Below are 113,728 nucleotides of genomic sequence, written 5' to 3'. Positions count from 1 at the left end.
CCGCGCGATCATTCATGAGGGCGCCGAGGCGATGCGCCTGCTCGACCCGAACGGCGTGGTGCTGCTCGACGTCCCCGACGGCACCACGGCGGCGCGTCCCGAGGTGCTCCGCGGCGACCTGCGCCGGATTCTGCTCGACTCCCTGCCCGACGGGACGGTCCAGTGGGGGCGCAAGGTCACCGGGGTCCGGCCCCTCGGCGACGGCCGGCACGAGGTGGCCTTCGCCGACGGCTCGGCCGTGACCAGCGCTCTCCTCGTCGGCGCCGACGGCGCCTGGTCGAAGGTCAGGCCGCTGCTCTCGGACGCCCGGCCCGAATACATCGGCACGACGTTCATCGAGACGTACCTGTACGACGTCGACGAGCGGCACCGCGCGACAGCCGAGGCGGTCGGCAAGGGCGCCATGGCCGCGCTCACTCCGGGCAAGGGGATCGTCGCGCACCGAGAGGCGGGTGGCGTCCTCCACACCTATGTCGAGCTGAACCGTTCCGCCGAGTGGATCGCCGCCATCGACTTCGCCGACGCCGCCGCGGCGAGCGCCCGGATCGCGGCCGAGTTCGACGGGTGGGCGCCGCACCTCGTCGCGCTGATCACCGATGGCGAGGTCGCTCCTGTCGCGCGCATGATCCACACCCTTCCGGACGGACACCGGTGGGCCCGTATACCCGGGGTGACGCTCCTCGGTGACGCCGCGCACCTGATGCCGCCGTCCGGCGACGGGGCGAACCTGGCGATGTTCGACGGCGCGGAGCTGGGCAAGGCGATTGCCGCGCAGCCTGACGACGTCGAGGCGGCACTCGCCGCGTACGAGGAGGCGCTGTTCTCGCGCACCGAGGGCTTTTACGCGGACGCGCGCGAAATGCTGGACCTCTGCCTGGGGGCGCGGGCGCCGTTCGGGTTCGTCGATTTCTTGACGGGGGGTTCGCAGGGGTAGCGGGGGGCGGGCGTGGGCCGCGGCGGCGTCGGCCGGGGTCGGGCTTCGCGGCCTAGGTGGTCAGCGCGTGTCCTGCTCGGCGTCCTGGCCGGCGCGGGAGCGTTCGTGTCTGCCGAGGACGAACTTGAGGGGGACCAGCGCCAGCCAGGTCCAGAGCGCGGCGGTGGGGGAGAAGAAGGCGATCGGCACGGTGACGCCGAAGACGAGGATCGTCGAGCCCAGGTCCATGACGAAATTCCGGTTGAAGTGCGGCGGGACCGGGCGGGCCATCTCCGGGTGGCGCCGGATCGAGAAGAACACCGCCAGTTGGAGTACGTCGATGACGATGACCGTGCACGCGTAGACGACGACGGCCAGGGGCTGCGAGGCGTACTCGGACAGCATCGTGGTGGGGAAGGGCAACAGCGCGATGACGCCCAGCCCGGCGAGGGTGAGCCATACGGTCACCGTGTCCATCCACTGCGCCAGCCGGAGGATACGGCGGTGGTCGCGCCAGAATCCGGCGAGGATCGTGAAACTGAGCGCATAGGACGCGATCTTGGGCAGCAGGTCGTGCAGCATCTGCCGGAAGCCGGCCGGGTCCAGGTCGGGGGTCACACGGATGTCCAGCACGAGCAGGGTCATCGCGATGGCGAAGATGCCGTCGGACAGGGCGCTCAGCCGGTGCAGGTTCTTCTCGTCCACGCTGCGGTCGATCACGCGCCCCAGCCTGCGGCCCGCCCACCCGACCCCCCGCCATTACGCCTCCCGGCGGCACGCCGCCCCACCCCGGCGTAACTACCGTGTCGGCTCAGGCGGGGGGTTGGGCTGAGGAGTGGCGGGTGACGGGGTATCCGACCTCGAACTCGTCGGCGGACATACGTGTGTCGTTGACCTCGACCACGGTCTCGTCCTGGCGGGCCCTCACCCCACCGGCCCCCAGGGCGATCTCCCGGCTGCAACGTGCGGCCTGACGCCCGGTAGTCCTCGGAGCTGCTGTCCGGGGGCTACGGCTCACACCGGAACACCGTTCTCCATGTAGACCGTCTCTCCTCGCTCCTGAGTCAACTGCGTTACACACCAAGCAACCCGAGTTGGCTCGACACCGTGAACAGCACCGTGTCGGCCGCATGATCCTCAACCTCCTCACTACGGTGTCGGGATGCATTCCGACACCACCGGCCACGAGCCGGGCACCGCCCGCGGGGCCGTCGCGATCATCACCGACCGCCGCGGCGAAGTCCTGATGCACCTGCGCGACGACCGCCCGGACATCGCCTGGCCCGCCCACTGGAGTCTCCTCGGAGGCGGGGCGGACGGCGAGGAGACCCCGACCGAGGCGATCGTCCGCGAGCTCGACGAGGAAGCGGGACTTTCGGCGGATGAGCTGGAGGAGCTCTTCGTCGTACGCGATGTCCACGGCTCCGGGCAACTGATCACCTTCTTCGCTGCCGCCTGGGACGGCGACGAGACGACGCTGCCTCTCGCGGAGGGCGTCAAGCTCCAGTTCTTCACCCTCGAACACCTGTCCCTCCTCACGATTCCGCCGTTCATCCGGGACGGCATCCACCGTCATCTGGCCGCCCGGCCCTCCTGAAACGTCCCGCCTTCCGGACGAGGCGGGTGGGACCCGGCGGCTCCACCGAAAGGAACACCCGCCCGTGAGGCTCACCGTCATCGGCTGCGGCTACCTCGGTACCACCCACGCCGCCTGCATGTTCGGCGGCGGCTGCCTGTCCAAGGACATTCGCGGCTTCATGGCCCGAGCCGATGAGCTCGGAGCCGACCGGCGGCACCCTCCACTCCGGCACCTGGCGCGAAGCCGGTTGGACCTTTCGAGCGCTGGGCCGGCCGGCGGAGTACGACGCCTGACGGCGAACCGAGAAGGGCGTGGCGTTTCATGACCGTGGCCGCAGCCTTCGGGGGAGCGCGCTACACAGCTGCCGGGGCTTCGCGAAGTTTTGACTCGTGCACGTCAGCGCCCCTACTGTTTGTCGGCCTGGCCGGTGATCAGCACGAGTTGATCATCGAATCGATCCGGTTCTGGGGGGACACACAGTGCAGTGGTACATCGACGTGCTCAAGAAGTATGCCGTCTTCAGTGGGAGAGCGCGGCGCAAGGAGTACTGGATGTTCTTCTTGTTCAACATCATCGCTGTTGTGGTGCTGGCCATTGTCGGGGCTGTCGCTGACACCATGATCCCGTACTTCATCTACGTGGTCGCGGTCATTGTGCCGTCCTTGGCCGTGACTATGCGGCGTCTGCACGACACGGGCAAGTCCGGATGGTTCATTCTGCTCGGCTTCATTCCGCTGGTCGGCGGCATCATCGTCCTGGTCTTCGTGTGCACCGAGGGTGACAGGGGTCAGAACAAGTACGGGCCGGACCCCAAGCTGGGAGACGTCCCCCCGTACGCGCCGCTGCCCCAGTACTGATCCGTCCGCCGGTATGGACACCGGCCGACGGCAGTGGGCGGTCACCCCGGCGGGGTGGCCGCCCATTTCGCGTCAGATGAGGCCCTGCGCCGGCACTTTGACTCGTGCACGTCAGCGCCCCTACTGTTTGGCGGCCCGGTCGGTGATCGGCGCGGGCTGATCATCTGATCGATCCGGTCCTGGGGGGACACAGCATGCGGTGGTACATCGAGGCGTTCAAGAAGTACGCCGTCTTCAACGGGCGAGCTTGCCGCAAGGAGTACTGGATGTTCTCCTTGTTCGACCTGATCGCTATTGTGGCGCTGGTCATTGTCGGACTTGTGATTCACACCTTGATTCCGTGCTACGTCTACACCATCGCAACCACCGTGCCGACCTTCGCCGTGACCGTGCGGCGTCTGCACGACACGAGTAGGTCCGCATGGTTCGCGCTGCTCGGCTTCATTCCGATGATCGGCGGCATCATCATCCTGATCCTCGCGTGTATCAAGGGCGACAGGGGTCAGAACAAGTACGGGCCGGACCCCAAGCAGGGAGACAACTCCCTGTACGCGCCGCTGCCCCAGTACTGATCCGCTCGCCGGTACGGACTCCGCCCACTTCGCGTCAAGGGACACAGCATGCGGTGGTACATCGAGGCGTTCAAGAAGTACGCCGTCTTCAACGGGCGAGCCCGGCGCAAGGAGTTCTGGATGTTCGCCTTGGTCGAGATCGTCGCCATCGCGGCGCTGCGCATTGTCGAAACCACGGCGGGCACCTCGATCCCGTACGTGGTCTACGGCGTCGCGACCTTCATGCCGGCCGTGGCCGTCGCCGTACGGCGCCTGCACGGCGTCGGTAAGTCCGGGTGGTCCTTGCTGCTCGGCTTCATTCCGGTGGTCGGCGGCATCATCGTGCTGGTCTTCCTGTGCACCGAGGGCGAGAGAGGTCAGAACCAGCACGGGCTTGACCCCAAGCTGACAGAAAGATTTCCGTACGCGCCGCTGCCCCAGGGCTGACGCACCCGCCGGCGCGGACCCCGGCCGACGACCGACGACCGACGGCAGACGACAGTGGGCGGCCACCCAGGGAGGGTGGCCGCCACTTCGCGTCAGATCAGGCCCTGCGCCAGCATCGCGTCGGCGACCAGCTCGAAGCCGGCGATGTTCGCGCCGACCACGTAGTTGCCGGGGCTGCCGTAGTGCTCCGCCGTCGTGAAGCACGAGTCGTGGATGTGCCGCATGATCTCCGCGAGCCGCTCCTCCGTGTGGGCGAAGGTCCAGGAGTCGCGGGACGCGTTCTGCTGCATCTCCAGGGCGCTGGTCGCCACACCGCCCGCGTTCGCGGCCTTGCCGGGCGCGAAGGCGACACCGGCCTCCTGGAAGACGCGGACGGCCTCCGGGGTGGTGGGCATGTTCGCGCCCTCGGCGACCGCCTTGACGCCGTTGCGCACCAGGGCGAGCGCGTCGGGCTCCTCCAGCTCGTTCTGCGTGGCGCAGGGGAGAGCGACGTCACACGGCACGTTCCACACACCGGTGCCGGAGACGAAGCGGACGTGCGAGCCGCGCCGCTCCGCGTAGTCCGAGACGCGGCCGCGCCCGGCCTCCTTGACCTCCTTGAGGAGGGCGACGTCGATGCCCTTGTCGTCGACGACGTAGCCGTCGGAGTCCGAGCAGGTCACCACGGTCGCGCCGAGCTGCTGGGCCTTCTCGATCGCGTAGATGGCGACGTTGCCGGAGCCGGAGACGACGACCCGCTGGCCCTCAAGGCTCTCGCCGCGGCTGCGCAGCATCTCGGCGGTGAAGAGCACACAGCCGTAGCCGGTCGCCTCGGTACGCGCCTGGGCGCCGCCCCAGCCGAGGCCCTTGCCGGTCAGGACGCCGGACTCGAAGCGGTTGGTGATCCGCTTGTACTGGCCGAAGAGGTAGCCGATCTCCCGGCCACCGACGCCGATGTCGCCGGCCGGTACGTCGGTGTACTCGCCCAGGTGGCGGTGGAGTTCCGTCATGAAGGACTGACAGAAGCGCATGATCTCCGCGTCGGAGCGGCCCTTGGGGTCGAAGTCGCTGCCGCCCTTGCCGCCGCCGATGGGCATACCGGTGAGCGCGTTCTTGAAGATCTGCTCGAAGCCGAGGAACTTCACGATGCCGAGGTTGACCGACGGGTGGAAGCGCAGACCGCCCTTGTACGGGCCCAGCGAGCTGCTGAACTCGACCCGGAAACCGCGGTTGACGTGGATGTCGCCGGAGTCGTCCGACCACGGGACCCGGAAGATCAGCTGACGCTCGGGCTCGCAGACGCGCTCGATGATCCGGGCGTCCACGAACTCGGGGCGCCGGGTCAGCACCGGGCCGAGGGTTTCGAGGACTTCCCGTACCGCCTGGTGGAACTCCTTCTCGCCCTGGTTGCGGCGGAGGACCTCCGCGTACAGCGGCTCGATGACGCGGTGCCCGGCTTCAGTGAGAGCCGTGGTCTGGGGGGTGGCCGGCATCTGATCAAGACCTTCCGTGGTGGGATCCGCTCAAAGGCGCTCCCTCCCGGGTAACGCCCAATGGTCCCCCTCGCCATTGAGGGCGTCCTGACTACTGTGCGGGATCGCGGGAGTGACGTACAAGACCGTCTCGACGTGGTAAGTGTCGCAGCGCGGGCTCAAGAAGCTCAACAACGTCCCACATGGCGGCCCTGGTCATCGGCCGAAGGGGGTTCGGAACCGCAGCGGGGGCATGGGCGGGCGGCTCGTATACGACCTGGGTCCGCGGTTTGTATACGGACCGGGCGCGGGGCGGGTTACGGGCCGGTAAGCGGCGGTGACGGGCGCGCGCGGCGGGTCCACGGGCCGTTCCGGCGCCCCCGAGGCCCGTCCGGGACCCCTGCGAAGCCCCTGCGAGGCCCTCAAAGGCCGTCCCGGGTGGGAAAAATCGGACGCCGTGGTGACAGAGGGGGGTTGCCTCTCGCGTGGGAGTAACGCATGTGGCACCCTTGCTCATATGTCTAGACCAATCTTCGAGGTGATCGCCCTCGGCGCGGATGACGCCGTTGCGGCCCAGGACGGTGGCGCCGACCGCCTCGAACTGGTCACCAATATGGACGCGGACGGGCTCACTCCGACGCGGGCCACCTTCGGGGCGATCCGGGACGCCGTCGAGATCCCGCTGCGGGTCATGCTGCGGCTGTCCGACGGCTTCAGCGCGGGTGACGCCCGCGAGCTCGACGCGCTGTGCGAGGCCGCGCAAGGACTGCGGGCGGAAGGCGCCGAGGAGTTCGTGCTCGGCTTCCTCGATCCGCGGGGGCGGGCCGACCTGGACGCGGTGTACGCGCTGGTGGACGTGCTCGACGGCTGCCGGTGGACCTTCCACCGCGCGATGGACCGTGCCGCCGACCGGGACGCGCTGCGGCTCCAGCTCGACGGGCTGCCCGGCCTCGACACGTATCTCACCGCGGGCTCGGCGCAAGGCGTCGAGGCGGGGCTCTCCGTGCTGTGCGCCGAGGCCGCGCGCGAGGGCGAACCGGGTTACGGGCCGCGGCTGCTGGTCGGCGGCGGGCTGCTGCTCGACCACGTACCGGTGCTGCGCGCGGCCGGGCTCGACGCCTTCCACGTCGGCGGCGCGGTACGGGCCGGGGGCTGGGCCGGACCGGTCGACGTCCACGCGGTCCGCACGTGGCGCGAGGTCCTGGACGCGCCGGTGGCCGTAGCGAACTGAGCGGCCGCCGGTTCCGTACGGTGACGCGGGTCGGCCGATTCGCGTCCATGGAGGCGAACTCCTGCGGAATCGGGCGCGCTTCGCGTCCAAGGACGCGAGCTTGCGCCGGAACTCCGCGTCCATGGCGGCGAGTCCGTACGGGGGTCGGGCCCGCCGCTTTCGCGTCCATGGCGGCGAGCCCGCGCTTCGTCTCCATGGACGCGAAGTCCCGTGCGGTCTCCGGCCCTACCCCGCCAGCGCCTCCGGCAACGGCTCCGCGTGCAGCACCGCCAGGCCGGACACCGCGCGGGTCAGGGCGACGTACAGGCGGCGAAGGCCCGTACGCGGGTCCGGTTCGCCCGCGACGATCGCCGCCGGGTCGTCCAGCACCACGTAGTCGTATTCGAGGCCCTTCGCGAGCGAGGCCGGGACGAGGGTGAGCCGGGCCGTCGCCGAGGTCTCCTCGCCCGGGCGCAGGTACGGCAGTCCGGCCGCCGTGAGGGCCGCGTCCAGCGCCGGGATACGGTCGTCGGCCGCGATCAGCCCGATCGACCCCTCGTACGCCAGCGCGTCCCGGCAGCCCGCGACCACCGCCGCGTCAAGCTCCTCGCGGGCCACCTCCGTGACGGACAGCGCGCCCGCGGACTCGCGTACGGACGTGGCCGGGGCGAGCCCGGGGGCGATCGTCGGCAAGAGGCGCGAGGCGTAGGCGATGACCTCCAGGGGGACGCGAAAACCCCTGGTCAGCTCCTCGATCCGGGAGTCCGGCTTGCCCAGGTGGGTCAGCGCCTCGGCCCAGGAGGACGTCGCCCAAGGCGTCGTACCCTGCGCGAGATCGCCCAGGATCGTCGCCGAACCCGTCGAACAGCGGCGCCCCGCCGCCCGGTACTGCATCGGCGACAGGTCCTGCGCCTCGTCCAGGACGACATGCCCGAGCGAGGCCGTGCGCTGCACCAGGTCGTACGCCTCGTCGATCAGCACCGCGTCCGCCGCCGACCACCGCACCGAGCGCAGCGAGCGGGCCGGCGCGGTCCACAGGATCGTCCGCTGCTCCTCCGCCGACAGCAGCCCGTCCGCCGACTCGGCCAGGAACTCCGGGTCGGACAGCAGCCGCAGCACGAGCTTCGCCGGGTCGACCGGCGGCCAGCACTCCTTGACGGCCGCCTTCACCGCGGGGTTACGGGCCACCGCGTCCTGGACACGGTCGTCGGGCGCCTCTCCGGAGCGTTCCATCTGGACGAGCACGGCGTGCGCGATCCGCTGCGGAAGGGCGTCGCGCGCGGCGCCGTAACGGATGTCGCGCGCGGCCATCTCCCGTACCAGCTCCTCCAGTTCGTACGCGGGGACCCGCCAGCGCCGGGAGCCGCGCACCACCATGACCGGCTCGGTGGGCATCCGGATGCCGGACCGTACGGCCCTGCGCAGCACCTCGGCCATCCGCGCGTCGCCTTTGATACGAGCCGTGTCCGCGTGGTCGGCGCCGCGGACCTCGACATGGGCGACCAGGTCGTCCACGGTGGCCTGCTTGACCTGCAACTCGCCGAGCGCGGGCAGCACTTGCTCGATGTAGCGCAGGAAGGACGCGTTCGGGCCGATCACCAGGGTGCCGGTGCGGGCCAGCCGCTCGCGGTGCGCGTACAGCAGATACGCGACCCGGTGCAGGCCGACGGCGGTCTTCCCGGTGCCGGGCGCGCCCTGGACGCAGACCGTGCCGCCGACGCCCGCGCGGACGATCTCGTCCTGCTCGGGCTGGATGGTGGCGACGATGTCGCGCATCGGGCCGACGCGGGGGCGTTCGATCTCGGCCTGGAGCAGCCGGCTCGAACCCGCGGACTCGGCCGGGTCGGACAGGTGCTCGTCCTCGTACGCGGTCAACTCGCCGCCGGTGTAACCGAATCGGCGGCGCAGCCCGACGTCCATCGGCTCGGTGCGCGAGGCTCGGTAGAAAGGCTGCGAGACGGGGGCGCGCCAGTCGATGACCATGGGGTCGCCGTCGGCGTCGTGGACGTGCCTGCGGCCGATGTAGAAGCTCTCGCTGTCGCGGTGCTTGCCGTCGCCCGGGCCGCTTTGCGCCGCGTCCGGTGAGGGGTCCTCGACGAGTTCGCTGCCAGGGGTGTGCAGGTAGTCGAGGCGGCCGAAGAAGAGCGGGGTGTCGGCGAGGTCGGCGAGGGCCTTGATCCGGACGTCGATCTCGGCGGCGAGGATCTTGGCGTTGACCCAGTTGCCGGTGACGTCGGAGATGTCGAGCGATTCGACGTCGTGGCGCATGGCGCGCAGGGCGGCGCGGGAGGAGGCGAGGTGGGCGCGTTCGCGCTGGAGCGGGTCGTGCGGGTTCTGCGCGGCTTGCGGGTCGTGCGGGCGTGGCGGGTGCTGCGGGTCCTCTTCGTGGGGGGCCTGCTGGTGCGGGACGTGCGAGGGCACGGCTTTGCCTCCGGCTGATACGTGGGCGCGTACGCGAGGTCGCGAGGTGGTGTCACGAAGGCCGGCCGGTTTCCGTCCGGGCGGCGGCACTCCCGTCCGGGAGGCGGCAAGACCGGCGATCATACGCGGCGGGATGCGGAGGCGCGAACGGTTTTCCGGTGGCGGGGGTCCGGGCGGGGCCGGTGGGGCCCCTGGGCGGGGCTCGGGCGGCGGCGGGGCCTCGCGGCGCCGGCCCGCCGCCGGGCGCCGGGGCTGTGGGCTTCCGGGCACCGGGCGCGAGGCCCGGGTCGGGGCGCCTCGGGGTGACCCCGAGGCCGGGGTCGGGGTCGGGGATCAGCCTCGGGGCGGACTCGGGGAGCGGGAATTACATCCCTGGTCCGATGTCAACGGAATGTCCGCTTCGTACGTTGGAGACATGACCGCCACGACCATTCCCCCAGCCCCCGCCGCCCATGGCGGCACGGCGCTCGGCGCCAACCCCGACCACCCCCGCCACCGGCTCGGCAACGCCCTGCGCGCCGTCCGTGTCTTCGCCGCCACCGCCGTCGAGGTCGTCATACTCGGCAGCGGCGGCACCCGGCGCTACTGAGTACCCGGCTCGCGCCCTCTGAGTACGCCGTTCGCTTTCTGAGTACGTGAACGCATTCTCCGGGCGGGACCGGCGGCGTCCAATGGGCGTATGAGAAAGCAGCAGCCCGAGTACCGCGCGTACGAAGTGCCGCCTGCGCGGCCGCACGAGTGGCAGCACGGCGGAATGCCGCAGGGCTTCGGGGCGCCGTCCGCGTACGGGTTCGGGCCGCCGCCACCGCCGTACGGTGTGCGGCCGGTCGACCCCGAGCGGGACCGGCACGCCTTTGTCGCGCCGCTGATCGCCACGGTGCTGGCCGCGCCGGTGATCGTGGTGGGCGGGATGTTCACGATGATCTCCCCGATGGCCACGGACTCGTGCACGGCGCACGGGTGCCAGGCGCTGTACCGGATGCTGCTGCTCGCCCCCTGCCTCCTGGTGCTGGCCGCGGGCGCGCTCGGGGCGTCGTGGGCCATCCCGTGGCGGCGCAGGCACCGCGCGAAGCGGATCGCGCTCGCGGCTCTGGCCCCGCTGCTCGCGCTGACGGCCGCGATGATCTACCTCCACCTCCCGGCCGCGACGTAACGCCTCCGGCCTGGAGGGATTCGACGGCCTCGGATTCGACGGCGCGCGCCGCTCACGGCGAGGATTCCGCACTCCCCTGGCCGGGCGTGTCCGGGGCCGGGCGGGCCGCTGCTATCGCGGCGAGGACGACGGTGGTGAGGCGGTCGAGATAGCCGGGGTCGGTCGGAGTGCGGACCATGGCCAGCCGCCAGTAGAGGGGGGCGATGAGCAGGTCCACGGCCATCTCGCGGTCGGTGTCCGAGCTCAGCTCGCCGCGCGCGATCGCGCGGTCCATTATCGCGGTGGCCCGTGCCCGGCGGGTGTCCCGCAACTCGTAGAGGGTTTGGGCCAGTTCGGTGCTGCGATGGGCCTCCACCAGCAGGTCGGGGACGATACGTGACACCAGCGGGTGCCGGAGGCCGGCATCGACCGCGGTCAGGAAGGCGCTGACGTCACCGCGGAGCGAGTCGGTGCGGTCGTCGGTGAGGTTGTCCTTGACGCCGGCGATGAGTGCCTCGGTCAGCGCGTGCTTGGAGGGCCAGCGCCGGTAGAGGGCGGGCCTGCTCACCTTGGCCCGACGGGCGACCGCGTCCAGGGTCAGCCCGCCGTAACCGTGTTCGGCCAGTTCCAGGGCGGCGGCCCGCAGGATCGCCTCCGTCACGTCCGCGCGCATCACCGCCGCGCCGGCCGGTTTGCGCTTTTTCCCGGCCGATGCCGGTGCCGGGTCCGCCGTGCCGCTTGCGTCGACGTTCGTGCCGTGCCCCGCGGCGGGGTGTTCGGGTTCGTTCGTCACGGCGCCCAGCGTAGCCGTACGTCGATACGTATCCGCATCGACCTCACCCCGGCGGGCGGCCCGGCGCGCACCAAGGACCCTCGTGAGTGGCGTGGATCACTCTCTCCCGTACGTCGATACGTTTGCGCATCGACGTCGGCCGTGTCTTACTGGAGGCACGACGCCGATACGTACTCGTAACGACGTAACGGCGTAACGTCGTCCGGTGGGTGGCGCCACGCCACCGCCGTGACACCGCGAGCCGAACCGAACCCGAGAGGTCCACCCCATGAAGTTCCTGTTCGACGAAGAGTCCTTCTCCTACGAGACCCTGCGCACCGCCGGTTTCGCCGGCGCCGGCGGGGCGGACCTCGGCGAGGTGCTGGTCACCGCCGCCGCCATCCCCGAGCGCGACGAGACCGCCTGGCACCGGGCCTGGAAGGCCGCGGCCGACCGCGCCAGGGGCCTGGCCGACGACGCGCTGGCCGAGGGGGACCGGGTCGGCGCGCGCGGTGCCCTCCTGCGCGCCTCGAACTACTACCGCACCGCCGACTTCTACCTGCGCGACGACGCCGACCACGACCCCGAGGTCCGCTTGCTCTCCCGGCTGTCGCGCGAGACCTTCTCCCGCGCGGTGGAGCTGATGGACCGCCCGGTCCGCCCGGTCGCCATCCCCTACGAGGGCACCACCCTGCCCGGCTACCTCTTCCTGGCCGACGACAGCGGCAGCGCCCGTCCCACGATCATCTACAACAGCGGATTCGACTCGACGCTGGAGGAGTCGTACTTCGTACTGGCCGCGGCCGCCAACGAGCGCGGCTACAACGTGCTGGCCTTCGACGGCCCCGGCCAGGGCGCGGTGGTGCGCGAGCAGCGCCTGCGGTTCCGCCCCGACTGGGAGGCCGTGATCACCCCTGTCGTCGACTTCGCCCTGACCCAGCCGGAGACCGACGCCGACCGGCTGGCGCTGTTCGGCTACAGCCTCGGCGGTCTCCTGGTGGCCAGGGCAGCCGCCTTCGAGCCGCGGATCTCCGCGCTGATCCTCGACGACGGCCTGTACAGCTACCACGACGCCAACCTCCAGGCCGTGCCGCCGTTCCTGGCCGAGTGGATTCTCACCGGCAAGGACGCCGAGGCCAACGCGGTCGCCGGCATGGTCGCGAGCTTCTCCACCTCGGTGAGCTGGGGCCTGCGCAACGGCATGTGGACCTTCGGCGCCGCCTCCCCGGCCGAGTACATCCGGATGACCCAGCCGTACACCATGGAAGGCATCGCCGACCGGATCACCTGCCCCACCCTGGTCTGCGACGCCGAGAACGACTACTTCTTCAAGGGCCAGGCGGAGCGTATCCACGCCGCGCTGACCTGCGAGAAGGAACTGATCACCTTCACCGAGGCCGAAGGCGCCGGCGAGCACTGCCACATGGGTGCCATGTCCTACTTCCACCAGCGCCTCTTCGGCTGGCTCGCCCGCACCCTCCCCGCCGCGTGAGCGGTGCCGGAGGGAGACAGCCCCGGTGTCCGGTCCGCCGACCCGCGGACCGGACACGGGGGCTCCCGGACGCTATTCCGCGGCCGTCTTCCTCCAGCCCGCGGGACAGTCCGAAAGAAACGCCCTAGATGTCGTCGTCCGCGTTGGTGAGGAGGGCGTCCGCGTCGACGATGCGGTAGGCGTAGCCCTGCTCGGCCAGGAAGCGCTGGCGGTGCGCCGCGAAGTCCTGGTCGATCGTGTCCCGCGCGACCACCGAGTAGAAGCGGGCCTCGTGCCCGTCCGCCTTCGGCCGCAGCACCCGGCCGAGCCGCTGCGCCTCCTCCTGGCGGGAGCCGAACGTCCCCGACACCTGGATCGCGACCGTCGCCTCGGGCAGGTCGATCGAGAAGTTCGCGACCTTGGAGACGACCAGCACGGACAGCTCACCGTTGCGGAAGGCGTCGAAGAGCTTTTCGCGCTGCGCGTTGGACGTCTCGCCCTTGATGACCGGCGCGCCCAGGTGCTCGCCCAGCTCGTCCAGCTGGTCGATGTACTGCCCGATGACCAGCGTCTGCTGCCCCTGGTGCTTCTTGACCAGCGCCTCCGTGACCTTCCGCTTCGTCGCGGTGGTCGCGCAGTAGCGGTACTTGTCCTCGGCCTCGGCGGTCGCGTAGGCCAGCCGCTCGGTGTCCGTCAGATTGACCCGGACCTCCACGCAGTCGGCGGGCGCGATGTAGCCCTGCGCCTCGATCTCCTTCCACGGCGCGTCGAACCGCTTCGGCCCGATCAGCGAGAAGACGTCCGACTCGCGGCCGTCCTCCCGTACGAGCGTCGCGGTCAGACCGAGCCGGCGCCGCGCCTGGAGGTCGGCGGTGAACTTGAAGACGGGCGCGGGCAGCAGATGCACCTCGTCGTAGAGGATCAGCCCCCAGTCCCGGGAGTCGAAGAGCTCCAGGTGCGGATAGACGCCTTTGCGGCGAGTCGTGAGGACCTGGTAGGTGGCGATGGTGACCGGGCGGATCTCCTTGCGCGTACCGCTGTACTCGCCGATCTCGTCCTCGGTGAGCGAGGTGCGCCTGACCAGCTCGTGCTTCCACTGGCGGGCCGAGACCGTGTTGGTGACCAGGATCAGCGTGGTCGCCTTCGCCTCGGCCATCGCGCCCGCGCCCACCAGCGTCTTGCCCGCGCCGCACGGCAGGACGACCACACCGGAGCCGCCGTGCCAGAAGTTCTCCACGGCCTGCTTCTGGTACGGGCGCAGCGCCCAGCCCTCCTCGCGCAGCTCGATGGCGTGCGCCTCGCCGTCCACGTATCCGGCGAAGTCCTCCGCGGGCCAGCCGAGCTTGAGCAGCACCTGCTTGATCTGGCCGCGCTCGGAGGGGTGGACGGCCACGGTGTCCTCGTCGATCCGGGCGCCGACCAGCGGCTGCACCCGCTTGGACCGCAGGATCTCCTCAAGGACCGGCCGGTCGGTGCTGGTCAGGACCAGGCCGTGGGTGGGGTGCTTGCTCAGCCGCAGCCGGCCGTAGCGGTCCATCGTCTCGGCCACGTCGACGAGCAGGGCGTGCGGGACCGGGTAGCGGGAGTACTCCACGAGCGCGTCGACGACCTGCTCGGCGTCGTGGCCCGCGGCGCGCGCGTTCCACAGGCCGAGCGGGGTCAGCCGGTAGGTGTGGATGTGCTCGGGGGCGCGTTCCAGCTCGGCGAAGGGGGCGATGGCACGGCGGCAGGCGTCGGCCTGTTCGTGGTCGACCTCCAGGAGAAGCGTTTTGTCGCTCTGGACGATGAGGCAGGACACGCGGGACCTCCGGTCGGGGACGGGGTCGGGGGAGCGGTGGGGTACGTCGGGACGCGGGCGTCGGCGGGTCGGATCGGTCGGCGTGGTCCGCGCGGGGTCCTGGGGGACGGTCGCGCGGTGGGGACGGCCGGACGGGTGGGCGGGGGTGCTGTGTGCGGCCGACGTGGTCGGCCTACGGGGGCGAACAGAAAATTGTACGTCCGGCGGAGGGTGGCTCCGGGTGGTCGGCGTCACCGCGGCGGTGCGCGGGCCGGGGCGCCCGGGTGGTACGTGGCTCCGGGTGGCCTTCGTCACTCCGATGGCGGGCGGCCCTGCGTCGAACGGGTGGCCATCCGTGCGAATCCATGGCGTCGCCTATGTGTCATACATGGTGATCAGTCGTATTTGATGTTTTCTGCCCCCATGGATCACCAGCACTCGCTTCCTCCCGCCGAGCCGCGCAAGCGGGGGACGTTCCGCGCGGTCGCGGCGTCCACGGCCGTCGCCGGCGCGGCAGTCATGACCGCTGCCGGCCTGTTGCTCCTCCCCGGCTCCTCCGCCAGCGCCGCCTCAACGGCCGCCGGGTGGCAGAGCCAGGACGGGCAGTCGGACTTCAACTGGCACACGTCGTACGCCACGACCACGACCACGACCACGGCCGCGGCGTCGGACCCGTCCGCCGCCGCGGAGGCCCCGGGCGCCTCGGACGCGTCGGAGGCGTCGGACGCCTCCGGCACGTCGGACGCCTCCGGCACGTCGCACGCCTCGGACACTTCACACGCATCGGACACCTCGAAATTCCTGGACCAGATCCTGCACGCCCGTGTGCCGGGCGTGAAGGGCTCCGGGCTGAGCAAGGGCTCCTTGACCCCGAACCTGGGCTCGCTGCTGTCGAACCTGGGTTCCCACGACTCGTCGCACGGTCAGGACTCGGACGATTCGTCGTACGGGCGTGACTCGGACGACTCGTCCTACGGTCAGGACTCCGACGACTCGTCCTACGGGCAGGGGTCGGACGAGTCGTACGGCCAAGGTTCGGACGACTCGTCGTACGGCCAGGGTTCCGGTGACTCGTACGGCCAGGGTTCGGACGATTCGTCGTACGGCCAGGACTCCGGCGGTTCGTACGGGCAGGAGCCCGGCGGTTCGTACGGGCAGGGTTCCGGCGGCTCGACCTACGGGCACGACTCGGGTGGTTCCACGTACGGAAACGGCTCGGGCGGCACCTACGGGCACGCTCCGACGACACCTCCGACGACGCCGCCGACCACCCCGCCCACGACTCCTCCCACCACGCCCCCCACCACGAGTTGCCCGCCCACCACACCGCCTCCGACCTGGACCAGGCCGCCGACGACCCCGCCGACCACCTGGACGCGCCCCCCGACGACCCCGCCCACGACCTGGACGCGGCCGCCGACGACGCCTCCGACCACGACACCTCCCACCACCCCGCCGACCACGCCTCCCACGACGTGGACGACTCCGCCCACCACGCCTCCCCACCACCCGCACCGTCCCCACCTGCCGCACACCGGCGCCGAGGTGGGCTGGACCGCCGCGGCGGCCGCGGGCGTGCTCGGTGCGGGCGGACTGCTCATGGTGGTGTCGCGCAGGCGCGGACGTCACAACTAGGCACGCGCGTACCCGTACGCACGCCGCCTTCTCCCGTACGGCTCTCCGTACGGCCCCTGCGGTGATCCGGCCGCCGTACGCCGCTCGACCAGCGGCGTACGGCGGCCGGTCGCGGGTAGACGCCGCCGGGACGGTGGACACGCGAGGGGGCGGCTGATGGTGACGCGTATGACGCGGTTCGGTACGGCGTTGCGGAGGACGCGGCCGAAGGGGGAGGCGGTCCCGGGGCGGAAGCGCGGGCTGCGGGGAGCCGAGCGGGGGCCCAAGACGCCGAATTCGCGTCCTGGGCGCGAGGCGGATGCGAAGCCAGGGCGCGAGGCGGACGTCGTGCCGCGCGCTCCCGGGGCCCGGCGGCCGCCCCTACTCCAGCGGCACGCCCTCGGTCCGGCGCTCGCCCGCGCGGCCGTGCTCGCCGTCGCCCTCGTGTGCATGGTGGGCTTCGCGGTGGCGCTGGCCAGGGTGACCCTGGTGCCGTCGCCGTCCTCGGACGCCCTGATCCACACGAATCTGCGCCCGGGCGCCTCGATCCGGGCCTACCTCGACCAGCCACTCCTGCGGGACACCGTCAAGCAGATCGGCGGCAACATCCTGCTCGGCGTGCCCTTCGGCGTGCTGCTCCCGGTGCTCTTCCCGCGGGCCCGCGGACTGGTCCGGGTCGCGCTGCTCACCGCGCTGGTGATGGTCCTGGTCGAGACGGCCCAGGGGCTGATCGTCGAGGGCCGCGCCTTCGACGTCGACGACGTCATCCTCAACACGACGGGTGCCCTGCTCGGCTACCTCCTCCTCGGCCGCCGCCTGGGCCGCGCCCTCCACCCCCGCCGCCCCCACTGGTACCACCGCCGTCCCCCCACCCCGAAAGCCCCCCGCTGACGGCCCCACGGCCCATTGTCAGTGGTTCATGTCACGCTCTGTGAGTGAGGCATCGGAGCGGAGGAGGTACGGCAGTGGGCCCGAGTGGGCCGGGGGAGCGCTGGTTGTGGCGCGGGGGTGATCAGGTGGGGGTGTCGGTGAGTTCGGAGACGCCCGTGATGCGGTGGAGGGCGAAGGTGCGGACCTCGTCGGCGGTGTGGTCGTACGCGGTGACGTAGCCGCCCTCGACGCGGACCGGGGCGATCACGCGCTGGCTGGCGGCGCCGTCCGCGTTCACGTAGCCGATCCACAGGGACTCGCCGCTGAGCGTGGCCGCCTGCATCGTGGCCAGCGTGTCGGCAGCCGGGGTGCGGGGAAGGCCGTCGCCCGAGGCGGCCGCGGCGGGCGCGCGGTGCACGGCGGTGGCGGCCCGGTCACCCGCCCGGATCGCCTTGACCGCGGCGCCGAGCAGCGCGGTGTCGGGGGTCGGCGGACCGTCCGTGAGCGGGACGGGCGGCGTACGCGGCGGGGTGCGCTTGGCGTCCGGCCGGGTGATCAGCACGTCGCCCTCGGCGGACTCGGCGGCGGGCGCGAGCCCCATCGCCCGCAGCCGTTCCAGCAGCGTGGACGGGTCCGCCTGCGCGGCCAGCACGGTCGGCGCGAGGCGGCGCAGGCCAAGACCCGAGGCGCGGCGGTCGGCGAGGAGTTCGGCGAGCAGCGCGTCATCGTCGCAGCGCAGATAGGCGGCGGCCGCGCCGACCCGAAGGGTGCCGTGGCGGCGGGCCATGTCGTCGATGAGGTAGCTGAGCGGCTGCGGGACCGGCGTACGGGAGTGCGCGGTCAGGAACGCCTGGAGTTCGGCCGCCGTACGGCCCGCGTCCAGGGCGCGGCGCACCGACTCGGGCGTGAAGCGGTAGACGGTCGCGCCGCCCTTGGACTCGATGTCGGCGAGCACGCCGAGGGTGTCGGCGAGCGGGCCGACCAGCGGGCCGGGCGCGACGGCGGTCAGGTCGGCCTGGAGCAGCACGTGGTCGAGGGGTTCGGGCAGCAGCGGGGCGAGCAGCGCGGCGGCGGTCGCCCCCGGGTCGCCCCCGGTCCGGGCCTCGCCCTTGGTGCGGGCGTCACCCTTTGGCGCGAGCATCGCTCGGCCGTGGGCGGCGAGCGCGCCGCGCCCGGTGATGCCCAGGGTCTCGGCGTCGTGCAGCGTCCAGCTGAGCAGGTCCGCGCGGAAGGCGTCCGCGCCCGCCCGCAGCGGACGGTCCCAGCGCAGCCGGGCCAGCAGCGAGTCGCGGGTGGCGGCGGAACCGGGCGGCAGCTCGGCGAGCAGCCCGAGCGTACGGCGGCGTACCTGCGGGGTCAGCGCCCGGTCCAGATCGGGGCCGAGCGCGGCCAGCGCCCGGCCCTTGGCGTCGCGGCTGCCGACGAGACCGGGCGTACGGGTCGTGCCGAGCCAGGCGCCGGCCAGTACGGTCCACTGCTCGTGCGGCGGGAGCTGCCGCCAGTCGTCGGCGGCGGGCGTGGGCGCGTACGCCTCGTCGAGTTCGCCGTCGGTGGCGATCAGACCGGCGGCGTAGGCGAGTTCGAGCCAGAAGGCGGTCTGCGGCTCGGGCAGGTCGAGGGCGGTCGCGGCTCGCTTGAGGTCGCGGACGCTGATGCCGCCGGCCCGCAGCACCGCAGGGCCGCCGGTCTGCCACTCGGTGACGACCTCGGTGACGGTCCGGACCGCGGTGAGCGCCTGGCCCGCCGCCGTGAGGTCGACCGTGCGCTGCTGGCGGGGGACGGGCGCCAGGGGCGGGGGCAGCGGCTCGGGTACGCGGTGGGCGCGGCCGCCGCGCAGGGTCAGGGCGGCCTCGCGGGGCAGTACGACGTTGTGCCGGCCCGAGGGGAGCAGCAGGCCGCGGGCGAGCAGCCACTGCACGGGGGTGGTGGCGGTCGCGGCTCGTACGGGCACGGTGGCGTCCCGTACTTCGCCGTAGGGCGGGCCCCACACCAGGCGTTCCAGTACGGCCCCGGCGGCGGCCGGCGCGCCCGCCAGCAGCGCGGTGAGGCGTTGCGGGTCGCCGAAGAGGGCGGTGAGCGCGGCGATGGCGCTGATCGGGTCGTGGGTCGCGGGCAGGCCCGCGTCCGCGACGATCTCCTGCAACCGGGCCGGTGACATGCCGGCTGTCGCCTCGCCGACGGACGGGCCGAGGCCGGTGGCCGAGACGACGGTGGGGGAGGGGGCGAGGATGTCGCGGGCCGTCCGTACGAGCCGCAGCCGGTCCTCGCCGCCCCACACCAGCGCCCGCGCCCGCAGCACGTCCAGCGCCCGCGGCAACTGGGCCACGACGCCCTCGTAGGTCCCGACGTCCAGCCCACCTTCGCCTGCGGCGAGCCCGGCCTCGCCCCCCGTCCCGCCGGGGTGGTCGGGCGCGTCGGCGGGCGTGGCGGTTCTGGGCGGGGCCGGGGGTGCGGGTGGGCGGCCCGTCATCAGCGCGCGGAGTGATTCGTAGCCGCAGGGGTCCGGGGACACGGCCAGTGCCTCGGCCACCTGGTGGGTGAACGCGTCGAGCTGGTCCAGCGTGCGGAGCACGGACGCGCGGGTCGCGGCCCTGGTGGCGAGCTGGGTGAGGTCCGTGGGGACGGGCGTCAGGAGGTCCGGGCGGGTGCGCAGGAGAAGGGCCAGCGCCTCGTCGTCTCGGGCGCGCAGGTCCTCCGCGAGCGTGCGCGGCTCCGTGCCGCGGCCTCCGGTCGTCATCCGTCCCACATTAGCCGCACGGCTCGAATATCCGAGCCCGCGCGCGGGGTGAGGACAGCCCCCGGGCCGGGCGAGTACGGTCGTTCCTGGCCGAACGGGGGCCAACGCAGCATGGTGGAAGGGGGCTTGACGGTGGGTGTCGAGAGTGACCGGCTGGTGTTCGACTATCTGAGCCGGGTCGGCGATCTGGCGCAGACCGCCCTGCCCGCCGCGCAGCGGATGCAACTCGTCGCGCAACTGCGCAACGACATCGACCGCGAGCGCCGCGGCGCCGACAGCCCGGCCACCGTCGAGCGCATCCTGGGCCGGATCGGCAGCCCGGACGCGGTCGTGGAGGCCGCGGCGGGCACGGGCGGCCGTACCCGCGCGTCGTCCTCCGACGACGCGCCCGCCGCCGAGCCGCCGCCCGGCTCGTACGGGCCCTACGCCAAGCGCGCCCCCGGCCCCCAGGTCCCCCGGGCCCGCGCGGAGGACGCCGAGAACGCGTCCGACGCCAAGGGCGCGAAGACGGCCAGGGGCTCCGGCCGCGACTCCGACTGGCTGCGCGTCGACCCCCGCGGCGCCGGAGGCCATTTCCGCGCCGGGGACGAGCTGACCGGGCTGCCGGGGATGACCGGCGGCATCTTCATCCCGTTCGACGACGAGGACCTCGAAGAGGGCGAGGACGACGCCGGACCCGGCCCGGGCCTCGCCCCACCCGCGGCGGACGAGGAAGAGGTGTACGAGGAGGAGCCCAAGGGCGGCACGCCCCGCCGCCGGCTCCTGCGCCGCCGAGAGGGCGGAGGCGCCGGCAAGGGCCTCGGCAACCCCGTACTCCTGCTGGCCGCGGTCCTGTTGATCGCGGGCGCCGCCATCGGCTCGTGGATACCGCTCGGCCTCGGCTGGCTCGCCGGCTGGTTCTCGCCCCGGCTCTCGCGCCCGCAGGCGAAGTTCGCCGTCCTCGGCATCCCGGGCCTGGCCGTCCTGGGCATGGCGGTGTGGCTGTGGGGCCGCAATGCGGGCAAGTGGAGCACGCCCATCGCGCAGGGTCAGATGGGCCAGGCGATGCAGGACGCCTTCCCGGCCACCGTACGGCTCGCGGCCTTCGGCTCCGCGCTCTACCTGCTATGGCGCAGCCGGCGTACCGCGTAGCAGATCTGACACCACGTCAGGTCCAGCGCCGCCGGGTCACCCGGTGCGCGCCACCGGGACGATTCGGGCACCGGCCCACAAGAGCTCGACCGGCCGGTGACAATGGGTGGCGTGACCAACGATCTCTCCGCGCCGACGCCGGTCCCGACGCCGGTCCGGACGCCGACCCCGCAGCCGTCCGTTCCCCAGCCGGGAGCCCCGAGCCCCCGCTCCCCGCTGACCGTCGGCTTCGACCTGGACATGACCCTGGTCGACTCGCGGCCCGGCATCCGGGCGGTGTTCGAGCGGCTGGCCGCCGAGACCGGTGTCTTCATCGACGGGGATCTGGCCGTGACCCGGCTCGGGCCGCCGCTGGAGCAGGAGCTCGCCCACTGGTTCCCGGCCGAGCACGTCCAGGAGATGGGCGACCGCTACCGCGCCCTCTACGTGGACCACGCGATCGTGCCCTCACCCGCGATGCCGGGCGCGGCGGAATCCGTCGCGGCGGTGCGGGCGGCGGGCGGACGGCCGGTCGTCGTCACCGCCAAGTACGAGCCGAGCGCCCGGCTGCACCTCACCCACCTCGGCATCGACGCGGAACTGCGCGGCTGGCTGTGGGCGGAGGCGAAGGCGCGGGCGCTGATCGAGTACGGCGCGGCCGTCTACGTCGGGGACCACACCGGGGACGTACGCGGCGCCCGGGCCGCGGGGGCGCTGTCGGTGGCGGTGACCACCGGGCCGTTCGACGCGGAGACGCTGCGCGCGGCCGGGGCCGATGTCGTACTCGGCGACCTGACCGAGTTCCCCGCCTGGTTCGCGGACTACAGCTCGGCGGCGGCCTGAGCGGGCGCGCCGCCGTCCCGTACGCCTGAGCCGCCGTCCGCGCCCCCGACCGCCTCACGCAGCGCCTGCCGCTGGGACAGCGCCGAGCGCAGCACACCGCCGAGGGCCAGCGCGAGCCCGACGGCCATCAGCATCGACACGAAGTACGCCGGCGTCGGCAGCCGGTGGGTGCCCAGCAGCAGCGGGGCGACGGTGGCCATCGTGCCGACCGCCCCCACCAGGAACACGATCGCGCCGACCCGCACGAGCAGGTCACCGGCGCCCAGGGTTTGTTTGCTCACCGGACAAGGGTAGGTCCGTTCCGTGGACACCGGGGAACGTGACCTCGGCGTCTTGTCACACAGCGGCAGGCCATTAGCCTGGTGCCAGCGGGTCTCCGATGGACCCGCTGATGTCATATTCACAGCAGTTTCGAGCAATGAGGACGAGGTCGGACGTGCCTACCGGCAAGGTCAAGTGGTTCAACAGCGAGAAGGGCTTCGGCTTTCTCTCCCGCGATGACGGCGGCGACGTCTTCGTGCACTCCTCGGTGCTGCCCGACGGCGTGGCGGCCCTCAAGCCCGGACAGCGCGTGGAATTCGGAGTCGTCGCGGGACAGCGCGGCGACCAGGCACTTTCGGTGACTCTGCTCGACCCCGCCCCCTCCGTCGCGGCCGCTCAGCGCCGCAAGCCGGACGAGCTGCTGCCCATCGTGCAGGACCTCACGACCCTGCTGGAGGACGTCGCCCGCTCGCTCCAGCGCGGCAAGTACCCGGACAAGGCGCACGGCCACAAGATCGCCTCCGTGCTGCGGGTCGTGGCGGACCAGCTGGACGTATGACGGTGTCGGGCGGCGGCGTTTGACGTGACGGACGCCGGCGTTTGACAGGACGGGCGTTTTTCCGGAGGGGCCGCCTCCGGAAAAACGCCCGCAAGTATTTCAGGACACGATTCCGCGCGGTTTCCGGTCAAGGATTTCCGGGCGGGGGCGGAAAATCCGGGACGCCGCCGGACCTCAATGACCCCCGCCCGCAAGACCGTTCTAAAAAGCCAGCGCGTCCGCGCCCAGCGGCGGTACAAGCCCTTCGGCCGCCGCCCGGGTGAGCAGACCCCGTACGGCCGCGTAGCCGTCCTCGCCCAGATCGGCGGTGAACTCGTTGACGTACAGCCCGATGTGCTGGTCGGCGACCGCCGGGTCCATCTCCTGGGAGTGCGCGAGCACATACGCGCGGGAGGCGTCCGGGTCGTCCCACGCCCTGCGCACCGAGTCGCGCGCGGCCTCCGCCAGCGCGTGCAGCCGCTCCTTGCCCAGCGAGCGCTTGGCGATGATCGCGCCCAGCGGGATCGGCAGCCCGGTGGTGGACTCCCAGTGCTCGCCCATGTCCGCGAGGCTGTGCAGCCCGTAGTTCTGATAGGTGAAGCGGGCTTCGTGGATCACCAGACCCGCGTCCACCCGGCCGTCGCGGACCGCGGGCATGATCTCGTGGAAGGGCAGCACCACGATCTCGCCGACCCCGCCGGGCACCTCGGCCGCCGCCCACAGCCGGAAGAGCAGATACGCGGTCGACCGCTCGCTCGGCACCGCCACCGTCTTGCCCGCCAGGTCCACCCCGGGCTCACGGGTGAGCACCAGCGGCCCGCAGCCGCGGCCCAGCGCGCCGCCGCAGGGCAGCAGCGCGTACTCGTCCAGCACCCACGGCAGCACCGCGTACGAGACCTTGAGGACGTCGAACTCGCCGCGCTCGGCCATCCCGTTGGTGAGGTCGATGTCGGCGAAGGTCACATCGAGCGGCGGCGCGTCGGGGATCAGGCCGTGCGCCCAGGCGTGGAAGACGAAGGTGTCGTTGGGACAGGGGGAGTACGCGATCCGCAACGCGTCGCCGTCCGCCGTGCCCGGCCGGCCGGGCGCCGGCTCAGCCGTGTTCTGTGCGTTGTCAGCGTTGCTTGCGTTGTCCGCGTTGCTAGCCATGCTTTGCCTCAACCTCCAGCGCGGCCGGGAGCTTCCCGAACGCCGTCGTCAGCGCCGCCAGTGCCTCGCCGATCCGCCAGGCCGCCCGGTCCCGGGGGCCGACGGCGTTGGACACCGTACGGATCTCCAGTACGGGTACGCCGGCCGCGGCGGCGGCCGCCGCCACCCCGAACCCCTCCATCGCCTCGGCCACCGCGTCCGGGTGGCGGGCGGTCAGCTCGGCGGCGCGCTCGGCCGTACCGGTCACCGTGGACACCGTGAGAACGGGCCCGTACGCCGCGTGCAGCGCCTCGGCGACGGCCCGGCTCAGCGCGGCCGGCGGCAGGTGGCGCGAGGCGCCGAAGCCCAGCTCGTCGACCGGTACGAAGCCCTCGGCCGTCCGTACCCCGAGGTCCGCGGCCACGATCGCGGACGCGACGGCGACCGTGCCCACCGGCGCGGCCGGGGCGAAACCGCCGCCGATGCCGGCCGAGACCACCAGGCCGTACGGGCGTCCCGCCGCCTCGGCGCGGGCCAGCGCGGTCGCGGTGGAGGCGGCGGCCGCCGCGGGGCCGACCCCGCCCGCGACGACATCGGCGGCACCGTCCAGCCCCGCCAGCACGGCGTCGCGCTCCGGTGCCACCGCGGTGATCACGAGCAGCCGGGCGGGCACGGACGGGTGGGGCGGGCGCCCGGTCATGTGCCCCGGACGAGGGTGAACTGGATGACCCGGTAGGAGTTCTGGCCGCTGGTGTCGGTGGACTCCACGATGTTCAGCGTCACCGACTTCGCCTGCTGCGACTGGCCGGTCTGCGGGTCCTGCACGGTGAACAGCGTCGCGCTGTCGAGCGTCCAGTAGGTCTTGTCCTTGAGCAGTTCGGGCGTGGCCAGCGAGGTGTTCTGCACGATCAGCCAGCCCTTGTCGCCGATCGACGGGTCGACGCCGATCCGCACCTGGTCGCCCACCGGCACGGTGATGTGGTGCGTGGGCTTCGCCTGGAGGCAGGCCACGAAGATCTGCTCCGGCAGCTTGGCGCCCTTGGCGTAGCACTTGGAACTGGCCTCCGCCGTGACGGTGTTGCTGCCGACGGTCACCGTGGCCAGCGCGGTCGGCTTTTCACAGGCGGTGAGGGCGATCAGCCCCAGGGATACGGCACCGATAGCGGTGGCGGCGCGGCGAATGCTCATGGGGGGAGGCTACCGGGCGGTTGCCCCGGGCCCGCGTGGGGGTGCTGCGTGTCCCCGCGCGGGAGCCGCAGGCCGGGGCCGGTGCGCGAGGCCGACCGGGCGCGGTGCGCCGGGCCGGCCGGGCGCGTGCGTACGCCTTGCGGCACCACCCGTGCGGGGGGTGCCGCTCAGGCCACCCGGGCGCGCGCCGTACCGCCCCGGCGGGCGGCCCCCAACAGGCCGCGTACCGACACCGAGAAGGCCAGCAGCACCAGGCAGGCCGCCACCGCCATGCCCAGCGAACCGTTGAGCGGCAGGAGTATCCCGATGCCGCCGCCGACCACCCACGACAGCTGGAGGGCGGTCTCGGAGCGGGCGAAGGCCGAGGTCCGCACCCGCTCGGGCACATCGCGCTGGATCAGCGCGTCGAGCGACAGCTTCGCCAGCGCCTGCGAGATGCCCGCCACGGCCGCGACCGCGCCGACCGTCACCAGGCTGTACCAGCCCGCCGCGACGGTGGCCGCCGTCAGCGCGCAGACCAGCACACCGCCGATGATCACCTCGGGCCCGCGCGCCTTGAGCCACGCGCCGAGCGCCGTGCCGAGCGCGTTGCCCGCGCCCGCCGCCACACCCACGACGCCGAGCGACATCGCCGGGGTCAGCCCGCCGAGCGGATGCTCGCGCAGCATGAACGCCAGGAACATCGTCAGGAAGCCGGACAGCGCCCTCAGCCCCGAATTGCCCTGGAGCGCGTGCAGCACCGAGGAGCCGACGCCGAGCAGGCCCGGCTGCTTGCCCGGCACCCCGGAGGGCTCGGCCGGCGCCTCCTCGTCCGCGGTCAGCCGGGCCTTGCTCTCGCCGTGCGAGGAGTCCACCTTCGGCGGCAGCGACATCGACAGCAGCGCGCCGCAGACGAAGACGGCGAAGGCCCCGTAGAGCGGCCACTGCGGTCCGATGACGTGCAGCCCGGCCCCGACCGGCGCCGCTATGGCCGTCGCCAGCAGACCCGAGAGGGTGACCCGGGAGTTCGCCTTCACCAAAGTGGTACGGCCCGGGAGCAGCCGCGGCACCACCGCGCTGCGCACGACCCCGTACGCCTTCGAGGCCACCAGCACACCCAGCGCCATCGGATACAGGCCGAGGCCGGCGGTCGAGACCACCCCGGCCATCGTCCAGGCCAGCACCGCGCGGGCCACCATGGACATCGCCATCGCGGCCCTGCGGCCGTGCTGCAACCGGTCGAGCAGGGGTCCGACCACCGGGGCGAGGAGCGCGAACGGCGCCATGGTGACCAGCAGATACAGCGCGACCCGGCCGCGGGCCTCGCCGCTGGGCACCGAGAAGAACACCGTGCTGGCCAGCGCGATGGTGATCAGCATGTCGCCCGCGGAGTTGACCGCGTGCAGCTCGATGAGTTTGGCCAGACCCGACTCGCCCGCGCCCCCCGCGTGTGTCGTCCGGCGGACACGGCGGCGTACGCCACCCGCCAGCCGCCCCACGCCGCTCGCGAGGGCGCGCCCGGCGCTGCGTACGGGCCCTGGGCCCGCGGTCACGGTTCGTGCCACGACGCAATCCTGCCCCAATTGGAAGATCACGCACCCCCTCCTTTGCGCACGTGGTGCACACCGGTAGCGTGCGATCGCGCAGAATGGTGACAACAGGTGCGCTCGAAGAGGCTCGGGCAGGCCGGGGAAGCAGGGAACGAACGCGTTGAAGCGGTCCACAGGTCCGCTCCGCCGCCGCTCTCGGCACCGGGTCCGTCCGCCCGCGGGGGCACACGTGAGACGGCGTAGAGAGAGAAACGATTTCTGTGAGTCCTGCGATGCGAAGCCGTACCCCTGACCGCCTGTGCGCCGAGGCGGTCGATGTCGCGCTGGCCGTGACGCTGGAGGCGGCGGGCCCACAATCCGTCGGTGAGCACCTGGGGGTCGTCGCGGAGGGCGACCGGGTCGTCACCCATCTGTTCGCCTGCAACGAGCCGGCGTACCGGGGCTGGCAGTGGGCCACCACGCTCACCCGGGCCTCGCGCGCCAAGAACGTCACCATCGACGAGACGGTGCTGCTGCCCGGCCCCGACGCCGTGCTCGCGCCCGAGTGGGTGCCGTGGAGCGAGCGGCTGCGCCCCGGCGACATGGGCCCGGGCGATCTGCTGCCCACGGAGGCCGACGACCTGCGGCTCGAACCGGGGTGGGCGGGCGAGATCGTGCCCGTGGAGACCTCGGACGACGACGTGGTGCCCTCGGTGGCGAAGATCGGCTCGGTCGCGGGAGAGCTGGGCATGGGCCGGCCCCGGGTGCTGTCCCGGTTCGGGCTGCACACGGCCGCGGACCGCTGGGAGGAGCAGTTCGGGGCGAAGACCCCGATGGCCCAGGCGGCGCCCGCGCAGTGTGTGAGCTGCGCGTTCCTGGTGCCGATCGCCGGATCGCTGAGCCAGGCGTTCGGGGTGTGCGCGAACGAGTTCTCCCCGGCGGACGGACGGCTGGTCTCCCTGGCGTACGGGTGCGGTGGCCACTCCGAGGCCGCGGTCATGCCGGCGCCGCCCCGCCCGGCACCGATGGTCCTGGACGACCTCCACGACACGGACGAGCTGGACGAGTCGTAGCGACGGGGGCACCGCCGGCCGGATCGGCGGGGCCCGAAGGCCGACGTATCGCCGGTGACGCGTGGTGTCGCCGGTAGCGGGTGGTGCGGGCGGGCACCCGGCCGCGCCGCCGGACGCGGGCAGGACCGGTGAGCCCGGCAGCACCATTTGGCGGTACCGTCACCGCAAAGCCCTCAGGGGCGGACCACGGCAAGAACGGAAGGGCGGACGTGACCCGCGCAGGCGTGACCCGAACGGCCCCGGAAGGCCATCCCGACCCCTTCCGCACCAGCACCCTGCGCCACGCGGTGACCACCGCCTGGTCCACCTCCGCCGCCCGCTTCCGCGAGGACGCCAACGCCGAGGAGGACCTCGCCCTCGGCGGCTACCGCGACCGTCTGGTCGTCGAACTCGCCCAGAACGCCGCCGACGCGGCGATCCGCGCGGGCGTCCCCGGCCGCCTCCGCCTCACCCTTCACGCGGCCGACCCGGACGCCGAGGACGACGGCGAAGCCGTCCTCGCCGCCGCCAACACCGGCGCCCCCCTCGACGCCGCCGCCGTCGAATCGCTCTCCACCCTGCGCGCCTCCGCGAAGCGCGAGGAAGGACCGGCCGCCGTCGGCCGCTTCGGCGTCGGCTTCGCCGCCGTCCTCGCCGTCAGCGACGAACCCGCCGTGCTCAGCCGTACCGGCGGCGTCCGCTGGTCGCTCGCCGAGGCCCGAGCGCTGGCCGCCGACATCCCCGGCATGGCAGAGGAGTTGCGGCGCCGCGACGGCCATGTCCCGCTGCTGCGGCTGCCGTTCCCGGCGGAGGGCACCGCGCCGGAACCGTACGACACCGTCGTCGTCCTGCCGCTGCGCGACGGCGCCGCCACCGATCTGACGGTCCGGCTGCTCGACGCCGTGGACGACGCGTTGCTGCTCGCGCTGCCCGGACTCGCCGAAGTGGTGATCGAGACACCCTCGGGCGTACGCACCTTGACGCGACGTCAACTCGACGGCGGCGACGTGCTGATCGAGGACACCGCCCGGATCGAGCCCACCCGCTGGCGCGTCGGATCCGCCGCGGGCGACCTGAAACCCGAACTCCTCGCCGACCGACCGGTCGAGGAGCGGCTGCGTCCGGTCTGGTCGGTCACCTGGGCCGTCCCGGTGGACGCCGAGGGCGCCCCGGCCACCCCGCGCACCGCGGGCGTCGTGCACGCGCCCACCCCGACCGACGAACTCCTCGGTCTGCCCGCGCTGTTGCTCGCCTCCTTCCCGCTCGACCCGACCCGGCGGCACGCCGCCCCCGGCCCGCTCACCGACTTCCTGCTGGACCGCGCGGCCGAGGAGTACGTACGTCTGCTCGCCGGGTGGCAGCCCGTCGGCCCCGGCGTGGTCGACCTCGTGCCCGGCCCGCTCGGCAAGGGCGAACTGGACGCCGAGCTGCGCCGCCGGGTGCTGGCCGCCCTGCCCCGTACCGCCTTCCTGCCGCGCGCCGCCGAGATGCCGGTGGCCGAGAGCGGCGGCCCCGCCGCGGACCCGCACTCCTGGGACGGTGGCGGCCCGCTCGCGGGCGAGGGCCACGCGCTGCGCCCGGTCGAGGCCGAGGTGGTGGAGGGCGCCACCGCGCAGGCCGTACGCGTACTGGCCGAGGTGCTGCCGACGCTGCTGCCCGCCACGCTCGAACGGCGCCCCGCGCTGCGTCAGTTGGGCGTCGCCCGGCTCACCCTCGCCGACGCGGTCGACCGGCTGGCCGGCGCCGAACGCCCGGCCGACTGGTGGTGGCGGCTCTACGACGCCCTGGCCGGCACCGACGCGGACGTCCTCAGCGGCCTGCCCGTACCGCTCGCCGACGGCCGTACGGTGGTCGGCCCGCGCCAGGTGCTGCTGCCCGTGCGCGGCGAGAACGCCGCCGAGGTGGACCCCGCCGTGCTCGCCCGGCTCGGCCTGCGGCTCGCCCACGCCGACGCCGCCCACCCGCTGCTGGAGAAACTCGGCGCCGCGCCCGCCACCCCGAGGGCCATCCTGACGACCCCCCAGGTACGGGCCGCCGTCGCCGCCTCGCTCGACGACGACAACGCCACCTGGGACGACGAAACCGGCCTGGACGCCGAGGAGTTGGCCGACACCGTGCTCGGCCTCGCCAAGGCCGCGGGCCTCGCGCCCGGCGAGGAGCCCTGGCTGTCCGGGCTCGCCCTGCCCGACGAGGACGGTGAACTCGCCCCCGCCGGTGAACTCGTCCTCCCCGGCAGCCCGCTGGAGGCCGTCCTGCGCGAGGGCGAACTCGGCACCGTGGACGCCGAACTGGCCGACCGCTGGGGTGAACAGCCGCTGACCGCCATCGGGGTGCTCGCCACCTTCGCACTGGTCCGCGCCACCGATGTCGTCCTCGACCCCGACGACCTCGAACCGCGCGACACCGACTGGGCGCAGCCCGACGACGTCGGTCTGCTCGACGCCGTCGACGTCTGGTGCGAGGACATCCTCGACCAGCTCCCCGAGACCGATGTACCGCCCGTGGCCACCGAGATCATCGGCGTGCGCGACCTCGACCTCGTGGACGACGACGCCTGGCCGCAGGCGCTCGCCCTGCTCTCCCGGCCGCCGCTGCGGGACGCCGTGACCGCGCCGGTCCGGGTCCTGCTGCCCGACGGCACGACCGAGTCCGTACGCCCCTACGCCGCCTGGTGGCTGCGCGACCACCCGGTCCTCGACGGCCGCCGCCCGGTCGGCCTGCGCGCGGCCGGCGGCGACCGACTGCTCGCCGGGCTCTACGACGAGGCCGAGACCGACACGGCCGTGGACGAGCAGGTGCTGCGGGCGCTCGGCGTACGGACCTCCGCGGCCGCGCTGCTCGCCGAACCCGGGGGCGCGGCCGAGCTGTTGGGCCGTCTCGCCGACCCCGGACGGCAGGTCGGCGCCGCGCAGCTCCACCGGCTGTACGCGGCGCTCGCCGACCTCGATCCCGAACAGGTCACGCTGCCCGACGAGTTGCGAGCGGTCCTCGACGGCGCGACGGTCGTCGTGGACGCGGCCGACGCGGTGGTCGCCGACGCGCCCGATCTGCTGCCGCTCGCGGACGGGTTGCCGCTGCTGCCCGTGCCGCCGCGGCTGGCCGCCGAGTTGGCCGAGCTGTTCCAGGTACGGCGGCTGAGCGAGGCCGTCGAGGCGGCCGTCGTCTCCGAGGGGGAGGAGCACGAAGTGCTCCCGGCGGTCTTCGATCTGTTGCCGGCCGCGCCGGGGGCGTATGTCGAGCACGAGCAGCTGCTCGTCGGGGACGGAGACGGCGACGGGGTCGAGGTGGACTGGCGGTACGTGGGCGGGGTGCTGCACGCGTCCACGGTGGAGGGGGTCGCGGCTGGGCTCGCCTGGGCGGCGGGGCACTGGGAGCGGCGCTTTGAGGTGGCGGCGTTGTTGGAGGATCCGTCGCGGACAGGGGAGTTGGCGCGGGACCGCTGGTTCGACTGACGTAGGGGCGCTCAATCGCCGCGCGGGCTTGTCCTCAAACGCCGGACGGGCTTTTTCTGCCCTCAAACGCCGGGCGGGCTGATTCGCCCTCATGCGCCGGGCGGGCTTTCTGCGCTCAGACGCCGCGCGGGCTCCTGCGCTCAATCGCCGCGCGGGCTTGTCCTCAGACGCCGGACGGGCTTTTCCTGCCCTCAGACGCCGGGCGGGCTGGGATTTCCGCCGAGCGGGCTGGTTTTGCGGGCTGCCGCCGCCCAGCTGAGTTCCAGGAGGAGTGCGGCCGCCGCGGCGATGGCGACGGCGGTCCAGGGGATTTCGTGGCCGACCAGGCGGAGGGCGAAGAAGGTCTGGAGCCAGGGGGTGACCAGGACCACGACGAAGGCGAGGCCCATCGCGAGGACCAGGCCCACGCGCCACCAGGTGTACGGGCGGGCGACGATCGCCAGTACCCACACCTCCGTCAGGAACAGCGTCAGCGTCGCCGCGCTGGTCTCCGCGGCCAGTGCCCCGCTCCCGGTGTAGTGGTGGCGCGCCACCATGTACGTCGCGAAGGCGGCCGCCCCGCAGATCAGCCCCGCGGGCGTCGCGTACCGCATCACCCGGCGGACGAAGTGCGGCTGGGCCCGCTCCTTGTTGGGCGCGAGCGCGAGGAAGAAGGCCGGGACGCCGATCGTCAGTGACGACAGCAGCGTCAGATGCCGGGGCAGGAACGGGTACGGGAGCTGCCAGCACACCACCAGCAGCGCGAGCAGCACCGAGTACACCGTCTTGGTGAGGAAGAGCGTGGCGACCCGGGTGATGTTGCCGATCACCCGGCGGCCCTCGGCGACGACGGACGGCAGTGTGGCGAAGCTGTTGTCGAGCAGCACGATCTGGGCCACCGCCCGGGTCGCCTCCGACCCCGCGCCCATGGCGACGCCGATGTCCGCGTCCTTGAGCGCGAGCACGTCGTTGACGCCGTCGCCGGTCATCGCCACGTTGTGGCCGCGGGACTGGAGGGCGCCGACCATGTCCCGCTTCTGCTGCGGGGTGACCCGGCCGAAGACCGAGCCCTCGTCCAGCACGGCCGCCATCTCGTCCCGCCCGGTGGGCAACCGGCGTGCGTCGACCGGCCGTTCGGCGCCCGGCAGCCCGAGCTTCGCGGCGACCGCGCCGACCGAGACCGCGTTGTCGCCCGAGATGACCTTGGCGCGCACGTCCTGCTCGGCGAAGTACCGCAGGGTGTCGGCGGCGTCGGGCCGCAGCCGCTGTTCGAGGACGACCAGCGCCCGCGGGACGACCGCCGCCGCGGCCGCCGGGTCGTCGAGCGCCCGGTCGGTACGGGCCAGCAGCAGCACCCGCAGCCCCTCGTCGTTGAGCCGGTCGACCTCGGCCAGGGCGGTGTGCCCGTCCGGCAGCAGTACGTCGGGGGCGCCCAGCAGCCAGGTGCCCGTCGTGCCGCCGGGCTCGGTGAGGGCGGCGCCGCTGTACTTGCGGGCGGAGCTGAACGGCAGCGTCCCGGCGGTGTGCCAGCCCTCGGCGCCGCCCGCCGGGTAGGCGTCGACGATCGCCTGGAGGCTGGCGTTGGGGCGCGGGTCGGCGGCGCCGAGGGCGGCCAGCACCCGGGCCACGTACGGCTCGTCGGCGCCGTCGAGCACCCGCAGCTCGCTGACGTCCATGCCGCCCTCGGTGAGGGTGCCGGTCTTGTCGAGGCAGACCACGTCGACCCGGGCCAGCCCCTCGATCGCGGGCAGTTCCTGGACCAGGCACTGCTTGCGGCCGAGCCGGACCACGCCGATCGCGAACGCCACCGACGTCAGCAGCACCAGGCCCTCGGGCACCATCGGCACGATGCCGGCCACCGTACGGCGTACGGCCTCGTGCCCGTCGCTGCTCTCCACCGTCAGCTGGCTGATGATCAGACCGATCGCCGCCGGGATCATCATCCAGGTCACGTACTTGAGGATCTGGCTGATGCCGTTGCGCAGTTCGGAGTGGACCAGGGTGAAGCGGGACGCCTCGTCGGCGAGCTGGGCCGCGTAGGCCTCCCGGCCGACCTTGGTGGCCGCGAAGGCGCCGCCGCCCGCGACCACGAAGCTGCCCGACATCACCGGGTCGCCGGGGCGCTTGAGCACGGGGTCGGCCTCGCCGGTCAGCAGTGACTCGTCGATCTCCAGGCCGTCGGCCTCGACGACCTCGCCGTCGACCACGACCTTGTCCCCCGGGCCGAGTTCGACCAGGTCGCCGAGAACGATGCCGGAGGTGGGGATCTCGGCGGCCGTACCGTCCCTGCGGACCATGGGCCTGGCCTCGCCGATCACTGCCAGGCTGTCCAGGGTCCGCTTGGCGCGCAGCTCCTGGATGATGCCGATCCCGGTGTTGGCGACGATGACGAAGCCGAACAGGCCGTCCTGGATCGGCCCGACGACCAGGATGACCAGGAAGAGCAGGCCGATGATGGCGTTGAACCGGGTGAAGACATTGGCCCGGACGATGTCGGCGGTGGAGCGCGATGAGCGTACGGGGACGTCGTTGACCTCGCCGCGCGCGACGCGTTCGGCGACCTCGGCGCCGGTGAGCCCGGGGTGCCGGGCAGCGGCCGGTTCGGTGTCCGTGCGTTCCGTCATGCCCTCGACCGTACGTGGCGGCCGCGGCTTCTACTCGGCGGCCGGGCCCCGGGACGTCCCGTCGGAGTCCCGCGCGGCACGTGCCCGGGCGATGGCGTCGCGGCGGGCGCGTACGTACCACAGGCCGATCAGACCGAGGCCGGCCCCGGCCAGGCAGGTCCAGATCCACCAGGTGTGGCCGTGGTCGGAGTACCAGCCGTAGAACGGGAGCTGCACCACGAAGAGCGCGAACCAGATGATCGTGCCGACCGTGACGGTGGCGACGTCATTGGCCTCCAGCGCCTCGGGGGCCTCGCGCAGGGGACTCCGCTGCTTGCTCATGGCCCCCATGGTATGCGGCCCGCCCCCGGGGGCCGGGCGGGAGGTCGGGGCCGTGCGAGGGCTGGGGTCTACGCGCGGAGATGGTGTTTGGTTTCTTGGTTATTCATACTGAAACAGTCAAGTGTTGTCCTAAATCATTCGTATGATCGCCCAAATCCGGCGCGACAGTGCACGTGAGGACCCTCATGCCCAGCTCGGCCCCCGCTCCGGTCGACGCGCGCGAGCCCACCGGCCGCCCGCCCGTCTCCGGTCTGGACCGCTACTTCCGCATCTCCGCACGTGGCTCCTCGATCCCCCGGGAGATCCGCGGCGGCTTCGCCACCTTCTTCGCGATGGCGTACATCGTCGTGCTCAACCCGATCATCCTCGGGTCGGCGGCGGACAAATTCGGTCATCACCTCCAGGGCGGGCAGCTGGTCACGGCCACCGTGATCACCGCCGCCTTCACCACCCTGCTGATGGGCGTCGTCGGCAATGTGCCGATCGCGCTCGCCGCCGGGCTCGGCGTCAACTCGGTGGTCGCCCTCCAGCTCGCCCCCAGGATGAGCTGGCCGGACGCGATGGGCATGGTGGTGCTGGCCGGTCTCGCGATCATGCTCCTGGTCGCCACCGGGCTGCGGGAGCGGGTGATGAGCGCGGTGCCGCTCGGGCTGCGCAAGGGCATCGCGATCGGCATCGGTCTGTTCATCCTGCTGATCGGCCTGGTGGACTCCGGCTTCGTCAGCCGTATCCCGGACGCCGCGCACACCACCGTGCCGCTCCAGCTCGGCGGCGACGGTCACCTCAACGGCTGGCCGGTGCTGATCTTCATCCTCGGCACCCTGCTGACCCTGGCGCTGATCGTGCGCAAGGTGCCCGGCGCGATCCTGATCTCGATCGTCGCCATGACGGTGCTTGCGGTCATAGTCGACGCGATCGCCGACATCCCGGCCGCGAAGTGGGGCCTGACCGTGCCCGAGTGGCCCGGCAACCCGGTCTCGACGCCCGACTTCGGCCTGATCGGCAAGGTCAGCCTCTTCGGCGGCTTCCGCGAGGTCGGGGTGCTCACCGGCATCCTCTTCGTCTTCACGGTGCTGCTCTCGTGCTTCTTCGACGCCATGGGCACGATCCTCGGTGTGAGCGACGAGGCCGGACTGCTGGACGAGAAGGGCGACCTGCCCGGCATGAGCAAGGTGCTGATGATCGACGGCATCGCCACCGCGGCCGGCGGCGGCGCCTCCGCGTCCGCGAACACCTGCTTCGTGGAGTCCACGGCAGGTGTCGGCGAGGGGGCGCGGACCGGTCTGGCCAGTGTGGTCACCGGGCTGCTGTTCGTCCTGGCGCTCTTCCTCACCCCGCTGGCGACCATGGTCCCCGCACAGGCGGCCACGCCCGCGCTGGTCACCGTGGGCTTCCTGATCCTGGCCGGGTCGATCCGGGAGATCGACTGGAACGACTTCACCATCGCCATTCCGGCCTTCCTGACCATGCTGCTGATGCCGTTCACCTACTCCATCACCAACGGCATCGGCATCGGCTTCCTCAGCTTCTGTGTCCTGCGGGTCGCCGCGGGCCGGTGGCGCGAGGTGCCGGTGGCGCTGTACGCGGTCGCCGCGGTCTTCGCCTTCTACTACCTGATGCCGGCGCTCGGCCTGCTCTGAGGTGTCGGCGGGGCCCTGACGGGCCCGGCGGGTGGGCTTCCGGCCTGCTCGCCGGGCCCGTTCGCTTTGGGGTGCCGGGGGTCGGTCGGGGCCTTTACGGGGCTGTTCGCGGGGTCTTCCCGGGGCGGCGCGGCCCAAGTGTACTTAGCCTAGGTAATGAGCTAACCTAAAGAAGTGACCGAACTGTCCGAGGACGACCGCGCCGCGGTGAGCGAGCTGCGCGGAGCCGTGATGCGGCTCTCGCGCCGGCTCCGCAGCCAGCGTGTCGACGAATCGCTCAGCCCGACCGAGATGTCGGTGCTGGGCACCCTGGCCCGCTGCGGGCCGTCGACCCCGGGGGAGCTGGCCCGCAAGGAACACGTACAGCCCCCGTCGATGACCCGCATCGTGGCGATGCTGGAGGCCAAGGCGCTGGTCCGCAGGGACCCGCACCCCGACGACCGCCGCCAGGTCGTGGTGAGCCGCACCGAGCAGGCCGAGGCCATGCTCGCCGAGAGCCGCAACCGGCGGAACGCCTGGCTGGCCGAGCTGGCCGAGGGCCTCGACGAAGAGGAGCGGGCCATCCTGCGCCAGGCCGCTCCCGTCCTGGAGAAGCTCGCACACCTGTGACACCCGGGCCCGCGGGGCCGACCGCCCACCGGCGGCCGGCCCCCGGCCTGCCCGGCGCACCGATTGACCTGACGAACCCGACGAGGGGGAGGCGATTTCCGATTGAGTTCGGCAGCCGGACCAGACACCGCAACCGAACCTGACCGTCCCGCGGACAAGAGGACCAGCACGTTCAGTGCCCTCAAGGTCCGCAACTACCGGCTCTTCGCGACCGGCGCCGTGGTGTCCAACACCGGCACCTGGATGTCGCGGATCGCCCAGGACTGGCTGGTGCTCAGCATCACCGGTTCGTCCTTCGCGGTGGGCATCACCACCGCCCTGCAGTTCCTGCCGATGCTGCTCTTCGGGCTGTACGGCGGGGTGATCGCCGACCGCTACCCCAAGCGGCAGATCCTGCTCGGCACCCAGGCCGCCCTGGGCCTGCTCGGTCTGCTGCTGGCCGGCCTGACCCTCAGCGGTGTCGTCCAGGTGTGGCACGTCTACGCGATCGCCTTCCTGCTCGGCATGGTCACCGTCGTGGACAACCCGACCCGGCAGACCTTCGTGGTCGAGATGGTCGGCCCGACCGCCGTACGCAACGCGGTCTCGCTCAACGCCGCCAACTTCCAGGCCGCCCGGCTGGTCGGCCCCGCCGTCGCCGGTGTGCTGATCACCGCCGTGGGCAGCGGCTGGGCCTTCCTGATCAACGGAGTGTCCTTCCTGGCCCCGCTGACCGGCCTGCTGCTGATGCGCACCTCCGAGCTGCACATCATCGAACGCGTCCCGCGCGCCAAGGGCCAGCTCCGCGAGGGCCTGCGCTACGTCGCCGGCCGCCCCGAACTCATCTGGCCGATCGTGCTCGTCGGCTTCATCGGCACCTTCGGCTTCAACTTCCCGATCTGGCTCTCCGCCTACGCCAACAAGGTCTTCGACAGCGGGGCCGGCGCCTACGGCCTGCTGAACACCCTGATGGCCGCGGGCTCGCTGCTCGGCGCCCTCCTCGCGGCCCGCCGCAGCCGCACCCGGCTGCGCATGCTGGTCGCCGCGGCCGCCGTCTTCGGCCTGCTGGAGGCCGGCACCGCGATGGCCCCCGCCTTCTGGCTGTTCGCCGCGCTGCTGGTCCCGGTCGGTGTGTTCGGTATGACCTTCAACACCTCGGCCAACGCCACCGTGCAGCTCGCCACCACCGACCCGGCCATGCGCGGCCGCGTGATGAGCCTGTACATGATGGTCTTCGTCGGCGGCACCCCGATCGGCGGCCCGGTCATGGGCTGGGTCACCGACACCTACGGAGCCCGGATCGGCTTCCTGTCCGGCGGCCTGATCTCCGCCGCCGCCGCTGCCGCGGTGGGCCTGGTGCTCGCCCGGACCGGCGGGCTGCGGGTACGCGTCAACCTGCCGCGCGGCAAGGACCGCCGCCCGCTGATCGCCTTCGTGCCCCGCGACCCGGCCGCGGCGGCGGCCGCCGAGTCCGAGGCGGCGCCGGACGCCGACGCCGCACCGGACTCCTCCGGCGCCGTACCGGACCCCTCCGGTTCCGGGCCCGATGCCGGACCCGGACCGGCCGGCGCCCGGGTGTCCTCGGCGGCATGAGACTCTTCGTCGCGGTCCTGCCGCCCGCCGCCGCGACCGCGGAACTGGCCGCGGCGCTCGGTCCCGTACGCGCCCTGCCCGGCGGCCGGGAGCTGCGCTGGACCGCTCCCGAGAGCTGGCACCTCACCCTGGCGTTCCTCGGCGAGGTGCCCGACGACGTACGGCCGGAGCTGGACGAACGGCTCGGCCGGGCGGCCCGCCGACACGGCCCGTACCCGCTGCGGCTGTCCGGCGGCGGGCGGTTCGGGGACCGCGCGCTGTGGGCGGGCGCCGAGGGCGACCTGAGCGGTCTGGCCGGGCTCGCCGACTCCGTACGGGCGGCCGCGCGGCGGGCCGGGGCCGTGCCCGCCGAGGGGAACTTCCGGGCCCACCTCACGCTGGCCCGTACCGCGAGGCGCGCCCCGGTGCCGTTGCGGCCCCTCGCCGACGCGCTGGCGGACTTCCGCGGCTCGCCCTGGACCGCGGACACCCTCCACCTGGTCCGCAGCTCACCGCCGCGCTCCGGGGTGCCCGGCGAGCAGCCGCGCTACGACACGGTGGTGTCCTGGCCGCTGGCCGGTGGGGGGTCCTCGCGCGGTTCCGCCCCCAGGCTTCGCCGGGGGTACCCCCAGCGCCCCTGACGGGGTGCCCCTTCGGGTCGGGTCTCTGGCTTTCCGCTGGATGGGCCCGTCGGTGGGGGGTGGGCGGGGGCGGTTAACCTCGGTGCGTGGACCCCAAGACCCGTACTCGTGTGATGACCGCCGCCTTCGTCCTGATGCTCGTGGTGGTGGCGATCGCCGCCGCGGTCCGCTGAACCGCGGCGGCGCCCGGCCCGGCCTTTCAGCGGGTGCCGTTGCTCACCAGGCTCACCAGGCGAACGACTCCGGGGACGGGCCCGGGCCCGGGAAGATCTCGTCCAGCGCCGTCAGGAACTCCTCGGACAGTGTGAGGTCCACCGCCCGCAGCGCCGAGTCCAGCTGATCGCCGGTGCGCGGGCCGACGATCGGACCGGTCACCCCCGGGCGGGTCAGCAGCCAGGCCAGACCCACGTCACCCGGGTCCACCTCGTGCTTGTCGCACAGGTCCTCGTACGCCTGGATCTGCTCGCGCTGCTCGGAGGACTTGAGCGCGTCCGCCGAGCGGCCGGTGACCGACCGGGAGCCGCCGCCCTCGCGCTCCTTGCGCAGCGCCCCGCCGAGCAGCCCGCCGTTCAGCGGCGACCAGGGGATCACCCCGAGGCCGTAGAACCGCGCGGCCGGGACGACCTCCATCTCGGCGCTGCGCTCGGCGAGGTTGTAGAGGCACTGCTCGCTGACCAGGCCGAGCGAACCGCGCCTGGCGGCGGCCTCGTTGGCCTGCGCGATGTGCCATCCGGCGAAGTTGCTGGAGCCCGCGTAGAGGATCTTGCCCTGCTGGACCAGGACGTCGATCGCCTGCCAGATCTCGTCCCAGGGCGCGGACCGGTCGACGTGGTGGAACTGGTAGAGGTCGATGTAGTCCGTGCCCAGCCGCTTGAGGCTCGCCTCGACCCCGCGGCGGATGTTGAGCGCCGAGAGCCGGTCGTAGTTCGGCCACTCCTCGCCGGGCGCGGACATGTTGCCGTAGACCTTGGTGGCGAGCACCGTCTTGTCCCGGCGGCCGCCGCCCTGGCCGAACCAGCTGCCGACGATCTCCTCGGTGCGGCCCTTGCCCTCACTGCCGCCGTAGACATTGGCGGTGTCGAAGAAGTTGACGCCCGCGGCGAGCGCCGCGTCCATGATCGCGTGGCTGTCCTCCTCACCGGTCTGCGGGCCGAAGTTCATCGTGCCGAGAACCAGGCGGCTGACCTTGAGGCCGGTACGTCCGAGCTGTGTGTACTCCATGGCACTCAGCCAAGCTCTTCGAGTGCGCTCGAATCAAGGGCCGGGGGGCCGGGCGGGTGCCCTGACCCGCCCAGCTCGGGTCGGGCGGCGTGACGCGCGTCCGACGGCCGGTCAGCGGTAGAGGCGGATGCCGGCCGGACTCCACCAGTTGCCTGCCGTGCCGGTCTGGGTGACGCGCAGGTAGCGGGCACTGGTGGTGCGGTGCAGGTCGGCGGTGGTGAGCTGGCCGGTGCCGGTGCCGGTGCCGGTGCCGGTGCCCTGCGCGGCTGTCCGCCAGTGGGCGCCGTCGTCGCTGACGGACAGCCGCCAGCCGCGGGCGCAGTCGCCGAGATCGTCGCCGGAGTCGATCGCGACGCCGCGGAAGGCCGTTCGGCGGCCGAGGTCCAGTTGGACGTACTGGCCCGGCTCCTGGGCGGCGCCGCTGGTCCAGCGGGTGCTGCCGTCGTTGTCGAGCACGGCCGGGGCCGGGCCCTGGCCCGCGGGGAAGGGGGTGGCGGTGGCCGCGCCGGCCACTTCACCTGGACACAGGGCACGAGCGGTGGCGGCGACACGACGGCTCCCTCGGCTCCGTCGGGTCTGGCCGCGACCGTGTCGGGCACGTCGGTGTCCCTGGCGTGGAAGGCGTCGACGGACGATGTGGAGGTGACGGGGTATCAGGTCTGGCGTGGCGGCGGCCAGGTCGGTACCGCCTCGGGTACGTCGTTCACGGATTCGGGTCTGAGCGCGTCGACGTCGTACTCGTACACGGTCAAGGCGGTGGACGCGGCGGGGAACGTGTCGGCCGCGTCGAACACGGTGACGGTGACGACCTCCTCCTCGGGCGGGGGCGGCACCGGTCCGATCGACACCGCCATGTGGTACACGGTGAAGAACACCAACAGCGGCAAGTGCGTGGACGATGCCGACGGGTCGACCGGCAACGGCGGCCCCGCCCAGAGCTTCACCCTGACCGCACAGTAGCCCGGCGCCGGGAAGCGGTACCCGTGCCGGGGCCACTCTCCGGCACCGCGCCACGACAGGAGTTCCGGGTGGGCCGTCCGCCGCAGGGCGGCCCACCCGGACCGCACGCCGTGCCGGCGGAACGCCCCCCGGGCAGGCCGGGCGCCCGGAAGGCGCCCGCCGCGTCAGTCCTCGTCGTACGGCGCTCCGAGGTCCCACGCCTGGTGCATCGCGTTCGCGAAGGCCGCCGCGAGTTTGTGCTCGCCCGCCGCGTTGGGGTGCGTGCCGTCGTAGGTGTGAAGATTGACGTCGTAGCCCTCGGGCCGGGAGGCCATCAGCAGCGGCGAGGCGGCGGTGTCGTATTCGGCGACCGCCTTGGCCATCCGGTCGTTCAGCTCCGCGCACTGGTCGCCGAAGCCCGGGTCGAGGTCGGCCCTGATGTTCGCGATCACCGGCAGCAGCACCATCCGCACCCGGGGCCTGGCCGCGCGGGCGGCGTCGATGAAGTGCCGTACGTTGACGGCCGTCTGCTCGGCGTCGGTGTAGAAGCCGAGGTCGATCAGGCCGAGCGATATCAGCAGTACGTCCGGGCGGTGGTCGCGTACCGCGTCGCCGATCAGCGGGACCATGTGCTGCCAGCCCTCGCCCCAGCCCGCGAGATGGCGCCGGGCGCGCGGCGGGAAGGACGGGTCCGCGTAGTCCGCGGAGACCGCCGCGTCGGCCGATCTGTCGTACAGCGTGGTGCGCGGGCCCACCACCGAGAAGGGCTCGCCGAGGCCGCACAGGTGCTGCCACATGCGGTAGCGCCACGTGTAGTCGCCCGCGGTGCCGACGGTCATCGAGTCGCCGACGAAGAGGTAACGCATGCGGGGCATCATCCCGGACCTGCGGGGGACCATGGACACTGGGGTGCATGCGCGCGTATCTCCCGGCGGCCGCCGGCCTTGCCGTCTTCGTTCTGACCTGCGGTTCCGCCGCGCCCGCCGTCGCCGACAGCGGGCCCTCCGCGGCGTTCAGGATCACTGACCCGCGGATCACCGAGTCCAGCGGACTGGTCGCGAGCCGGCTGCACCCGGGGGTGTACTGGACGCACAACGACAGCGGCGACGGGCCGTATGTCTACGCCGTCGACTCGGCCACGGGGAAGACCGTCGCCAGGGTGACGATGCGGGGGGTGAACGCCCGCGACGTGGAGGCCGTCTCGATGGGCCCCGACGGCGATCTGTACGTCGGCGACATCGGCGACAACCTCGACGGCACCTGGCCCGAGGTGTGGATCTACCGCTTCGCCGAGCCCAAGGCCCTGCGCGACCAGACCGTGGACATCACCCGCTACACCGTCAAGTACGACGCAGGTCCGCGCAACGCCGAGGCGCTGATGGTGCAGCCGAAGACCGGCCGGGTCTACATAGCCAGCAAGAACGAGAAGGGCGGCCATCTCTACGAGGGGCCCGCCAAGCTCAGCGCCCAGGGTGTCAATTTCTTTCGCAGCATAGGCGACGTCCCCTGGGTCACCGACGGCGCTTTCTCGCCCGACGGCACCCGTCTGGTGCTGCGCGGCTACTTCTGGGCCGACGCCTACCGCTGGGTGGACGGCCGCCCGCAGCGGATCGGCTCCCTCACGCTGCCCATGCAGCGGCAGGGCGAGTCCGTCGCCTTCACCCGGGACGGCCGGGCGGTGATGTACGGCAGCGAGGGCAGCGACAGCGCGGTGTGGCGGGAGCCGCTGAGGGGGGCGGAGCTGCCCGACAGCGTCGCTCCGGCGGGCGCACGCGCGTCGGACACCACCGAGGCCACCGCGAAGGGCACTGCTACGGCCACCGCGACGGCCACCGCCTCGCCCGCCGCCACGAACGGGACGAAGGGCACGGACGCCGAGAACGAGCACCTGAACACCGGGAGCAAGGTGAAGGGCCTCGTCGTGCTGCTGGGCATCGGGGCCGCCGGGGTGGGCCTGCGGAAGCTGCTGCGGCGGGGCCGGCGGGACTGAGGGCCCGGTCGGCGGCCCGCTGTCGAGGGGTTGAGCTGTCGAGGGGGTGATCGCCCGGCCTGTGGAGAGCCGGGAGCGCCCGGGCCTTCGCGGCCCGGGCGCTCAGTGACTCGGCGCGGTCGGGATCAGAGCTGACCGATGACGTAGTCGATGCTGGCGGTCAGCGCCTCGACGTCGGCCGGGTCGACGGCCGGGAACATCGCGACCCGCAGCTGGTTGCGGCCCAGCTTGCGGTACGGCTCGGTGTCCACGATCCCGTTGGCCCGCAGCACCTTGGCGACCGCGGCGGCGTCGATGCCGTCCTCGAAGTCGATGGTGCCGATCACCTGGGAGCGCTGCGCCGGGTCCGCCACGAACGGCGTCGCGTACGCGGCCTTCTCCGCCCAGCCGTACAGCCGCGAGGAGGAGTCGCCCGTGCGCTTGACCGCCCAGTCCAGGCCGCCCTGCCCGTTGATCCACTCCAGCTGCTCCTTGAGCAGGAAGAGGGTGGCCAGCGCGGGGGTGTTGTACGTCTGGTTCTTCACCGAGTTGTCGATCGCCGTCGGCAGGTCGAAGAACGCCGGGATGTGCCGGCCGGACGCCGCGATCGTGGCGGCGCGCTCCAGGGCCGCCGGGGAGAACACGGCGATCCACAGCCCGCCGTCGGCCGCGAAGGACTTCTGCGGCGCGAAGTAGTAGACGTCCGTCTCGGTGATGTCGACCGGCAGGCCGCCCGCGCCCGAGGTGGCGTCCACCAGGACCAGCGCGCCGTCGTCCGCGCCCGCGACCCGGCGCAGGGGGGCCGCGACGCCCGTGGACGTCTCGTTGTGCGTGAAGGCGTACACGTCGACGCCCGCCTCGGCGGACGGCTCCGGGTGGGTGCCCGGCTCCGACTTCACGATCGTCGGGTCGGCCAGCCACGGCGCGAGCTGCGCCGCCTTGGCGAACTTCGAGGAGAACTCGCCGAAGGACAGGTGCTGGGACTTCTCGGTGATCAGTCCGTGGGTGGCGATGTCCCAGAACGCGGTGGAACCGCCGTTGCCGAGCACCACCTCGTATCCATCGGGCAGCGAGAAGAGCTGCCGGACACCGTCACGTACCTGACCCACCAGGTTCTTCACCGGCGCCTGGCGGTGAGAGGTGCCGAGCAGGGACGTACCGGTCGCGGCGAGGGCGTCGAGCGCCTCCGTCCGCACCTTGGAGGGGCCCGCCCCGAACCGTCCGTCGGAGGGCTTGATGTCAGCGGGAATCTGAATGTCGGCCACGTCGGCAGCGTAGCCCGTTACCGCCGTGTTGCCGTCGGCGTTCCATCCGATGAGACGGCGGTTCGCCCCTTGGGCGGAAGGCGCCGTTCACGGCCTGGTCACGGGCGCGGGACCGGCCCGTACGGGGGTGCCGGGCCGGGGCGGGCGCGAGGGCCCGCCCCGGCGGTGCGTACGGCGGCCGTCCGCGCTCAGTGGACGATGCCCTCGTACCCGTGCACGTCCCGCGGGCTCCGCGGCGCCGGGCCGACGTACCGCGCCGAGGGGCGGACAAGGCGGCCGGTGCGCTTCTGCTCCAGGATGTGGGCCGACCAGCCGGCCGTACGGGCGCAGGTGAACATCGACGTGAACATGGACGCGGGCACCTCGGCGAAGTCCAGCATGATCGCCGCCCAGAACTCCACATTGGTGGCGAGCACCCGGTCCGGGCGGCGGGCGTGCAGCTCGGCGAGCGCCGCCTTCTCCAGCGCCTCGGCCACCTCGTAGCGCGGCGCGCCCAGCTCACGGGCGGTGCGGCGCAGCACCCGGGCGCGGGGGTCCTCGGCCCGGTAGACCCGGTGGCCGAAGCCCATCAGCCGGTCGCCCCGGTCGAGGGCGGCCTTCACATAGCCCTCGGCGTCGCCGGTCCGCTCGATCTCCTCGATCATGCCGAGCACCCGGGAGGGCGCGCCGCCGTGCAGCGGGCCCGACATGGCGCCCACCGCGCCGGACAGCGCCGCGGCGACGTCCGCGCCGGTCGAGGCGATGACACGGGCGGTGAAGGTCGACGCGTTCATGCCGTGCTCGGCGGCCGAGGTCCAGTACGCGTCCAGGGCGGCGACATGCCGGGGGTCCGGCTCGCCGCGCCAGCGGATCATGAAGCGCTCGGTGATCGACCCGGCCTTGTCGATCTCCTGCTGCGGCACCATCGGCAGCCCCTGCCCGCGCGCGGACTGGGCGACGTAGGACAGCGCCATCACGGCCGCGCGGGCGAGGTCGTCCCTGGCCTGGTCGGCGTCGATGTCCAGCAGCGGGCGCAGGCCCCACACGGGCGCGAGCATGGCCAGCGCGGCCTGCACATCCACCCGGATGTCGCCGGAGTGCACCGGGATCGGGAAGGGCTCTGCGGGCGGCAGGCCCGGGTCGAACCGTCCGTCGACCAGCAGGCCCCACACGTTCCCGAAGCTCACATGGCCGACGAGTTCCTCGATGTCGACCCCTCGGTAGCGCAGCGAACCGCCCTCCCGGTCGGGCTCGGCGATCTCCGTCTCGAACGCGACGACTCCTTCGAGTCCCGGTACGAAGTCGGACATGAGGCGGCTCCTCTGAGTGAACGGGTGGCGGTGGGCGCGGCGGTCCCCGGTGCCGGTTTTCCGGCGGGCGCGGGGCCCGGTGAGCCTGGCCGTCCCGCGTCCGTGCGCGTGCGCCCTGTGACGAGCGCGTGGGTCCCGGCTGCCGGTACCGCGGCTGTCCTGCGGTCATGCCCCGTACGAGGGGTGTCCACCCCGCTCCCTTCGGATCGGGCCGGTGACATCGCGCACACTCCTGTTCCATGGCAACGCCTGCGCCGCCGTCCTGCAAGATGTGCGCGTGCGAGAACGACAAGAGGTACGTGAAGACGACCCGGCGGCCATGCGCAAGCAGTACCGGGCGACCGGGCTGACGGAGGCGGAACTGCCGGCCGACCCCTACGAGCAGTTCGCCCACTGGTTCGCCGAAGCCGTACGGGCCACCGGCGGCGGTCTGCTCGCCGAGCCCAACGCCATGGTGGTCTCCACCGCCGACGCCGACGGCGTCCCCAGCTCCCGTACCGTGCTGCTCAAGGGCTACGACCAGCACGGATTCGTGTTCTACAGCAACTACGGCTCGCGCAAGGGCCGCGAACTCGCCGCCAATCCCCGTGCCTCCCTGCTCTTCCCCTGGCACCCGATCGCCCGCCAGGTGATCGTCGGCGGCACGGTCGTACGGGTGTCCGCGCAGGAGACCGCGGCGTACTTCCACAGCCGCCCCCACGGCTCGCAGCTCGGCGCCTGGGCGAGCGAGCAGTCCCGCGTGGTGGCGTCGCGTACGGCGCTGGAGGAGCGGTACGCCGAGGTGGCCGGGCGCTGGCCGGAGGGGGCGCAGGTGCCGGTGCCGCCGACCTGGGGCGGCTTCCGGGTCGAGGCGTCGAGCGTCGAGTTCTGGCAGGGCCGGGAGAACCGGCTGCACGACCGGCTGCGGTACGTGCGCGGCGGTGACGGCGGGTGGACGGTCGAGCGGCTGGCGCCGTAGCGCTCGGCGGGGTGGGGGCGGGGCCGGGGGTTTCGCGTCCTGGGGCGCGGGTCGGCTTCGCGTCCTGGGGTGCGAAGCGCTTTTCGCGTCCTGGGCGCGAAAAGCGAACGACCCGCGGGCTGCTCCCCGGAGCCAAGGCTCCGAGCACCGGCCGGACAAGTCCGACGAGCCCGCGGGTCGGGTGAACTGCGTGGGATTGGCGCGCAACGCGCACGCCCAGTGCGCGGAGCTAGCCCGCAGCCACCTCACGTGTCCGACTGCAACTCATGCTTCAGACCACCTCCCTTCGTGTGTGCCACCAAAGTAGGAACGGATCCGGAAGCGCACAACCTATTTATGGAAATCTCGTGTGACGCAGCGCACACCGGGGTTGAATGTTGTGACGTGCAGCCTTTTGATGCGCAACCCAAAGGTGACGAGCAGCTGCTGTCCGCGCTGCTCAACGGCATGGAGGCGGGCCTGTGCGCCTTCGACCGCGACGGTGTCGTCACCCACTGGAACACCGAGGCCACCCGCATTCTCGGCTGGACCGCCGACGACGCGATCGGACGCCATGGCTTCGACGGCTGGGCGGCCCGCTCCGCCGACGCCGGGCAGGTGGAGAAACTACTCCTCGCGGCAATGGACGCGAACGGCCGCCAGGTGCACGAATTCGCCCTGGTGACCAAGGACGGCCGCCGTGTGCTGATCCGCGCCCAGTGCGCGGCCGTGCCGGGCCCCGACGACCGGCCCTCGGGCGTCTACTGCGCCTTCTCCGAGGTGCACACACAGATCGACCTGGAGCGGTCCATCGCGCTGAGCGAGTCGCTGTTCGCCGACGCCTCCTGGGGTGTGGTGGTGATCGACGCCGACCTGCGGCCCGCCCAGGCCAACGCGCAGGCCGCCCGCATGCTGTGCACGACCCGCGAGGTGCTGCTCGGCCGCCCGATCGGCGAATTGCTCGCCCAGGGCGCTGAGGAGCTGGAGAACGCCCTGCAACACGTGCTCGCCGAGGGCGCGCCGCCCGCCACCAACGAGCTGTGGGTCAGCCCGCGCGGCGACGAGACCGCCACCCGTTACTGCTGGCGCAGCGGCTTCGTCCGGCTCGGCTCCCCGCTCGGCGAGGAGCCCGTGCCCCTGGGCGTCGGCTGGCTCTTCGCCGACGTGACCGGCCAGAAGACGGCCGAGAAGGACGGCGCCCAGGTGCGCTTCCGCTACCAGCAGCTGCACCGGGCGGACCGGGCCGCCGCCGAGTGCGAGAGCGCCCTTGAGGCCGCCACCTTGCAGCTGGACTTCGCGCTCGCGGCCTTCGCCGACCACGCCCTGGTGGACCTCGTGGACGGCGCCGGGCGCCTCATACGGATCGCCGCCACCCCTGAGGGTGAACCCGGCCCCTGCCGGCCCCTCCCCACCAACGCCGTCCCGGTCGGCTACGACACCGCCCACCCCGCGCGGCAGGCGGTCGAGCGCCAGGGCACCGTACGCGCCAGCTCCGGCACCCCGGACCACGGGGAGCCGGAGTCCCGGGCGCGGACCGACGAGTGGGCGGCGGCCAGACGCTGGCCGCCGGGCACGGTCCACGGGCTCGCCACGGTGCTGCGCAGCCGCGGCCGTACGGTCGGCGCGCTGACCTTTCTGCGGGGGTCGGGACGCCGGCTCTTCGACCGCGCCGACGCGGCGTACGCGGAGGACGTCGCGGCGCGGGTCGCGATGGCCCTCGACCTGGCGGACCTGTCGGGCGACCGCTAGCAGGCCCGCCGCGGGGGCTGCCGTAGGGGCTGACCTGGGGCGGGCGGGCTCGCGGGCGGCCGGGGCGGCCGGGTGGCCGGGGCGCCGTGGCGGGTTCGCCGCGGGCCTGGGCTCAGCTGCGGAAGAAGATCCGGTCCCGGTGCTCTTCGAAGATCGCGCGGTTCCACTCGTGGCCGCCGTCGACATTGCCCGAGCGGATCATCGGCGGGGTGATGCCGCGGGCGGCCAGCCCGGTCGCGGCCGTGGCCATGACCGCCTGCATCAGCGCGCTGGTGACGACCGTGGACACGGGCGCGAACGGCGCCGGGATGCGGTCGTCGGTCAGCTCCGCGTCGCCGACCGGGATCTTGGAGTCGAGGACGATGTCGCAGTGGTCCTTGAGGAAGGTGCCCGAGGCGTGCCGGGACCGGGTCCCCTCGGCGTACACGAGCGAGGTGACGCCGATGACCGTGAGACCGCGGGACCGAGCGTTCTGCGCCATTTCCACCGGGAGCGTATTGCGGCCGGAGAGCGAGATGACGAAGAGCAGGTCGCCGTCGCGGGCCGGGCTGGTCTCCAGCACGGCGTCCGCCAGCCCCTCGACCCGCTCCAGCGCGCTGCCCAGGGTGGCGGGCACGACATCCACGCCGACCGCGCCCGGCACTGCGAGTAGATTGATCAGTGCGAGGCCGCCGGCCCGGTAGACCACGTCCTGCGCAGGCAGGGAGGAGTGTCCCGCGCCGAAAACGAACACCCGGCCACCTGAGGCGATGACATCCGTGACGGCGGCCGCGGCGGCCCGGATACCGGTTCCCTCCTCGTCGCGCACCCGGCCCAGCAGGGTGATGGCGCTGTCGAAATACCGGTCGGCCAGGTCTTCGGAGGGCTCAATCATGCGGATCACCGTGCTGCCCGCGCGCGGCGGATGTCAAGAAAACAAGCCGCTGTGCGGTGCTGCTCCCGCCGAGCAGGGCCGGTTGTCTCCGCTATGCGTCAGAATTGGCACAGGGCCACGCACGAATACACGAGGGGCGCGCATGTCCGGACTGATCGACACGACGGAGATGTATCTCCGCACCATCCTGGAGCTGGAGGAGGAGGGTGTGGTCCCCATGCGCGCCCGAATCGCCGAGCGGCTCGACCAGAGCGGGCCCACGGTCTCCCAGACGGTGGCACGAATGGAGCGTGACGGGCTGCTGCATGTCGCGGGGGACCGGCACCTGGAGCTGACCGAGGAGGGGCGCCGCTCCGCCACCCGCGTGATGCGCAAGCACCGTATCGCCGAGTGCCTGCTCGTCGACGTCATCGGCCTGGAGTGGGAACAGGTCCACGCCGAGGCGTGTCGTTGGGAGCACGTCATGAGCGAGGCGGTGGAGCGCCGGGTGCTCGAACTGCTGCGGCATCCCACCGAGTCCCCGTACGGCAACCCGATCCCGGGTCTGGAGGAGCTGGGCGAGAAGGGCGACGCCGACCCCTTCCTGGGGGAGGGCATGGTCAGTCTCACCGAGCTCCAGCCGGGGGCGGCCGGGGCGAGTGTCGTGGTGCGCCGGATCGGTGAGCCGATCCAGACCGACGCCCAGGTGATGTACACGCTGCGGCGGGCCGGTGTGCAGCCGGGCGCGGTGGTGAGTGTGACCGGCTCCCCGGGCGGGGTGCTGGTCGGCAGTGGTGGCGAGGCCGCGGAGCTCGACGCGGAGGTCGCGTCCCACGTGTTCGTCGCCAAGCGTTAGGCAGCATCTTTCCCCGTCTCCTTCTTCTTTTCCGTGGGGGCCCAGACCCCTTCGTGGGGCCTGAGTGGCCTTCTGTGGCCCCGGCGCCGTCTGACGGCGCCGGGGCTCTTTCCTCCCCTTGTCCCTCCCCGGTGATCCCCTGCGGAGGACCCGGGACCCCGAGCTTCCCGTGACCTCCTCGCGGCCCGCTTCCCCTTCGCGCCGCGTCCCGCAGAAGTCCTCCCCTCGGCCCGGGCGGCCAATCCTTGAGCGCTGTCACTCGAACGAGCGGTGTTACTCGCCTTGGGCATCTGTTCGAATAAAAGTTCGATAGCGTGGGGCGGGAAGAGCACCGAACACTCGGCAAGGAAGGAGGTGCGGCGGATGATCCAGCGGTACGAGGTGACAGGCGCCGGCGGGGTACGCCTCACGGCCTGGGACTACGCGGGGGCGTGCGGGGAGCGGGACGGCGCCGCTGACCGGCCCGGCGTGCTGATGCTGCACGGGCTGCTGGGCCGGGCCTCGCACTGGGCGCCCACCGCCCGCCGGCTCGCCCCGAGGTTCCGGGCCCTCGCCCTCGACCAGCGCGGGCACGGCCGCAGCGACAAGCCGGAGGGGCCGTACACGCCGGACGCGTACGCCGCCGACGCGATCGCCGCGGTCGAACAGCTCGGGCTCGCCCCCGTCACCCTCGTCGGCCACGCCATGGGCGCGCTCACCGCGTGGCAGTGCGCCGCCCGGCGGCCCGACCTGGTCGCCGCAGTGGTGCTCTGCGACATGCGGGCCTCCGCCCTGGGCGAGGCCGGGCAGCGCGAGTGGGCGGACTGGCTGGAGAGCTGGCCGCTGCCGTTCGCCACGCTCGCGGACGTACGGCGGTGGTTCGCGGAGGAGGATCCGTGGGCCGATCCGCCGAGTCCGGCCAGGGGCGACTTCTTCGCCGAGGTCATGACCGAGGACGAGGACGGCTGGCGGCCGCTGCACACCCCCGAACACGTGCTGCTCTCCCGTGAGCCCTGGATACGTGACGCCCACTGGGACGAGCTGGCCCGGGTCGGCTGCCCGGCGCTGGTCGTCCGCGGCCCCGACGGCGAGCTGGGCCGCGCCGAGGCCCAGGAGATGGTCCGGGTCCTGCCGCGCGGCCGCTACGCCGAGATCGCCGACGCGGGCCATCTCGTCCCGTGGGACCGGCCCGACGCCTGGCACGAGGTGGTCGAGGGCTTTCTGCGGGAGGCGTCGGCGCAGCACCAGGGCTCAGGCCGGGCGTGAGGCGTCCCGCGGTGGGCGCCGCCGCCGTCCCGCTGTGGCCGGCCCGGGCGAGGGACGCCGGGGCCGGTCGGGGTCGGGCCGAGGTCAGCCGGACTCCGGCGTGTCATCACGCTCGTCGAAGCTGATCGTGCGCAGGATCGCCGTCATCATCTCGCAGAACTCACCCCAGTAGTTCACCGCCGCGGTGTCCATGGTGAAGACGGCCGTATAGGGACCGGTGGGGAAGGGCACGTAGACCTGCACCTGCCCCATCCGCAGGACGGCCTCCTCGCCGTTGGCGGTGAGTTCCGGGCTGAGGGTGATCTGCCGCAGGGTGACGCAGGAGACGGCGGGTCCGCAGGGCAGATCGATCCAGCGGGCGTCGTTGTTCTCGTCGCGGACGAGGATCTCGCGGATGCCCTGCGCGGCGACCTCGACCGAGGGATGGTCGGAGTTGACCGCGGCGACGGTGAAGGAGCAGTGCGCGATGCCCTCGTCGATGGAGAACAGCCCCATCGCGGAGTACGCGAGGCCCTGTTCGCCCATGGCCTCGCCGATCGCCGCGTAGTACGCGGCCGCGGGCGTCCACAGGTCGTCGTTCCCGTTCGGGTACAGCTCCCGTACGAACTCCTCCGCCAGCACCGCGCGTTCCTCGGGGGAGACGGCGATGGGCAGGGCGTGGAAGGACTCGGGGACGTCGAAGGTCAGCGGCGGCAGATCGGGGAGGGTGATCGCCTCCGTCGTCGTGGCGTCGGCGCCGTCGCCTCCGCCGTCCGCCGGAGCACCGGCGTCGGTGAGGGTCAGGGCCCCGGCGAGTGCCTGGATTGTCCCGGCCTGGGGTGTTGATCTCGGTGGTGGGCCCCGGAAGCAGGTGAACACGGCACCTGTGGATCATGGAGTTCTCTACGCTGCAAGATCCACGAAGGTGCCGTGTTCGTTCCTCCATCATCCCCTGTCGCTGTCCCCGTGCCTCATGCGCCCTGCCTGGAGGCTCTCGGCGAGGGTGCCGCCAAGGAGCAAGTCCGCTGCCTGGTAGTCGAGTTCGAGTCGGTCACCGATCCGAGAGGGGCTTGCGGAGTGCGGTACCGGCTCTCCTCGCTGCTGGCCCTGGTGGTCTGCGCGATGACCTCGTCCGGCCACGACTCGATCACCGCGGCGGCGGAGTGGTGCCGACGTGCGACGCCGGAGGAACTGGCCGCCTTCGGCCTGCCCTACCACCCACTCCTTGGCCGCTACCGGGTGCCGAGCGAGAAGACCCTGCGCAGCGTCCTGGGGCGGCTCGATCCCGGTGAGATCAGCGCGGCCGGCTACGACTACCTCCGGCCTCTGCTGTCCGCACAGGCCCGCCGGCCGGATCCGGTGATGCCCGACGGTGGCACCGAGCGTGAACAGCGCCGGGCCCACCGGGCGGCCGCCCGCGCCGAGCCGGTACGGCTGCGACGGCGGGCGATCGCGGTGGACGGCAAGTGCCTGCGTGGCGCGAGGCGCCCGGACGGCAGCCGGGTCTTCGTCCTGTCCGCCGTCCGTCACGGCGACGGTGTCACGCTCGCCTCCCGGGAGATCGGCGCGAAGACCAACGAGATCCCCGAGTTCGCACCTCTCCTCGACCAGATCGATGACGCTGATCTCGCGGGAGTGGTCGTTACCGCCGATGCCCTCCACGCCCAACGCGACCACGCCACCTACCTGCGCGAACGCGGCGCTCACTACCTGCTGACCATCAAGAACAACCAGCGCGGCCAGGCCCGTCAGCTCCACGCCCTGCCCTGGAAAGTGATCCCCGTGATCCACCGCGACGACGCCCGGGGCCACGGCCGTCACGAGCAGCGGCTCGTGCAGGTCGTCACCGTCAACGGACTGCTCTTCCCGCACGCGGCCCAGGTCCTGCGCATCCAGCGCCGTCGCCGTCTCTACGGGGCGAAGAAATGGTCCAGCGAGACCGTCTACGCCATCACCGACCTGCCCACCGAGGAAGCGAACGCAGCCGAGATCGCGTCCTGGGCCCGCGGGCACTGGACCGTGGAAAATACCGTCCACTGGTGTCGAGATGTCACCTTCAACGAGGACAAGTCCCAGGTCAGGACCCACAACGCGCCCGCCGTACTCGCTGCCCTCCGCGACCTGATCCGCAGCGCGCTCAAGCTCGCCGGCTACGTCAACACCGCCGCCGGACGACGAGCCCACACCGAGCGCCCCCGCGTCCTCGCCCTCTACGGCATCACATGATCAAACCAGACGATCCAGGCACTCGCCGGGGCCCTGCGGTGAGGGTGGCGGTGCCGGCGGGGGCGGGAACGGCGGGGACGGTTTCCGGTATTTCCGGGGGAGTGGTCATTGATTTTCGCCTAAAGATCGCCGGGCTGCGGGTGACCCGGCTGTCCGGATTCGCTCATCAGGATGGAATGGGTTTCGAACAGGCCCTTGCCGGCCTTCGCCGGTACCTGGCATTCGACGAGGACGATTCCGCTCGCCAGTCGGAAGAAGCGCGGCGCCCGGGCGGTGCCGGGCAATTCCGCCACGAAGCGGGCGACGCGTTCGCGCTGGCCCGGGTCGAGTTCGGACTCGGGCAGGAGCCGGCGCCGGTCGGCGAGGATGCCGACGAGCTTGGCGGCGTCGCCGGTCGCCAGCCGTACCCAGGAGCCGTCGGTGAACGTGATCCGCAGATCGCGGCCGTTCTCGCTGAACTCCAGGCGCTCCGCGCCCGCGACCTCGGTCCTGGACGTCTCCCACAGCACCTCGGCCCTGGCCGTCATGTCCGATCCGATGCCGAGGAGGACAAGGCGCCGTTCGGTGACGACCGTGTCGACCCGGTAGCGGTCAGGGGCGCGGGACGGGTCGAGCTGCCACGGCAGGGCGCGGGCCGCGGTGCCGGGCGCCGCCCACATGACCGGGAAGTCCTCGACCTCGTTCGCCGGGTCCTGCGAGGTGCCGCGCGGCTTCGGCAGGCCGCCTGGCAGGCCGGGGGCGCCGCTCACCGCCTCGACGACCAGGCGGGCGACCGCCGGGATGCCGAAGAGGGCCGCCCGGCCCGCCCTGTTGACGTTCTGTTGGCTCTTCGACCGCACGGTGAACTCCGGTCCGGCCGGCCAGCCGGGCAGCTCCGCCTGGATGTCGCGGCGCTGCGCGTCCCGGAACCAGCGCGCGCCCGCCACCGGTTCCGCGTATCCCGTCGCGAACCGGATCGGCGTACGCAGCAGCACGGATTCATCCGGGTCCGGATACCAGTCCATAGGTCGTGCGGCCTTTCGTTCGGGGGTGATCGGTCGTCGACTCGGCGAATCGTCCGGGGCCGGTCTCGTTCAGTGCGCGGTGGCGGACTGGTCGAAGCGGTCACCGAGATGGATGGCCTCGCCGATGTGCTGCGGAATCGAATAGAGCTTGGGCGCGAGCTTGAGCCCGGCGTCGATGCCCCGGCCCAGATTGCTCATCGCGTCAATGCCGACCCGCCCCTTGGTCGCCAGGGCGAGGCCCTTCGTACCGAGCAGCTGGCCATTGTGGTAAAGGCCCTCGGAGACCAACTGGAGGCGGTTGGCGAACTTCCCGTCGGACACAATCTTCCCCGCCGCTTTCAATCCGCCCAATTCCACGGTCTTTCCGAAGAGCTTGACCTGTTTGGCACCGGCCACGAAGTCGCCGGAGAGGCCGACGAAGTTGCGTCCCAGGGTCTGCACCCCGCGGAAGCCCTCGCCGAGCCGGGCCGCGCGGGTCGCGGCGACGGCGCCGTCGGCGACCTTGACCCCCTTGGAGAAGGCGCCGATGCCCGGTATCGCGCCGAGCGCGTCGAAGCCGATGCTCATCCAACTGACATCGGCGCCCGCGAGCTTGGCGACCAGATGGGTGATCAGCGCCGCCGCGCTGGTGACGACCGCGGCGGCGGCGAAGATCGCGCCCAGCGGCTCGAAGGGAGCGGTCAGGATGGCGAGGACGGCGAGGATGCCGCTGAGGTCGCTGAGCAGGTCACCGATGAGCTTGATCAGATCGGCGTGGTCCTTGACCCACTGCACCGTGTCGTTCCAGGCGCCCTCGACGCCGTGGACGATCCGGTGGAAGAGGCCGGGCTTGTCCGGGGCGATGTCACCGGCCTTGTCGAGGTCGTGGCTGATGGCGTCGGCGGCGCTGGTGAAACGGTTGTGCAGCTCTTCCGCGCGGTGGCGGACGCCCTGGAGCGCGGAGTTGGCGTCGGTGACGGCCTGCTGCTTCTTCTTGGCGTCGGCCGCGGCGTCGGGGTCCGGGTCGGGAGAAGGACCGGGCCGCGGGTGCGGGGTGCCGGTGTCGGCGGGGACCCCGGCTGCCGTCCTGGCGTGGTCCAGCGCGCTCTGCTTGGTCGCCGCTTCCTTCTCCAGGGAGTCGGCCTCGCTCTGGAAGCCGTGCAACTGGTCGGCCCAGCGGCTCAACGCGTCCGAGCCCCGGCCGAAGGAATCGTGCGCCTTCTTGATCAGCGGCGTCACGTCGTGGTCGATGTGGGAGATGAACGCCTTGGCGGCCTCCCCCTTCCAGTAACCGCAGTCGAGGCGGTTCAACTCGTTGACCGTCGTGGTCAACTCACCGTGCAGGTCGCCGAGCTGCCGGGCCAGCGCGCGGGTGCGCTCGACGTCACCGGGAGTCGGATCGAAACCGAGATGCGGAAAGCTGCGCGTCACGCTGTCACTTCTTCCCGTCTGCCTTCAGCGAGTTGGCGAGCTGCAGATCGGCGTCGTCGAACGTCTTGCCTATCTGGTCGATCATCTTCACGGCGGTGTCGGCGTGCTGGCCTATCTGTTTGATGCCGTAATGCCAGTCGTCGGCGAAATCATGTACGTCGTCGATGAGCCGGGGCGCTCCGACCGACTCGCCGTTGGCATTGCCCATGGCCCGGCTGACGACGTCCATCCGGTCCGCGACGGTTGAGAACGTTTTTCTCAAATCGCCCATCACGGTTCCGTTGATCTGTAGGTCCCCCATGAGAAATCAACCCTTTCTCGGCATTCCATGGGATTCCGCGGGGTGCTCGCGGAAGCCGTTCCTCTACTCTATTGGGCGTACACCGACCGTCCACGGTTCAGCCGTCACGGTCCTGCGACAGGTGTCCCGCACAGCAATCAGCCGACGCGTCTCCCCAGGACCTGCTGGTAGCTTGCGATCCGCCGGGTCCACTTCGCGACATGGGGGAGTACAGGTGCGTTCCAGAAGTCGTACGTTCACCGGAGCGGGGATCGCCGCCGCGGCGGTCGCCGCCGTCCTGGCGCTGAGCGGGTGCGGCAGCGGTGCGGACGACACCAGGAAGCCGACGGCGGCCCCCACCACGACGGCCGGGAAGACCGGCGCCGCGGCCACCACCACGAGCGACGCCCCCGTCGCCACGGCCTCGACCCCGGACGCGACCGATGTTCCGACCGATGCCCCGACCGGTGACCCGACCCGGGGGGTGGAGGGCGTCTGGCTGTCCACCCGGGGCTCCGCCAAGGTCCAACTCGTCCTGGGCAAGGGTCAGGCCGGACTGACCAGCTCCCATCTGTGCGGCGGAACGTACACCGACAAGGACGGCCTCGGGCTCACCCTGACCTGCATGGACGGCAACAAGGACCGCACCTCAGGCCGTGGTGTGCTGGCCGCCGATGGCAAGACGCTCACCGTGCGGTGGAAGGACGGGCTGACCGACACCTTCTTCCGCACCAGCCTGCCGAGCAACTGACCCGCGGCGGTCGCGGCCTCGCGGTCGGCGCCGCCGACCCGGGCCGGTCCCGGCCGGTGCTTTCCGAGCCGCGGGCCCGTACTCCCGGCCGGCCGACGCCGGACCCGCGTCGGCTCAGACCGTCAGAGGGACGGTCACCGTCTTCGGCTCCCCGTCCCCCAGATGGAGCAGCGCGCGACCGGGTGTGATCTGGCCGCCGACAGTGCTGCGGCTGAGCCGGGTGCCGATCAGCTCACCGCTCATCGTCTGCTGCGGAGAGAGCAGCACACCGCGGCGGGCCTTCTTGGCGTCGACCTGCCAGCCGGAGAAGCCGGAGCAGATGTCCTCCTCACCGCCGGCCAGGACCACCGCCCGGCCCTGGTCGGAGCCGCGGGCGATGATGTCCTTGAGCACGTCCCGGGCCTCGCAGTCGCGCAGCAGCTCCGCGTCGTCGATGAGGACCACCACCGGTGAGCCCGCGGCCTCGTCCAGGGCCTTGGTCAGCTCCTCGGCGGGTATCTCGCTTTCGGCGAAGACCCTCAGCACCCCTTCGCCACCGGCCAGTTCACGCATCGGCGACGGGCGCGGTGCGGCAACCACCAGCTTGACGCCCTGCCGCTGACAGCTGCGGGCGAGGGTGAGCAGCAGGGTGGACCGGCCGGACTTGCCGGGGCCGCCGATGACGAAGGCGGCCGTGCCGTCGGACAGATCGGGGCCGACACCGGTCAGCTCGTCACCGCCGACGCCGACCAGCGCCCACAGCGGGCTGCGGGCCGCGTCGGTGTCGCGCATCTCCCACGCGTCGGCGAAGGACAGCCGCGAGGGGAGCACATCCACCCGGAACGGCCGCCGGGCGCGGGGCAGTCCCGCGTCCCGCTCGGCGGCCGCGGCGCCGATCGCGGCGAGCGCCGCTGCCTGGCCCTGGCCGGTCGGGTCCCCGTCGAGCAGCGCGACCTGGAGCTCGATACCGGACTCCGAGCGGTAGGCGCGGCCGGGCCGGATCTCGTCGGGCACCTTGCGCGGATTGACCGCGATCAGGGAGAAGTCGGAGCGGTCGGCGAGCCGGAAGGCGACCTTGTCCTCGGTGAGGGTGGAGATCCGGCCCGCCATCAGGGTGCGGTCACCGGTGATGACCAGGTGGATGCCGACCGACGCGCCCTCGCGCAGGAACATGAACAGGTCGTCGGTGAGCGCCCCGTGGTCCAGCTCGCCGAGCGAGGGGGTCCAGCCCTCCCACCGGTCGAGGAGGATCACGATGTGCGGCAGTCGCTCCTCGTCGGTCGCCACCGCCCCGCGCTGCTCGCCGATGTCCGCGAAACCGTCCGCCGCCAGCAGCTCCTGACGGTAGGTCATCTCCGCCTTGAGCCGGCCGATCAGCCGGATCGCCCGCTCGGACTGGGCGCGCCCCACGACCGCACCGCAGTGCGGCAGCTTCGTCAGCGCGTTCAGCGCGCCGTTTCCGCAGTCGATGCCGTACAGGTGCAGATCGGCCGTCGAGTGGGTGCGGGCCAGCGAACCGGCGAGGGTGCGCAGCAGTTGGGAGCGGCCCGAGCGCGGCGCGCCCGCCGCCAGCAGATGGCCGAAGGTGTGCAGATCGACGGCGACGGCCCGGCGGGCCTGGAGCGCGGGCAGGTCCTCGACGCCGTAGGGCGCGGGCGGCAGCGGTCCGGCCGCGACCGGTGCGGGCAGTTCGTCGAGCAGCAGGGTGTCGGGCAGCGCGGGCAGCCACGGACTGTGCTGGGCGGGAATGGCAAGCCGTTCGTTGGCCCGGCAGATGGCCTCGACGAGCACCTTGAGGTCGGTGATCTCGTCCTCCTCGCCCTTGGCGCCCGCCGGGCGTCGCGGGGCGCTGCGGCCGAGCTGCGCCCAGTCGACCACGCCGACCCAGGGCGCCACCGTCACATTCTCGACGGCGCCCGGGCGGCGTCCGCCGACCCGGCCCGACTGGAAGGGCACCAGCGAGGTCGCGCCGAGCCGGACGTAGGCGCGGCCGGGGGTGGACTTGGAGATGTTTCCGGCGTCGGGGGCGTCGATGACGTCGGAGGACTCGCTGCCGTCGGTCACGCGCAGCGCGATCCGCAGGTTGGTGTTGGCCCGGATCTCCGGTGAGACGACTCCGCTGGGCCGCTGGGTGGCCAGTATCAGATGGATGCCGAGCGAACGGCCGCGCTGGGCGATGTTGACCAGGCCGGTGACGAAGTCCGGCAGTTCGCGGACCATGGACGCGAACTCGTCGATGACGATGAGCAGTCGTGGCATCGGCTTGAGGCCGGGCTGACGCCTGATCAGGTCGGTGTAGTCCTCGATGTCCTTGGCGCCGGCCTCGGCCAGGATGTGCTCACGGCGCTTCAGCTCGGCGCCCAGCGACTCCAGCGCGCGTTCCACCAGGTGGGCGTCGAGGTCGGTGACCATGCCGACGGTGTGCGGAAGCTGCACGCAGTCCTTGAACGCCGAGCCGCCCTTGTAGTCGATGAGCACGAAGGTCATCGCCTCGGGGGTGTTCGCCACCGCCAGGGACGCCACGATGGTCTGCAGCAGCTCGGACTTGCCGGAACCGGTGGTGCCGGCGATCAGACCGTGCGGGCCGTCCTTGCGGATGTCGATCGCGAACGGGCCGTCGTAGGACTCGCCGACGACCGCCTGCGTCGAGAGGGGGCTGACCCGCCAGCGGGCGGCGACCGCGTCGGCGGTGGGCGGTTCGAGGTCCAGGACGTCGAGCAGCCGGCTGGAGGAGGGGATCGCCGAGTCCTCCGCGTCGCCGCTGATGTCGCGGATCGGCGAGAGGCAGCGGGCCAGCCGGGCGCACCACGCGGGCGAGACCAGGTCGGGCCGCACCTTGCGGATCTGGGCCGCGCCGGTCTGCTCGACCCGCAGCCGGAAGGCACCGGGAGCCGGTTCCGCGACGACGGCCCGGGTCTGCGGGCCCGCCGCGTACCAGGCGTTGACCGAGGGGAAGCCGCCTTGCCGGGGTACGGAAGCGGTGGTCTCCGGCACGGAGGCGACCCGCGCGGACTCGGCGGGTGCCTCGAACTCGGCGCTCACCACGGCCTGGCACTCGCCGGGCAGGAAGCGGCTCTCGGAGTCCAGGCAGATGGCGAATATCCCGACGCCGGGCCCCTCGCGCAGCAGTTGCACGACGCCGGGCAGCGAACGCATCCGCCGCGAGCCGTCCAGGACCACCACGATGTCGGGGTCCTTGAAGAAGGCCGCGTGGTTCGCCGAGCTGCCCGCCTTCTGCTTGGCCTTCTGCCGCCCGTCGAGGATCGAGATCAGCTCGGCGACGCGGGCCGCCACCGTCTCCGCGTCGGTGCCCAGCAGGGCGCTGGCGTCCTGGCCGTCGGTGGGCCGGGAGTGCGGCAGCCACCGCACCCAGTCCCAGCTGTCCCGGCCCGACTGCTCGGTGAGCACATAGAACTGCACATCCATCGGGCTGCTGAGCGTGGCCATCTGGGCGACCGCCCAGCGGCCCATCGCCCGGGCGCCGTCACCGGGGGCCGCGAAACCGAGCACCCCGAGCCGCCGCAACTCCACGGCGACCGGCGCGTCGTCGATGTCCCAGGTGACCTTGCGGCGGTGCTCCTCCTGCTCCGGGTCGTCGAGCACCACCTCGGACGGCACCTTCGCCGTGCCGACCCTGATCAGCAGATGGTCGGCGTCGCCTCGGCGCCGCTCCCACAGCCGGGTGCGCGGGCCGGTCGCGGTGTTGAGCACCGTGGCCGGGTCGGGCGACGCGGCGGCCCGGTCCTTGCGCTCCGCGTCCAGCGCGTTGCCCGCGTCCCGCTCGATGCCCGCCTTGCGCTCGCGGTACTCGGTGACCGTCCTCGCGTACGACTTGCGGCCGTGCTTCTTGTCCATGAAGTAGTTGCCGACCATGACGACGGGGCTGACCACCGCCATGATCAGATACATCATGCGGTGCATCATGAAGGCCATCGTCACCGCCATGACCAGCGGCATGAGCGCCATCAGCCAGGGCAGCGGGCGGGCGGTGGGCTCCTTCGGCGGACTCGGCAGCCGGAACAGGGTGGTGCGCTCGGGCGGGGACAGCCGGGGCGGGCGGTTGTACTCGTACGTCGCCCCGTCCTCACCCGGGTGCAGCGCCGCGTTGGGCGGAATATAAGGACCGAGCTCCAGAAGGGTGTTGCCGAGGGCGACCTGACCGCCCAGCGGCCACTCCTTCGTCTCTCCCCCGACCGTGACCTGGCAGGTGCCGCCCATGCCTACCGTCAGCACGGCGGCCCGCTCGGCGAGTTCGGAGTCGTCGATCCTGACCCGGGCCGACCGGCCGCGACCGATCTCGACCTTGCCGATGCCCAGCCGGTGCACCGCGCCCGCGTCGGGACCGCCCGCGACCCGCAGTTCGACGACGCCCGCCGGCTCGCCCGGCAGACAACCTGCCGGGTCGTACAGACTCACCACCGCGCCCTCGCGCAGCGGTGACTGGGCCACCGACCAGCCGGGGTCGACGGCGTATCCGTCCACGTACACGGCGGGAGCGCCGGGCGAACGGGCCGCGCCGCCGGTGATCGAGATGATCTCGGCGCCGCCTCCGCCGACCTTCTGGCCCAGCACACGGGCGAGTTCGGCGACGGTCGACGCGGCATCGGCCTCGACCACCACATCGGCGCGGTCCCCGCCGAGCGGATCGACCACGGTCAACGACAGACGCACGGCGTTCCCCGTTCCCCCGGATTTGACTTGGTTGTTATGGACGATAACGGCTGCGGGAGGGCCGTGGGGCGCCAGGTGCGGCGCCTGTGGAAAACCTGCGCAGGGTTGTCCACAGGCCGGAATCGGGGCTGGACACAGGCCGGGTGAACGATGGGAAAGTGGTGGAGCGAGCCGGATGAAGCAGGGGTGCGCGGAGCGGACACGACACTGTGCGGCCGATCGTGGGCATGTCATGCACGTCGTTCTGTTCTGTTGCAAGGCTGTGAGTCTGTTGTCACGTGATGCGTCTTGAGGGTGTTTCTGCGGCGCTGATAGCGTGCGGTGACTTGACATCGGCCTGTGGGCTGCCGCCGGACCGGAGCGCGGCGCTTTCTCCCACACAACCGGTCGCCAATCGGTACGTTGGCTCAACGGGGGCAGTGAAGTGAAGACCAGGGAACGTTCCGCTGCGGGCGGCGGCGGTGGCCGTCAGTCCGTTCCCGCGCCGGCGCTCGGCGCGCCGGTCGGCGGAGAGCGGCTGCCGACGGCGCCGCGCGAGCGCAAGCCCGCACTCGCCGCGCTGGCCGTGCTGTTGATCCTGGTCGGCGCGCTGGGCGCCACCGTGATGGTGCTGCGCGCGGGGAACAAGATCTCGGTCGTCGAGGTCACCACGCAGATCGCCGCGGGACAGCCCATCCCGCAGTCGGCCCTGCGTGAGGTGATGGTCTCCGACGACACCGGCCTGGAGTTCATCACCTGGGGACAGCGCGGGGATCTGACGAGCCACTACCGCGCCGCCACCAATCTGACCCCGGGCTCCCTGCTGGTCGTCACGATGGTCACTCCCAAGGAGAACGTGCTGGCGGAAGGGAAGTCGCTGATCGGACTCTCCCTCAAGTCGGGACAGCTGCCCCACGGCCTCGCGAACGGCGACACCGTGGCCGCCTACCTGGTGGGCAACGAGGCGAACAAGGCCGTCAACAGCGGCGGCGACAGCACCGGCACAAGCGTGCCCAACACCCTGATCAGCGGCCACCTGGTGGTCAAGGACATCAGCAGCGGTTCCGAGGGCGGCATGAGCAGCGGTGACACCACGGTCACCGTGGTCGCCGACAGCGCCGACGCCGGTGCCCTGACGGCCGCGTCCGCCTCCGGCCAGGTCGCGCTCGTGCTCGTTTCCGGCAAGAACTGAGCGAGCGGGCGAGGACGTCATGGCACTGATCGCAATCGCCGCCGACAAGGGGTCACCAGGCGTCACCACGGCGGCTGTCGCGCTCGCCGCGGTCTGGCCCCGGCGGGTCCTGCTGGCCGAGACCGACCTGGCGGGCGGCGACCTGGTCTACCGCTCCGCCGGGGCGCACGGCGGCATGCTCAACCCCAACACCGGACTGCTCTCGCTCGCCGCGACCGCCCGCCACGGCCTGGCGGCCGAGCAACTGTGGGACCACTCGCAGCCGTTGGCCGGCGGCCTCGATGTCCTGGTCGGCCTCGGCGGCGCCGAGCAGGCCGCCGGACTCGCCGGGCTGTGGCCGATGCTCGGTCAGGCGTTCGCCACGCTCGCCGAGTCGCCCAACGGCGCGGCCGACGTGGTCGCCGACTGCGGCCGCATCGGGCCCGACTCGGCCACGCTCGAACTCTTCCCGCACGCCGCCCTCGTGCTGCTGGTCTCCCGTACCGAGCCCGAACACCTCGCCCGCGTCAGGGACAGGGCCGGCGCCCTGTCCGCCAAGCTGCACGGATCGCAGCGCGGCGCCGCCGCGCTCGGCCACCCGCCGATCGGCATTCTGCTCATCGCCGACCCCGGCCACAGCGCCCGGATCACCTCGCAGGTCAACGAAATGCTGGTCGCCTCGCAGATCTCCGCCCGGGTGGTCGGCACCCTCGCCCACGACCCGGCCGGCGCCGAGATGCTCAGCGGCCGCCGCCGCGGCCGGCTGGACAAGTCGCTGCTGATCCGTTCCGCCCGTCAGATCACCGCCGACGTACCGCAGCGGTACGGGGTCCTGCGATGAGCGAGGTCGTCGACCACCAGCTCGTCAAGCGCTTCCGGCAGGAGGCGGGCGACCGCATCGCCGAACAGCGCCGGATCGACCAGGCCACCGGCACCCTGGCCATGTCCCCCGAGGACGAACGGCACTTCGCGCGGGCGATCATCGCGCAGATCCTGGAGGACTACGCCCGCGCCGAGATCACCGCCGGCCGCACCCCGCCCGACGCGCGGTCGGAGGAGGCGTACGCGTCCGCGGTGCACGCCGCGCTCTTCGGCGTCGGCCGCCTCCAGCCGCTGCTCGACGACCCCGATGTCGAGAACATCGACATCAACGGCTGCGACCAGGTCTTCGTCGGCTACTCCGACGGCCGTGAACTCCAGGTCGACCCGGTCGCCGAGTCCGACGAGGAGCTCATCGAGCTGATCCAGGTGCTCGGCGCCTACTCCGGTCTGTCCTCGCGCCCCTTCGACACCGCCAACCCGCAGCTCGACCTGCGGCTCCCCGACGGCTCCCGGCTCTCCGCCGTCATGGACGTGACCCGCCGGCCCGCGCTGTCCATCCGGCGCGCCCGCCTCGGCAAGGTCTTCCTCGCCGACCTCGTCGGCAACTGCACGCTCAGCCCCGAACTGGCCTCCTTCCTGTCGGCCACGGTCCTGGCCAGGAAGAACGTGATGATCGCCGGCGCCACCAACGCCGGCAAGACCACCTTGCTGCGGGCGCTGGCCAACGTCATCCCGCCCCACGAACGTCTCATCACCGTCGAACGCGCCCTGGAGCTCGGCCTCGACCAGTTCCCCGAACTGCACCCCAACGTGGTGGCGTTCGAGGAGCGGCTGCCCAACTCCGAGGGCCTGGGCGCCATCTCGATGGCCGCACTCGTCCGCCGCTCGCTGCGTATGAACCCCTCCCGGGTCATCGTCGGCGAGGTGCTCGGCGACGAGATCGTCACCATGCTCAACGCGATGTCCCAGGGTAACGACGGCTCACTGTCGACCATCCACGCCAACAGCTCCGCCGAGGTCTTCAACCGCATCTCCACCTACGCCCTTCAGGCGCAGGAACGGCTGCCCGTCGAGGCGTCCCAGATGCTGGTGGCCGGTGCCATCGACTTCGTCGTCTTCGTCCAGCGGCGCAACGACTTCCAGCGCGGTGGCGTCCTGCGCCGTATGGTCACCTCCATCCGCGAGGTCAACGGCGTGGACGGCCGCGTCCTTTCCAGCGAGGTCTTCGCCGAGGGCCGGGAAGGCGTGGCCATGCCGCACGCCCCCATCTCCTGCCTCGAAGAACTCCTCGCCCACGGCTACCAGCCCACGGGGGTGTGGCGGTAATGACCGGGATCTTCTCCCTGTCCGTGCTCTGCGGCTTGCTCGCCGGAGCGGCGGTCGGCGGCGGTGTCGCGCTGTTCGTCGTCGCGATGCGCGGCTGGGCGCCCCGGCCGGACCAGGCCGGCCAGTCCTCCGCCGACCGGGCGTCGGAGCTCATCCGGTTCCTGTCCCAGCGCGGCTCGCTGGCCATCGTGATCGGCCTGGCCGTCCTCGGCCTCACCCGCTGGGTGGTCCTCGGCCTCGCCACCGCCGTCCTCGTCTTCACCTGGGACCGGCTCTTCGGCGGCGCCGCGGAGGAACGCGCCGCGATGAAGCGGGTCGAGGCGCTCGCCGGCTGGACCGAGTCGCTGCGCGACACCATCGCCGGGGCCGTCGGCCTTGAGCAGGCCATACCGGCCTCCGCCCGGGCGGCCGCCCCGGCGCTGCGCACCCACCTGGAATCGCTCGTCGACCGACTGCGGTCCCGTACCCCGCTGCCGGAGGCGCTCCAGCACCTCGCCGACGAGATCGACGACGCGTCCGCCGACATCATCATCGCCGCCCTCATCCTCAACGCCCGGCTGCGCGGACCGGGGCTGCGCGAAGTGCTCGGCGCGCTCGCCAAGTCGGCCCGCGAGGAAGTGGACATGCGGCAGCGGGTGATGGCCCAGCGGGCGAGCACCCGGCGCAGCGTCCAGATCGTGGTGCTGGTGTCCGTGGTGGTGGTCCTCGCGCTCGCGATCTTCAACCGGAGCTTCGTCAAGCCCTACGGCACGCTGGTCGGCCAGCTCGTCCTGACCATCGTGGTCCTGCTGTTCGGCGCCGGGTTCTGGTGGCTGCGCAATCTGTCCAAGGTGGAGACGCCGGACCGCTTCCTGGTGCACGCGCCCGGCCGCGCGGCCGAACGCCACGGCGTGCCCGGGCAGTTCGTCCCGACCGGTCACGTCCCGACCGGTCACGTCCCGACCGGTCATGCGCAGGTCGGCCACGCGCCGGGCAGCCAAGGTCCGGGCGGCCACGGTCCGGGTACCGGGCAAGGCCCCGTACCCACCCAGGAGGCGAGGCTGCGATGAGCACCATACTGCTGACCTGCGTGCTCGGCGCGATCGTCGGACTCGGCGTCTTCGCCCTGATCCGGGCGCTCATGCCCAGCAAGCGCAGCGCCGCCGCGACCATCGCCCAGATCGACGCCATGCGCGCCGCCGGACCCATGAGCGGCCCCGCGCCCCGGGCCACCGACCTGCGCGGCCGCCTCGGCCGGCGCATCGCGGCCTTCTATCTCGAACAGGGCTGGGAACTGCGCTCGCTCCGCGCCGACCTGGCGGTTCTGGAACGGAGTTGGGAAGGCTTCCTCGCCACCAAGATCATGCTGTCGGCGACCGGACTGGTCTTCGGCCCGTTCATCTTCGCGGTGATCTGGCAGCTCGGCATGGGATCGAGCCCGATCATCCCGGTCTGGCTCGCGCTGGCCTTCGCCGGGCTGTTCTTCTTCCTGCCCGACCTCGAAGTACGGCGGGACGCGGCCGCCAAACGCAAGGATCTCCGGCGCGTCATCGGCGCGTACCTGGACCTGGTCTCGATGAATCTGGCCGGAGGCCGCGGGCTGCCCGAGGCGCTGATGGCCGCGGCCGACGTCAGCGACGGCTGGGCCCTGGTCCGTATCCGCAACTGCCTGTCCGACGCCCGGATCACCGGCACCAGCCAGTGGGTCGCGCTCGGCCGTCTGGGGGCCGAGCTGGGCATCGAGGAGCTCCAGGACCTGTCGGTGACCCTCGGCCTCGTCGCCGACGACGGCGCCAAGATCCGTGAATCGCTCGCCTCCCGCGCCGAGACCATGCGCCACCGCGAACTCTCCGAGATCGAGGGAGCGGCGGGGGAGAACTCCCAGTCCATGCTCGTGGCGCAGCTACTGCTGTGCGCGGGATTCCTTGTCTTCCTGCTCTTTCCCGCGGCGATGCGGGTGTTCCAAGCCTGACCAGCCTGACCAGCCACTCGTCTCGTCATCCAGTCTCGAAAGGACTTGGACCATGAACCGTCCGAATGTCTTCCGCAGGGCGACCGACCGTGTCGCCTCGTTCGTCAGGGACCGCGTCGAGTGGACCAGGGGTGAGGCCCGCAGCAGGGGCGCCTCCGCGGTCGAGTGGGTCATCATCTCGGCGATCGTGGCCGCGCTCGTCGCCGGGATCGGTGTCGTCATCAGCAACGCGCTCGACAGCAAGACGGACACCGTCAAGAACTGCATCCAGAACGCCTCGAAGACCACCGACTGCTGAGGAGACCGGAACCCACGGGGATGAGGACAGACCACGCGCTGCGCCGCGCCCTGCGCCGCCGGCTGGACGCGGCCCACGGCGACAGCGGCGTGGGCCGTCGTGCGACGGACGACCGCGGGATGACCGCGATCGAGTTCGTCTTTCTCACGCCGCTGTTCTTCGGGGTCATCTTCGCCACGGTCCAGTTCGCGATGTACTACTTCGCGGACCATGTCGCCCAGGCCGCCGCGCGCGCCGGGGCGCGTGAGGCCCGGGAGCAGGCGGAGCAGAGCGACGACTGGGCGGCGAAGGCGACGATCAAGGCCAACGGCTACATCGCGCAGCTCGGCGGCAATCTGCTCACCGACCCGGTCGTCCAGCCGCGGCGCACCGGGAACACGGTGAGCGTACGGGTCACCGGCGGTGTGCCGTCGATCATCCCCGGGTTCGACCTCACGGTGGACGAAGTGTCGCGGGGGCCGGTCGAGCGCTTCGTACCGGACGGGGAGTGAGCCCGCGATGATCATCGCAACGGCGGTCGCGCGCCTGAGACGTATGAGCGCGGCGGACACGGACACGGACACGGGCACCGGTACTCGTCACGGCTCCGGCTCCGGCTCCGGCGCCCGTACCGGCACGGGCAGCGGCTTCCGGTTCGGCGTCAACTCCCGTGACCAGGGCATCTCCACGATCGAGGTGGTGATCCTCGCCCCCGTGATGATCCTCTTCATCCTCGTCCTGGTCGCCTTCGGGCAGATGGTGGACGCCCGCGGCTCGCTCGACGCCGCCGCCCGCGACGCGGCGCGGGCCGGCTCGCTGCGGGGCAGTCTGGCCGACGCGCAGCGGCAGGCGATGAGCACGGCGAGGCAGGATCTCCACGGCATCTGCCTCGACCACACGATTCGGATGACCACCGAGGGCACCAGCTGGACACCGGAGCAAGGGATCTTCGCCGTCCAGATCACCTGCCGGGTACGGGGGCTCAAAGCGGTCGGGCTCGGTATCCAGAGCACGATGAAGGGCGAGTTCTCCTCCCCCCTGGACCCGTATCGGAGGCTGACCGGATGACCCGCCTCGCGCCGCGCCCGGCTCCGGCGCGGCCGCACGGCGCTCGTGGGGAGGCGCGCCTCGACCGGGGCTCAGGCGCCATCGGCATCGTGATCTTCGCGCTGCTCTTCATGGCGCTCGCCGCCTTCGTCGTGGACGGCGGTATGGCGATCTCCAAGCGCGAGCGCGCCGCCGACCTGGCCGAACAGGCCGCCCGTTACGCCGCCCAGGACATCGACGTCGAAGCCCTGCGCAACGCGACCGAAGCCACCAGGACCGCGCCCATCAACTACGAGAACTGCACCGACGACATCCGGCACTTCCTCGCCACGACCGGCCTCGACCAGGCGGACGTGGAAGCCTCGGAGTGCCACGACTCGACGGCCGAGCAGGTCAATGTCACTGTCCAGCTCACCTACCAGCCGATGATGACCGGCTTCTTCTTCGACGGGGACCTGCTGGCGAAGGGCACCGCCTCCGCCTCGTCCATCAGCGGCAACTGACCCCGGCCCCGAAGACCGCCCACTTCCACCGCACCGAAGGCCACAGCACCAAAGGCCACGCACCGAAGGCCACAGCAGACCACCGAAGGCAGAGGAAGCAGCCATGGCACGTACGAGCGCCACGGGACGTCACCCCGCGCAGCAAGGTCGAGCGGCAGCCCGTCCGCCGCGCAGGCGGCGTACGTTCGGCGATTTCGTCCGTGCGCTCGGCGCGTTTCTGGCGCTGGCCGTGCTGGTGGTGGCCGTACCGGCCGCGCTGCTGTACTTCATCGGGTCGCCGTTCCCGCACCACCTCGACTCCGAGCTGCTGCGGCAGCCGATCACCAGTGAGACGTTCGTCAACACGCTGGCCGTCGTGGTCTGGCTGGCGTGGGCGCAGTTCACGGCGTGCGTGCTGGTGGAGGCCAAGGCGGCGGTGTCCGGCGTCGGAATGCCGAGCCGGGTGCCGGGTTCGGGCCCCAGCCAGCTGCTGGCCCGTCAGCTGGTCGCCGCGCTGCTGCTGGTCGGCGTGAGCACCGCGGGCCTGGTGCCGGGGCTCGCCCAACTCGGACAGCACCAGCAGGTGGAGAGCCAGGCGCGTCCCGGCGTGGCCGTGACCGCCCAGCAGACGCCCGGTCAGCAGTACCAGGCGCGGGCGGCTAGCGTGGCCGTACCGCAGCAGCAGGGCGGGGAGCACGGCGCCGCGGCCGCGCAGCCGCTCGGACCCGTCGCCCACCAGGACACGAAGTTCTACCGGATCCAGCCGCCCGAGGGCCGGCACCACGACTCGCTGTGGGAGATAGCGCAACGGCACCTCGGCGACGGCCGCCGCTACAAGGAGATCTACCAGCTCAACAAGGACCGGGTGCAGCCCGACGGCTCGCGGCTGTCGCAGGCCAGTCTCATCCGGCCCGGCTGGGTGATGGAGATGCCCGCCGACGCCCACGGCGGCGACCTGGTCGAGATGCCGGTCGCGGCCCCGCACACCGCGCCCGACGTGCAGCGGTACGCGGAGCACGGCGGCGCCAAGGACACCGTGGCGGAGGGCGCGCACGCGGCGTCGCAGAGCGCGGTGACCACCGAGCAGGGTGGCGGAGCGGGCGGCTCGGGAGGAGGGGACAGTGCTCATCGGACCACCACGAGTCCGGTCGAACAGCCGCCCGCCGCCCACGAGTCCCAGGGCCCCTCCGGCGCCGCCGTCTTCTCCGCGCCCTCCGCCGGGCTCGGTTTCGGGCTGTCGGAGGCGCTGATCGGAGCCCCGCTGCTGGCCGCCGGCCTGCTCGCCGCGCTCGGCCGCCGACGCCGTACGGCCCTGTGGCAGTCCGTCACCGCGGGCGGCCTGCGCACCCCGCGCACCCCCAACGGCCCGCAGGCCGATGTCGCCGACGCGCTGCGGGTGGGCGCGGAGCCGGAGACCGTCGCGTTCCTCGACCGCGCGCTGCGCTCGCTGTCCGCCCGGCTGGACGGCGAGGGCCGCAAGCTCCCGACCGTCTACGCCGCCTGGCTCACCGGTGACGCGCTGCATCTCCAGCTCGCCTGGCCGGAGGGCCAGCCGCCCGCGCCCTGGCAGCTCGGCCAGGACCAGACGTTCTGGCGGCTGGACCGCACCGACCTCGGTGAGGACGACGACGTGGCGGCGGCGGCCCCGTACCCGGGTCTGGTCGCGCTCGGCACGCTCGACGGCGCCCGGCTGCTGCTCAACCTCGAAGCGGTGCCCGGCATCGTCTCGCTCGCCGGGGCCCGCGCCGACCGTGAGGCCGTACTCGCCTCCGTCGCCGCCGAACTGGCGACCAACGGATGGTCGGACCGTATGACCGTCACCCTGGTCGGCTTCGCCGAGGACCTCACCGCCCTCGCGCCCGCCCGGGTACGGCACCTGGCCGATGTGCCCACGGTCATCGAGATCATGGCGGCGGAGACCGCGCAGCGCGCCGGGGCCCTGCGGACGGCCGGACAGGACAGCGTCCTCACCGGCCGTACCGGGCGCGCCCAGCACACCCAGTGGGCCCCGCACCTGGTCCTGCTCGCCGCGGAACCCACCGAGGCGGAGGCCGAACGCCTCGCCGAACTCGCCGCGGACGCGGGCCGGCTCGGCATCGGCTACCTCGTGGGCTCCGACCGCGCCGATCTGCCGGGCTCCGCCTGGGAGCTGGAGGTCACCCCGGCGGGACGGCTGCTCGCGCCGCTGCTCGGCCTCGACCTGGAGGCACAGTTGCTGCCCGAGGCCCAGTACCGGTCCGTCCTGCGGCTGTTCGCGGAGGCAGGCGGCGAGGACGGCCCCGGCGCGGACACGCCGCCCTTCCTGGTCGACCTCACCGACCAGGGCCGACCCGGGGTGTACGCGCGGCTGCTCGGCCCGTTCGAGGTCGTCGGCGTCGAGGCGCCCGCGGCCGAGCGCAGCCAACTGCTGCACGAGGCCCTGGCCCTGCTGCTTCTGCACCGCGAAGGCGTGCACCCGCGGGTGCTGGCGTCCGCGCTGTGGCCGCGAGGCGTGACCGAGGAGGTCCGCGACGCGCTGGTCGAACGGCTCCGCGACTGGCTCGGCACCGACCCGGGCGGCGCCGCGCGGCTGTCCTTCGACGACACCGGGCGGATCGTGCTGGCCACGTCGGTCGTCTCCGACTGGGACGTCCTCCAGACGCTGCACCACGAGGCGACGGAGGGACGGGCCGCGTCGGACCCCGTAGCGCGGCGGCGGCTGCTCAGCGACGCGCTGTCGCTGGCCCGCGGGCGGCTGTTCGAGGACCGGGCGCCCGGCCGTTACGGCTGGCTCAGCCACGAGATCGTGGACGCACAGCACCCGGTGCTGGTGGCGGAGATCGCCCTGGCGCTGTCCGGACTGCACCTGGACGCGGCGAAGCCGAAGGCGGCCGTCGCCGCGGTGGAGACGGGCCTGATCGTGTCGCCCCAGGACGAACGGCTCTGGCTCGAACTCCTGCGGGCCGCGCACGCCACGGGCGACCCCGCGCGGCTCGAAGCGGCGGCGCGGTCCCTGATCGCCCGCGGCGACGCCGTGAACGGCCCGGCGCGCGGCCTGCCGCCGAGGGTCGAAGCGCTGCTGGACGAGCTGCTGCCCGCGTGGCGGGGGAGCGTCGCCAACTGAGACCAGCGGCTGCCAACTCGGGTCCGGGACCGTCGGCTGAATCCTGAGGCCGTCAACCTGGGTCCGTGCCCGGCTGCTGAAACCTGAGGCCGTCAACCTGGGTCCGTGCGCGGCTGCTGAAACCTGAGGCGGCCGAGGACTACCCGATCGGTTGGCATATGCCGCTGTACCCGTAACCGCGGTGTGCACCCGGTCCGTTGTCAGGTCGTGCACAGCGACAACGGACCACGGCGGGCGGGGGCGCGCGGATGACGGACCTCAAGGTGACGGACCAGGTGCTCGCGGAATGCGAGCGGCGGCTGAGCGCGCTGCGGGCCGAGTTCACCGGGATCTCGGCCCACCGCGACGACCTGCGGCACGTGTGGGGATCGGCCGACGTGGCGGGCGCGATGGCCGCGTTCGTCGACAACTGGGCCTGGTACCGCAAGAAGCTGCTGTCGGGCATCGAGTCGGTCGGCGGCCTGGTGACGTCGGCCCGGGAGACCTTCCGGGAGACCGAGCGGCAGTTGGTGACGCGCGGTTGAGCGGGGCGTACGCCGGAGCGGCCGAGCGGCGGCGCCCCCGCGACTGGCACCCGCTCGCCGCCACCGACCCCGTACCCGGCGACCCCGACGCGATCCTCGCCGAGGTCGACCGCATGAAGCACCTCGCGGCCGTACTCAGGAGCGAGGCGAGGGACCTCCGGGCCATCGGCGAGGGCCAGGGCCTCAAGGGCCGTTACGCCGACGCGCTCGGCGAGGGCGCGCGCGGGCTGGAGACGCGGCTGCGGGAGACCGCCGAGCGGTACGAACGGGTGCACGGCCACCTCACCGGGTGGGCGTTCGAGCTGGAAAGCCTCCAGGCGGACGCCGCTCGTGTGCTGCGCAGGGCGCGCGAGGAGCGGGCGGGAGAGGGTCGGCCGGGCGGGGACCGGCCGGGTGAGGTCCGGCCCGGTGGGGACTGGCCCGGCGGGGATTGGTCGGGCGGGGATTGGTCGGGCGGGGACGACGAGTTGACCGTACGGCACCGGGCGTCCCTGGCCAGGGTCGAGGCCCAGCGCGACGAACGCGCCGCGCACTACGCCGCCCGGATCCGCGACGAGATCGACGACACGATCAAGGACAGCTGGTGGGAGCGGCGGAAGAACGCCGTGGACGGCTGCAAGGCCCTGATCTCCCTCGTCGTGGACGTGATGAGCTGGGCGGCGACCTGCATCGCCGTCGCCGCGATCCTCATGACCCCGGCGGGCTGGGTCGCCGGGCTGGCCGTCTGGCTCGCGTTCGGCGCGCTCACGGGACACGTGTTGCTCGCCGTCGCGGGCACCGGCTCCTGGGCGGACGTCGCCCTGGACGTCTTCGGGCTCCTGGCGATGGGCGTCGGCACGTTCGCGCTGCGCGGACTGCGGGACGTACGCGACGCCACGCGGCTCGCGGCCGGGGCGGCCGCGCGTGAGCGGGCGACCGCGGACGCGGCCCGGGCGACGCGGCCGGTACGCGACCGGGCGTCGGCCGTCGTCAACCGCCGCGGCTCCTCGCGGGCGGCGCGGGCCAGGGCCCGCCACGAGCGGAACATCGCCCGCGCGGCGAACCTCCGCGCGGGCCACGAGGCGGCGGCCGAGGAGGCCGCGATGCCCACGCCGGAAGCGTCCCGCTGGGAGGCGGCGGCGGTGGGCGGCGACCAGGAAACGGTGAACCTCTTCAAGGACGTCCGGCGCATGCGGACTTCGTACCCGGGCAGCACGGCGGTGTCGCGCGCGAGCGAGGGGGCGGAGCGGCACAAGGCCGTCTTCCAGGGGGCGTGGGCCGCGGCGTCGGGCGTGGACGCTTGGGACAAGGGCGCCGGAGGCAGTGATGTGTTCCCCGGCAAGTGGAGCTACGGCTCCTACGGGCACTTCAAGGCCCGCTATACGAAGGAGGTCGGTTCGACGTGGTGAAGGTTCCTGGGACGGAGTTCCGTGTCTTCCCGTGATCTGACCGATGACCCTTTGCTCGCGCGCGGCGAGAAACTCATTCGTTGGGGCGCATCCGTCCCCATGCTTGGCCTCTGCGTAATCGCCCTCACGGCACGGCTGTTGGACCCCGATAGAGCGGTGTTCGCCAGCGCGATGTTCTGTCTCTCAGCAGTCGGCCAGGGTCTCACCTGGCGTGGCCTGAATTGCGTGCGCCACCGCTCCGGGTGGGACTCGGGGGTTCTCTTCCCCGTCTGGGTCGGAGGCATTCTGGGCGCGATGGCCGTCCTCTCCACGGGAGTGGTGACCGTCGTCCCCATTCCCCTCGTCGCCCCCCTCGTCGCCACCTTCGCGCGGTGGCGGCTGCGGCGGGTGGGGAAGGCGACGCCGTGAGGGCGGGCGCGCCGCCGACCGGGTACACCGTCCTGCTCCCGCCGGGATGGGTGCGGATCCCGCTCCGGCACGGCACCGGGGAAGCCCTGGACGAGAAGGTGTTCCGGGGGATCGAGGCGATCCCCTCCGACGTCCCCCGGGACCAGGCCGTGGCCTACCGCCTGCACGTACGGCGCAAGGTCGAACGCCTCGCCGCCGAGGCGCGTAAGGCCGGCGGCCTCGATCTGTACGTACCCGTGCGGACCCGTCCGCCGACGCTGATGGCCGCTTCCTTCCTCGTCACGGAGATCAACCGCCCCGAGGGCGCCGATCCGACGCCCGAGGCCGTACTCGCGCAGCTCGCCGCCGACCGCCGCAGGGGCGAGCCCGGCGAAGTGCGCGGGATCGCGGAGACGCTGGCCGTGCGGTGGGAGTACGTGGAACCGCCCGGCGCGGGCGGCGCCGACCCCGATACGTACGCGCGGCACGTCGACTACGTACTGCCCGTGCCGGGGGACGTCGGCCGCTGGCTGGCCGTCAGCTTCTCGACCGCCGGGGACGGAGATCCGGACGGTGAGTTCGCCCGCGCGCTGACGGAACTCTTCGACGCCCTGATGACGACCTTCCGCTGGAATTCCTGAGCCCCCGCCGGCTCATCCGCGCGCCCGCAGCCCCGCCTTCTTGGCGCGGTTGCCGCATGTGTCCATGGAGCACCAGCGGCGGGTTCCCGGGCGGGACTGGTCGAGGAAGAGCGCCCCGCAGGTGGGGGAGGCGCAGTGGTGGACCCGCGCGAGCAGAGCGGGAGAGGTGACGAGGTCGAGGGCGTCACGGGCGATGAGCGCGAGCGTGGCGGTGATCGGATCGGCTGACTGCCATACGAGTTCACCGGACGGTGTGAGTCGCGGGGTGGGTACGGCCGCCGCGGCCGCGTCGTTGAGCCTGCGGCGGGCCTCGGCGCCGACCGCGCAGGGGCCTTCGGGGCCGAGCGCGGCCAGCACCGACACGTACACCGCCTCCCGCAGTGCCCGCGCGTCCCGCAACTGCTCGGCGCCGGGCAGCCTTTCCGCCCCCGGCCTCCCAGCGGGCCCACCGGCTGCGGGCCCCGCCGTCGTGAGCGCGTCGTAGCAGGGGCCGCACTGACGTACCCAGGCCGCGAGCGCCTCCGGATCGGTCAGCCGTTCCGTGACCTCGGGGGTGCCGCGATGCCGCACCGTACGCAGGAAGTCCAGGCACAGCCGTCCCGAGCCCTGGCGGAATCGGCCGGGAGCGGCGCTGTCGTTCATACGTCCACCCTACTGGCGGAACCGGTTTAACTGGTACCTTGTGCGAACCGGTTTAACCGGTTCATCAGTCGATCCCAGCGAGGTACCGATGCCCCAGCCCGCCGACCTCGCCGACTCGTGGGACACCCCGGGCGAGGTCCCCGGTACGACATCCGCCACCGGGTCCGGCGCCGGGGCGGCCACCGGGTCCGGCGCCGGGGCCGCCCGGCTGCCCGACGCGGGTCCGCCGCGCCGCCTCATCGTGCTGCTGGCCATATCCTGCGGCCTGACGGTCGCCAACCTCTACTACGCCCAGCCCCTGCTCAGCGAGCTGCGCCACTCCTTCACCATCACCTCGGTCGTCGCGGGCAGCCTGGTCACTGCCACCCAACTCGGCTACGCCCTCGGGCTGTTCCTGATAGTCCCGCTGGGCGACGTGACCGAGAAGCGCCGGCTCGCCACCGTGCTGCTCTCCCTGACGATCGGCGCCCTCGTCATCTCGGGTGTCGCCCCGGACTTCCCGGTCCTGCTGATCGCCTCGCTCGTCGTCGGTACGACGGTGGTCGTCACCCAGATCCTGGTGCCGTTCGCCGCTGACCTCGCGCCGGACGAGAGCCGCGGCCGGGTGGTCGGACAGGTGATGAGCGGTCTGCTCACCGGCATCCTGCTGTCCCGCACCTTCGGCAGCCTGGTCGCGGGCGCGACCAGCTGGCGGGTCGTCTACCTCGCCTCCGCCGGGCTGATGACCGTGCTGACCCTGGTGCTGCGCTCGGCGCTGCCGCGGCGCGAGCCCGGCGGGAAGGCCGCCGGGCTGTCGTACGGTGAGCTGCTGCGGTCGACCGCGCGCATGCTCAAGATCCATCCGCCGCTGCGCCGCAGGGCGCTGTACCAGGCGGCGATGTTCGGCGCGTTCTCTGTCTTCTGGACGACGATCTCCTTCATCCTTACGGGCCCTCCCTTCCACTACGCCCAGTGGCAGGTGGGGCTCTTCGCGCTCGCGGGGGCCGGGGGAGCGCTGGTGGCGCCGTTCGCCGGGCGCTGGGCGGACCGCGGCCTGGTCCGGCCGATGACCGCCGTCGCCTTCGTCGCCGCCGCGCTGGCCTTCGGGATCGCCGGTGTGGGCAGGCACAGCGTCGTGGCGCTCGGCGCGGCGGCCATCGTGCTGGACATGGCCACGCAGATCACCCTCGTCCTCGGCCAGCAGGTGGTCTACCAGCTCGACGGCCGGGCCAGGGCCCGGCTGAACAGCGCCTTCATGGGCACCTTCTTCATCGGCGGCGCGATCGGCTCCCAGGCGGGCTCGTACGCCTACCACGCGGGCGGCTGGACCGCGGTGGTCGGCTTCGGGGCCGCACTGCCCGTACTCGCCCTGCTGGCGTGGTGCACCGAACCCGGGCTCACCCCTTGGCGACGGCGGTGAGTATCTCCGGAAGGCGGGCGAGCAGCCGGGGAGCGGTGAACCGCAGTCCCGCCGCCGCGAGCGTGAAGCCGTAGACCACGCCGATCGGCAGCACGATCCACAGCAGCGCGTGATGGCCGGTGAGGTGCAGGGCGACGGTCAGCCCCAGCACCGGCAGGCACAGCGCGGTGCCGGCCAGCGTGCCGCCGAAGACGTTGAACATCACCAGACCGCTGTTCCCGGGCGCCGCGTTCCCGAACGGGCTGTCGCCCTGCACCGCGTACGGGAAACGGACGCTCGCGTAGCCGCCGGTGCCGATCAGCGCGCCGAGGAACGCGAGGGCCAGGCCCAGCGTCTCGGCCAGGGCGGAGGTACGGCCCAGCAGCAGCGCGGTGGCCGTGGTGACGACGGCGACGTACGGCACCGCGACCGTGGCCAGCGTCAGCGCCCGGCCGCGCAGCTCCAGCTCCGCGTCCCGCCGGGTGGCGATGGTCGCGCTGATGGTCCAGAACGCCGAGTTGTCCATGCCGAACTGGTTGTACATCTGCATGCCGAGCAGGCCCGCCGCCCACAGGCACTGGTAGACCGAGCCGTGCTGGACCACCGCGACCAGCGGCAGCAGCAGGCCCACCGCGAGCCCGGTCGCCCAGGACGCCCGCAGCCTGGGGTCGCGGCCCACGTAACGGAACTGGCGCTCCATCACCGTGGCCGTCCGCCCGGCGACCAGCCACTTGGGCAGTATTCGGGCCGCAAGCGGCCGGCCCGTCCCGCCCTTGCGCTCCACGCGGTCGGGCGCCGTCTGGATCGTGGACGAGTCCGGCGACAGCATCAGCCGGAAGAGGCTGTGGTACCACCAGCGCAGGATCAGGGCCAGCACGGCGACGCTGAGCGCCAGTTGCGCGGCGGCCAGGCCGTACGCGCCGCGCGAGGTGGACCAGACGGCGTCCACGGCGGGCGCCGGCGGTATCCAGCGCAGCACCGAGGAGACCGAGGTGACCCGGTGCAGGCCACGGTCGGAGGTCAGGGAACTGAGCCCCAGGTTGACCAGTTGGGCGCCGACCGCCACGAACAGGCCGCTGAGCAGCGCGAGATCGCGGCCTTTGCGGCTGGTGAGCAGCCGGGTGTTGGCGGCGGCCACCGCCCGGGACAGCGTCACACAGGTCAGCAGGAAAAGGGCGACCGAGAAGACCGCGACGACCGCCGCCGCGCCGCCGTGCGCCACCGCGACCACGGCGCCGGCCGACACCAGCAGTGTGAACAGCGGGCCGACACCGACCAGCGAGGACACCAGCAGCGCGACGACCAGCGGGCGCGGGCGCAGCGGCAGCATGGCGAGCCGGGTCGGGTCGAGGGTGTCGTCGCCGCCGAAGAAGAACAGCGGCATCACCGCCCAGCCCAGGCCCAGCACAACGGCCACGGTGATGGCGGCGGCGGACGCGTAGTCGTTGCCGCGCAGCACGATCATGCCCGCGCCCTGGCCGAGGGCGTACAGCATCGCGAAGGCGACGCCGATCGACCAGCTGACCGCGCGGCCCGTGGACCGGCTCAGCCCGTTGCGCATCACGGCGACCTTGAGCCGGACGAAGGTCGGGATCACCGACGCGGCCCGGCCCTGGACGGGGTCGGGCGGCGGCGCGGTCAGGGGACCCGCGGTGGTCATCGCGCGCCCCCGCCCAGCCAGTCGAGATCCTGTCCGGCGTTTCGGTCCGCTCCCACCAGCGACAGGAAGGCGTCCTGCAGCGTGGGCGCGTTCCCCCGTACGTCGGCGAGCGGGCCGTGCGCGACGATCCGGCCCGCGGCCATCACCGCGACCCAGTCGCACAGGCTCTCCACCAGCTCCATCACGTGCGAGGAGAACACCACGGTGCCGCCCGAGCCCGTGTAGTGCTCCAGCACACCGCGGATGACCTGCGCGGACACCGGGTCGACGCCCTCGAAGGGCTCGTCGAGGAAGAGGACTTCCGGGTTGTGCAGCAGCGCGGCGGCCAGACCGATCTTCTTGCGCATACCGGTGGAGTAGTCGACGACCAGCTTGTGCTGGGAGGCGGCCAGATCGAGCACGTCGAGCAGCTGCGTGGCGCGCTTGTCGACCTCCTCGGCCGGCAGACCGCGCAACCGGCCGGTGAAGGTGAGCAGTTCGCGGCCGGACAGGCGCTCGAACAGCCGCAGCCCTTCCGGCAGCACACCGATCCGGGACTTCACGCCCACCGGGTCGGACCACACGTCGTGGCCGACGATCTGCACCACGCCGTCGTCCGGCCGCAGCAGCCCGGTCACCATGGACAAGGTGGTGGTCTTCCCGGCGCCATTGGGCCCGACCAGGCCGATGAAACGCCCCGACGGCAGCTCCAGGTCGATCCCCGCGACGGCCACCTGGTCGCCGAACCGCTTCACCAGTCGGCGCACGCGCACCGCGGGCACGGGTCCGCTCTGCCCGGCGGGCTCGGGCGTGCCGAAGTACGGCTCCAGCTTCCGCCCGGACCGCTCGCGGACGCTCTCCCGCCCGCTCTCCCGTGCTGAGTCCTTCGACTTCCCCATCGTGCGGCACCTCCCCGGTCGTGCCCAGCCGTGGTCCGCCGCAGGTCGGCGCGGCGGACACTTTTTCATCGCGCACCGCCACCTTAAGCGTGACCACTGACAGTGACCGAAAATCTGAGCGGATCTTGAGGTAGAAGGGCTGGCCAGAGGGCGGGTCCGGGGCCGGTCCGGGGTCGGCCGGAAGAGTCGGGTCGGGACTGAGGGTGAGCGCGACCGGTCACGGTGAGCGGTCAGAAGAGCCGGCCACGGGCGCGGGTCGCCGGTCCGGGCGGGGCCACCCGTCGTCCGCCCGCGCGGCCCGCCGGTCGTCGTGCGGCCCGTCCACACCTGCCCACACCCCGCCCGGACCGGGGCTCCGCCCGGTCGGACGAGATACCGAAGCACGCGTCCCCGCGTGCCACGCCCGGCGCCCGGTGCCGGGGCGCCGTCCGCCCGCGCGGACCGGTCCGCGCTGGTCGGGCGGGCTCCGGGGCCGGACAGCGGGGTGAGGCGCACGGTCGGAGCGGTGCGCCCCCGGCCGGTCGCCGACCGGCCGGTGAGCCGTGCGTCCCGGTGGCGTTCATGCGCCAATCGGACCGACACGCCGCGCAGTTGACGGCCGGTGAGCTGGCGCGGAGGCACGCCGCCGCCCCCGTGCGCGGCCCAACTGCCCTGCGGGCGGGAGCCCCAGGGCCCCGATCGCGGTTCACGGCGGGCGCACGGGTGCACTGCCGGGGGCGCGTACGGGGACCCGGCCTTGTATCCGGGTAGGTCAACCGGGAAGCGGAGGCCGCCCCCAGTGCGGGTGAAATGCCGTCATTGCGGAGTTTATCGGCCGATGAATGGGAAGAACGACGTCGAAGACGACGAGGGGGGACCGATGGCCGCACGACCACTTGTGGCGCGGCAGCCGAACGAAAGGCTCCAGGCCCTGATCCAGGAGGCCGGCTGCTCCAACGCCGGGCTCGCTCGCAGGGTCAACCTGTGCGGGGCCGAGCATGGCCTCGACCTGCGCTACGACAAGACCTCCGTGGCCCGTTGGCTGCGTGGGCAGCAACCGCGTGGCCGGGCCCCGGCCATTGTGGCGGAGGCGCTCGGCCGCAAGCTCGGCCGCGCGGTCTCCATCGACGAGATCGGCATGGCGAACGGCAAGAACCTCGCCACCGGCATCGGCCTGCACTTCGCGCCCACGGTGCTCGGTGCGATCGAGCAGGTCTGCGAGTTGTGGCGCAGCGACGTGGGGCGCCGTGACTTCCTCACCGGCTCCACGGTGGCCGCGTCCGCGCTCGTCGAGCCCAGCAGGGACTGGCTGATCACCCGCCCCGACCAGGGTGTCGCGCGCAACGGCGGCTCCAGGGTGGGCATGTCCGACGTCGAGGCGGTCAACGCGACCACGCAGGCGCTCACCGACCTCGACCACCGGTTCGGCAGCGGGCATGTCCGGCCGGTCGTGGTGCACTACCTCAACAGCGTGGTCTCCGGGCTGCTCGCGGGCAGTTACCGCGAGGCGGTGGGCCGCGAGCTGTTCTCCGCGGTCGCCCGACTGACCGAGCTGGCCGGGTACATGGCGGTGGACACCGGCCAACCCGGCCTGGCCCAGCGGTACTACATCCAGGCGCTGCGGCTGGCCCAGGCGGCCGGCGACCGCGGCTACGGCGGCTACATCCTGGCCGCGAGCATGAGTCACCTCGCGGCCTCGCTCGGCAACCCGCGCGAGATCGCCCAACTCGCCCGCGCCGCCCAGGAAGGCGCCCGCGGGCATGTCACCGCCACCGCCGAGGCGATGTTCTACGCGGCGGAGGCCCGCGGCCACGCGCTGCTCGGCGACGCCCGTACGTTCGCCACCGTCGCGGGGCTCGCCCTCGAAGCGATGGAGAGGTCCGAGCCGGACCGGGACCCGGCGTGGATCGCGCACTTCGACCACGCCTATCTCGCGGACGAACTCGCCCACTGCCACCGCGACCTGGGCCAGGCGGTGCCCGCCGCCCGCCGGGCCGAGGAGGCGCTGGCCGCGCACCCCAAGTCGCGCTCCCGGCGCCGCGCGATCGACCTGCTGCTGCTCGCCGACGCCCAGGTGCAGCAGCGCGAGTTGGAGCATGCCTGCCACTCCGGCGCCCAGGCGGTCACCCTGCTGTCCGGACTGCGCTCCAACCGCGGCGCGGAGTACCTGGACGACTTCCGGCGCCGCCTCGAGCCCTACGCCGACGAGCCCGCGGTAAGGGAGTTCGGCGCCCGGCTCGATGAACGGGAGGCGGCCTAACAGCGAAGGGAGGGCACCAACGGCCGTGCCCCGGCGAATCGTTACCTGACCGACACCGTGCCCGCGCACGGCCGTCAAAGCGCAGTGCAGACCCGGCAGCGCCCGGCCTCGCGCCCAAACGTGCCGTGCCGCGGCGGTGTGTCGTGGCGCTCACTCGTTCGGGTGCGTGGTCGGCGTTCCGATTGACCCGGTAGCGTGGGTCGACGGTTCCGACGGGTTGGCAGAGGCGGGAGTGGGCGGCGATGCACAGCAGCGGACGCGGCGAGGAATCGCCCGACGCGTACCGGGGCGTCGTACTCCCCTCGGATCAGCACCAGCAGCCGTTGGTGTACGGCGAACACGTGCAGCCGGCCGGCGGCAGTCCGTGGGGTGCCCCGGCGCCCGAACCGGCCGACGCCACCCAGATGCTGCCGCCCTACCCGGCCGGAGTGCCCGCGCCCGGCGCCCCGGCACCGGCCGACGCCACCCAGATGCTGCCGCCGTACCCCGGCGGCGCGCCCCAGCAGCCCGCGGGCCAGGCCGCCCCGCCGCTGCCGCCCGTACCGCCCCAGGCGCCGCACACCCCGCAGGTCCAGTACGCGTCCGACCTGCCGGCCGCCGAGGCCACCCGGGCGCTCCCGCTGCCGGCCTTCCAGGAGGACCAGGGCTATCAGCGGCAGGGCTACGAGCAGCCGTCGTACGACCAGGCCGGCTACGGCGGACAGGCGCCGTACGGCACCCAGCCGTCGTACGGCCAGGAGTACACCGACTACGAGGAGCAGCCCGCCGGGCCGCAGCACGACAGCGACTACGACCACCTGTTCCGCAACGACGTGCCGAGCCCGGCTCCCGTGCGCCCGCACATCATCCAGCCGCCCTCCCAGCAGCAGGGCCGCCCGCAGTACGGCCGGCAGCCCGCACAGGCCCCCGCGGGCCAGGCCGGGGGCCGACCGCCGTACGGGCAGCAACCGGGCGGGCAGCAGCCGGGCGGGTACGAGCCCGCGTACGCCTACGACGACGGTGACGGCGGCTCCGGCGGCCGGCGCCGGATGTCGCCCAAGGTGCTGATCGGCATCGTCGTCGCCGGGTGCGTGGTGGCCGGTCTGGTGCTCGGCGGCCTGCTCAGCGGCGGTGGCAAGTCCGACAAGGACGACACCGTCGCGGGGAGCAGCACCTCCGCGCCCCCCGGCGCCTCCGCGAGCAGCACCGACGCCCCCAGCAGCGACACCGACGCGGCCGAGCAGCAGGCGCAGGCCCTCGACTCGCTGCTCAGCACCAGTGACGCCAGCCGCAGTTCGGTGGTGAGCGCCGTCGAGTCGATCAAGAACTGCAAGGAACTCCCCGGCGCCGCGAGCGACTTGCGCGCGGCCGCCGGACAGCGCAAGGACCTGATCACCCAGCTGTCCAAGCTCTCGGTGGACCAGCTGCCCAACCACGCCGCGCTCACCGACGCGCTCACCAAGGCATGGCAGGCGTCCTCCGCCGCCGACAGCCACTACGCGGGCTGGGCGGACCAGGCCCAGCAGGGCCACAAGGTCTGCAAGGGCGGCCACGCCCGGACCACGTCCGAGACGCTGGCCGGCAACCGGGAGAGCGGCACCGCCACCACGCAGAAGAAGAACGCGGTCAAGCTCTGGAACAGCATCGCCAAGAAGTACGGGCTCACGCAGCGCCAGTTCAGCCAGCTGTAGCGGCGCCGCGCCCGAACGCGGCGGGCGCGGCCGTACGACCGGCGGGCCGCGCCCCACGCCCTCCGCGGGCCCGGCGCGTCCGGCCGGTGTCGCCCGCGGCTACCGCAGGGCCGTGTACGCCTTCGGCCTGAGCGTCGACGTCAGGTCGATGAAGCCCGGCCTGGCCTGGACGAGCCGGCCGTTACGCACCACCTGGTAGGTCACCTTCGTGTTCACCATCCGGGGGTGCTCGGGGATGCCGAGCATGTCGGCGTCGGTCCACCCGAGATCGGGGGTGAGGCCGCCGGTCGACAGTCGCGCGGTGCGGTCCATCGCCCGCCGTACGCCGTCCGCGTCCAGCGTGGTCTTGTCGCTCATCGCCTCCACGACCTTGGTGAAGACGGTGTACGCGACCCAGGTGGTCTGCACCCCGGGGTCGGCGATGTCGATCCGGTCGTCACCGAAGGCGTACTTGTTGACGACCGACTTCATCCGATTCCACTTGGGATCGGAGGCCGGCGGGTACCAGCCGGTGATGTAGGCGTTCTCCAGCGGGCTGCCGGGGCCGCCGGTGGAGTCGATCACCGACTGCTGGACGCTGCCGAGCACCGACGACAGCCGCACCTTGGGCTTTTCGTCGCCTACCCGGCGCAGCGAGTCGAAGAAGGTGCTGGTGTGGTCGCCCAGCACCGCGGAGACACAGGTCGAGGGCTTGTCGTCGCCGACCGCCTGCTCGGCGACAGCCGTGTAGTCGGTCGCGTCGTCGGCCGCGAGCAGGTCCGTCGTCGGCCGCCGTCCCGCGGCCTTCAGCCCCTGATCGAGGAAGATCGGGAACTGATCGCCCGTGATCGAGTCCGGCCGCACCAGCGCCACCTTCTTGCACAGCCCCGCCAACTGGAGCCCGCTCCCGGCCAGAAGCGCGGGCAGCCCGCCGTTGATCGGGTACGACATCGGGCTCTGGTACTCGTCCTCGGTGATTCCGTAGCCCCCGATGTACGGGATGTCGTCCGCCTCCAGGGCCGAGATGAAGCTGCTGCCCTCCTCGCTGTACGAGCCGACGACCGCCACCGCGTGCGCGTCGGCGGCCTGCTGGGCGCAGTCGGTGACCGCGACGGCGTCGTGGCGTTCGTTGCAGGTGAGCACCTTGAGCTTGCGGCCGCGCAGCCCGCCCTCGTCGTTGACGTACTGCTCGAAGACCTTCGCCATGGCCGGCATGCCGGGCATATTGGTCGCATTGGTGCCGGTCGGCGCCCAGGTCATGACGACCACGGGCCCCGGGGAGCCCCCCGCGCCCCCCGTGAGCGAACCGCAGCCACTGAGCAGCGCGGACGCGGCCAGAAGCAGGACGACAGCTTGACGTGCCCGATGCGTACGCCGTTCAGTCATGTAAGCGGAAGATTCCGCCTCGGCCTCAACGTACGGGTGACCGGGTCCGAACACACGGTCACTTTCAGGTGAATTACGGGTGCCGTTGTTCGAGTGCGTACGATCGGGCGTTGTGCAAGGTTCGGAGAAGTCTTCCCGTCGCGGCCCTCACTCCTCCACGATGGGGGGCATGCCGCTCAACGACATGCCGTGGTGGCGCTGGCGCAGCAATGTGCGCTCGGCGTTGCACATGATCAGTGACCCGGTGTTCCAGCGCGAGGTCTGGCAGGCGGGCCTCGACGGATACGGGGACGTCACCGATGCCGTCTACCGCCTTGTCGAGGACACCTGGCTCGACAACTGGTCGGCGGAGAAGTACGTCGGCACGATCTTCCGCGACTCGCAGGAGGCCGCGCTCGTCGACGTCGCGGTGCTGCGTGTGCTGAAGATCCTGCACCAGGTCGGCGCGGACGCGCCCGCCACCGCGTATCTGGACCACCCCGCCTGGCCGGAGGCGATACAGGCGGCCCGCGAGGCACACCTGCGGATGGCCGCCGCGGACGGCGACGACCCGGAGGCGCCGCCGCGGTCGCTCCAGGTGCTGGCGATCTACAACCGCTCCGCCTGACCCGGCGAGGGCCCGCGATCAGGTCCGGGTGGCGTTCCGGTTGCCGGACATCCGTGCCGGGTGGGGCAGGTGTGTGCGAGGCTGGCGCCGTGAACGAACAGCAGCCGCAGCCCGCCGCCGAGCCGTCGCAGTACGTCCTCACGCTGTCGTGCCCCGACAAGCAGGGCATCGTGCACGCGGTCTCCAGCTATCTCTTCATGACCGGTTGCAACATCGTCGACAGCCAGCAGTTCGGCGACCAGGACACCGGCCTGTTCTTCATGCGGGTCCACTTCTCCGCCGAGTCCGAGGTGACCGCGGACCGGCTGCGGGCCAGCTTCGCCGCGGTGGGCAGCGCGTACCGGATGGAGTGGCGGATTCACCCGTCCGAGGAGCGCATGCGGATCGTGCTCCTGGTCAGCAAGTTCGGGCACTGCCTGAACGACCTGCTCTTCCGCACGAGCATCGGCGCACTCCCGGTCGAGATCGCCGCGGTCGTCTCCAACCACACCGAATTCCGCGAGCTGGCCGGGTCGTACGGCGTTCCGTTCCACCACATCCCGGTCACCAGGGACACCAAGGCGGAGGCCGAGGCACAGCTGCTGGAGGTCGTGGACAAGGAGGGCGTCGAGCTCGTCGTGCTCGCCCGCTACATGCAGGTGCTCTCCGACGACCTGTGCGCCAAGCTGTCCGGCCGGATCATCAACATCCACCACTCCTTCCTGCCGAGCTTCAAGGGCGCGAAGCCGTACCACCAGGCACACCTCCGTGGCGTGAAGCTCATCGGCGCGACCGCCCACTATGTGACGGCCGACCTCGACGAGGGGCCGATCATCGAGCAGGAGGTCGAGCGCGTCGGGCACGAGGTCACGCCGGAGCAGCTCGTCGCCATAGGGCGCGACGTGGAGTGCCAGGCGCTGGCGCGGGCCGTGAAGTGGCACAGCGAGCACCGGGTGCTGCTCAACGGGCGGCGGACGGTCGTCTTCGCCTGAGACCCCTCTTCGCCTGAAAGGCGGCGAAGGGGCGGCGAGGTCCGTTCGCGGCAATGGCGGCGAAGCGGGTGGTCCGGTCCGTTCGCGTCAAAGGTGCCGAACGGGACCCGTGCGCCGCGCTCGCTCAGAGCCGGGACAGGGAAGCGGCGGCGAACAGCACGTCCCGGATGACGTCCCGGTCGCCCAGCTGACCGGCGGCGATCTCCTCCGGCTTCACATGGCCCGCCGCGAGTCGGCAGAACTCCACACCGTCCATCGCCACATGCGCGACCGTCTCGTCCTTCGACGCCACGGCACCGGGCGAGTCGAGCGACAGATACCAGTCGCCGCCACCGTCGCCCTCGATCTCCAGCAGCAGCGAACGGCCCGGCGACCCCGCCGCCACCAGACGAGACGAGGACATGGTGAGCCCGGCCCTGCGGCGGTCGGCGAGCGCGGTCGGCAGCAGCCGCGCGGCCAGGTCGATCATGCGGTGCAGATGACGCGGCGCCGGAGGGTCGTACGGATAGTCCACGGCCTCGGCGATGTCCGTGGCGTGAATCCAGCACTCGAAGGCGCGGTCCAGGAAGGCGTCCCGCAAGGGCAGCGAGAAGGAGCCGTACTCCACCGAGAGCCCGCCCACCCCGCGCCCCGCGAAGGAGACGGTGCGCACCAGGTTGTGGGTCTGCTCGCGCCAAAGGGAGCGAAGCGTCGCGCCCGGCAGCCGTTTGCGGCTCTCCCAGTGCGCGGCGGTGCGCTGCCAGGGGTCGACGGGCAGATCGGCCTCGCCACGGCCACGGCGCGGGCGGCCCCGGCCCGCCGCGGCCGTGCCGGTACGGGACCGTGGCTGCTCCCTGCCATGCCCGGGCAGCCCCAGCGCCCTGGACACCAGGCTGTCCACCGCGCTGAGATGCGCGATGACCTGTCCGACGGTGTACTGCTGCGAAACCGGAGCGCCGTCGAACCACTGCATCCGCACCGGCTCCTTCCAGTAGCTGTCGCCCAGATCGCGCAGCAGCGCGTCCAGCCGGGCGGCTTCCGCGTCGTACGGCCCGGCCCACTCCGGCACCGGAATCCGGGCCGGCCGGCGGCCGAGGCAGCCCTCCAGCACACGGGCGCGCAGCAGCGGATTGAGGTCGAGCGAGTCCTCCTGGTGCAGCAGGCCGACCGCGTTGCGCAGCCGCAGCGCCTCCTCGGCGCAGGTCGCGCAGTCCGTCAGGTGCACCTCGACGGCCAGCGCCTCGTCCCGTGAACAGGCCGACAGCGCCCAGGCACCGAGCAGCGACTTCAGCGTGGCGTGGTCGTAGTGCGGCAACTCGGGCGCGTCCTTCGCTTGCGAAGACGGCGGTTCCCCGGCCGGCCGCGATGGCAGGGGTACGGGGTCGCGCCGCGCGAGTGGCCCGTAGGCCACGTCGTCCGGGGCGCTGCGCTGCTCGCGCTGGTACGGCACGCGGGGCTCGTCGCCTCCGTCGGCCGGGTGACCGCCGCCACCGCCGTACGCGGAACCGCTCACCGGTGGCCTCGCTGTCCGCGCGGCTCGATCGCCCGGGGTTGCTGCTCGGCCGGTTCCATCGCCGTCGACAGTAACTGGAGACCGAGCCTCAGCCGTCGGCGCGCCTCGTCCTCGCTCACCCCGAGGCCCTCGGCGGCCGCGCGGTAGTCGAGCCGTTCCCGGTAGGCGAGTTCGAGGGCCGCGCGCAGCGGGGCGGGCATCGAGGTGACGATGAAGTCGGCGCGGGCCGCGGTGTTCGCCTTCCGCACCCGGGCCTCGACCTCGGCCGGGTCGGACCTGTCCCGGTTCTCGTACTGCCGCAGCCGGTGCACCGCGTGGCGCTGGGTGAGCTCGGCCATCCAGGAGCGCAGCGGGCCGTGCTTGGGGTCGTAGGCGTCCGGGTTCTCCCAGATGTAGCCGAAGACCTCGCGGGTGATCTGGTCCGCCGCGTCGTCGTCGTCCATCACCCGGTGGGCGAGACCGTGCACGAGTGAGGCGTATCGGTCGTAGAGCTCGCCGAGTGCGGCTTCCTCGCCCCGCGCCAGCCGCTGCTGCATCTTGCGGTCCCAGCGTGGCGGTGCGGGTGTCGCCATCTCCCCGGCCCCTCTGCTCGTCCACCGATGAACACCGACGGTAGTCATATGTGTTCGGTTCGTCCGACTGCGCTCAGACCGACGGTACCGGCCCCCTATGACGGCGTGCGTCGCTTTGCACCAACCTGGCACCGCGCGCGACCGCTTTTGGCGGTCTGTTATGCGGGTGTGACCGGAAGATTGCAGAGTTACGACTGAGAACGGGCATAGGGTCATTGTGATGACATTGCTGAAGTCGACGGCGAGGCGAGGTGGGAACCGGTGCTGGTGACCCAGGCCGAGCGGGACGGCTGGGTGGTGGTGACGGTCTCGGGCGAGATGGACCTGATCTCGTCGCCGGCGGTCCGGCAGAAGGTGCACGACGCGGTCGCCGACGGGCGGCGCAGCGTTGTCCTCGACCTCGCCGCCGTGCGCTTCTGCGACTCCAGCGGGGTCGGTGTGCTGATCGGTGCCCGCCGTCTGATGCGCTCCTGTGCCGGGCGGCTGCGGATCGTGCTCCCGGACGACGACCCGGCGGGCCGCGACCGCTCCTTCGACGAGGGATACGGGGGAGGGGCACACGTCAACCGGGTGCTGGCCGCCCTCGGTGTGCGCAGGCTCTTCGAGGTCTTCCCTGACCTGGTAGCCGCCACCGACGACACGGCCCGGCCGCTGTCCGCCTGAGCCCTGTCCGACTGAGCCCTGGCCGGGCACCGGCCCGCCCGTGGTGAACGCGCCCGGGGCGGCCGGCGGTTGATGCACGATGACGGCATGGTCCAACTCACCTTTGTCCAGGGCGACATCACCGAGCAGCGGGTCGACGCCGTCGTCAACGCCGCCAACTCCTCACTCCTCGGAGGCGGCGGAGTCGACGGTGCCATCCACCGCAGGGGCGGCCCCGAGATCCTCGACGCCTGCCGCGATCTGCGCGCCTCCCGGTACGGCCGCGGACTGCCCACCGGACAGGCGGTCGCTACCACCGCCGGGCTGCTGCCCGCCCGCTGGGTGATCCACACCGTCGGGCCCGTGTGGCAGGCCCACGAGGACCGGTCGGGGCTGCTCGCCTCCTGCTACCGCGAGTCCCTGCGCGTCGCCGACGAACTCGGCGCGACCACCGTCGCCTTCCCCGCCATCTCCACCGGCGTCTACGGCTGGCCGATGGACGACGGTGCCCGGATCGCCGTGCGCACCGTGCGGGAAGCGGAAACCGCAGTGGCGGAAGTGCGCTTCGTGCTCTTCGACGACGAGGCATATGAGGAATTCGTCGCCTTTGCGTAGAAAGGTCGACGCCAAGGGTGCTTCGGTTACGGAGCGTCCGCACGGTGTTGTGTCCGATGCGTGACTTGTGACGCGGTGGAGTCGGGCGGGTCCTCGGGTACGCTCCTTCGGGTGTGCACCCGAACCGAGTCCCCGCGAGGCGCCGCTCTGCCGCGCCGGGCGGGATGCGCGCCCGGGCGCACTGCCTTTCACCGAGTGCGCCGCACAGTATGCAGTGCGCCCCCTGCGTTGCACCGGTATATGCCCGAAGCGCTTGTTGGGGTGACTGTCGGTCGAGCATGCTGTGTCATGCCAAGGTCACGCTCGGTGATCTTGGGCAGGCGTCGGGCGTCGTGTCCGCCGGTTCGGATGGTGTGAGCAGTGCAGGTGCTTCAGGTACAGCTGGAGGTCGGTGTCGACCCCGCGGAGGTCGGGCGGGCCCGTCGATGGGCACGTTCCCGCCTGGTGGGCTCCGGCATAGGAGCCGACGAGCCGGTGGCCGAGACCCTGATCCTGCTCATCTCGGAGCTGGTGACGAACGCGGTGGTGCACACCGGCTGTCCCGCCGTCCTGAGAATGCTGTTCCCCAGCGCGCCCGCCGCCCCGGTACGGGTCGAGGTGGCCGACACCAGTGAGCTTCCGCCCGCCCCGCGGCACGCGCAGCGCGACGAGACCGGCGGCCGGGGCCTGGAGCTGGTCGACGGGCTCGCCGACCGCTGGGGCTGGCACCCCGAGGGCGCGGGCAAGCAGATCTGGTGCGAGGTGGACCGCGGAGCGGTCGCCGTCCTGACGTGACGCGGACGGGCCGGCCTGGCGGCCGCCCCTCCTGACCCCACTCGTGCTGCTCCCGGGTGTTCGCGGCCTTGGGTGCCGATCTACGGGCGGACCGAGGTCTGGAAGGTGCGGCGGTAGGACGTCGGTGACACCCCCAACGCCGCCTGAAGATGCTGCCGCATGGACGCCCCGGTGCCGAAACCGGCCTGGCGGGCGATCTGATCGATCCCGAGATCCGTGGACTCCAGCAGTTGACGGGCGTGTTCGACACGTTGCTGGGTCAGCCACTGGCCAGGACTCAGACCCACCTCCTCACGGAACCGCCGGGTGAAGGTCCGGACACTCATCGCCTCGCGCTCGGCCAACTGCCGCAGGGTGAGCGGCTGGTCGAGGCGGGTCAGGGCCCAGGCGCGGGCCCTTTCGGTGCCGGCCAGCTGCGGTTCGGGCAGCGGGCGGCGGACGTACTGCGCCTGACCGCCCTCGCGGTGCGGCGGAACGACGGTGCTGCGCGCTACCGCGTTGGCCACCGCGGTGCCGAAGTCCCGGCGCACGATGTGCAGGCACAGATCGATGCCCGAGGCGACCCCGGCCGAGGTGAGCACATCGCCGTCGTCGACATAGAGCACGTCCGGGTCGACCTTGATACGCGGGAAGAGCCGCTGGAAGTGGTCGGCGCTGGACCAGTGGGTGGTCGCCGGGCGCCCGTCGAGCAGACCGGCGGCGGCGAGCAGGAAGGAGCCGGTGCAGATCGACACGACGCGCGCGCACGGCCGGATCGCGGCGAACGCCTCGGTGAGCGCGGCCGACAGCCGGCCCTCGGTGTAGACGGGACCGAGTTCGTGCGAGGCGGGTACCACCACGGTGTCGGCCTCCGCCAGCGCTTCCAGGCCGTGCTCGACCACGATCGGGAAGTCCGCGTCCGTGCGCACGGCGCCGGGACGGAGGCTGCACGTGACGATGTCGTACAGCTCGCCGCCGTCCTCCTGGTTCCAGGCCGAACCGAAGATGCGCAGGGGGACGCCGAGTTCGAAGGGGATCACCCCGTCCAGGGCGAAGACGGCCACCCGGTGCCGGCCCGGGTGGCGGAAGATCTCGCTCGGCTGCGAGCCAGGGGCGTGAGAGCCCGGGGCCCGGGAGTCGGAGCCTTGAAGGTCGGCGCTCTGCGAGCCGGAGTCCTGGGAGACGGCCATGGCCCGATTCTTGCACATCATGGCCATCCGGCCACTCGTCGCGGATGATCGCCGCCCGGAGACTGAACGGCGTGACGCAGACATCTCAAGCCCCCGCATCTGCCGCAGGCCGCCCGGCCGCGCCCGGCCGACGACCACGGACGCGTGTGCACCGCGCCTGGGCGGTCGCCGCCGTCACCTTTGTGACGCTCGTCGGCGCCGCGGCCTTCGCCTCCCTCCCCGGACTGCTGATCGACCCCCTGCACAGCGAGTTCGGCTGGTCGCGCGGCATGATCGGCTTCGCGGTGTCGATCAACCTCGCGCTGTACGGACTGACCGCGCCCTTCGCCGCCGCCCTGATGGACCGGTTCGGCATCCGGCGGATCGTCGCCTGCGCGCTGCTCACCATCGCGCTCGGCTCCGGACTGACCGTCTGCATGACGGCGAGCTGGCAACTCATCCTGTGCTGGGGCGTCCTGGTGGGACTGGGCAGCGGCTCGATGGCGCTGTCCTTCGCCGCGACCGTCGCCAACCGCTGGTTCGCCGCCCGCAGGGGGCTGGTCACCGGCATCCTCACCGCGGGCGGCGCGGCGGGGCAACTGGTCTTCCTGCCGCTGCTGTCCTGGATCACCGAGCACCACGGGTGGCGGCCCGCCGCGGCGACGGTGTCCTGCGCGGCGCTCGCGACCGTGCCCTTCGTCTGGTTCCTGCTGCGCGACCACCCGGCGGACGTGGGCCTGGCGGCCTACGGGGCCGAGGAGTTCACCCCCAAGCCCGCGCCGGTGAGCGGGTCCGCCGGCCGGGCGCTGCGGGCCCTGATGGACGCCTCGCGCACGGGCACCTTCTGGCTGCTCGCCGGCACGTTCGCGATCTGCGGCGCGTCGACCAACGGGCTCGTCAAGACCCACTTCGTGCCCGCCGCCCACGACCACGGACTGCCGGTCACCACCGCGGCGTCGCTGCTCGCCGTCATCGGGGTGTTCGACATCGCGGGCACGGTGGCCTCGGGCTGGTTCACCGACCGCCTCTCACCCCGGCGGCTGCTCGCGATCTACTACGGGCTGCGCGGTCTGTCGCTGATGTTCCTCCCCATGCTCCTGGGCGACAGCATCCACCCGCCGATGGTGCTGTTCATCGTCTTCTACGGCCTCGACTGGGTGGCCACCGTGCCGCCGACCATCGCCCTGTGCCGTGAGCACTACGGCGAGAACAGCGCGATCGTCTTCGGCTGGGTGCTCGCGTCCCACCAGATCGGCGCGGCGCTGGTCGCCTACCTCGGCGGGGTGGCGCGTGACGCGCTCGGTTCCTACGACGTCGTCTGGTACTCCTCCGGTGCGTTGTGCGCGGTCGCCGCGCTGATGTCCCTGGTGATCCGCCACCGGCCGGTCGCCCTGCCCGCGGTGTCGGTCACCGGATGAACGCCCGGGAAAGCACGGTCTGTTCCGGAATACCCGTCGTTCACTCGCACGAGTGAGCGACGGCGGAATCGCCGTCCCCGCGGGCCGTCCCCGCAGGCCGGGCCCGCCCACCGGGCCCGCCCACTGAGCCCGCCCACCGGGCGCACTTACCGGGCGCCGTCGCCGTTCCCGCTCATGGTCCCGCTCACCGGTCGCGCGTGGCAGCCCGGGCGATACGGCGGGCGTCGATCGCCATCTCGCGGATCATCCCGCTGATGGGGTTGGTGAAGCCGGTGAAGTAGAGCCCGGGGGCGCCGGGCGCCGTACGGGGGCCGTGCGCGACCGGGCGGCCGCGTTCGTCCAGGACACCGAGGTGGCCGACCAGCGATTCCAGGCCCCGCCGGTAGCCGGTCGCGGCGACGACGACCTCGGGACTGATCTCGGAGCCGTCGGCGAGCCGCACCTTGTCCCCGTCGAACTCCTCGACGGCGGCCACGGGTTCGACCTGCCGGGACCGTACGGCGTCGATCAGACCGGCGTCCTGCACCGGGATCGCGCCGTCGCGCACCCGCGAGTACAGACCGGTCTTCGGCCGGGGCAGGCCGTACGCCGACAGGTCGGGGACCCCGGCGCGCGCGACGAGGGGTGCCAAGTGGTCCACCAGCCCCGTGGGCAGCCGCCGGCACAGGATGCCGCTGGCCTGCGCGGGCCAGCCGGCCGTGGAGCGGCGCAGGATGTGCGGAGGGGTGCGCACCGAGAGCCGTACCCGGCCCGCGCCGCCCTCCATCAGGTCGACGGCGATCTCGGCGCCGCTGTTGCCCGCCCCGACCACCAGGACGTCGCGCCCGCCGTAGGGGGCGGCGTTGCGGTACACGGAGGCGTGCAGAAGATCACCGGAGAAGGTGTTTCGTCCCTTCCAGTCGGGTATGTACGGCGTGTGGTTGTGGCCCGTGGCCACCACGACCACGGGGGTGGCCAGCACCCGCCCGCCGGTCGCGGGCAGTTCCCAGCCCGCCTCGGCCTTCTCCACCCGGTCCACCTGTATGCCGGTGGCGATCTCCAGGTCATGGTGTTCGGCGTACTGCTCCAGGTAGCGGACGAGGTCGTCCCGTCCGACCCAGCGGCCGTACGCCCGGGGTATGGGCATCCCCGGCAGCGAGGACAGCCGGCGCGTGGTGTGCAGACGCAGCCGGTCGTAGTGCCCGCGCCAGGACGCGCCCAACTGTTCCCCGCGCTCCAGGACGAGTGGGCGCAGCCCCCGCTGCCCGAGCGCCGCCGCCGCGGCCAGCCCACCGGGGCCGGCGCCGATGACGATGGCGTCGGGAGTCGCGGTGGTCGTGGGGACTCGCGAGGCGGCTGCGGTGATGGTGGGGTCGGCCATGGGGAACTCCTGGAGCCTGAAAGGTCATACGAAATAGGGAGGGTGGTGGTACCGGAAGTGGCGGCTCGGCGGAGGGCGAGCGTGGCCCCGGCGGTGGCGGTGGAGCGGTCAGCGGCGCTTGCGCAGCAGGGCGACCGCGCTGAGGGACTGGGTGATCGAGATGACGGACAGCAGGACGTAGAGCACCCGGCGCAGGGTGTCGGGGTGCGACCACCACTGGGCGCTCACCCACACGGGGAGCAGCAGCGCCCAGACCGTGGCGTAGGCACGCAGTTGGGCCGTCGAGGAGTCCGGGCCCGGGGAGAGGAAACGGGACAGGGCGCCGCGCGGTGGCTTGTCGGGGTTCCGGCTGCTCGTCATGCGGGACATGATGCCGGGCCGGGCCGGGTACGTCGCCCGCCGGACCGGACGCGCGGGTGCACGCGGCCGGCGCGGCGGCCGCCGGACGCGCGCCGGGCGCAACCCCGGCGCGCCCCGGACGGCGGACGGATACGGCGACGCGGGCACCTACGACCTCCCCCGAGACCGTGCGGCGCCCGCGTCGGGGCGTGATGGATGTGGCAGGACGGCGAATACGGATCAGGACCGGCGAAGTGGCGCCGTGCGACTACTTCGCCGGCTTCTTGCCGGTCACTCCGAGATGGACGAGCAGCGCCAGGTTCGGTTTCAGATCGGCCTGCTTGACGCCGGTGCCGGTGAAACCTTTCTGGTGCCCGGCCACGGCGGCCAGCATGGCGACCAGCGAACCGGCCACCGCCGGTGCGCTGACCTCCTGGCCGACCTTGCCCTTGCTCTGCAGGTCCTTGATGGACTCGCTGAGAGAGCCGGTGACCGAGTTGAGGATCTTCATGCGGATCTTGTTGAACCGCTTGTCCCCTTCGGCCGCGCCGAGGTCGACGACACGCAGGATGGCGTCGTTCCTGCGCCAGAAGGAGAAGAAGCCGTCGACGAGCTCGTCCGCCGCCTGGGCGCCGGACTTGCCGACCCAGGAGCGCCCGGCGACCAGTTCGGTCAGACCCGCGCCCTCCTTGGCCATTTCGTCGGCGAGCTCCAGGACGGCGCCCTCGACATCGGGAAAGTACTGGTAGAACGTTGCGGGGGAGGTGCCCGCCATCCGGGCGACGTCAATCACCTTGACGTCCCGGTACGGCGACGTGCTGAGCATCTCGCCGAGGCAGTCGAGCAGCTTCTGCCGCGTCGCCTGCCCACGGCGGCCCGCCACACGGCCGTCGACGGTGCGAACTTGTCCTGTCATGCCGTCAGTTTACCGACCCGTGACCAGCGCGCGATTTGGCGGCGTGCAAACGGGGAACTCGATCCTCCACTTGACGAACTGCCAGTTCAGAGCCTCTTTTCCGATTCCCTCCCGGGCCGTGCGCAGCCGCGCCGGATTGCCGCGAATGGGTGATTTGAGTCCGGTCACGCGTGCATGGAAAAATTGACCATATGTTCGAATTGAAGCCCGCGCGGTGGGGAAGATCACTCATTACCGTGGTGGGTGGAGCGTTCATCACGGACGTACGCGAGAGGAGCGGGTCATGTCCGCATTCAGTGAGGGAACCCCCAACTGGGCCGATGTGTCGCTGACCGACCTCGCGGCCGGGCGGCGCTTCTACGGCGAGCTGTTCGGCTGGACCTTCGTGGACCACGGCGAGCGGTTCGGCCATTACACGACGGCGATGCGCGACGGGAAGAACGCGGCGGCGCTGATGGCCAAGATGGACCCTTCGGCGCCCAACGCCTGGAACGTGTACTTCGCGACCCCGGACGGGGCGAGGACGGCGGCGGAGATCAAGGACGCCGGCGGACAGGTGGTCTTCGGCCCCGCCGAAGTCGGCGACTTCGGCGTCATGACCGGCGCCGTCGACCCCGGGGGCGCCTACTTCGGCACCTGGCAGCCGGGACAGCACCGCGGCTTCGACATCACCGACCGGCCCGGCGCCTTCTGCTGGACGGAGAACCTGACGCGGGACCCGGACGCCGTCGACACCTTCTACGACGCCGTCTTCGGCTTCGGCGCCGAGCAGCTCGGCGACGGCGAGCACTTCGACTACAAGGTGTGGTCCCTGCCCGGCGAGCCCGAGAAGAAGATCGCGGGCCGGATGAAGCAGGGCGACGACCTGCCGGCCGACGTCCCCGCCGCCTTCCAGCTCTACTTCGCGGTCGACGACTGCGACGCCGCCGTGGCCGCGGTCCAGCGGCTCGGCGGCACGGTGAGCGGCGAGCCGCAGGACTCGCCCTTCGGCCGCCTCGCCGCCGTCGCCGACGACCAGGGCGCGAGCTTCGTGGTCATCGACCAGCAGCGCAGAATCGGAGCCATACCCGGCCGATAGCGGCACCGGCCACCGCCCGGTAGGCGCACCGGCGGCAGCATCGGCCACCGACCGGCAACCCGTACGGCGCGGCGTGCCACCGCCGCGCAACTGGGGGCGGATGATAGGGAGTTCGCCCTCCGGGTGTGTCGTGGCGGCCCCGGGTTCGCAACCGGAGCCCATCCCAGGAACAATCAGGCCCGTACTCTGGCACGGGAGCCGGCGGGCCGCACGGGGCCGCGGAGCATGGGGAACGGCCGCGACAGCGCGGGGCACGGGGAGGTGGCAGGGCAGTGGTGGAGCAGCTGACGCAGCACGACCCGAGACGGATCGGCCCTTTCGAGGTCCTGGGACGGCTCGGCGCCGGCGGCATGGGGCTGGTCTATCTCGCCCGCTCGGCCTCCGGCCGCCGGGTGGCGATCAAGACGGTCCGCGCCGAGCTCGCCGAGGACCAGTTGTTCCGGGTCCGCTTCACGCGTGAGGTGGAGGCCGCCCGCGCGGTCTCCGGCTTCTACACCGCGGCCGTGGTGGACGCCGACCCGCGCGCCGCCGTGCCGTGGCTGGCCACCGCCTACGTACCCGCGCCCTCGCTCGAAGAGATCGTCAACGAGGCGGGACCGCTGCCCGCCCAGGCCGTACGGTGGCTCGCCGCCGGGATCGCGGAGGCGCTGCAGTCCATCCACGCGGCCGGCCTGGTGCACCGCGACATGAAGCCGTCCAATGTGCTGGTGGTCGAGGACGGGCCGCGGGTGATCGACTTCGGCATCGCCTCCGGCGTCTCCAACACCCGGCTGACGATGACCAACGTCGCCGTCGGCACGCCCGCCTACATGTCGCCCGAGCAGGCCCGCGACTCCCGCAGCGTGCGCGGCGCCAGTGACATCTTCTCGCTGGGCTCCACGCTGGTCTTCGCGGCCACCGGCCACGCGCCCTTCCACGGCGCCAACCCGGTCGAGACGGTCTTCATGCTGCTGCGCGAGGGCCCCGACCTCAACGGACTGCCGCCCGAGCTGCGCCCGCTCATCGAGTCCTGCATGCGGATGGAGGCCGAGCGGCGGCCCACCCCCGCCGACCTCCAGGCGCAGCTGGCCCCCCATCTGTACTCCTCCGGCGGGGACGACACCGGCACGGCCTCGGCATGGCTGCCGCCCGGCGCGGTGGCACTGATAGAGGAGCGGCACCGCGGACGGGCGGCCGCGGTCGCGGCCGGCGGGCGGGGCGCGCACGCCGCGGGCCCCCGAAGCCCCGGCCCGCAGGTCTCCGGCCCCCAGGTGCCGGTGAACGCCCCGCCGCCCCCGCAGTCGCCGCCACCCCGCCCCCAGCAGGCCCCGCGCGGCGCCCCCGCGCCCGGTCGTGACAGCCGGGGCCCGGAGCAGTCCGCGGCCGCCTCCGTACAGCTCGCAGGCTCGGTGCCGATCGGCCCCGGGCTGCGGGTGTCGCAGGCCGCCGACCACAAGGCGACGCCCGGCCCGGCGCCCGGCACCGAGTGGGTGCGGCACCGGGCGGGCACGCACCGCGCCGCCGAACCGGCCCCGGCCGCCCTCCCCACTCAGGGGACGCCCCCGGCCACGCCGGGGGAGTGGCGGCCGTGGCGCTTCCGGATGTCCAACGACGTGTGGGGCACCCCCGTCGTCGCGGGCGGTCTGCTCTATGTGACCTCGTTCGAGGTGCACGCGCTCGACGTGGCCAGCGGACGCCGTCAGTTCAAGACCCGTGACGTCGCCTGGACGATGGCCGTGGCCGACGGCCGGATCCACGCCTCGGACGGCCCGAGCCTGTTCGCGCTGGACGCCACCGACGGCGGCGAGCGCTGGCGTACCGCGACGGACGGCTGGGTGTACGCGGTCCGGGCCGACGCGGGCACGGTGGTCACCGGCACCCGCGGCGGCGGCGTACAGGCGTGGGACGCGGCCCGCGGCGGCCTGCGGTGGGAGCGCGGCGGAGCGCAGACCGAGTTCGAGTCCCCGGACTCCGGGCCGACCGTCGTCGACCGCGCGGTGTACTACCAGGGCGGCGGGCTGCTGCACGCCGTCGACGCGCTGACCGGCGCCGAACTGTGGTCCTACCCCGTGGGCGAGTCGGGAGCGGCGGGTTCCGTGCCGACCAGGCCGGTCGTCGCGGACGGCGTCGTCCACCTCACCGCGGGCACCCGGGTGGTCGCGCTCGACGCCCGCACCGGCCGTGAGCGGTGGCACTTCGACGCTCCCGCGGTGATGTTCGCGCCCCCCGCCCATGTGCCCGGGGCCGGCGCCGCCGGCGGCGGGATCTACGTGGCCGACCACCTCGGCACGGTCTACGCGCTGGACCCCGCGAACGGCCGGGACCGCTGGCGGGTCGCCACCGAGCCGCGGCAGTCAGTGGAGCCGGTGGTGGTCGCCGCGGGCGGTGTGCACCTCGGCGCCGGGAGCGCGCTCTACACGCTGGACGCGGTGACGGGCACCCCGCGGTGGAGGTTCGCCGCCCAGGGCGAGATCGTCGGTTCGCCCGCGGTCGCCGACGGCCGGGTGCACTTCGGCTCCAAGGACCACTGCCTCTACACGGTGGACGCCCAAGGCGGCCAATTGCGCTGGCGGCTGGAGACCGGCGGCGAGATCACCGGTTCGCCGGTCGCGGCCGAGGGCGTGGTCTACGCGTGCTCGAAGGACCGCTGCGTGTACGCGCTGGACGCGGCGAAGGGCACGGGAGCCACCTCGCGCCGCGCCTGAGGCGGCGGGACCGCTCCGAGCGGCGAGGGCCGGCCGTCAGCGTGCGGGCGGCTGCCAGGTGGGCGGCGGCGGAGCGTCCGGCGGCTCCGGGAGCGCTTCCGGCACGGGCTGCGACACGGGACCCGGCGGGTACGGGGGCTCGGACGGCGGCGGCCCGGACGGCAGCGCGTACGGCGCCGGGTCGTACGGCAACTGTTCGTACGGCGCGGTGTCGTCGTACGGCTTCGCGTCGTACGACGACGGTTCGTGGGCCGACGGCTCATACGGTCGCGGTTCGTACGGCGGCCGGTCGGGCGGCGGCGGGTCACCGTAGCGCCGGTCGGGCTCGGTGAGGCGCGGACGGCGGCGCTGCGGCGGCAGGAGGGCGGCTGCCAGGAGGAGCAGCCCGCCCAGGAACGCGAGGCCGAAGCCCTGGCCGAGGCCGTTGCCGCCCGCGGTCAGCGAGCCGGCGTACTGGGCCTGCCTGACCATCCACAGCACGGTGACCCCGAGGACGAGCACCCCGGCCAGCGCCACCGCGAAGCGCGAGCGTGCCAGCACCCCCAGAAGGGTGAGCAGCGCCGCGAAGGCCATGGGCAGGAAGAGGGAGCCGAGCAACGCCGCGTCGTGCGGCGTGACCCCGACATGTGTGAACAGGTCGTCCACCCTGATGTCGGAGCCGTGACGGCCGTCGTACCAGACACGGAAGGGACTCCGGACGGCGGCCGCCGCTCCGGCGAGCGCGAGGAGGGCCCCCAGGATGTTGCGGACCATCGGGTGCCACCGCCTCGGGTCGCTCGCTCGGCCCCCATGTGGCCGACGCTACGCCGGACCCGGCGGCCTTGCCACCGTGAGCGCTCCACCCGGACGACTACCGGGAAAAATCCCAGGTCAGCGGCGCAATGGGCCGCTTCCACACAACTGACCGCGGCGCCCCCTCCGCGCCGCGGTCAGCCTGCCGAGCCCTCCGGGAATCACGCGTGGTCCCCCCCGCTATCCCGGCCCCCTGGGCTCGCCCCCCGTTCCCCCGTTCCCCCTGTTTCCCCCTTGTTCCCCCCGGTTCCCCCCGCGGTCTGCCGGCGTATCCCCCAATACGCCGGCAGAAGTCATGGCCTGACTGTCAGCGGTCAGGGACGCTCGTCGGTGACGTGGAAGTTGTCCGGCTTCACCGTGCCGCCACTGACGTCCCCGAGAAGCCCCTCGGGCAGCTGGCCCGGCTCGCTCGTCACGTGGAAGTTGTCCGGGTCGAGCGGGTTGTCGGTCTTCGGCGGCTTCGGCGGCTTCGGCACATCGGTACTCATGGTGCTCTCCCTGTAAAACGTCGGGGACGTGCTGTCGTGAAGCCCGCCCGGCGGCGACCCCCGTACACCACCGAGCGGGCAGCTCGTGCAGTGATGGAATCGTGGCAGCCGCCGATAATCAACTGATAAACGGGCCCGTTGAGTTGACGGGTACGCGGTCGGACCGCGCCCCGCATCCGCCGCTGACCTGCGGATTTACGTTTGCATCGCAGCGGCGGACGTCGGTTGGTCGCCGAGAAGTTCGCGCACTTCGTCGGCTTCGGGGGCGCCCAGGGCGACGAAGACGCCCAGTGCGTCGTGCCAGCAGGCGTAAGCGCGCACGGTCTGCCCGATGCCCGCGAGCGCCTGTCCGAGGAGCACCAGGTCATTGGCCGTACGCCACTCGCCGCCCGACTCCCGCAGCAGCGGCAGCGCCTGTTCCGCGCACGCGGCGGCCTGCCGCCAGCGCTGCGCGGTCAGATGCGCCTTGGCGAGCCGGTAGAAGGCCATGCCCTCCCACAGTTGCTGCCGGGCGTCACGGAAGATGGTCAGCGCCTCGGTGAGACAGGTGACGGCCTCGTCGAGCCGGTCGGCCGCGGTGAGCGCGGTACCCATGGCGTACAGGCCGTTGCCGAGCCGGAAGCCCGCCCGCAGGTCGCGATATATCTGTACGACCTGTTCGGTGGCCGCCAACGCCGACTCGGTGTCGCCGAGTTCGATCTGCGCGCGCGCCAGGTTGCTCAGCGTCGCCGCCTCGCCGTGCCGGTTGCCGTCCGCGCGGAAGGCTTCGAGGGCGTTGTGCAGATAGTCGGTGCACTCGTCGAAGCGGCGGCCGTAGATCGCGATGATGCCCCGCAGATTCGCCGCGTAGCTGCACGTCATGGCGTCCTCCGCGGCGAGGCCCTGCACCATGGCGAGCTGTGCCTCGGCCTCGGCGTCGCGGAACCGCCCGGACATGCACAGCAGTTGGCCGAGCCAGACCCGGCCGCGGCCCTCGACCAGCAGGTCGCCGCAGTCGTGCGCGGTGCTCACCAGCGCGCGGGTGGCCTGCTCGTACTGCCGGGCGTGGATGCCCGACTCCATCAGGTCCTGCGCGGCGAGCAGCAGGTCGACCGCGCGCCGCATCGGGCCCTCGCAGCCGCCGGCCGCGGCCTGCTGCACGGCCGCCAGCAGCCCCTGCGCCTCGGAGAAGAGCCACTCCAGGGCCTCCTCGCGGCCGCCGAAGTCCAGCCCGGCGTGGGTGGTCGGCGCCAGGTGGTCGAGGACGCGGTCGCCCGGGTTCTCCAGCTCGTACACGCACGCCGCCGACGACAGATAGAAGTCGAGCAGCCGGGAGAGCGCCTGGCAGCGCGCCTGCGGGGTCTCGTCGCGCTCGGCGCACTCCCGCGCGTACAGCCGCAGCAGGTCGTGGAAGCGGTAGCGCGCCGGCGCGGCCGACTCGATGAGGCTGATGTCGACCAGCGCCTCCAGCAGCTCCTCGGTCTCGTACGGGTCCAGGTCGAGGACGGCAGCGGCGGCGGAAAGCGAGATGTCCGGGCCCTCGGGCAGCGACAACAGCCGGAAGGCGCGGGCCTGTTCGGGGGACAGATGGCCGTAGCCGAGGGCGAAGGTGGCCTTCACCGCGAGGTCGCCTGCCCGCAGTTCGTCCAGCCGGCGGCGGTGGTCGGCGAGCTTGCGGGCCAGTACGGAGACGGTCCAGGTGCGGCGGGCGGCGAGCCGGGAGGCGGCGATCCGAATGGCCAGCGGCAGGAAGCCACAGGCGCCCACCACGTCGAGCGCGGCCTGCCGTTCGCTGCTGACCCGCTCCTGGCCGACCACCCGGGTGAAGAGCTGAAGCGCCTCCTCCGGTGACATCACGTCGAGGTCCACCAGGTGCGCGCCGGCCAGGTCGACCATCCGGACCCGGCTGGTGACGAGGGCCGCGCAGCCGGGGGTGCCGGGGAGCAACTGCCGGATCTGCGCGGCGTCGTAGGCGTTGTCGAGCAGGGCGAGCACCCGGCGGCCGTCGACGGTGGAGCGGTAGAGCGCGGCCCGTTCGGCGAGCGAGTCGGGGATGGCCGGGTTCGGTACGCCCAGCGCCCGCAGGAAGGCGCCCAGTACGGCCTCGGGTTCGGCCGGCCGCGGGTCGGTGCCCTGGAGGTCGACGTACAACTGCCCGTCGGGGAAGGCGTCGCGGGCGGCGTGCGCGACATGGACGGCCAGGGTGGTCTTGCCGACGCCGCCGATGCCCGCGACCGCGGAGACCGCCATGACGCCGCTGCCGCGCGAGGCCTCGGTGAGCTGCTCGGTCAGTTCGCGGACGAAGTCGGCGCGGCCGGTGAAGTCCGAGACGGTGGCGGGCAGTTGCGCGGGACGGGCGATCTCCCCGCCCATCGCGGTCCCGGCGGGCGCGGCGAGGCCCGGGTCGGCCTCCAGGATGCGCTGGTGGAGTTCGCTGAGCTCGGGCGAGGGGTCGATGCCGAGGTCCTCGGCGAGCAGACGGCGGGTGTCGGCGTAGACCCCGAGGGCCTCCGCCTGCCGTCCGCTGCGGTAGAGCGCCAGCATCAGCAGGGCGCGCAGCCGCTCGCGCAGGGGGTGTTCGGCCGACAGGGCGGTGAGTTCGGAGACGGTCTCGGCGTGCGCGCCCAGCTCCAGATCGAGGTCGACGCGGGTCTCGATGAGGCCGAGGTGCCACTCCGTCAGCCGTACCCGCTGCGTCTCGGCGTACGGGCCCGGCAGTCCGGCCAGCGGTTCGCCGTGCCACAACTCCAGGGCGGAGGCGAGCAGTTCGCGGGCCTGTCCTGGATCGGTGGCGCGTACCTTCTCGGCCTCCGCGGCGAGCCGTTCGACCACGGCGCTGTCCAGCGCGTCGGTGCCCACCCGCAGGGCGTAGCCGCCGGAGTCGGTGATCAGCGCCTCCGGGCCGAGCGCCTTGCGCAGCCGGAAGGCGTACGAACGCAGCGCGGCGAGCGCGGTGTTGGGCGGACTCTCGCCCCACACGGCGTCAAGGAGCTCCGACGCGGTCGCCGTACGTCCGCCGCGCAGCAGCAACGCGGCGAGCAGGGCGCGCTGTTGCGGCGCGCCGGTGACGATCGGCTCGTCGTCGCGCCAGGCACGTACCGGGCCGAGGACCGCGAACCGCAGGCCACCGCCCGGCTCCGTCCTGGTTTGCATCTCTGCCCCCTGAACCGCCCGCGAGCCGGGCCTTCCCCGGGCCCGGCTCTCCGCGCGTATATCTATCGTTCATCGCTGGACGGAACAGTTGTCCGCATGGCACGTGGAGCCGAGGGTTCGGCCCCGTCCGTGTCAGTTTGCCGTGTCGGGCCGCCGGGGTCACCCCGTGCATGGTCCCGATCCGGCCTCGCGGCAAAAGTTGGGCTGAATTTGAGGTTCCGTCTGTGCGTGCGCGGAGGTTGTGCTGTGTGGGGATGGTTCGTACCAGTGGGCGTTCTGCGACAGGGCGGGTGACGGGACCCTCATGTGTACTCAGTGCACGGCCTATTCACCCGATTCTTCGGTTTCAGGGGATTTCACCGGGGAAAGTATGGAATTGTTCGAGGCGGCGCCCTGGCGGTGGGGGCCGCGGCGGACACATACGGCTCCGGAGGCGCGACCGGCGGCGGGGGTGCGGCCCGTCGCGGCCGCACCCGCCGGGACGGCTGTGGTGAGCCGGGACGGCGGCAGGCCCGGCGGGACCGGACGCGGTGGCGGCGGCCCCCGCGCCACGCCCGGCGATGTCGGCCGGCTGCCCGGACCGATGCTGCGCCACCGCGCGGAGCGCCGTCCGAGCGGTGTGCCCGCGCTGCCGTACGGGGGCGCGGAGGCGAGCGGTACGGGCGGGTGCAGCTTCGGCGAGCTGGACCGGCGGGCCAGGGCGGTGGCGTCCCGGCTCGGCGCCCAACTCCAGCCCGGCAGCCGGGTCATGCTGGCGTACCCGCAGGGTCCCGACCTCGCGGGCGCGTTCTTCGGCTGCCTGTACGCGGGCATGGCCGCGGTGCCGCTGGTGCTGCCCGCGCCCGGCGCCACGGAGCAGGTGGCCCGCGCGGTGCGCCGCTGCGACCCGGCCCTGGTGCTGACCGGCGCCGACACCTGGACCCCGCTCGCCGTCGACCGCAGCCGTACGCAGGTCCTGGAGGCGGACGGGGACCGGGTCTGCGGCGAGCCCGTGTGGCGGCTGGCCCAGCAGTGGAGCCCGGTCGGCGTACTGCGCAGCGCCCCCGCGTACCACCGCTACCACGACGACGGCGCGGTCGGCGGCCGACTGGAACCGGCCATGTCCCACGCCGACCTCGCCGAGGTCACCGGCGAACTCGCCCAGGCGATCCGGCTCGGCACGGACGAGGAGAACGTGGGATGGATCGCGGCGGTGCACGGGGTGGAGGACGCGGTCTGGCGCGTACTGCTGTCGGTCCGGATCTCGGGATGACGTTCGGGGGCGGCCGCGGGCCGGGCGGGGGACGCTGAGCCGCCGGGGCTTGCGAGCGGCGGCCGCCGGACCGGCAGGAAGGCGGCGGACCCCCCGGACACGAGCGCGACGGACGCCGGGCGCTCCGGGCGGGCGCGCGCGGTGAGCCGGGGCGGCGCGACCGCCGCCGCGCACCCCTTTCCGCCGCGCGCACCCCTTTCCGCCGCGCGTACGCCGTCACTCAGCGCGCACGGGCGCAAAAACTCGCACGCCGTCAAGCGCCGCCCGACTACGCGCAGTTCCTCCGGCGTCCTATTCCTCGTCCGGGCCGATCGCCGGGTGATATTGCCGACAGTTCACGGACCCGGCTCATTGTCCGCGGCTCCCCGCATTGTCCGTGCCGCCGCATATCCTCGGAGAATGACCTTGTCGCAGCCCACCGCCAATGCCATGCGACGCGCCCTGCACCGCGCGGAGGAAGGCGTCGCCCTCGACACCGGCGAGGCCGCGGTGCTGCTCCGGGCCCGCGGCGCCGACCTGACGAGACTCGCGGAGACCGCCGCCCGGGTACGCGACGCGGGCCTGGAAGCCGCCCGCCGGCCCGGCGTCATCACCTATTCCCGCAAGGTCTTCATTCCGCTGACCCGACTGTGCCGCGACAAGTGTCATTACTGCACTTTCGTCACCGTGCCCGGCAAGCTGCGCCGCGCCGGTCATGGGATGTTCCTATCGCCCGACGAAGTGCTGGACATCGCCAGGCGAGGTGCGGAAATGGGCTGCAAGGAAGCCCTGTTCACGCTCGGCGACCGCCCCGAGGACCGCTGGCCCGAGGCCCGCGAGTGGCTGAACGCGCACGGGTACGACGACACGCTCGCCTATGTGCGCGCGATGTCGATCCGCGTCCTGGAGGAGACCGGACTGCTGCCGCACCTCAACCCCGGGGTGCTCGGCTGGACCGACCTCCAGCGGCTCAAGCCCGTCGCCCCCTCCATGGGCATGATGCTGGAGACCACCGCCACCCGGCTGTGGTCGGAGCCCGGCGCCCCGCACTACGGCTCGCCCGACAAGGAACCCGCCGTCCGGCTGCGGGTCCTGGAGGACGCCGGCCGCTCCAACGTGCCCTTCACCACCGGCATCCTCATCGGCATCGGCGAGACCCACGAGGAGCGCGCCGACTCGCTCTTCGCCATCCGCCGCACCGCCCGCCGCTACCACGGCGTCCAGGAAGTCATCATCCAGAACTTCCGCGCCAAGCCCGACACCGCGATGCGCGGCATGCCCGACGCCGAACTGGAGGAGCTGGCCGCGACCATCGCGGTCGCCCGGGTCGTGCTCGGCCCCGCCGCCCGTATCCAGGCCCCGCCCAACCTGGTCGACGGCGAGTACGACCGCTTCATCGCGGCCGGCATCGACGACTGGGGCGGCGTCTCGCCGCTCACCCCCGACCATGTCAACCCCGAACGCCCCTGGCCGCAGATCGACGACCTCGCCGCCCGTACCGCCGCCGCGGGCTTCACGCTCAAGGAACGCCTCACCATCTACCCCGAGTTCGTCCAGCGCGGCGAACCCTGGCTCGACCCCCGGCTGCTCCCGCACGTCCGCGCGCTCGCCGACCCGTACACCGGCCTCGCCCGGGAGGACGTGCGCCCGCGCGGTCTGCCCTGGCAGGAGCCCGAGGACACCTTCCCGGCCGCCGCGGGCCGCACCGACCTGCACCGCACGATCGACACCGAGGGGCGTACGGCCGACCGCAGGGACGACTTCGACGAGGTCTACGGCGACTGGGCCGAGCTGCGCGAGCAGGCCGCGCCCGGCCTTGTCCCCGACCGGGTGGACGCAGACATCAAATCGGCCCTGTCCACGGCCGCCGACGACCCCGCCAGGCTCACCGACGCCGAAGCGCTCGCCCTGCTGCACGCCGACGGCCCGGCGCTGGACGCGCTCACCCGGATCGCCGACGACCTGCGGCGCGCGGTGGTCGGCGACGAGGTGACGTACATCGTCACCCGCAACATCAACTTCACCAACGTCTGCTACACCGGCTGCCGTTTCTGCGCCTTCGCGCAGCGCCGCACCGACGCGGACGCGTTCACCCTCTCGCTCGACCAGGTCGCCGACCGGGTCGAGCAGGCGTGGGAGGTCGGCGCGACCGAGGTGTGCATGCAGGGCGGCATCCACCCCGACCTGCCGGGCACCGCGTACTTCGACATCGCCAAGGCGGTCAAGGCCCGCGTTCCCGGCATGCATCTGCACGCCTTCTCGCCGATGGAGGTCGTCAACGGCGCCACCCGTACCGGCATGTCCATCCGCGACTGGCTGACCGCCGCCAAGGAGGCGGGCCTGGACTCCATCCCCGGCACCGCCGCCGAGATCCTGGACGACGAGGTGCGCTGGGTCCTCACCAAGGGCAAACTGCCCACCGCCACCTGGGTCGAGGTCGTCACCACCGCCCATGAGCTGGGCATCCGTTCCTCGTCCACCATGATGTACGGCCATGTCGACCAGCCCCACCACTGGCTCGGCCATCTGCGGCTGCTCGCCGAGATCCAGCAACGCACGGGCGGCTTCACCGAGTTCGTCACCCTGCCCTTCATCCACACCAACGCGCCCGTCTACCTCGCGGGGATCGCCCGCCCGGGGCCGACCACCCGCGACAACCGCGCGGTCACCGCGATGGCCCGTCTGCTGCTGCACCCGCACATCACCAACATCCAGACCAGTTGGGTGAAGCTCGGCACCGAGGGCGCCGCCGACATGCTGCGCTCGGGCGCCAACGACCTGGGCGGCACCCTGATGGAGGAGACCATCTCCCGCATGGCGGGGTCGAGTTACGGCTCCTACCGCTCGATCCGCGACCTGGTGGCCATCGCCGAGGCCGCCGGTCGTCCCTCCCGACAGCGCACCACCCTCTACGGCGAGGTCCCGGCCGAGCGCGTCGCCGCGGGCCTGGCCTCGGACGGCCATCTGCCCGAACTGCTGCCCCTCCTGGGCGACTGAGCGGCGGGGTCGTCCGGCCTGCTGCCCGCCCGCGGTGGGGACCGGGACCGCGCGGCCGCACCCGCCGGACACCGGCAGCGGAAGCGGCCGTTCAGGACGTTCTACAGACTCATGTCCGTCTACCGGGAGCGCCGCCACGAGGCGAAATCGGCGTCCTGGGCACCGCGCGCGCCGTGCGCGCGCTCGTCCGCCGGGAGGGGCCCGAGGCGCAGCCGCAGACCGACGTACCGCCCCGGGGCCCGCCGCCCGACCTCGCGCAGACCTCCGAGGACCCCGAGCCCATGAGCCCCCGCGCCGTCCTCGGCGAATCCCCGCCATCCGGCCGATGCGGCCGAATCGCCCTGATCACGGACAACCCTCGCCTACCCCGCAGCCCCCTTCCGCTCCCGGATTCCTCGGATATCGTGCTGGGCGCAGAACAGGTTCGGATCGGGGCATGATCGAAGGGGACCGCTTTGACCGCTGTCTGGGGACGTGCGCAACAGCAGGACTTCCGCAGCCGCGTCCGGGGCTGTCTGCTCGGTGGCGCGATCGGCGACGCCCTGGGCGCGGGCGTGGAGTTCGAGTCCTTCGACGCCATACAGCACCGCCACGGCGCGGACGGAGTCACGGACTACGTACCGGCGTACGGCAGGCGCGGCGCGGTCACCGACGACACCCAGCTGACCCTGTTCACGGTGGAGGGGCTGATACGCGCCCAGGTCCGCCGGGACACCGGCGCCTGGCACCCGCCGACCGACATCCACCGCGCCTACCGCCGCTGGGCGGTCACCCAGAGCGAGTGGGGGCCGGACGAGCGCCGCAAGGACACCGGGTGGTTGTCCCGCGAGGAATGGCTGTACGCCCGCCGCGCGCCCGGCGAGGCATGCCTGAGCGGGCTGTCCGACGATCGTATGGGCACTCTGGAGGAGCCCAAGAACCCCGGCTCCAAGGGCTGCGGCACGGTGATGCGTTCGGCGCCCTTCGGGCTGCTCGTCGGCTGGGAGCCCCAGCTCGTCTTCCAGCTCGCGGTCGAGTGCGCCGCGCAGACCCACGGCCACCCCACCGGGCAGCTCGCGGCCGGCGCGTTCGCGGTCATCGTGCACGGACTGGCCCGCGGTGAGGCGCTCGACGGCTCCGTACAGCACGCGCTGGCCCTGCTCGGCGCCCGCCCCGGCCACCAGGAGACCACGGACGCGCTCCAGAGCGCCCTGGGCGCCGTACGGCAGGGCATGCCGTCACCGCAGCGGGTCGAGGCGCTGGGGCAGGGGTGGACGGCGGAGGAGGCGCTGGCGATCGGCGTCTACTGCGCCCTGGTCGCCGAGGACGTGCGCCACGGTCTGCTGCTGGCCGTCAACCACTCCGGCGACAGCGACTCCACGGGCTCGGTCTGCGGCAATCTGCTGGGCGTCCAGCACGGCGAGACGGCGCTGCCGCCGGCCTGGATCGCGGAGCTGGAGGGGCGCAGCACGATCCTCCAACTCGCGGACGACTTCGCGATGGAGATGACGCAGGCCCCCGCGCTGCACGGCCCGGCGGGCGCGAGCCCGGCCTGGCTCGACCGCTATCCGGCGGCCTGAGCCGGGTTCGGCGGCCCTATTCGGGCGTTCATCCGGCGGCCCGACCCGGGGATTCGGCGGCCCGGCGGCCCGGGGCCGACCGAATGCCGGAAAGTACCTGCACACACCAACGATTTTTCGTAGGCTGCCGGGCATGACGACGATCCGTGGGGAACTGCCGGGACTTGCCGCACGCGCGCGCTCCGTGGGCGCCTCCCCGGTACGCGAGATCCTGGCGCTCACCGCACGCCCCGAGGTGATCTCGTTCGCCGGCGGACTGCCCGCGCCCGAACTCTTCGACGCCGAGGGCATACGGGAGGCGTACGACCGGGTGCTCGCCGAGCGGCCCCGCACGGTCCTCCAGTACTCCACGACCGAGGGCGATCCGGCGCTGCGGTCGGCGGTGGCCGCGCGGCTGACCGGCCGGGGACTGCCGACCGAGGCTGACGACCTGCTGGTGACCGGCGGTTCGCAGCAGGGGCTCGCGCTGGTCGCGACCGCGCTGATCGAACCCGGGGACGTGGTGCTGGTCGAGAACCCGACCTACCTCGCCGCCCTCCAGTGCTTCGGCTTCGCGGGCGCCCGGGTGGTCCCGGTGCCGACCGACGCCGACGGGGTGATCCCGGAGGCGCTGGAGGAACTGGTGCTGCGCGAGCGCCCGAAGCTGCTCTACCTCGTCCCCAACTTCCAGAACCCCACCGGCCGTACGCTCACGCTCGCCCGCCGCCGCGCGGTCGCCGAGGTGGCCGGCCGGCACGGGCTGTGGATCGCCGAGGACGACCCCTACGGCGAGCTGCGCTTCGAGGGGGCCTACGAGCCGTGGATCGCCGGGCAGGCGCCGGCCGGGGACCGTACGGTGCTGCTCGGCAGCTTCTCCAAGGTGATGGCGCCCGGGATGCGTCTGGGCTGGCTGCGGGCCCCGGCCGGGCTGCTGCGGGCGTGTGTGATCGCCAAGCAGGCGGCGGATCTGCACACCTCCACCGTCGACCAGGCCGCGGCGGCCCGTTATCTCGCGGACCGCGACCTGGACGCGCATCTGGCCCGGGTCCGTACGGCCTACCGCGACCGGCGCGACGCGCTGCTCGCCGGGCTGCCGGACGCGCTTCCCACGGGCAGCACCTGGAACCGTCCCGAGGGCGGCATGTTCGTATGGGTCCGGCTGCCCGAAGACCACGACGCCACCGAGCTGTTGCGGACGGCCATCACGTACGACGTCGCCTATGTGCCCGGCGCGCCCTTCTACGCCACCGCGCCCGATCCGGCGACGCTGCGGATGTCGTTCACCACGCACACCCCGGCGGAGATCACCGAAGGGCTCGCGCGGCTCGCCAAGGTCTTCTGACAGGGGTGAGCCCTCTCGGCCAGGACGGCGGCCAGTCGAGAGGGCCCTGGTGCGGGGTGAACCACGCATACGCGGAACCCGGTCAGAGCTCGTTCACGCGTGGATTCCCGCGGTGTTCAGCGGGATCGTCAGCGCAGGTCGAACGCGCCCCGGTCCACGTCGGTGACGAAGGACGCCCAGGCCTCGGGCGCGAAGGTGAGGACCGGACCCTGCGGGTCCTTGGAGTCGCGGACGACCACCGACTCGACGGCCGGGGACTTCACTTCGACACAGGCTCCGTTTCCGGTGGACCGCGACGACTTCGTCCACGCGGGTGTGCTGCCCAGCTTGATTGCCATCTCTGCTCCGGTCTGTGCTGGTGACGCGGCGCGGTGTACGCCATTGCCTGACCCGATCGACGCTACTCGCCACCCTCATGGAGCAGTGAGGGCGTTCACCCGACCGGATGGCATATTCCCCACTATCCCTCATGGTTGGGCAGGAAGTGGCGTATGATGCCGCCGTTCACTCGCGGGGACGGCGCTCACACATAGCGCCGGGCCGCCTCGGTGATGAACTGCCGGGTCTGCTCGGCGCTCAGCGCCTGGGCCCGCAGGTGCTCGTACATCACGCTGTACGCCTGCACGTCGGTGTCCTTCTCCAGGTACAGATCGCTGTTCACGCCCTCCAGGTAGACCACCGTGGCGTCGGTCGTGTCGGTGAACTCCAGCACCGCGAACTGCCCGCTCAGCCCCGGGTGCGCCCCCGAGTCGAACGGCAGCACCTGCACGGTGACATGCGGCAGCCGGCTCAACTCGACCAGCCGCAGCAGCTGTTCGCGCATGACCTGGCCGTCGCCGACCCGGCGGCACAGCGCCGCCTCGTCGATGACCGCCCACATGCGCAGCGGCCCGTCCGTGTCGGTGATCCGCTCCTGGCGGCGCAGCCGTACGTTGACCCGCTTCTCGATCTGCTCCGGCGTGTACTCCGGCAGATTGCCCGCGATGACCGCCGAGGCGTACGCCGGGGTCTGCAACAGGCCCGGCACCACCTGGGGTTCGAAGACCCGCAGGCTGGCCGCCTCGGTCTCCAGACCGATGTACACGCTGTAGGGGATGTCGCCGAAGGCGTGCCACCAGCCCTGCTGGCGGGACTCCTTGGCCATCTGCATCAGCGAGTCGACGATCCGGACGTCCTCGACGCCGTACACCCCGCACAGATCGCGGACGTCGCGCTGGCTGATGCTGCGCCGGCCGTTCTCCAGGCGGCTGATCTTGGACTGGGAGACGAGCAGCCGGGCCGCCACCTCTTCGGCGGTCATCCCCTTCTGCTCACGGAGCTTGCGCAGCTCCGAACCCAACCGGCGGCGCCGGACGGTGGGGTTGACGTTGGCGACCACAGGGACTGCACCTCCACGCTGAACCGTACTGATGGTCAGCAGCCTGCCACTACCGGTCATCGCCCCGCTGGCGAATGGACGGAACAAGCTTGCCCGTGCTTGCCGGGCAGGCTCACGGGCTGTGCCCAGGGTGCCAGGTCGGCGGGTTCGCCGCCTATAGGCCGCGAACGGCGGCGGAAACACGGGCCGCGGGGGAGAGGTGACGCCCTGTCGGAGAAGCACGACGCGCGGGGCGCCGACCCCGGAGTCTGTCCGGAGACCGCCGCCCCGCGCGTCGCTGCGGCTCCCGGAAGGGGCTCACAGCGGGCGGACCGGTTGCCGGCGTCCTGTCCCTGCCGACGGACACCGCCACCGCCCTGTGTACGGGGTGCTATTTAATGCGTACTGTGTGTGGTGTGAGGGGCGAACGCGTCAGGCGCTGCTGGTGCGGATCGTCCACCTCGACGACGCGCGCCGAGGGTAGGGCGCGCGCCGTGTGCCGTCCATGCGCTGTGCGTGGTCCGTGCCTGGTGCGTCACGCGTGTGATGCGCGCCCTGCGTGCGATGTGCGGCGTCCGCGCGCCATAGGGCGGTCGTCCGTCGTACAGCGGTCGTGCGTCACGCGGCCGCGGTGCTCCGTGTGGCGGCCGGTGTCAGGCCGGTCCGCCCGTCTGCCGCGCACCGGTCAACGCACACCGGCCCGGGCCATCGTGCCGTGACCCGGCGCGCGCTGGGTCTGGGCGGGTGGCCGCTTCGGCTGCGCCGCCACCCCGTTCTGCACGTCCATCACGGCGTGCGCGACGAGGCCGCCCATCGGGTCGTACCTGATCAGGTCCCGCAGGCGCGATCGCGACGACCGGCCCTCGTTGCCCGGGTACAGGTGCTTGCCGAGTCCCACGGAGTGGGCGAGCGCGGCGAGCGCGGCGGTCCGCGGGTCCGGCGGTACGCCGGTACGGATCGCACTGTCCAGCCGGGTCCTGATCTCCCGGCTGACCGCGCTGTCGGTCGCCTGATACCGAGTGGTCGGCAGCACCCCGCACATCTGACCCGGCACGGCGTGCACCATGCCGCACCGCTCCAGGTGCGCGAGATACGTCTGGCGCAGCCCCAGGCGGGGCCCGCCGATCCAGTGGACGGCGCGCACCGGGCTGCCGCGGCGTCGCAGCAGTTCGAGCGCGGAGTCCAGAGTCGGATCTCCAGTCGGCCGTGGGTGCACCACGGCGATACGATCCCCGTCAGGGGCTATCCGTCCGGCCAGGGCCAGCTCGACGAGCTGTGCCCCGGCGAGGCCGAGGTCGAGTGATTGCGGCTGCGCCGTGGTCCCGGTCGTCGGGTCCAGGGCGAGCAACAACAGCTCTTCCGGAATTGTTCTGCGGCTCTTGCCCATCCATGCCTCCCCGCGTGGATGAATGACAGGGTGACGCCTCTCACACCGGCCTGTCGAGAGCGCCTTTTCCTTATCGGCGGGAACCGGGTGGTATGTCGTTCTCGTCTACGGGGTGGGCGGGGTGTCGCGGGCGACCTGTCGGCCTGTCACTGGACACTTGCCAGTGTGGTTCAGGACGGGTAAAGGCGCCATCCGGCGACGTAACTCACGGTATGTACCCAACGTATGACGATGTGTGAAGGAGGGTCTGCGTGGCGGGCGAGTCCCCCGGCAGGGAACAGCAGCACGAGACGTCGGGGGAGGCCGCCGAACGGACGGCCGCCGATCCGAGGCTGGCGGTGTTCCGGGCGCCTGTTGTGATGCGTGAGGCGGTGCACAGCGTGGAGGGCGTATCCGAGGAGCACGCAGGCGCATCCGTGGGCACATCGGTGGAATCCGCCCCCGCGCACGCCCCCCGAATGGCGGAGGAAGCGCTGTCGGAAGCGCGTCCGCACCCCGCTCCGGTGTCCATCTCCGGCATTGAGACGGATACGGCGGATGACGTAGTGGGCGTAGACGTGGTGACCGATCTTCCTACGCCGGTGAATTCGCCCGCACCTCGCCCGGCGGGCGATTCGGCCTCGAAAACGGAACCGAATCGTGATCCGACTCATGGGGCGGACGAGTCGGATGGGGCTGCTGAGGCGAATGGTGATTCGCAGGAGGCAGAGGGGGAGCGCGCGACGTCGGCGGACGACGGGCCGGAGCCCGGGCCCGAGGACGCGCGGCCGGAGGCGGAGGACGTACCGCCCGGGGCCGAGGGGCGTTCGGCGGCAGCTCGGGAGGCGGAAGCGGAGGCCGAGTCCGGCGAAGTGGAACCGGAGGACGCGCGGCCTGAGGACGCGAGGCCCGAGGGTGCGCGGCCTGAGGGTGCGAGGCCCGGGGGTGCGCGGCCTGAGGGTGCGCGGTCCGGGGCTGCCGAGCCGCGTGACGCCGAACCCCGTGACGCCGAGCCCCAGGGAGCGCGGGCCGGGGGGGACGAGCCGAGCGGCGAAGTGCCGCCGCCCGT

General features: G+C 72.4%; 95 protein-coding genes and 1 pseudogene (1 of these 96 running past the window's edge). 56 read left to right on the top strand and 40 right to left on the bottom strand.

The window, feature by feature from the left end; all coding sequences use genetic code 11:
- On the top strand, positions 1-934 hold the 3' portion of the coding sequence (locus tag OHA30_RS13260) for an FAD-dependent oxidoreductase (RefSeq protein WP_328917852.1). The gene continues 197 nt to the left of window position 1, outside the view; only the last 934 of its 1,131 coding nucleotides appear in the window; the start codon falls outside the window, past its left edge; it ends in the stop codon at positions 932-934.
- Positions 935-994: 60 nt separating this feature from the next.
- On the opposite strand, the gene OHA30_RS13255 is transcribed toward OHA30_RS13260, so the two are convergent.
- Positions 995-1,633 (bottom strand): TMEM175 family protein, encoded by a 639-nt coding sequence (locus OHA30_RS13255; protein ID WP_328914030.1) that lies wholly within the window; start codon positions 1,631-1,633, stop codon positions 995-997.
- A gap of 442 nt (positions 1,634-2,075) precedes the next feature.
- Here OHA30_RS13255 and OHA30_RS13250 point away from each other — a divergent pair, with 442 nt between their 5' ends.
- From OHA30_RS13250 to OHA30_RS13235, 4 genes are all read left to right on the top strand, one after another.
- Positions 2,076-2,510 (top strand): NUDIX domain-containing protein, encoded by a 435-nt coding sequence (locus tag OHA30_RS13250; protein ID WP_328914029.1) that lies wholly within the window; start codon positions 2,076-2,078, stop codon positions 2,508-2,510.
- Positions 2,511-2,971: 461 nt separating this feature from the next.
- A complete protein-coding gene (locus OHA30_RS13245) occupies positions 2,972-3,349 on the top strand; it encodes a DUF805 domain-containing protein (RefSeq protein WP_328914028.1) in 378 nt (125 codons plus the stop codon).
- A gap of 194 nt (positions 3,350-3,543) precedes the next feature.
- Positions 3,544-3,921 (top strand): DUF805 domain-containing protein, encoded by a 378-nt coding sequence (locus OHA30_RS13240; protein ID WP_328914027.1) that lies wholly within the window; start codon positions 3,544-3,546, stop codon positions 3,919-3,921.
- A gap of 48 nt (positions 3,922-3,969) precedes the next feature.
- Positions 3,970-4,347, top strand: a complete 378-nt coding sequence (locus tag OHA30_RS13235; RefSeq protein WP_328914026.1) for a DUF805 domain-containing protein — start codon at positions 3,970-3,972, stop codon at positions 4,345-4,347.
- Positions 4,348-4,439: 92 nt separating this feature from the next.
- Here the strand turns inward: OHA30_RS13235 and gdhA are convergent, their stop codons facing one another.
- A complete protein-coding gene (gene gdhA, locus OHA30_RS13230) occupies positions 4,440-5,819 on the bottom strand; it encodes an NADP-specific glutamate dehydrogenase (RefSeq protein ID WP_328914025.1) in 1,380 nt (459 codons plus the stop codon).
- Positions 5,820-6,315: 496 nt separating this feature from the next.
- On the opposite strand from gdhA, the gene OHA30_RS13225 reads away from it, so the two are divergent.
- Positions 6,316-7,029, top strand: a complete 714-nt coding sequence (locus OHA30_RS13225; protein WP_328914024.1) for a copper homeostasis protein CutC — start codon at positions 6,316-6,318, stop codon at positions 7,027-7,029.
- A 225-nt stretch (positions 7,030-7,254) separates the two neighbouring features.
- Here the strand turns inward: OHA30_RS13225 and OHA30_RS13220 are convergent, their stop codons facing one another.
- Positions 7,255-9,429, bottom strand: coding sequence for a HelD family protein (locus OHA30_RS13220; protein ID WP_405785592.1), 2,175 nt, complete (start codon positions 9,427-9,429; stop codon positions 7,255-7,257).
- A 415-nt stretch (positions 9,430-9,844) separates the two neighbouring features.
- On the opposite strand from OHA30_RS13220, the gene OHA30_RS13215 reads away from it, so the two are divergent.
- Positions 9,845-10,018 (top strand): hypothetical protein, encoded by a 174-nt coding sequence (locus OHA30_RS13215; RefSeq protein ID WP_328914023.1) that lies wholly within the window; start codon positions 9,845-9,847, stop codon positions 10,016-10,018.
- A 90-nt stretch (positions 10,019-10,108) separates the two neighbouring features.
- Positions 10,109-10,582 (top strand): hypothetical protein, encoded by a 474-nt coding sequence (locus OHA30_RS13210; protein WP_328914022.1) that lies wholly within the window; start codon positions 10,109-10,111, stop codon positions 10,580-10,582.
- 52 nt (positions 10,583-10,634) lie between these two features.
- Here OHA30_RS13210 and OHA30_RS13205 read toward each other — a convergent pair whose 3' ends face one another.
- On the bottom strand, positions 10,635-11,354 hold the full coding sequence (locus OHA30_RS13205) for a TetR/AcrR family transcriptional regulator (RefSeq protein WP_328914021.1): 720 nt from the start codon (positions 11,352-11,354) through the stop codon (positions 10,635-10,637).
- A 268-nt stretch (positions 11,355-11,622) separates the two neighbouring features.
- Here OHA30_RS13205 and OHA30_RS13200 point away from each other — a divergent pair, with 268 nt between their 5' ends.
- Positions 11,623-12,825 (top strand): alpha/beta hydrolase family protein, encoded by a 1,203-nt coding sequence (locus OHA30_RS13200; RefSeq protein WP_328914020.1) that lies wholly within the window; start codon positions 11,623-11,625, stop codon positions 12,823-12,825.
- Positions 12,826-12,949: 124 nt separating this feature from the next.
- Here the strand turns inward: OHA30_RS13200 and OHA30_RS13195 are convergent, their stop codons facing one another.
- Positions 12,950-14,602 (bottom strand): DNA repair helicase XPB, encoded by a 1,653-nt coding sequence (locus OHA30_RS13195; RefSeq protein WP_328914019.1) that lies wholly within the window; start codon positions 14,600-14,602, stop codon positions 12,950-12,952.
- Positions 14,603-15,004: 402 nt separating this feature from the next.
- Here OHA30_RS13195 and OHA30_RS13190 point away from each other — a divergent pair, with 402 nt between their 5' ends.
- A complete protein-coding gene (locus tag OHA30_RS13190) occupies positions 15,005-16,216 on the top strand; it encodes an LPXTG cell wall anchor domain-containing protein (RefSeq protein WP_328914018.1) in 1,212 nt (403 codons plus the stop codon).
- A 240-nt stretch (positions 16,217-16,456) separates the two neighbouring features.
- Complete coding sequence (locus OHA30_RS13185; RefSeq protein WP_328917850.1) at positions 16,457-17,086, top strand: VanZ family protein; 630 nt, start codon at positions 16,457-16,459, stop codon at positions 17,084-17,086.
- Positions 17,087-17,207: 121 nt separating this feature from the next.
- Here the strand turns inward: OHA30_RS13185 and OHA30_RS13180 are convergent, their stop codons facing one another.
- Positions 17,208-19,802 (bottom strand): helicase C-terminal domain-containing protein, encoded by a 2,595-nt coding sequence (locus OHA30_RS13180; RefSeq protein ID WP_328914017.1) that lies wholly within the window; start codon positions 19,800-19,802, stop codon positions 17,208-17,210.
- Between the two features lie 177 nt (positions 19,803-19,979).
- On the opposite strand from OHA30_RS13180, the pseudogene OHA30_RS33970 reads away from it, so the two are divergent.
- Positions 19,980-20,087, top strand: a pseudogene (locus tag OHA30_RS33970) (HAAS signaling domain-containing protein); the annotation flags it as partial.
- Between the two features lie 948 nt (positions 20,088-21,035).
- Positions 21,036-21,755 carry an HAD family hydrolase gene (locus OHA30_RS13170; RefSeq protein WP_328917849.1) on the top strand — a complete coding sequence of 240 codons (720 nt, stop codon included), beginning with the start codon at positions 21,036-21,038 and terminating at the stop codon, positions 21,753-21,755.
- Here the strand turns inward: OHA30_RS13170 and OHA30_RS13165 are convergent.
- Positions 21,734-22,036, bottom strand: a complete 303-nt coding sequence (locus OHA30_RS13165) for a hypothetical protein (RefSeq protein ID WP_328914015.1) — start codon at positions 22,034-22,036, stop codon at positions 21,734-21,736. The genes OHA30_RS13170 and OHA30_RS13165 overlap by 22 nt on opposite strands.
- A 155-nt stretch (positions 22,037-22,191) precedes the next feature.
- Here OHA30_RS13165 and OHA30_RS13160 point away from each other — a divergent pair, with 155 nt between their 5' ends.
- Entirely contained in the window at positions 22,192-22,575 is a 384-nt protein-coding gene (locus OHA30_RS13160) for a cold-shock protein (RefSeq protein WP_328914014.1), read from the top strand.
- Positions 22,576-22,776: 201 nt separating this feature from the next.
- Here OHA30_RS13160 and OHA30_RS13155 read toward each other — a convergent pair whose 3' ends face one another.
- The 4 genes from OHA30_RS13155 to OHA30_RS13140 form a co-directional block, all read right to left on the bottom strand.
- Positions 22,777-23,703, bottom strand: a complete 927-nt coding sequence (locus OHA30_RS13155; protein ID WP_328914013.1) for a 1,4-dihydroxy-6-naphthoate synthase — start codon at positions 23,701-23,703, stop codon at positions 22,777-22,779.
- Positions 23,696-24,382 carry a futalosine hydrolase gene (locus OHA30_RS13150; RefSeq protein ID WP_328914012.1) on the bottom strand — a complete coding sequence of 229 codons (687 nt, stop codon included), beginning with the start codon at positions 24,380-24,382 and terminating at the stop codon, positions 23,696-23,698. Before OHA30_RS13150 ends, OHA30_RS13155 begins: the two co-directional genes overlap by 8 nt.
- On the bottom strand, positions 24,379-24,870 hold the full coding sequence (locus OHA30_RS13145; RefSeq protein WP_328914011.1) for a hypothetical protein: 492 nt from the start codon (positions 24,868-24,870) through the stop codon (positions 24,379-24,381). The genes OHA30_RS13150 and OHA30_RS13145 overlap by 4 nt, the downstream gene beginning before the upstream one ends.
- Positions 24,871-25,037: 167 nt before the next feature.
- Positions 25,038-26,414 carry an MFS transporter gene (locus OHA30_RS13140; protein ID WP_405785593.1) on the bottom strand — a complete coding sequence of 459 codons (1,377 nt, stop codon included), beginning with the start codon at positions 26,412-26,414 and terminating at the stop codon, positions 25,038-25,040.
- A gap of 257 nt (positions 26,415-26,671) precedes the next feature.
- Between OHA30_RS13140 and OHA30_RS13135 the strand changes: the two genes are divergently transcribed.
- Together OHA30_RS13135 and OHA30_RS13130 are read left to right on the top strand one after the other, a co-directional pair.
- The gene (locus tag OHA30_RS13135) at positions 26,672-27,451 is read left to right on the top strand and encodes a DUF3027 domain-containing protein (protein WP_328914010.1); all 780 of its coding nucleotides are present in this window, start codon (positions 26,672-26,674) and stop codon (positions 27,449-27,451) included.
- A 209-nt stretch (positions 27,452-27,660) separates the two neighbouring features.
- Positions 27,661-30,882, top strand: coding sequence for a sacsin N-terminal ATP-binding-like domain-containing protein (locus tag OHA30_RS13130; RefSeq protein ID WP_328914009.1), 3,222 nt, complete (start codon positions 27,661-27,663; stop codon positions 30,880-30,882).
- A gap of 191 nt (positions 30,883-31,073) precedes the next feature.
- On the opposite strand, the gene OHA30_RS13125 is transcribed toward OHA30_RS13130, so the two are convergent.
- Together OHA30_RS13125 and OHA30_RS13120 are read right to left on the bottom strand one after the other, a co-directional pair.
- Complete coding sequence (locus OHA30_RS13125; RefSeq protein ID WP_328914008.1) at positions 31,074-33,485, bottom strand: HAD-IC family P-type ATPase; 2,412 nt, start codon at positions 33,483-33,485, stop codon at positions 31,074-31,076.
- A gap of 30 nt (positions 33,486-33,515) precedes the next feature.
- Positions 33,516-33,815, bottom strand: coding sequence for a DUF2530 domain-containing protein (locus OHA30_RS13120; protein ID WP_405785594.1), 300 nt, complete (start codon positions 33,813-33,815; stop codon positions 33,516-33,518).
- A gap of 176 nt (positions 33,816-33,991) precedes the next feature.
- Between OHA30_RS13120 and OHA30_RS13115 the strand changes: the two genes are divergently transcribed.
- From OHA30_RS13115 to thpR, 4 genes are all read left to right on the top strand, one after another.
- A complete protein-coding gene (locus OHA30_RS13115) occupies positions 33,992-35,446 on the top strand; it encodes an NCS2 family permease (RefSeq protein ID WP_328914006.1) in 1,455 nt (484 codons plus the stop codon).
- A gap of 231 nt (positions 35,447-35,677) precedes the next feature.
- Complete coding sequence (locus tag OHA30_RS13110) at positions 35,678-36,055, top strand: MarR family winged helix-turn-helix transcriptional regulator (protein ID WP_328917847.1); 378 nt, start codon at positions 35,678-35,680, stop codon at positions 36,053-36,055.
- Between the two features lie 102 nt (positions 36,056-36,157).
- Entirely contained in the window at positions 36,158-37,627 is a 1,470-nt protein-coding gene (locus OHA30_RS13105; RefSeq protein WP_405785595.1) for an MFS transporter, read from the top strand.
- Positions 37,624-38,247, top strand: coding sequence for an RNA 2',3'-cyclic phosphodiesterase (gene thpR / locus OHA30_RS13100; RefSeq protein WP_328914005.1), 624 nt, complete (start codon positions 37,624-37,626; stop codon positions 38,245-38,247). The genes OHA30_RS13105 and thpR overlap by 4 nt, the downstream gene beginning before the upstream one ends.
- Before the next feature lie 225 nt (positions 38,248-38,472).
- Here thpR and OHA30_RS13095 read toward each other — a convergent pair whose 3' ends face one another.
- Positions 38,473-39,468, bottom strand: a complete 996-nt coding sequence (locus OHA30_RS13095) for an aldo/keto reductase (RefSeq protein ID WP_328914004.1) — start codon at positions 39,466-39,468, stop codon at positions 38,473-38,475.
- A gap of 111 nt (positions 39,469-39,579) precedes the next feature.
- Complete coding sequence (locus OHA30_RS13090; RefSeq protein ID WP_328914003.1) at positions 39,580-39,981, bottom strand: discoidin domain-containing protein; 402 nt, start codon at positions 39,979-39,981, stop codon at positions 39,580-39,582.
- Between OHA30_RS13090 and OHA30_RS33965 the strand changes: the two genes are divergently transcribed.
- Positions 39,865-40,428 carry a fibronectin type III domain-containing protein gene (locus tag OHA30_RS33965; protein ID WP_443045129.1) on the top strand — a complete coding sequence of 188 codons (564 nt, stop codon included), beginning with the start codon at positions 39,865-39,867 and terminating at the stop codon, positions 40,426-40,428. The genes OHA30_RS13090 and OHA30_RS33965 overlap by 117 nt on opposite strands.
- Positions 40,429-40,592: 164 nt before the next feature.
- Here the strand turns inward: OHA30_RS33965 and OHA30_RS13080 are convergent, their stop codons facing one another.
- On the bottom strand, positions 40,593-41,273 hold the full coding sequence (locus OHA30_RS13080) for a GDSL-type esterase/lipase family protein (RefSeq protein ID WP_328914002.1): 681 nt from the start codon (positions 41,271-41,273) through the stop codon (positions 40,593-40,595).
- A gap of 47 nt (positions 41,274-41,320) precedes the next feature.
- Between OHA30_RS13080 and OHA30_RS13075 the strand changes: the two genes are divergently transcribed.
- Complete coding sequence (locus tag OHA30_RS13075) at positions 41,321-42,397, top strand: hypothetical protein (RefSeq protein WP_328914001.1); 1,077 nt, start codon at positions 41,321-41,323, stop codon at positions 42,395-42,397.
- Positions 42,398-42,522: 125 nt separating this feature from the next.
- On the opposite strand, the gene serC is transcribed toward OHA30_RS13075, so the two are convergent.
- Together serC and OHA30_RS13065 are read right to left on the bottom strand one after the other, a co-directional pair.
- A complete protein-coding gene (gene serC / locus OHA30_RS13070; RefSeq protein WP_328914000.1) occupies positions 42,523-43,641 on the bottom strand; it encodes a phosphoserine transaminase in 1,119 nt (372 codons plus the stop codon).
- A gap of 188 nt (positions 43,642-43,829) precedes the next feature.
- Positions 43,830-44,930 carry a citrate synthase 2 gene (locus tag OHA30_RS13065; protein WP_328913999.1) on the bottom strand — a complete coding sequence of 367 codons (1,101 nt, stop codon included), beginning with the start codon at positions 44,928-44,930 and terminating at the stop codon, positions 43,830-43,832.
- A 319-nt stretch (positions 44,931-45,249) separates the two neighbouring features.
- Between OHA30_RS13065 and pdxH the strand changes: the two genes are divergently transcribed.
- A complete protein-coding gene (gene pdxH, locus OHA30_RS13060; protein WP_328917846.1) occupies positions 45,250-45,888 on the top strand; it encodes a pyridoxamine 5'-phosphate oxidase in 639 nt (212 codons plus the stop codon).
- Positions 45,889-46,224: 336 nt separating this feature from the next.
- Complete coding sequence (locus OHA30_RS13055; RefSeq protein WP_328913998.1) at positions 46,225-47,616, top strand: PAS domain-containing protein; 1,392 nt, start codon at positions 46,225-46,227, stop codon at positions 47,614-47,616.
- Between the two features lie 112 nt (positions 47,617-47,728).
- Here OHA30_RS13055 and OHA30_RS13050 read toward each other — a convergent pair whose 3' ends face one another.
- The gene (locus tag OHA30_RS13050) at positions 47,729-48,490 is read right to left on the bottom strand and encodes an SIS domain-containing protein (RefSeq protein ID WP_328913997.1); all 762 of its coding nucleotides are present in this window, start codon (positions 48,488-48,490) and stop codon (positions 47,729-47,731) included.
- 142 nt (positions 48,491-48,632) lie between these two features.
- Between OHA30_RS13050 and OHA30_RS13045 the strand changes: the two genes are divergently transcribed.
- Both OHA30_RS13045 and OHA30_RS13040 read left to right on the top strand, forming a co-directional pair.
- Positions 48,633-49,325: a metal-dependent transcriptional regulator gene (locus tag OHA30_RS13045; RefSeq protein ID WP_328913996.1), complete on the top strand. Its 693-nt coding sequence runs from the start codon at positions 48,633-48,635 to the stop codon at positions 49,323-49,325.
- A 363-nt stretch (positions 49,326-49,688) separates the two neighbouring features.
- The gene (locus tag OHA30_RS13040; protein ID WP_328913995.1) at positions 49,689-50,570 is read left to right on the top strand and encodes an alpha/beta fold hydrolase; all 882 of its coding nucleotides are present in this window, start codon (positions 49,689-49,691) and stop codon (positions 50,568-50,570) included.
- An 84-nt stretch (positions 50,571-50,654) separates the two neighbouring features.
- On the opposite strand, the gene OHA30_RS13035 is transcribed toward OHA30_RS13040, so the two are convergent.
- Positions 50,655-51,428: a hypothetical protein gene (locus tag OHA30_RS13035; RefSeq protein WP_328913994.1), complete on the bottom strand. Its 774-nt coding sequence runs from the start codon at positions 51,426-51,428 to the stop codon at positions 50,655-50,657.
- Positions 51,429-51,479: 51 nt separating this feature from the next.
- On the opposite strand from OHA30_RS13035, the gene OHA30_RS13030 reads away from it, so the two are divergent.
- On the top strand, positions 51,480-52,775 hold the full coding sequence (locus OHA30_RS13030; protein ID WP_328913034.1) for an ISAs1 family transposase: 1,296 nt from the start codon (positions 51,480-51,482) through the stop codon (positions 52,773-52,775).
- A gap of 119 nt (positions 52,776-52,894) precedes the next feature.
- Here the strand turns inward: OHA30_RS13030 and OHA30_RS13025 are convergent, their stop codons facing one another.
- The 3 genes from OHA30_RS13025 to OHA30_RS13015 form a co-directional block, all read right to left on the bottom strand.
- Positions 52,895-53,779: a hypothetical protein gene (locus OHA30_RS13025; protein WP_328913993.1), complete on the bottom strand. Its 885-nt coding sequence runs from the start codon at positions 53,777-53,779 to the stop codon at positions 52,895-52,897.
- A 69-nt stretch (positions 53,780-53,848) separates the two neighbouring features.
- Positions 53,849-55,189 (bottom strand): putative T7SS-secreted protein, encoded by a 1,341-nt coding sequence (locus OHA30_RS13020; RefSeq protein ID WP_328913992.1) that lies wholly within the window; start codon positions 55,187-55,189, stop codon positions 53,849-53,851.
- Positions 55,190-55,193: 4 nt separating this feature from the next.
- Complete coding sequence (locus OHA30_RS13015; protein ID WP_328913991.1) at positions 55,194-55,490, bottom strand: hypothetical protein; 297 nt, start codon at positions 55,488-55,490, stop codon at positions 55,194-55,196.
- Positions 55,491-55,704: 214 nt separating this feature from the next.
- Between OHA30_RS13015 and OHA30_RS13010 the strand changes: the two genes are divergently transcribed.
- A complete protein-coding gene (locus tag OHA30_RS13010) occupies positions 55,705-56,220 on the top strand; it encodes a hypothetical protein (protein ID WP_328913990.1) in 516 nt (171 codons plus the stop codon).
- A gap of 114 nt (positions 56,221-56,334) precedes the next feature.
- Here OHA30_RS13010 and OHA30_RS13005 read toward each other — a convergent pair whose 3' ends face one another.
- Positions 56,335-60,870, bottom strand: coding sequence for an FtsK/SpoIIIE domain-containing protein (locus OHA30_RS13005; protein ID WP_328913989.1), 4,536 nt, complete (start codon positions 60,868-60,870; stop codon positions 56,335-56,337).
- Positions 60,871-61,294: 424 nt separating this feature from the next.
- Here OHA30_RS13005 and OHA30_RS13000 point away from each other — a divergent pair, with 424 nt between their 5' ends.
- The 13 genes from OHA30_RS13000 to OHA30_RS12940 all read left to right on the top strand — a co-directional run bounded on the left by OHA30_RS13000 (position 61,295) and on the right by OHA30_RS12940 (position 73,968).
- A complete protein-coding gene (locus tag OHA30_RS13000) occupies positions 61,295-62,041 on the top strand; it encodes a hypothetical protein (protein WP_328913988.1) in 747 nt (248 codons plus the stop codon).
- A 19-nt stretch (positions 62,042-62,060) separates the two neighbouring features.
- On the top strand, positions 62,061-62,861 hold the full coding sequence (locus OHA30_RS12995) for a hypothetical protein (protein ID WP_328913987.1): 801 nt from the start codon (positions 62,061-62,063) through the stop codon (positions 62,859-62,861).
- Entirely contained in the window at positions 62,858-64,168 is a 1,311-nt protein-coding gene (locus tag OHA30_RS12990) for a CpaF family protein (protein WP_328913986.1), read from the top strand. Before OHA30_RS12995 ends, OHA30_RS12990 begins: the two co-directional genes overlap by 4 nt.
- Entirely contained in the window at positions 64,168-65,217 is a 1,050-nt protein-coding gene (locus tag OHA30_RS12985) for a type II secretion system F family protein (protein WP_328913985.1), read from the top strand. Before OHA30_RS12990 ends, OHA30_RS12985 begins: the two co-directional genes overlap by 1 nt.
- Positions 65,214-66,119, top strand: coding sequence for a type II secretion system F family protein (locus tag OHA30_RS12980; RefSeq protein ID WP_328913984.1), 906 nt, complete (start codon positions 65,214-65,216; stop codon positions 66,117-66,119). Before OHA30_RS12985 ends, OHA30_RS12980 begins: the two co-directional genes overlap by 4 nt.
- A 52-nt stretch (positions 66,120-66,171) precedes the next feature.
- A complete protein-coding gene (locus tag OHA30_RS12975) occupies positions 66,172-66,417 on the top strand; it encodes a Flp family type IVb pilin (protein ID WP_328913983.1) in 246 nt (81 codons plus the stop codon).
- Between the two features lie 20 nt (positions 66,418-66,437).
- Positions 66,438-66,908, top strand: coding sequence for a TadE/TadG family type IV pilus assembly protein (locus tag OHA30_RS12970; RefSeq protein ID WP_328913982.1), 471 nt, complete (start codon positions 66,438-66,440; stop codon positions 66,906-66,908).
- Between the two features lie 7 nt (positions 66,909-66,915).
- Positions 66,916-67,464 carry a TadE/TadG family type IV pilus assembly protein gene (locus OHA30_RS12965; protein WP_328913981.1) on the top strand — a complete coding sequence of 183 codons (549 nt, stop codon included), beginning with the start codon at positions 66,916-66,918 and terminating at the stop codon, positions 67,462-67,464.
- Positions 67,461-67,946 carry a Tad domain-containing protein gene (locus tag OHA30_RS12960; RefSeq protein WP_328913980.1) on the top strand — a complete coding sequence of 162 codons (486 nt, stop codon included), beginning with the start codon at positions 67,461-67,463 and terminating at the stop codon, positions 67,944-67,946. Before OHA30_RS12965 ends, OHA30_RS12960 begins: the two co-directional genes overlap by 4 nt.
- A 103-nt stretch (positions 67,947-68,049) precedes the next feature.
- Positions 68,050-71,028 carry a LysM peptidoglycan-binding domain-containing protein gene (locus OHA30_RS12955; protein ID WP_328913979.1) on the top strand — a complete coding sequence of 993 codons (2,979 nt, stop codon included), beginning with the start codon at positions 68,050-68,052 and terminating at the stop codon, positions 71,026-71,028.
- A 248-nt stretch (positions 71,029-71,276) separates the two neighbouring features.
- Positions 71,277-71,552, top strand: a complete 276-nt coding sequence (locus tag OHA30_RS12950) for a hypothetical protein (protein ID WP_328913978.1) — start codon at positions 71,277-71,279, stop codon at positions 71,550-71,552.
- Positions 71,549-72,940 carry a hypothetical protein gene (locus OHA30_RS12945; RefSeq protein ID WP_328913977.1) on the top strand — a complete coding sequence of 464 codons (1,392 nt, stop codon included), beginning with the start codon at positions 71,549-71,551 and terminating at the stop codon, positions 72,938-72,940. Before OHA30_RS12950 ends, OHA30_RS12945 begins: the two co-directional genes overlap by 4 nt.
- Before the next feature lie 404 nt (positions 72,941-73,344).
- Positions 73,345-73,968 (top strand): hypothetical protein, encoded by a 624-nt coding sequence (locus OHA30_RS12940; protein WP_328913976.1) that lies wholly within the window; start codon positions 73,345-73,347, stop codon positions 73,966-73,968.
- 12 nt (positions 73,969-73,980) lie between these two features.
- Here the strand turns inward: OHA30_RS12940 and OHA30_RS12935 are convergent, their stop codons facing one another.
- Positions 73,981-74,610, bottom strand: a complete 630-nt coding sequence (locus tag OHA30_RS12935) for a CGNR zinc finger domain-containing protein (protein WP_328913975.1) — start codon at positions 74,608-74,610, stop codon at positions 73,981-73,983.
- A gap of 88 nt (positions 74,611-74,698) precedes the next feature.
- On the opposite strand from OHA30_RS12935, the gene OHA30_RS12930 reads away from it, so the two are divergent.
- Complete coding sequence (locus OHA30_RS12930; RefSeq protein ID WP_328913974.1) at positions 74,699-76,009, top strand: MFS transporter; 1,311 nt, start codon at positions 74,699-74,701, stop codon at positions 76,007-76,009.
- Here OHA30_RS12930 and OHA30_RS12925 read toward each other — a convergent pair.
- Positions 75,987-77,648, bottom strand: coding sequence for a transporter (locus OHA30_RS12925; RefSeq protein ID WP_328913973.1), 1,662 nt, complete (start codon positions 77,646-77,648; stop codon positions 75,987-75,989). The two genes, OHA30_RS12930 and OHA30_RS12925, sit on opposite strands and share 23 nt — an antisense overlap.
- Positions 77,645-78,526 (bottom strand): ABC transporter ATP-binding protein, encoded by an 882-nt coding sequence (locus OHA30_RS12920; RefSeq protein ID WP_328913972.1) that lies wholly within the window; start codon positions 78,524-78,526, stop codon positions 77,645-77,647. The genes OHA30_RS12925 and OHA30_RS12920 overlap by 4 nt, the downstream gene beginning before the upstream one ends.
- An 859-nt stretch (positions 78,527-79,385) precedes the next feature.
- Between OHA30_RS12920 and OHA30_RS12915 the strand changes: the two genes are divergently transcribed.
- Both OHA30_RS12915 and OHA30_RS12910 read left to right on the top strand, forming a co-directional pair.
- The gene (locus OHA30_RS12915; protein WP_328913971.1) at positions 79,386-80,765 is read left to right on the top strand and encodes a transcriptional regulator; all 1,380 of its coding nucleotides are present in this window, start codon (positions 79,386-79,388) and stop codon (positions 80,763-80,765) included.
- 242 nt (positions 80,766-81,007) lie between these two features.
- Positions 81,008-82,435, top strand: a complete 1,428-nt coding sequence (locus OHA30_RS12910) for a hypothetical protein (protein WP_328913970.1) — start codon at positions 81,008-81,010, stop codon at positions 82,433-82,435.
- A gap of 99 nt (positions 82,436-82,534) precedes the next feature.
- On the opposite strand, the gene OHA30_RS12905 is transcribed toward OHA30_RS12910, so the two are convergent.
- Positions 82,535-83,800, bottom strand: coding sequence for an ABC transporter substrate-binding protein (locus OHA30_RS12905; RefSeq protein ID WP_328913969.1), 1,266 nt, complete (start codon positions 83,798-83,800; stop codon positions 82,535-82,537).
- 160 nt (positions 83,801-83,960) lie between these two features.
- Here OHA30_RS12905 and OHA30_RS12900 point away from each other — a divergent pair, with 160 nt between their 5' ends.
- Both OHA30_RS12900 and purU read left to right on the top strand, forming a co-directional pair.
- Positions 83,961-84,407, top strand: a complete 447-nt coding sequence (locus OHA30_RS12900) for an SCO4402 family protein (RefSeq protein WP_328913968.1) — start codon at positions 83,961-83,963, stop codon at positions 84,405-84,407.
- An 89-nt stretch (positions 84,408-84,496) separates the two neighbouring features.
- Positions 84,497-85,378 carry a formyltetrahydrofolate deformylase gene (gene purU, locus OHA30_RS12895; protein ID WP_328913967.1) on the top strand — a complete coding sequence of 294 codons (882 nt, stop codon included), beginning with the start codon at positions 84,497-84,499 and terminating at the stop codon, positions 85,376-85,378.
- A gap of 124 nt (positions 85,379-85,502) precedes the next feature.
- Here the strand turns inward: purU and OHA30_RS12890 are convergent, their stop codons facing one another.
- A complete protein-coding gene (locus tag OHA30_RS12890) occupies positions 85,503-86,870 on the bottom strand; it encodes a maleylpyruvate isomerase N-terminal domain-containing protein (protein ID WP_328913966.1) in 1,368 nt (455 codons plus the stop codon).
- A complete protein-coding gene (locus OHA30_RS12885; RefSeq protein WP_328913965.1) occupies positions 86,867-87,442 on the bottom strand; it encodes a sigma-70 family RNA polymerase sigma factor in 576 nt (191 codons plus the stop codon). Before OHA30_RS12885 ends, OHA30_RS12890 begins: the two co-directional genes overlap by 4 nt.
- A gap of 267 nt (positions 87,443-87,709) precedes the next feature.
- On the opposite strand from OHA30_RS12885, the gene OHA30_RS12880 reads away from it, so the two are divergent.
- The 3 genes from OHA30_RS12880 to OHA30_RS12870 all read left to right on the top strand — a co-directional run bounded on the left by OHA30_RS12880 (position 87,710) and on the right by OHA30_RS12870 (position 89,473).
- Positions 87,710-88,105, top strand: a complete 396-nt coding sequence (locus OHA30_RS12880; protein WP_328917845.1) for an STAS domain-containing protein — start codon at positions 87,710-87,712, stop codon at positions 88,103-88,105.
- Positions 88,106-88,192: 87 nt separating this feature from the next.
- Positions 88,193-88,699 (top strand): O-acetyl-ADP-ribose deacetylase, encoded by a 507-nt coding sequence (locus OHA30_RS12875; protein ID WP_328913964.1) that lies wholly within the window; start codon positions 88,193-88,195, stop codon positions 88,697-88,699.
- A gap of 360 nt (positions 88,700-89,059) precedes the next feature.
- Complete coding sequence (locus tag OHA30_RS12870) at positions 89,060-89,473, top strand: ATP-binding protein (RefSeq protein ID WP_328913963.1); 414 nt, start codon at positions 89,060-89,062, stop codon at positions 89,471-89,473.
- Between the two features lie 80 nt (positions 89,474-89,553).
- Here the strand turns inward: OHA30_RS12870 and OHA30_RS12865 are convergent, their stop codons facing one another.
- Positions 89,554-90,642, bottom strand: coding sequence for a GlxA family transcriptional regulator (locus OHA30_RS12865; protein WP_328913962.1), 1,089 nt, complete (start codon positions 90,640-90,642; stop codon positions 89,554-89,556).
- Positions 90,643-90,713: 71 nt separating this feature from the next.
- Between OHA30_RS12865 and OHA30_RS12860 the strand changes: the two genes are divergently transcribed.
- Entirely contained in the window at positions 90,714-92,039 is a 1,326-nt protein-coding gene (locus OHA30_RS12860) for an MFS transporter (protein ID WP_405785596.1), read from the top strand.
- Positions 92,040-92,223: 184 nt separating this feature from the next.
- Here OHA30_RS12860 and OHA30_RS12855 read toward each other — a convergent pair whose 3' ends face one another.
- From OHA30_RS12855 to OHA30_RS12845, 3 genes are all read right to left on the bottom strand, one after another.
- Positions 92,224-93,399, bottom strand: coding sequence for a flavin-containing monooxygenase (locus OHA30_RS12855; protein ID WP_328913960.1), 1,176 nt, complete (start codon positions 93,397-93,399; stop codon positions 92,224-92,226).
- A gap of 108 nt (positions 93,400-93,507) precedes the next feature.
- Positions 93,508-93,759 carry a hypothetical protein gene (locus tag OHA30_RS12850; protein ID WP_328913959.1) on the bottom strand — a complete coding sequence of 84 codons (252 nt, stop codon included), beginning with the start codon at positions 93,757-93,759 and terminating at the stop codon, positions 93,508-93,510.
- Between the two features lie 247 nt (positions 93,760-94,006).
- Positions 94,007-94,654, bottom strand: coding sequence for a TetR/AcrR family transcriptional regulator (locus OHA30_RS12845; RefSeq protein ID WP_328913958.1), 648 nt, complete (start codon positions 94,652-94,654; stop codon positions 94,007-94,009).
- Positions 94,655-94,937: 283 nt separating this feature from the next.
- On the opposite strand from OHA30_RS12845, the gene OHA30_RS12840 reads away from it, so the two are divergent.
- Together OHA30_RS12840 and OHA30_RS12835 are read left to right on the top strand one after the other, a co-directional pair.
- Entirely contained in the window at positions 94,938-95,732 is a 795-nt protein-coding gene (locus OHA30_RS12840) for a VOC family protein (protein WP_328913957.1), read from the top strand.
- 272 nt (positions 95,733-96,004) lie between these two features.
- Complete coding sequence (locus OHA30_RS12835) at positions 96,005-98,416, top strand: serine/threonine-protein kinase (protein WP_328913956.1); 2,412 nt, start codon at positions 96,005-96,007, stop codon at positions 98,414-98,416.
- 36 nt (positions 98,417-98,452) lie between these two features.
- On the opposite strand, the gene OHA30_RS12830 is transcribed toward OHA30_RS12835, so the two are convergent.
- The 3 genes from OHA30_RS12830 to OHA30_RS12820 all read right to left on the bottom strand — a co-directional run bounded on the left by OHA30_RS12830 (position 98,453) and on the right by OHA30_RS12820 (position 102,828).
- Positions 98,453-99,169, bottom strand: a complete 717-nt coding sequence (locus OHA30_RS12830; protein WP_328913955.1) for a hypothetical protein — start codon at positions 99,167-99,169, stop codon at positions 98,453-98,455.
- 353 nt (positions 99,170-99,522) lie between these two features.
- Entirely contained in the window at positions 99,523-99,696 is a 174-nt protein-coding gene (locus OHA30_RS12825) for a hypothetical protein (protein WP_328913954.1), read from the bottom strand.
- Positions 99,697-99,891: 195 nt separating this feature from the next.
- Positions 99,892-102,828 (bottom strand): AfsR/SARP family transcriptional regulator, encoded by a 2,937-nt coding sequence (locus OHA30_RS12820; protein ID WP_328913953.1) that lies wholly within the window; start codon positions 102,826-102,828, stop codon positions 99,892-99,894.
- Between the two features lie 490 nt (positions 102,829-103,318).
- Here OHA30_RS12820 and OHA30_RS12815 point away from each other — a divergent pair, with 490 nt between their 5' ends.
- From OHA30_RS12815 to OHA30_RS12800, 4 genes are all read left to right on the top strand, one after another.
- Positions 103,319-104,080 (top strand): AMP-binding protein, encoded by a 762-nt coding sequence (locus tag OHA30_RS12815; RefSeq protein ID WP_328913952.1) that lies wholly within the window; start codon positions 103,319-103,321, stop codon positions 104,078-104,080.
- A gap of 399 nt (positions 104,081-104,479) precedes the next feature.
- Entirely contained in the window at positions 104,480-107,056 is a 2,577-nt protein-coding gene (locus OHA30_RS12810; RefSeq protein ID WP_328913951.1) for a bifunctional FO biosynthesis protein CofGH, read from the top strand.
- Positions 107,057-107,511: 455 nt separating this feature from the next.
- Positions 107,512-108,615, top strand: coding sequence for an ADP-ribosylglycohydrolase family protein (locus OHA30_RS12805; protein ID WP_328913950.1), 1,104 nt, complete (start codon positions 107,512-107,514; stop codon positions 108,613-108,615).
- A 133-nt stretch (positions 108,616-108,748) separates the two neighbouring features.
- Positions 108,749-109,936 carry an aminotransferase-like domain-containing protein gene (locus OHA30_RS12800; protein WP_328913949.1) on the top strand — a complete coding sequence of 396 codons (1,188 nt, stop codon included), beginning with the start codon at positions 108,749-108,751 and terminating at the stop codon, positions 109,934-109,936.
- Between the two features lie 128 nt (positions 109,937-110,064).
- Here OHA30_RS12800 and OHA30_RS12795 read toward each other — a convergent pair whose 3' ends face one another.
- The 3 genes from OHA30_RS12795 to OHA30_RS12785 form a co-directional block, all read right to left on the bottom strand.
- Positions 110,065-110,274, bottom strand: a complete 210-nt coding sequence (locus OHA30_RS12795) for a DUF397 domain-containing protein (protein ID WP_328913948.1) — start codon at positions 110,272-110,274, stop codon at positions 110,065-110,067.
- Positions 110,275-110,459: 185 nt separating this feature from the next.
- A complete protein-coding gene (locus OHA30_RS12790; protein WP_328913947.1) occupies positions 110,460-111,314 on the bottom strand; it encodes a helix-turn-helix domain-containing protein in 855 nt (284 codons plus the stop codon).
- Between the two features lie 664 nt (positions 111,315-111,978).
- Complete coding sequence (locus OHA30_RS12785; RefSeq protein ID WP_328913946.1) at positions 111,979-112,680, bottom strand: GOLPH3/VPS74 family protein; 702 nt, start codon at positions 112,678-112,680, stop codon at positions 111,979-111,981.
- Between the last annotated feature and the right edge of the window lie 1,048 nt (positions 112,681-113,728).

It is taken from the genome of Streptomyces sp. NBC_00223, assembly GCF_036199905.1.
Taxonomy (GTDB): Bacteria; Actinomycetota; Actinomycetes; order Streptomycetales; family Streptomycetaceae; genus Actinacidiphila.
Note: the sequence above shows the minus strand (reverse complement) of the source record. Positions and strands in the feature narration are given on the sequence as shown.

What these genes read in the sequence shown, in the direction of transcription:
- OHA30_RS13250 (WP_328914029.1), top strand. Translation starts at nt 2,076, where the DNA reads ATGCATTCCGACACCACCGGCCACGAGCCGGGCACCGCCCGCGGGGCC.
- OHA30_RS13240 (WP_328914027.1), top strand. Translation starts at nt 3,544, where the DNA reads ATGCGGTGGTACATCGAGGCGTTCAAGAAGTACGCCGTCTTCAACGGG.
- OHA30_RS13235 (WP_328914026.1), top strand. Translation starts at nt 3,970, where the DNA reads ATGCGGTGGTACATCGAGGCGTTCAAGAAGTACGCCGTCTTCAACGGG.
- gdhA (WP_328914025.1), bottom strand. Translation starts at nt 5,819, where the DNA reads ATGCCGGCCACCCCCCAGACCACGGCTCTCACTGAAGCCGGGCACCGC.
- OHA30_RS13225 (WP_328914024.1), top strand. Translation starts at nt 6,316, where the DNA reads ATGTCTAGACCAATCTTCGAGGTGATCGCCCTCGGCGCGGATGACGCC.
- OHA30_RS13215 (WP_328914023.1), top strand. Translation starts at nt 9,845, where the DNA reads ATGACCGCCACGACCATTCCCCCAGCCCCCGCCGCCCATGGCGGCACG.
- OHA30_RS13210 (WP_328914022.1), top strand. Translation starts at nt 10,109, where the DNA reads ATGAGAAAGCAGCAGCCCGAGTACCGCGCGTACGAAGTGCCGCCTGCG.
- OHA30_RS13200 (WP_328914020.1), top strand. Translation starts at nt 11,623, where the DNA reads ATGAAGTTCCTGTTCGACGAAGAGTCCTTCTCCTACGAGACCCTGCGC.
- OHA30_RS13190 (WP_328914018.1), top strand. Translation starts at nt 15,005, where the DNA reads ATGGATCACCAGCACTCGCTTCCTCCCGCCGAGCCGCGCAAGCGGGGG.
- OHA30_RS13180 (WP_328914017.1), bottom strand. Translation starts at nt 19,802, where the DNA reads ATGACGACCGGAGGCCGCGGCACGGAGCCGCGCACGCTCGCGGAGGAC.
- OHA30_RS13170 (WP_328917849.1), top strand. Translation starts at nt 21,036, where the DNA reads ATGGGTGGCGTGACCAACGATCTCTCCGCGCCGACGCCGGTCCCGACG.
- OHA30_RS13155 (WP_328914013.1), bottom strand. Translation starts at nt 23,703, where the DNA reads ATGGCTAGCAACGCGGACAACGCAAGCAACGCTGACAACGCACAGAAC.
- OHA30_RS13150 (WP_328914012.1), bottom strand. Translation starts at nt 24,382, where the DNA reads ATGACCGGGCGCCCGCCCCACCCGTCCGTGCCCGCCCGGCTGCTCGTG.
- OHA30_RS13145 (WP_328914011.1), bottom strand. Translation starts at nt 24,870, where the DNA reads ATGAGCATTCGCCGCGCCGCCACCGCTATCGGTGCCGTATCCCTGGGG.
- OHA30_RS13135 (WP_328914010.1), top strand. Translation starts at nt 26,672, where the DNA reads ATGCGAAGCCGTACCCCTGACCGCCTGTGCGCCGAGGCGGTCGATGTC.
- OHA30_RS13125 (WP_328914008.1), bottom strand. Translation starts at nt 33,485, where the DNA reads ATGACGGAACGCACGGACACCGAACCGGCCGCTGCCCGGCACCCCGGG.
- OHA30_RS13120 (WP_405785594.1), bottom strand. Translation starts at nt 33,815, where the DNA reads ATGGGGGCCATGAGCAAGCAGCGGAGTCCCCTGCGCGAGGCCCCCGAG.
- OHA30_RS13115 (WP_328914006.1), top strand. Translation starts at nt 33,992, where the DNA reads ATGCCCAGCTCGGCCCCCGCTCCGGTCGACGCGCGCGAGCCCACCGGC.
- OHA30_RS13110 (WP_328917847.1), top strand. Translation starts at nt 35,678, where the DNA reads ATGCGGCTCTCGCGCCGGCTCCGCAGCCAGCGTGTCGACGAATCGCTC.
- thpR (WP_328914005.1), top strand. Translation starts at nt 37,624, where the DNA reads ATGAGACTCTTCGTCGCGGTCCTGCCGCCCGCCGCCGCGACCGCGGAA.
- OHA30_RS13095 (WP_328914004.1), bottom strand. Translation starts at nt 39,468, where the DNA reads ATGGAGTACACACAGCTCGGACGTACCGGCCTCAAGGTCAGCCGCCTG.
- OHA30_RS13080 (WP_328914002.1), bottom strand. Translation starts at nt 41,273, where the DNA reads ATGCGTTACCTCTTCGTCGGCGACTCGATGACCGTCGGCACCGCGGGC.
- OHA30_RS13075 (WP_328914001.1), top strand. Translation starts at nt 41,321, where the DNA reads ATGCGCGCGTATCTCCCGGCGGCCGCCGGCCTTGCCGTCTTCGTTCTG.
- OHA30_RS13065 (WP_328913999.1), bottom strand. Translation starts at nt 44,930, where the DNA reads ATGTCCGACTTCGTACCGGGACTCGAAGGAGTCGTCGCGTTCGAGACG.
- pdxH (WP_328917846.1), top strand. Translation starts at nt 45,250, where the DNA reads ATGCGCAAGCAGTACCGGGCGACCGGGCTGACGGAGGCGGAACTGCCG.
- OHA30_RS13055 (WP_328913998.1), top strand. Translation starts at nt 46,225, where the DNA reads ATGGAAATCTCGTGTGACGCAGCGCACACCGGGGTTGAATGTTGTGAC.
- OHA30_RS13050 (WP_328913997.1), bottom strand. Translation starts at nt 48,490, where the DNA reads ATGATTGAGCCCTCCGAAGACCTGGCCGACCGGTATTTCGACAGCGCC.
- OHA30_RS13045 (WP_328913996.1), top strand. Translation starts at nt 48,633, where the DNA reads ATGTCCGGACTGATCGACACGACGGAGATGTATCTCCGCACCATCCTG.
- OHA30_RS13040 (WP_328913995.1), top strand. Translation starts at nt 49,689, where the DNA reads ATGATCCAGCGGTACGAGGTGACAGGCGCCGGCGGGGTACGCCTCACG.
- OHA30_RS13025 (WP_328913993.1), bottom strand. Translation starts at nt 53,779, where the DNA reads ATGGACTGGTATCCGGACCCGGATGAATCCGTGCTGCTGCGTACGCCG.
- OHA30_RS13015 (WP_328913991.1), bottom strand. Translation starts at nt 55,490, where the DNA reads ATGGGGGACCTACAGATCAACGGAACCGTGATGGGCGATTTGAGAAAA.
- OHA30_RS12995 (WP_328913987.1), top strand. Translation starts at nt 62,061, where the DNA reads ATGGCACTGATCGCAATCGCCGCCGACAAGGGGTCACCAGGCGTCACC.
- OHA30_RS12990 (WP_328913986.1), top strand. Translation starts at nt 62,858, where the DNA reads ATGAGCGAGGTCGTCGACCACCAGCTCGTCAAGCGCTTCCGGCAGGAG.
- OHA30_RS12985 (WP_328913985.1), top strand. Translation starts at nt 64,168, where the DNA reads ATGACCGGGATCTTCTCCCTGTCCGTGCTCTGCGGCTTGCTCGCCGGA.
- OHA30_RS12980 (WP_328913984.1), top strand. Translation starts at nt 65,214, where the DNA reads ATGAGCACCATACTGCTGACCTGCGTGCTCGGCGCGATCGTCGGACTC.
- OHA30_RS12975 (WP_328913983.1), top strand. Translation starts at nt 66,172, where the DNA reads ATGAACCGTCCGAATGTCTTCCGCAGGGCGACCGACCGTGTCGCCTCG.
- OHA30_RS12970 (WP_328913982.1), top strand. Translation starts at nt 66,438, where the DNA reads ATGAGGACAGACCACGCGCTGCGCCGCGCCCTGCGCCGCCGGCTGGAC.
- OHA30_RS12965 (WP_328913981.1), top strand. Translation starts at nt 66,916, where the DNA reads ATGATCATCGCAACGGCGGTCGCGCGCCTGAGACGTATGAGCGCGGCG.
- OHA30_RS12960 (WP_328913980.1), top strand. Translation starts at nt 67,461, where the DNA reads ATGACCCGCCTCGCGCCGCGCCCGGCTCCGGCGCGGCCGCACGGCGCT.
- OHA30_RS12955 (WP_328913979.1), top strand. Translation starts at nt 68,050, where the DNA reads ATGGCACGTACGAGCGCCACGGGACGTCACCCCGCGCAGCAAGGTCGA.
- OHA30_RS12950 (WP_328913978.1), top strand. Translation starts at nt 71,277, where the DNA reads ATGACGGACCTCAAGGTGACGGACCAGGTGCTCGCGGAATGCGAGCGG.
- OHA30_RS12935 (WP_328913975.1), bottom strand. Translation starts at nt 74,610, where the DNA reads ATGAACGACAGCGCCGCTCCCGGCCGATTCCGCCAGGGCTCGGGACGG.
- OHA30_RS12930 (WP_328913974.1), top strand. Translation starts at nt 74,699, where the DNA reads ATGCCCCAGCCCGCCGACCTCGCCGACTCGTGGGACACCCCGGGCGAG.
- OHA30_RS12925 (WP_328913973.1), bottom strand. Translation starts at nt 77,648, where the DNA reads ATGACCACCGCGGGTCCCCTGACCGCGCCGCCGCCCGACCCCGTCCAG.
- OHA30_RS12920 (WP_328913972.1), bottom strand. Translation starts at nt 78,526, where the DNA reads ATGGGGAAGTCGAAGGACTCAGCACGGGAGAGCGGGCGGGAGAGCGTC.
- OHA30_RS12915 (WP_328913971.1), top strand. Translation starts at nt 79,386, where the DNA reads ATGGCCGCACGACCACTTGTGGCGCGGCAGCCGAACGAAAGGCTCCAG.
- OHA30_RS12910 (WP_328913970.1), top strand. Translation starts at nt 81,008, where the DNA reads ATGCACAGCAGCGGACGCGGCGAGGAATCGCCCGACGCGTACCGGGGC.
- OHA30_RS12905 (WP_328913969.1), bottom strand. Translation starts at nt 83,800, where the DNA reads ATGACTGAACGGCGTACGCATCGGGCACGTCAAGCTGTCGTCCTGCTT.
- OHA30_RS12900 (WP_328913968.1), top strand. Translation starts at nt 83,961, where the DNA reads ATGGGGGGCATGCCGCTCAACGACATGCCGTGGTGGCGCTGGCGCAGC.
- OHA30_RS12885 (WP_328913965.1), bottom strand. Translation starts at nt 87,442, where the DNA reads ATGGCGACACCCGCACCGCCACGCTGGGACCGCAAGATGCAGCAGCGG.
- OHA30_RS12875 (WP_328913964.1), top strand. Translation starts at nt 88,193, where the DNA reads ATGGTCCAACTCACCTTTGTCCAGGGCGACATCACCGAGCAGCGGGTC.
- OHA30_RS12865 (WP_328913962.1), bottom strand. Translation starts at nt 90,642, where the DNA reads ATGGCCGTCTCCCAGGACTCCGGCTCGCAGAGCGCCGACCTTCAAGGC.
- OHA30_RS12855 (WP_328913960.1), bottom strand. Translation starts at nt 93,399, where the DNA reads ATGGCCGACCCCACCATCACCGCAGCCGCCTCGCGAGTCCCCACGACC.
- OHA30_RS12850 (WP_328913959.1), bottom strand. Translation starts at nt 93,759, where the DNA reads ATGACGAGCAGCCGGAACCCCGACAAGCCACCGCGCGGCGCCCTGTCC.
- OHA30_RS12845 (WP_328913958.1), bottom strand. Translation starts at nt 94,654, where the DNA reads ATGACAGGACAAGTTCGCACCGTCGACGGCCGTGTGGCGGGCCGCCGT.
- OHA30_RS12840 (WP_328913957.1), top strand. Translation starts at nt 94,938, where the DNA reads ATGTCCGCATTCAGTGAGGGAACCCCCAACTGGGCCGATGTGTCGCTG.
- OHA30_RS12830 (WP_328913955.1), bottom strand. Translation starts at nt 99,169, where the DNA reads ATGGTCCGCAACATCCTGGGGGCCCTCCTCGCGCTCGCCGGAGCGGCG.
- OHA30_RS12825 (WP_328913954.1), bottom strand. Translation starts at nt 99,696, where the DNA reads ATGAGTACCGATGTGCCGAAGCCGCCGAAGCCGCCGAAGACCGACAAC.
- OHA30_RS12820 (WP_328913953.1), bottom strand. Translation starts at nt 102,828, where the DNA reads ATGCAAACCAGGACGGAGCCGGGCGGTGGCCTGCGGTTCGCGGTCCTC.
- OHA30_RS12810 (WP_328913951.1), top strand. Translation starts at nt 104,480, where the DNA reads ATGACCTTGTCGCAGCCCACCGCCAATGCCATGCGACGCGCCCTGCAC.
- OHA30_RS12800 (WP_328913949.1), top strand. Translation starts at nt 108,749, where the DNA reads ATGACGACGATCCGTGGGGAACTGCCGGGACTTGCCGCACGCGCGCGC.
- OHA30_RS12795 (WP_328913948.1), bottom strand. Translation starts at nt 110,274, where the DNA reads ATGGCAATCAAGCTGGGCAGCACACCCGCGTGGACGAAGTCGTCGCGG.
- OHA30_RS12785 (WP_328913946.1), bottom strand. Translation starts at nt 112,680, where the DNA reads ATGGGCAAGAGCCGCAGAACAATTCCGGAAGAGCTGTTGTTGCTCGCC.